The organism is Streptomyces sp. NPDC056224, from assembly GCF_042267665.1.
Classification (GTDB): domain Bacteria; phylum Actinomycetota; class Actinomycetes; order Streptomycetales; family Streptomycetaceae; genus Streptomyces.
Map to the genome: position 1 here is coordinate 765578 of NZ_JBHJTK010000001.1, position 113202 is coordinate 878779.

At 71.9% G+C, this 113202-nt stretch carries 100 protein-coding genes and 2 pseudogenes (1 of these 102 running past the window's edge); 51 read left to right on the forward strand and 51 right to left on the reverse strand.

The annotated features are described in order from the left end of the window. Positions 1 to 60: 60 nt before the first annotated feature. Both ACFCZ1_RS03495 and ACFCZ1_RS03500 read right to left on the reverse strand, forming a co-directional pair. Positions 61 to 672, reverse strand: a complete 612-nt coding sequence (locus tag ACFCZ1_RS03495; RefSeq protein ID WP_376676785.1) for an MBL fold metallo-hydrolase — start codon at positions 670 to 672, stop codon at positions 61 to 63. Between the two features lie 376 nt (positions 673 to 1048). Next, positions 1049 to 1867, reverse strand: coding sequence for an IclR family transcriptional regulator (locus ACFCZ1_RS03500; protein WP_376676639.1), 819 nt, complete (start codon positions 1865 to 1867; stop codon positions 1049 to 1051). A gap of 172 nt (positions 1868 to 2039) precedes the next feature. Between ACFCZ1_RS03500 and ACFCZ1_RS03505 the strand changes: the two genes are divergently transcribed. Both ACFCZ1_RS03505 and ACFCZ1_RS03510 read left to right on the forward strand, forming a co-directional pair. Then, positions 2040 to 2360, forward strand: coding sequence for a bifunctional 3-phenylpropionate/cinnamic acid dioxygenase ferredoxin subunit (locus ACFCZ1_RS03505; protein WP_376676640.1), 321 nt, complete (start codon positions 2040 to 2042; stop codon positions 2358 to 2360). Between the two features lie 253 nt (positions 2361 to 2613). Then, positions 2614 to 3222, forward strand: a complete 609-nt coding sequence (locus ACFCZ1_RS03510; protein WP_376676641.1) for a GPP34 family phosphoprotein — start codon at positions 2614 to 2616, stop codon at positions 3220 to 3222. Between the two features lie 110 nt (positions 3223 to 3332). Here ACFCZ1_RS03510 and ACFCZ1_RS03515 read toward each other — a convergent pair whose 3' ends face one another. Next, entirely contained in the window at positions 3333 to 3557 is a 225-nt protein-coding gene (locus tag ACFCZ1_RS03515) for a hypothetical protein (protein WP_376676642.1), read from the reverse strand. A 169-nt stretch (positions 3558 to 3726) separates the two neighbouring features. On the opposite strand from ACFCZ1_RS03515, the gene ACFCZ1_RS03520 reads away from it, so the two are divergent. The 3 genes from ACFCZ1_RS03520 to ACFCZ1_RS03530 all read left to right on the forward strand — a co-directional run bounded on the left by ACFCZ1_RS03520 (position 3727) and on the right by ACFCZ1_RS03530 (position 6520). Next, entirely contained in the window at positions 3727 to 3951 is a 225-nt protein-coding gene (locus ACFCZ1_RS03520; protein ID WP_376676643.1) for a hypothetical protein, read from the forward strand. Between the two features lie 232 nt (positions 3952 to 4183). After that, the gene (locus ACFCZ1_RS03525) at positions 4184 to 4918 is read left to right on the forward strand and encodes an SOS response-associated peptidase (RefSeq protein ID WP_376676644.1); all 735 of its coding nucleotides are present in this window, start codon (positions 4184 to 4186) and stop codon (positions 4916 to 4918) included. A gap of 240 nt (positions 4919 to 5158) precedes the next feature. Continuing rightward, the gene (locus ACFCZ1_RS03530) at positions 5159 to 6520 is read left to right on the forward strand and encodes a family 43 glycosylhydrolase (protein ID WP_376676645.1); all 1362 of its coding nucleotides are present in this window, start codon (positions 5159 to 5161) and stop codon (positions 6518 to 6520) included. A 55-nt stretch (positions 6521 to 6575) separates the two neighbouring features. Here ACFCZ1_RS03530 and ACFCZ1_RS03535 read toward each other — a convergent pair whose 3' ends face one another. Continuing rightward, positions 6576 to 7463 carry an RICIN domain-containing protein gene (locus ACFCZ1_RS03535; RefSeq protein WP_376676646.1) on the reverse strand — a complete coding sequence of 296 codons (888 nt, stop codon included), beginning with the start codon at positions 7461 to 7463 and terminating at the stop codon, positions 6576 to 6578. A 362-nt stretch (positions 7464 to 7825) separates the two neighbouring features. Here ACFCZ1_RS03535 and ACFCZ1_RS03540 point away from each other — a divergent pair, with 362 nt between their 5' ends. Next, the gene (locus ACFCZ1_RS03540) at positions 7826 to 8425 is read left to right on the forward strand and encodes a hypothetical protein (RefSeq protein WP_376676647.1); all 600 of its coding nucleotides are present in this window, start codon (positions 7826 to 7828) and stop codon (positions 8423 to 8425) included. Positions 8426 to 8572: 147 nt separating this feature from the next. Then, complete coding sequence (locus ACFCZ1_RS03545) at positions 8573 to 9067, forward strand: RICIN domain-containing protein (RefSeq protein WP_376676648.1); 495 nt, start codon at positions 8573 to 8575, stop codon at positions 9065 to 9067. 402 nt (positions 9068 to 9469) lie between these two features. Here the strand turns inward: ACFCZ1_RS03545 and ACFCZ1_RS03550 are convergent, their stop codons facing one another. Then, entirely contained in the window at positions 9470 to 9964 is a 495-nt protein-coding gene (locus ACFCZ1_RS03550; RefSeq protein WP_376676649.1) for a DUF4232 domain-containing protein, read from the reverse strand. A gap of 674 nt (positions 9965 to 10638) precedes the next feature. On the opposite strand from ACFCZ1_RS03550, the gene helR reads away from it, so the two are divergent. From helR to ACFCZ1_RS03565, 3 genes are all read left to right on the forward strand, one after another. Then, complete coding sequence (gene helR, locus ACFCZ1_RS03555; protein WP_376676650.1) at positions 10639 to 12816, forward strand: RNA polymerase recycling motor ATPase HelR; 2178 nt, start codon at positions 10639 to 10641, stop codon at positions 12814 to 12816. Positions 12817 to 13030: 214 nt separating this feature from the next. Continuing rightward, positions 13031 to 13645, forward strand: coding sequence for an HdeD family acid-resistance protein (locus ACFCZ1_RS03560; RefSeq protein ID WP_376676651.1), 615 nt, complete (start codon positions 13031 to 13033; stop codon positions 13643 to 13645). Between the two features lie 173 nt (positions 13646 to 13818). Further along, positions 13819 to 14511: a DUF4232 domain-containing protein gene (locus ACFCZ1_RS03565; protein ID WP_376676652.1), complete on the forward strand. Its 693-nt coding sequence runs from the start codon at positions 13819 to 13821 to the stop codon at positions 14509 to 14511. Positions 14512 to 14784: 273 nt separating this feature from the next. On the opposite strand, the gene ACFCZ1_RS03570 is transcribed toward ACFCZ1_RS03565, so the two are convergent. The 7 genes from ACFCZ1_RS03570 to ACFCZ1_RS03600 all read right to left on the reverse strand — a co-directional run bounded on the left by ACFCZ1_RS03570 (position 14785) and on the right by ACFCZ1_RS03600 (position 25192). After that, positions 14785 to 17295 carry an acyl-CoA reductase gene (locus ACFCZ1_RS03570; protein ID WP_376676786.1) on the reverse strand — a complete coding sequence of 837 codons (2511 nt, stop codon included), beginning with the start codon at positions 17293 to 17295 and terminating at the stop codon, positions 14785 to 14787. A gap of 2 nt (positions 17296 to 17297) precedes the next feature. Then, entirely contained in the window at positions 17298 to 18446 is a 1149-nt protein-coding gene (locus ACFCZ1_RS03575) for an acyl-protein synthase (protein WP_376676653.1), read from the reverse strand. Then, entirely contained in the window at positions 18443 to 19588 is a 1146-nt protein-coding gene (locus tag ACFCZ1_RS03580) for a GNAT family N-acetyltransferase (protein WP_376676654.1), read from the reverse strand. Before ACFCZ1_RS03580 ends, ACFCZ1_RS03575 begins: the two co-directional genes overlap by 4 nt. After that, the gene (locus ACFCZ1_RS03585) at positions 19585 to 21015 is read right to left on the reverse strand and encodes an MFS transporter (protein ID WP_376676655.1); all 1431 of its coding nucleotides are present in this window, start codon (positions 21013 to 21015) and stop codon (positions 19585 to 19587) included. The genes ACFCZ1_RS03580 and ACFCZ1_RS03585 overlap by 4 nt, the downstream gene beginning before the upstream one ends. Continuing rightward, entirely contained in the window at positions 21012 to 22325 is a 1314-nt protein-coding gene (locus tag ACFCZ1_RS03590) for a phenylacetate--CoA ligase family protein (protein ID WP_376676656.1), read from the reverse strand. Before ACFCZ1_RS03590 ends, ACFCZ1_RS03585 begins: the two co-directional genes overlap by 4 nt. A 249-nt stretch (positions 22326 to 22574) precedes the next feature. Then, positions 22575 to 23282, reverse strand: a complete 708-nt coding sequence (locus ACFCZ1_RS03595) for an intradiol ring-cleavage dioxygenase (protein WP_376676657.1) — start codon at positions 23280 to 23282, stop codon at positions 22575 to 22577. A gap of 368 nt (positions 23283 to 23650) precedes the next feature. After that, positions 23651 to 25192, reverse strand: coding sequence for a DUF6056 family protein (locus tag ACFCZ1_RS03600; protein ID WP_376676658.1), 1542 nt, complete (start codon positions 25190 to 25192; stop codon positions 23651 to 23653). A 214-nt stretch (positions 25193 to 25406) separates the two neighbouring features. On the opposite strand from ACFCZ1_RS03600, the gene ACFCZ1_RS03605 reads away from it, so the two are divergent. Then, entirely contained in the window at positions 25407 to 26825 is a 1419-nt protein-coding gene (locus ACFCZ1_RS03605; RefSeq protein WP_376676659.1) for a hypothetical protein, read from the forward strand. Between the two features lie 23 nt (positions 26826 to 26848). On the opposite strand, the gene ACFCZ1_RS03610 is transcribed toward ACFCZ1_RS03605, so the two are convergent. The 5 genes from ACFCZ1_RS03610 to ACFCZ1_RS03630 all read right to left on the reverse strand — a co-directional run bounded on the left by ACFCZ1_RS03610 (position 26849) and on the right by ACFCZ1_RS03630 (position 33648). Further along, positions 26849 to 27283 carry a hypothetical protein gene (locus ACFCZ1_RS03610; protein WP_376676660.1) on the reverse strand — a complete coding sequence of 145 codons (435 nt, stop codon included), beginning with the start codon at positions 27281 to 27283 and terminating at the stop codon, positions 26849 to 26851. Between the two features lie 175 nt (positions 27284 to 27458). Then, positions 27459 to 29582 (reverse strand): PIG-L family deacetylase, encoded by a 2124-nt coding sequence (locus ACFCZ1_RS03615; RefSeq protein ID WP_376676661.1) that lies wholly within the window; start codon positions 29580 to 29582, stop codon positions 27459 to 27461. A gap of 447 nt (positions 29583 to 30029) precedes the next feature. Beyond that, positions 30030 to 32372: an FtsX-like permease family protein gene (locus ACFCZ1_RS03620; protein ID WP_376676662.1), complete on the reverse strand. Its 2343-nt coding sequence runs from the start codon at positions 32370 to 32372 to the stop codon at positions 30030 to 30032. A gap of 2 nt (positions 32373 to 32374) precedes the next feature. Next, positions 32375 to 33145 (reverse strand): ABC transporter ATP-binding protein, encoded by a 771-nt coding sequence (locus ACFCZ1_RS03625; protein ID WP_376676663.1) that lies wholly within the window; start codon positions 33143 to 33145, stop codon positions 32375 to 32377. Beyond that, a complete protein-coding gene (locus ACFCZ1_RS03630) occupies positions 33142 to 33648 on the reverse strand; it encodes a PadR family transcriptional regulator (RefSeq protein ID WP_376676664.1) in 507 nt (168 codons plus the stop codon). The genes ACFCZ1_RS03625 and ACFCZ1_RS03630 overlap by 4 nt, the downstream gene beginning before the upstream one ends. A 168-nt stretch (positions 33649 to 33816) precedes the next feature. Here ACFCZ1_RS03630 and ACFCZ1_RS03635 point away from each other — a divergent pair, with 168 nt between their 5' ends. The 5 genes from ACFCZ1_RS03635 (at position 33817) to ACFCZ1_RS03655 (ending at position 40729) form a co-directional block, all read left to right on the forward strand. Beyond that, positions 33817 to 35091 carry an ABC transporter substrate-binding protein gene (locus ACFCZ1_RS03635; protein WP_376676665.1) on the forward strand — a complete coding sequence of 425 codons (1275 nt, stop codon included), beginning with the start codon at positions 33817 to 33819 and terminating at the stop codon, positions 35089 to 35091. A gap of 214 nt (positions 35092 to 35305) precedes the next feature. Continuing rightward, positions 35306 to 36988, forward strand: a complete 1683-nt coding sequence (locus tag ACFCZ1_RS03640; RefSeq protein ID WP_376676666.1) for a glycoside hydrolase family 13 protein — start codon at positions 35306 to 35308, stop codon at positions 36986 to 36988. Positions 36989 to 37111: 123 nt separating this feature from the next. Beyond that, positions 37112 to 38443 (forward strand): ABC transporter substrate-binding protein, encoded by a 1332-nt coding sequence (locus ACFCZ1_RS03645; RefSeq protein ID WP_376676667.1) that lies wholly within the window; start codon positions 37112 to 37114, stop codon positions 38441 to 38443. A 10-nt stretch (positions 38444 to 38453) separates the two neighbouring features. Beyond that, entirely contained in the window at positions 38454 to 39785 is a 1332-nt protein-coding gene (locus ACFCZ1_RS03650; RefSeq protein WP_376676668.1) for an ABC transporter permease subunit, read from the forward strand. Beyond that, positions 39782 to 40729 carry a carbohydrate ABC transporter permease gene (locus ACFCZ1_RS03655; RefSeq protein ID WP_376676669.1) on the forward strand — a complete coding sequence of 316 codons (948 nt, stop codon included), beginning with the start codon at positions 39782 to 39784 and terminating at the stop codon, positions 40727 to 40729. Before ACFCZ1_RS03650 ends, ACFCZ1_RS03655 begins: the two co-directional genes overlap by 4 nt. Before the next feature lie 271 nt (positions 40730 to 41000). On the opposite strand, the gene ACFCZ1_RS03660 is transcribed toward ACFCZ1_RS03655, so the two are convergent. The 3 genes from ACFCZ1_RS03660 to ACFCZ1_RS03670 form a co-directional block, all read right to left on the reverse strand. Further along, on the reverse strand, positions 41001 to 41348 hold the full coding sequence (locus ACFCZ1_RS03660; RefSeq protein ID WP_376676670.1) for a hypothetical protein: 348 nt from the start codon (positions 41346 to 41348) through the stop codon (positions 41001 to 41003). Between the two features lie 387 nt (positions 41349 to 41735). Further along, a complete protein-coding gene (locus ACFCZ1_RS03665) occupies positions 41736 to 42857 on the reverse strand; it encodes a CapA family protein (protein WP_376676671.1) in 1122 nt (373 codons plus the stop codon). A 150-nt stretch (positions 42858 to 43007) separates the two neighbouring features. Continuing rightward, positions 43008 to 45029, reverse strand: a complete 2022-nt coding sequence (locus ACFCZ1_RS03670; protein WP_376676672.1) for a hypothetical protein — start codon at positions 45027 to 45029, stop codon at positions 43008 to 43010. Between the two features lie 214 nt (positions 45030 to 45243). On the opposite strand from ACFCZ1_RS03670, the gene ACFCZ1_RS03675 reads away from it, so the two are divergent. The 5 genes from ACFCZ1_RS03675 to ACFCZ1_RS03695 are packed head-to-tail and all read left to right on the forward strand — an operon-like array spanning position 45244 to position 51134. After that, the gene (locus ACFCZ1_RS03675) at positions 45244 to 46590 is read left to right on the forward strand and encodes an ABC transporter substrate-binding protein (RefSeq protein WP_376676673.1); all 1347 of its coding nucleotides are present in this window, start codon (positions 45244 to 45246) and stop codon (positions 46588 to 46590) included. Then, entirely contained in the window at positions 46587 to 47510 is a 924-nt protein-coding gene (locus tag ACFCZ1_RS03680; protein ID WP_376676674.1) for a carbohydrate ABC transporter permease, read from the forward strand. The genes ACFCZ1_RS03675 and ACFCZ1_RS03680 overlap by 4 nt, the downstream gene beginning before the upstream one ends. After that, on the forward strand, positions 47507 to 48337 hold the full coding sequence (locus ACFCZ1_RS03685; protein WP_376676675.1) for a carbohydrate ABC transporter permease: 831 nt from the start codon (positions 47507 to 47509) through the stop codon (positions 48335 to 48337). Before ACFCZ1_RS03680 ends, ACFCZ1_RS03685 begins: the two co-directional genes overlap by 4 nt. Positions 48338 to 48339: 2 nt before the next feature. Continuing rightward, positions 48340 to 50124, forward strand: coding sequence for a glycoside hydrolase family 36 protein (locus ACFCZ1_RS03690; RefSeq protein ID WP_376676676.1), 1785 nt, complete (start codon positions 48340 to 48342; stop codon positions 50122 to 50124). Beyond that, a complete protein-coding gene (locus ACFCZ1_RS03695) occupies positions 50121 to 51134 on the forward strand; it encodes a LacI family DNA-binding transcriptional regulator (protein WP_376676677.1) in 1014 nt (337 codons plus the stop codon). The genes ACFCZ1_RS03690 and ACFCZ1_RS03695 overlap by 4 nt, the downstream gene beginning before the upstream one ends. A gap of 70 nt (positions 51135 to 51204) precedes the next feature. Here ACFCZ1_RS03695 and ACFCZ1_RS03700 read toward each other — a convergent pair whose 3' ends face one another. From ACFCZ1_RS03700 to ACFCZ1_RS03715, 4 genes are all read right to left on the reverse strand, one after another. Then, positions 51205 to 52749 (reverse strand): glycoside hydrolase family 31 protein, encoded by a 1545-nt coding sequence (locus ACFCZ1_RS03700; protein ID WP_376676678.1) that lies wholly within the window; start codon positions 52747 to 52749, stop codon positions 51205 to 51207. 89 nt (positions 52750 to 52838) lie between these two features. Then, positions 52839 to 54188: an extracellular solute-binding protein gene (locus ACFCZ1_RS03705; protein ID WP_376676679.1), complete on the reverse strand. Its 1350-nt coding sequence runs from the start codon at positions 54186 to 54188 to the stop codon at positions 52839 to 52841. 41 nt (positions 54189 to 54229) lie between these two features. Beyond that, positions 54230 to 55195, reverse strand: a complete 966-nt coding sequence (locus ACFCZ1_RS03710) for a carbohydrate ABC transporter permease (protein WP_376676680.1) — start codon at positions 55193 to 55195, stop codon at positions 54230 to 54232. After that, complete coding sequence (locus ACFCZ1_RS03715; RefSeq protein WP_376676681.1) at positions 55192 to 56076, reverse strand: carbohydrate ABC transporter permease; 885 nt, start codon at positions 56074 to 56076, stop codon at positions 55192 to 55194. The genes ACFCZ1_RS03710 and ACFCZ1_RS03715 overlap by 4 nt, the downstream gene beginning before the upstream one ends. A 338-nt stretch (positions 56077 to 56414) precedes the next feature. Here ACFCZ1_RS03715 and ACFCZ1_RS03720 point away from each other — a divergent pair, with 338 nt between their 5' ends. From ACFCZ1_RS03720 to rox, 5 genes are all read left to right on the forward strand, one after another. Next, a complete protein-coding gene (locus tag ACFCZ1_RS03720; protein WP_376676682.1) occupies positions 56415 to 57467 on the forward strand; it encodes a LacI family DNA-binding transcriptional regulator in 1053 nt (350 codons plus the stop codon). Positions 57468 to 57613: 146 nt separating this feature from the next. Beyond that, the gene (locus ACFCZ1_RS03725; RefSeq protein ID WP_376676683.1) at positions 57614 to 59668 is read left to right on the forward strand and encodes a beta-galactosidase; all 2055 of its coding nucleotides are present in this window, start codon (positions 57614 to 57616) and stop codon (positions 59666 to 59668) included. Between the two features lie 59 nt (positions 59669 to 59727). Further along, positions 59728 to 61644 (forward strand): glycoside hydrolase family 5 protein, encoded by a 1917-nt coding sequence (locus ACFCZ1_RS03730; RefSeq protein ID WP_376676684.1) that lies wholly within the window; start codon positions 59728 to 59730, stop codon positions 61642 to 61644. A 151-nt stretch (positions 61645 to 61795) separates the two neighbouring features. Beyond that, positions 61796 to 61984 carry a hypothetical protein gene (locus tag ACFCZ1_RS03735; protein ID WP_376676685.1) on the forward strand — a complete coding sequence of 63 codons (189 nt, stop codon included), beginning with the start codon at positions 61796 to 61798 and terminating at the stop codon, positions 61982 to 61984. A 108-nt stretch (positions 61985 to 62092) separates the two neighbouring features. Further along, positions 62093 to 63520: a rifampin monooxygenase gene (gene rox / locus ACFCZ1_RS03740; protein ID WP_376676787.1), complete on the forward strand. Its 1428-nt coding sequence runs from the start codon at positions 62093 to 62095 to the stop codon at positions 63518 to 63520. Between the two features lie 161 nt (positions 63521 to 63681). Here the strand turns inward: rox and ACFCZ1_RS03745 are convergent, their stop codons facing one another. Beyond that, a complete protein-coding gene (locus ACFCZ1_RS03745) occupies positions 63682 to 64371 on the reverse strand; it encodes an HAD family hydrolase (protein ID WP_376676686.1) in 690 nt (229 codons plus the stop codon). Between the two features lie 420 nt (positions 64372 to 64791). Between ACFCZ1_RS03745 and ACFCZ1_RS03750 the strand changes: the two genes are divergently transcribed. Together ACFCZ1_RS03750 and ACFCZ1_RS03755 are read left to right on the forward strand one after the other, a co-directional pair. Then, entirely contained in the window at positions 64792 to 65799 is a 1008-nt protein-coding gene (locus tag ACFCZ1_RS03750) for a glutathione S-transferase family protein (protein WP_376676687.1), read from the forward strand. 252 nt (positions 65800 to 66051) lie between these two features. Next, positions 66052 to 66243 carry a CsbD family protein gene (locus ACFCZ1_RS03755; RefSeq protein WP_376676688.1) on the forward strand — a complete coding sequence of 64 codons (192 nt, stop codon included), beginning with the start codon at positions 66052 to 66054 and terminating at the stop codon, positions 66241 to 66243. Positions 66244 to 66436: 193 nt separating this feature from the next. On the opposite strand, the gene ACFCZ1_RS03760 is transcribed toward ACFCZ1_RS03755, so the two are convergent. Further along, positions 66437 to 66757 carry an STAS domain-containing protein gene (locus tag ACFCZ1_RS03760; RefSeq protein ID WP_376676689.1) on the reverse strand — a complete coding sequence of 107 codons (321 nt, stop codon included), beginning with the start codon at positions 66755 to 66757 and terminating at the stop codon, positions 66437 to 66439. Positions 66758 to 66943: 186 nt separating this feature from the next. Continuing rightward, positions 66944 to 67183 carry a hypothetical protein gene (locus ACFCZ1_RS03765; RefSeq protein ID WP_376676690.1) on the reverse strand — a complete coding sequence of 80 codons (240 nt, stop codon included), beginning with the start codon at positions 67181 to 67183 and terminating at the stop codon, positions 66944 to 66946. A 357-nt stretch (positions 67184 to 67540) separates the two neighbouring features. Here ACFCZ1_RS03765 and ACFCZ1_RS03770 point away from each other — a divergent pair, with 357 nt between their 5' ends. Then, complete coding sequence (locus tag ACFCZ1_RS03770; protein WP_376676691.1) at positions 67541 to 68038, forward strand: DoxX family protein; 498 nt, start codon at positions 67541 to 67543, stop codon at positions 68036 to 68038. A 230-nt stretch (positions 68039 to 68268) separates the two neighbouring features. Here the strand turns inward: ACFCZ1_RS03770 and ACFCZ1_RS03775 are convergent, their stop codons facing one another. Further along, positions 68269 to 69090 carry a class I SAM-dependent methyltransferase gene (locus ACFCZ1_RS03775; RefSeq protein ID WP_376676692.1) on the reverse strand — a complete coding sequence of 274 codons (822 nt, stop codon included), beginning with the start codon at positions 69088 to 69090 and terminating at the stop codon, positions 68269 to 68271. Positions 69091 to 69134: 44 nt separating this feature from the next. On the opposite strand from ACFCZ1_RS03775, the pseudogene ACFCZ1_RS03780 reads away from it, so the two are divergent. Further along, positions 69135 to 69266: pseudogene (locus ACFCZ1_RS03780) on the forward strand (transposase); the annotation flags it as partial. A 114-nt stretch (positions 69267 to 69380) separates the two neighbouring features. Next, positions 69381 to 69857, forward strand: a complete 477-nt coding sequence (locus ACFCZ1_RS03785) for a hypothetical protein (RefSeq protein ID WP_376676693.1) — start codon at positions 69381 to 69383, stop codon at positions 69855 to 69857. 188 nt (positions 69858 to 70045) lie between these two features. On the opposite strand, the gene ACFCZ1_RS03790 is transcribed toward ACFCZ1_RS03785, so the two are convergent. The 3 genes and pseudogenes from ACFCZ1_RS03790 to ACFCZ1_RS03800 all read right to left on the reverse strand — a co-directional run. After that, a complete protein-coding gene (locus tag ACFCZ1_RS03790; RefSeq protein ID WP_376676694.1) occupies positions 70046 to 71272 on the reverse strand; it encodes a pentapeptide repeat-containing protein in 1227 nt (408 codons plus the stop codon). 111 nt (positions 71273 to 71383) lie between these two features. After that, positions 71384 to 71581: a hypothetical protein gene (locus tag ACFCZ1_RS03795; protein WP_376676695.1), complete on the reverse strand. Its 198-nt coding sequence runs from the start codon at positions 71579 to 71581 to the stop codon at positions 71384 to 71386. A 296-nt stretch (positions 71582 to 71877) separates the two neighbouring features. Next, positions 71878 to 72453: pseudogene (locus ACFCZ1_RS03800) on the reverse strand (TetR/AcrR family transcriptional regulator); the annotation flags it as partial. 74 nt (positions 72454 to 72527) lie between these two features. Between ACFCZ1_RS03800 and ACFCZ1_RS03805 the strand changes: the two are divergent. Beyond that, a complete protein-coding gene (locus tag ACFCZ1_RS03805; RefSeq protein ID WP_376676696.1) occupies positions 72528 to 73118 on the forward strand; it encodes a GNAT family N-acetyltransferase in 591 nt (196 codons plus the stop codon). Between the two features lie 263 nt (positions 73119 to 73381). Next, positions 73382 to 73585 (forward strand): cold-shock protein, encoded by a 204-nt coding sequence (locus ACFCZ1_RS03810; protein ID WP_328929665.1) that lies wholly within the window; start codon positions 73382 to 73384, stop codon positions 73583 to 73585. 244 nt (positions 73586 to 73829) lie between these two features. Here ACFCZ1_RS03810 and ACFCZ1_RS03815 read toward each other — a convergent pair whose 3' ends face one another. The 4 genes from ACFCZ1_RS03815 to ACFCZ1_RS03830 all read right to left on the reverse strand — a co-directional run bounded on the left by ACFCZ1_RS03815 (position 73830) and on the right by ACFCZ1_RS03830 (position 76830). Next, positions 73830 to 74039 (reverse strand): antitoxin, encoded by a 210-nt coding sequence (locus ACFCZ1_RS03815; protein WP_376676697.1) that lies wholly within the window; start codon positions 74037 to 74039, stop codon positions 73830 to 73832. 128 nt (positions 74040 to 74167) lie between these two features. Beyond that, positions 74168 to 74308: a hypothetical protein gene (locus tag ACFCZ1_RS03820; RefSeq protein WP_376676698.1), complete on the reverse strand. Its 141-nt coding sequence runs from the start codon at positions 74306 to 74308 to the stop codon at positions 74168 to 74170. A gap of 397 nt (positions 74309 to 74705) precedes the next feature. Continuing rightward, the gene (locus ACFCZ1_RS03825) at positions 74706 to 76094 is read right to left on the reverse strand and encodes a (2,3-dihydroxybenzoyl)adenylate synthase (RefSeq protein ID WP_376676699.1); all 1389 of its coding nucleotides are present in this window, start codon (positions 76092 to 76094) and stop codon (positions 74706 to 74708) included. A 259-nt stretch (positions 76095 to 76353) separates the two neighbouring features. Next, positions 76354 to 76830 carry a GNAT family N-acetyltransferase gene (locus tag ACFCZ1_RS03830; RefSeq protein ID WP_376676788.1) on the reverse strand — a complete coding sequence of 159 codons (477 nt, stop codon included), beginning with the start codon at positions 76828 to 76830 and terminating at the stop codon, positions 76354 to 76356. Here ACFCZ1_RS03830 and ACFCZ1_RS03835 point away from each other — a divergent pair. Then, a complete protein-coding gene (locus ACFCZ1_RS03835; protein ID WP_376676700.1) occupies positions 76799 to 77551 on the forward strand; it encodes a MurR/RpiR family transcriptional regulator in 753 nt (250 codons plus the stop codon). The genes ACFCZ1_RS03830 and ACFCZ1_RS03835 overlap by 32 nt on opposite strands. A 145-nt stretch (positions 77552 to 77696) precedes the next feature. Here ACFCZ1_RS03835 and ACFCZ1_RS03840 read toward each other — a convergent pair whose 3' ends face one another. Both ACFCZ1_RS03840 and ACFCZ1_RS03845 read right to left on the reverse strand, forming a co-directional pair. Next, positions 77697 to 78251: a YbaK/EbsC family protein gene (locus ACFCZ1_RS03840; protein WP_376676701.1), complete on the reverse strand. Its 555-nt coding sequence runs from the start codon at positions 78249 to 78251 to the stop codon at positions 77697 to 77699. 171 nt (positions 78252 to 78422) lie between these two features. Continuing rightward, positions 78423 to 79274, reverse strand: coding sequence for a GNAT family N-acetyltransferase (locus tag ACFCZ1_RS03845; RefSeq protein WP_376676702.1), 852 nt, complete (start codon positions 79272 to 79274; stop codon positions 78423 to 78425). 94 nt (positions 79275 to 79368) lie between these two features. Between ACFCZ1_RS03845 and ACFCZ1_RS03850 the strand changes: the two genes are divergently transcribed. Together ACFCZ1_RS03850 and ACFCZ1_RS03855 are read left to right on the forward strand one after the other, a co-directional pair. Then, positions 79369 to 79962, forward strand: a complete 594-nt coding sequence (locus ACFCZ1_RS03850) for a GNAT family N-acetyltransferase (protein ID WP_376676703.1) — start codon at positions 79369 to 79371, stop codon at positions 79960 to 79962. A 248-nt stretch (positions 79963 to 80210) separates the two neighbouring features. Beyond that, positions 80211 to 81266 (forward strand): magnesium and cobalt transport protein CorA, encoded by a 1056-nt coding sequence (locus ACFCZ1_RS03855; protein WP_376676704.1) that lies wholly within the window; start codon positions 80211 to 80213, stop codon positions 81264 to 81266. Positions 81267 to 81314: 48 nt separating this feature from the next. On the opposite strand, the gene ACFCZ1_RS03860 is transcribed toward ACFCZ1_RS03855, so the two are convergent. The 3 genes from ACFCZ1_RS03860 to ACFCZ1_RS03870 all read right to left on the reverse strand — a co-directional run bounded on the left by ACFCZ1_RS03860 (position 81315) and on the right by ACFCZ1_RS03870 (position 83646). Beyond that, positions 81315 to 82505, reverse strand: coding sequence for an FAD-dependent monooxygenase (locus ACFCZ1_RS03860; protein WP_376676705.1), 1191 nt, complete (start codon positions 82503 to 82505; stop codon positions 81315 to 81317). A 169-nt stretch (positions 82506 to 82674) separates the two neighbouring features. Continuing rightward, on the reverse strand, positions 82675 to 82953 hold the full coding sequence (locus ACFCZ1_RS03865) for an HPP family protein (protein WP_376676789.1): 279 nt from the start codon (positions 82951 to 82953) through the stop codon (positions 82675 to 82677). A 15-nt stretch (positions 82954 to 82968) separates the two neighbouring features. After that, positions 82969 to 83646: a hypothetical protein gene (locus ACFCZ1_RS03870; protein ID WP_376676706.1), complete on the reverse strand. Its 678-nt coding sequence runs from the start codon at positions 83644 to 83646 to the stop codon at positions 82969 to 82971. A gap of 115 nt (positions 83647 to 83761) precedes the next feature. On the opposite strand from ACFCZ1_RS03870, the gene ACFCZ1_RS03875 reads away from it, so the two are divergent. Both ACFCZ1_RS03875 and ACFCZ1_RS03880 read left to right on the forward strand, forming a co-directional pair. Continuing rightward, a complete protein-coding gene (locus tag ACFCZ1_RS03875) occupies positions 83762 to 84562 on the forward strand; it encodes a MerR family transcriptional regulator (RefSeq protein ID WP_376676707.1) in 801 nt (266 codons plus the stop codon). Next, on the forward strand, positions 84559 to 85773 hold the full coding sequence (locus ACFCZ1_RS03880) for a glycosyltransferase (RefSeq protein ID WP_376676708.1): 1215 nt from the start codon (positions 84559 to 84561) through the stop codon (positions 85771 to 85773). Before ACFCZ1_RS03875 ends, ACFCZ1_RS03880 begins: the two co-directional genes overlap by 4 nt. Positions 85774 to 85965: 192 nt before the next feature. Here the strand turns inward: ACFCZ1_RS03880 and ACFCZ1_RS03885 are convergent, their stop codons facing one another. Continuing rightward, on the reverse strand, positions 85966 to 86397 hold the full coding sequence (locus ACFCZ1_RS03885) for a VOC family protein (protein WP_376676709.1): 432 nt from the start codon (positions 86395 to 86397) through the stop codon (positions 85966 to 85968). A 701-nt stretch (positions 86398 to 87098) separates the two neighbouring features. Between ACFCZ1_RS03885 and ACFCZ1_RS03890 the strand changes: the two genes are divergently transcribed. Together ACFCZ1_RS03890 and ACFCZ1_RS03895 are read left to right on the forward strand one after the other, a co-directional pair. Continuing rightward, the gene (locus ACFCZ1_RS03890; protein WP_376676710.1) at positions 87099 to 87257 is read left to right on the forward strand and encodes a hypothetical protein; all 159 of its coding nucleotides are present in this window, start codon (positions 87099 to 87101) and stop codon (positions 87255 to 87257) included. Positions 87258 to 87267: 10 nt separating this feature from the next. Continuing rightward, positions 87268 to 88485, forward strand: a complete 1218-nt coding sequence (locus ACFCZ1_RS03895; RefSeq protein WP_376676711.1) for a hypothetical protein — start codon at positions 87268 to 87270, stop codon at positions 88483 to 88485. Between the two features lie 21 nt (positions 88486 to 88506). Here ACFCZ1_RS03895 and ACFCZ1_RS03900 read toward each other — a convergent pair whose 3' ends face one another. Then, positions 88507 to 89463: a glycosyltransferase family 2 protein gene (locus ACFCZ1_RS03900; protein WP_376676712.1), complete on the reverse strand. Its 957-nt coding sequence runs from the start codon at positions 89461 to 89463 to the stop codon at positions 88507 to 88509. Positions 89464 to 89750: 287 nt separating this feature from the next. On the opposite strand from ACFCZ1_RS03900, the gene ACFCZ1_RS03905 reads away from it, so the two are divergent. Next, positions 89751 to 90188, forward strand: a complete 438-nt coding sequence (locus tag ACFCZ1_RS03905) for a hypothetical protein (RefSeq protein WP_376676713.1) — start codon at positions 89751 to 89753, stop codon at positions 90186 to 90188. A 918-nt stretch (positions 90189 to 91106) separates the two neighbouring features. Here the strand turns inward: ACFCZ1_RS03905 and ACFCZ1_RS03910 are convergent. The 3 genes from ACFCZ1_RS03910 to ACFCZ1_RS03920 form a co-directional block, all read right to left on the reverse strand. Next, a complete protein-coding gene (locus ACFCZ1_RS03910) occupies positions 91107 to 91880 on the reverse strand; it encodes a CAP domain-containing protein (protein ID WP_376676714.1) in 774 nt (257 codons plus the stop codon). Between the two features lie 526 nt (positions 91881 to 92406). Continuing rightward, positions 92407 to 93054: a fasciclin domain-containing protein gene (locus tag ACFCZ1_RS03915; RefSeq protein ID WP_376676715.1), complete on the reverse strand. Its 648-nt coding sequence runs from the start codon at positions 93052 to 93054 to the stop codon at positions 92407 to 92409. Positions 93055 to 93157: 103 nt separating this feature from the next. Continuing rightward, positions 93158 to 94744, reverse strand: a complete 1587-nt coding sequence (locus ACFCZ1_RS03920; RefSeq protein WP_376676790.1) for a molybdopterin-dependent oxidoreductase — start codon at positions 94742 to 94744, stop codon at positions 93158 to 93160. A gap of 509 nt (positions 94745 to 95253) precedes the next feature. Between ACFCZ1_RS03920 and sigK the strand changes: the two genes are divergently transcribed. The 3 genes from sigK to ACFCZ1_RS03935 all read left to right on the forward strand — a co-directional run bounded on the left by sigK (position 95254) and on the right by ACFCZ1_RS03935 (position 97211). Further along, positions 95254 to 95856, forward strand: coding sequence for an ECF RNA polymerase sigma factor SigK (gene sigK, locus ACFCZ1_RS03925; protein ID WP_376676791.1), 603 nt, complete (start codon positions 95254 to 95256; stop codon positions 95854 to 95856). Beyond that, on the forward strand, positions 95853 to 96605 hold the full coding sequence (locus tag ACFCZ1_RS03930) for an anti-sigma factor (RefSeq protein ID WP_376676716.1): 753 nt from the start codon (positions 95853 to 95855) through the stop codon (positions 96603 to 96605). Before sigK ends, ACFCZ1_RS03930 begins: the two co-directional genes overlap by 4 nt. A 228-nt stretch (positions 96606 to 96833) precedes the next feature. Continuing rightward, the gene (locus tag ACFCZ1_RS03935) at positions 96834 to 97211 is read left to right on the forward strand and encodes a hypothetical protein (RefSeq protein ID WP_376676717.1); all 378 of its coding nucleotides are present in this window, start codon (positions 96834 to 96836) and stop codon (positions 97209 to 97211) included. Positions 97212 to 97347: 136 nt separating this feature from the next. Here the strand turns inward: ACFCZ1_RS03935 and ACFCZ1_RS03940 are convergent, their stop codons facing one another. Next, positions 97348 to 97623: a hypothetical protein gene (locus ACFCZ1_RS03940; protein ID WP_376676718.1), complete on the reverse strand. Its 276-nt coding sequence runs from the start codon at positions 97621 to 97623 to the stop codon at positions 97348 to 97350. Between the two features lie 382 nt (positions 97624 to 98005). Here ACFCZ1_RS03940 and ACFCZ1_RS03945 point away from each other — a divergent pair, with 382 nt between their 5' ends. Beyond that, positions 98006 to 98641: a hypothetical protein gene (locus tag ACFCZ1_RS03945; RefSeq protein ID WP_376676719.1), complete on the forward strand. Its 636-nt coding sequence runs from the start codon at positions 98006 to 98008 to the stop codon at positions 98639 to 98641. A 147-nt stretch (positions 98642 to 98788) separates the two neighbouring features. Here ACFCZ1_RS03945 and ACFCZ1_RS03950 read toward each other — a convergent pair whose 3' ends face one another. The 3 genes from ACFCZ1_RS03950 to ACFCZ1_RS03960 form a co-directional block, all read right to left on the reverse strand. Continuing rightward, the gene (locus ACFCZ1_RS03950) at positions 98789 to 100285 is read right to left on the reverse strand and encodes a CehA/McbA family metallohydrolase (protein ID WP_376676720.1); all 1497 of its coding nucleotides are present in this window, start codon (positions 100283 to 100285) and stop codon (positions 98789 to 98791) included. After that, on the reverse strand, positions 100177 to 100887 hold the full coding sequence (locus ACFCZ1_RS03955) for a hypothetical protein (RefSeq protein ID WP_376676721.1): 711 nt from the start codon (positions 100885 to 100887) through the stop codon (positions 100177 to 100179). The genes ACFCZ1_RS03950 and ACFCZ1_RS03955 overlap by 109 nt, the downstream gene beginning before the upstream one ends. A 209-nt stretch (positions 100888 to 101096) precedes the next feature. After that, positions 101097 to 101888, reverse strand: a complete 792-nt coding sequence (locus ACFCZ1_RS03960; RefSeq protein ID WP_376676722.1) for an SDR family NAD(P)-dependent oxidoreductase — start codon at positions 101886 to 101888, stop codon at positions 101097 to 101099. Positions 101889 to 102030: 142 nt separating this feature from the next. On the opposite strand from ACFCZ1_RS03960, the gene ACFCZ1_RS03965 reads away from it, so the two are divergent. From ACFCZ1_RS03965 to ACFCZ1_RS03975, 3 genes are all read left to right on the forward strand, one after another. Beyond that, a complete protein-coding gene (locus tag ACFCZ1_RS03965; RefSeq protein ID WP_376676723.1) occupies positions 102031 to 102603 on the forward strand; it encodes a TetR/AcrR family transcriptional regulator in 573 nt (190 codons plus the stop codon). A gap of 209 nt (positions 102604 to 102812) precedes the next feature. Next, positions 102813 to 103355, forward strand: coding sequence for a hypothetical protein (locus tag ACFCZ1_RS03970; RefSeq protein WP_376676724.1), 543 nt, complete (start codon positions 102813 to 102815; stop codon positions 103353 to 103355). Positions 103356 to 103744: 389 nt separating this feature from the next. Beyond that, complete coding sequence (locus ACFCZ1_RS03975; RefSeq protein ID WP_376676725.1) at positions 103745 to 104704, forward strand: DUF4344 domain-containing metallopeptidase; 960 nt, start codon at positions 103745 to 103747, stop codon at positions 104702 to 104704. A 73-nt stretch (positions 104705 to 104777) separates the two neighbouring features. Here ACFCZ1_RS03975 and ACFCZ1_RS03980 read toward each other — a convergent pair whose 3' ends face one another. Further along, positions 104778 to 105464: an AAA family ATPase gene (locus tag ACFCZ1_RS03980; protein ID WP_376676726.1), complete on the reverse strand. Its 687-nt coding sequence runs from the start codon at positions 105462 to 105464 to the stop codon at positions 104778 to 104780. A 270-nt stretch (positions 105465 to 105734) separates the two neighbouring features. Between ACFCZ1_RS03980 and ACFCZ1_RS03985 the strand changes: the two genes are divergently transcribed. From ACFCZ1_RS03985 to ACFCZ1_RS03995, 3 genes are all read left to right on the forward strand, one after another. Further along, on the forward strand, positions 105735 to 109466 hold the full coding sequence (locus ACFCZ1_RS03985; RefSeq protein WP_376676727.1) for a S8 family serine peptidase: 3732 nt from the start codon (positions 105735 to 105737) through the stop codon (positions 109464 to 109466). A 137-nt stretch (positions 109467 to 109603) separates the two neighbouring features. Then, positions 109604 to 110596 (forward strand): helix-turn-helix domain-containing protein, encoded by a 993-nt coding sequence (locus ACFCZ1_RS03990; protein WP_376676728.1) that lies wholly within the window; start codon positions 109604 to 109606, stop codon positions 110594 to 110596. Positions 110597 to 110949: 353 nt separating this feature from the next. Further along, positions 110950 to 111978 carry an alpha/beta hydrolase gene (locus ACFCZ1_RS03995; RefSeq protein ID WP_376676729.1) on the forward strand — a complete coding sequence of 343 codons (1029 nt, stop codon included), beginning with the start codon at positions 110950 to 110952 and terminating at the stop codon, positions 111976 to 111978. 504 nt (positions 111979 to 112482) lie between these two features. Here ACFCZ1_RS03995 and ACFCZ1_RS04000 read toward each other — a convergent pair. Beyond that, a protein-coding gene (locus ACFCZ1_RS04000) for an RNA polymerase sigma factor (RefSeq protein ID WP_376676730.1) crosses the window boundary here: on the reverse strand, positions 112483 to 113202 show its 3' portion. 459 nt of this gene lie beyond the right edge of the window; only the last 720 of its 1179 coding nucleotides appear in the window; its start codon lies beyond the right edge, outside the window; its stop codon occupies positions 112483 to 112485.

Below are 113202 nucleotides of genomic sequence, written 5' to 3' on the forward strand. Positions count from 1 at the left end.
CCCTCCCGCGGCTGGTCCTTCCCCCGCGCCCCCGCCCGCGCCCACCGCCCCCGACACGGCTTAGCGGAGGCCGGGCAGGGTGGTGCGCTCGGCGGCGACGGTGGTGTCGTCGCCGTGCCCGGTGTGCACGACGGTCGCCCCGGGGAGCGTGAGCAGGCGGCGCCGTACGGACGCCAGGATCGTCGGCCGGTCGGAGTACGAGCGGCCGGTCGCGCCCGGACCGCCGCGGAAGAGGGTGTCGCCGGTGAACACGGCGTCGAGGAACGCTGCGTGGAGACTGCAACTGCCCCAGGTGTGGCCGGGGGTGTGCAGGACGCGCACCGCGGTCCCTGCGATGAACAGCCTCTGGCCGTCGGAGAGTTCACCGTCCGGAGGGCGCGACGGGTGGACGTGGTCCCAGAGCTCGCGGTCGGCCGGGTGCAGCAGGACGGGAGCTCCGGAAGCCTCTGCCAGCGCGGCGGCCGCACCGATGTGGTCGTCGTGACCGTGTGTGCACACGACGGCGGTGATCCGGCGTCCGGCGACGGCGGCCACGATCGCGGGGGCGTCGTGGGCCGCGTCGACGACGAGGACCTCCGCGTCGTCGCCGATGAGCCAGACGTTGTTGTCGACGTCGAAGGTCTCGCCGTCGAGGGTGAACGTGCCCGAGGTGACGACCCGTTCGGCGCGCAGGCGGCCGGTATGCGGGGCCGTGGGCGCCCCCTTCTCCACGGCAACGACGGCACGGACCTCATGCGGCACGATGGGCTCCTCGGCTGTTGCGGAGTGCACGATGTGTTGCGCGATGGGGAACATAGTGGGAATGTCGGCAACCCGCCGTCAAGGGGCGGGCGTTAACGTCTGGCAAATCCGCGCGGGCCCACGGAGACGCTCTCGACACGGGTTCCACGCGCGTCCTTCCCGCATACGACGACGCGGTGCCGGCTCTCCCCGGCCCCACGTCGCGTGGGGCGCGGCTCGGCGGAATGGCTCAGAAGCGAACCGGCACGGCACGGCTCGGCGCGGCGGCTCGGCGCGGCACGTCGGCACGGCGCAGAAGCGCGACGTCTCAGAAGCCGTAACCCATCCGTCGGGACAGCTCGTCGGCCGCGACGACCGTCCGCGCGGCCAGCTCCGGCAGCCGGTCCCGTCCGAGGCGGTAGGCCGGGCCCGAGACGCTGAGCGCGCCGATCACCCTGCCGTCGTGCGCGCGCACCGGCGCGGCGGCCGCGTTCAGGCCCAGTTCCAGCTCCTCCGCCACGATCGCGAAGCCCTGCGCACACGCCGCGTCGAGCTCGGCCCGCAGCATGCCGGCGCTGGTCACCGTGTGTTCCGTGAACCGCGGCAGCGCCCGGGCGAGGAGTCCTTCGCGCAGCGTCGCCGGCAGATGGGCCAAGAGCACCTTCCCGCTGGAGGTGGCGTGCAGGGGGGTGCGCCGGCCCAGCCAGTTCTGCGCGGTGACCGAGGCGGGGCCGCGCGCCTGCATGATGTTGACGGCGGCATCGTCGTCCAGGACCGCGATGTTCACCGTCTCGCCGAGTTCGTCGGCGAGTTCCCGGCACACCGGGGCGCCCTCCTGGGAGATGTCCAGGCGTACGGCCGCCGCGCCCGCCAGGCGCAGGACGCCCGCCCCGAGGAAGTACTTGCCGCGGTCCTGGGCCTGCGAGACCAGGCCCCGGTTCTCCAGCACGCAGAGCAGCCGGAACGCCGTGGACCTGTGCACGTCCAGCTCGTCGGCGATGTCGGTGACGCCCGCCTCCCCGCGCCGGGCGAGGATCTCCAGCACGCTCACGGCGCGGTCCACCGACTGGATCGCCCCCGCCCCGCCCTTGGGTGCGCGGTCCTGCGCTGCCTCGTTCTGCTCAGCCACTGCCTGGTCGCCGGTCATAGCTCAACTCAACTCTCACCATCTTGCGGTCCGCCGGGCACACGGCTGGGCGCACGTCCTCGGAAGCCCTTGACGCGGGGGGCACCGCAACCCGATTCTGTTGCGCATCACGCTCCATCATGCGCCATACGCAACCTCATGCTAGCGAAGAGTCCTGGACCGAGGGGGGCCCGTGATTCCCGTCTGCCGCCTTGAAGACCTCCCTGCGGGCGAATCCGTCCGTGTCGACACCACACCGCCCATCGCGGTGTTCAACGCCGACGGGGAGCTGTACGCGATCGACGACACCTGCACCCATCAGGACGCCTCGCTCTCCGAGGGATGGCTCGAAGGCTGTCTGGTCGAATGCCCGCTCCACGCCGCCTCGTTCGACGTCCGCACCGGACAGCCGACCCGTCTGCCGGCGCGCCGTCCCGTCCGCACCCACGAAGTCGTCGTCACCGACGGCGTCATCCACGTCCGCCCGGCCGCACAGGAGGACACCGCCGCATGAGAACCGTGGCCGTCGTGTGTCCGCGCATCCCGGTTGTCCCGGAGGGAGCGGATGCGCCGGGGCGAGGCGACGGCGGTGAGGTGGTCTCCGGCCGGGCCGTGTCCGGCGAAGCAGATGCGGTCGCCGCCTCCGCTCCGTATGCTCGGGCGCGGGAATGCCCGGCGGCCGACCTCACCCCTCCGGGGGACGGCGATCGCCGCACCAGCCGCTCAGGGACGGACGTGCCGCGGATGCACGGGATGTGGAGCCCTTCATGACCACACCGAGGGACTTGCTGATCGTCGCCCTGGATGCGGAGACCGGCCGCCCCGCCGAACAGGGCGACCTGTCGCTGGCGCTCGCGGGGGCCGAGATCATCGACCTCCTCGCCGTCGGAGCCGTCGGCCTGGACGGCGAGCACATCGTGCCGGGCCCCCAGCCGGCACCGGCTGACCGCCTGTTGGACGAGGCCGCCGCCTCGCTCGTCCGGGAGGCGCCGTACGAGTCGCTCGACGACTGGCTGTGGCGCAGGGGCCACGGGCTGTCCGCGGCGTACCGGGCCGCGCTCGAGGCGGAGGGACAGCTCGTCCGGGAACGCCGCCGCGCGAACCCCTTCCGGGCCGGTCAGCCGGTGCTGGTCGATTCGCCCGCCCGCCGCCGGGCCACCGACCGCTGGACAGCGGACGAACCCGTTCTCGCCGCCCTCTCGGAGGCCGCCGGGATCCGCGGCGAACGGACCGGAGACGCTCCGGAGGTGACCGACGACGTCGCGACGGTGCTGGCCGCCGTCAACGACGCGTTGCTGGAACTGGAGACCGTACGGCAGCGCCGCGCCATCGACGAGGCGGCCTTCGACAACATCTGGCGCGGCGGGGGCGGATAACGCCCGAGCGGCCGCCCTGTCCGGCACTTCGGGTCTCGGCGCCGGGGTCGCCGGAAGGCGCATGCGACCAGAGGGCAACAGAACAGCCCGCGGTCGGTGACCGTGGTCCGTCAGCCGGGTCTTCTGTCCGTACCCGCCAGCAACTGGGCCGACGCGCCACGGTCGCCGGGTGCCGGGGCGGACGCGTACCGGCCGGCAGCGCCGTCCAGCACGGACGCCACCGCCCGCTGGTGGCGGACGTGGCGGCCGCGGACGGCGGCGTACAGCGCGGCGGTGACTACGCTGACGGCGCACCAGGCGCCGAGGACCACGACGATCGTGGTGAGGACGGCCACGAGGGCTCCTCGGGTGTGAGACGGCAGGGGCGGGGACCGGTACGGCAGCGGCGTCGGCCGCTGGCAGGGAGGAACGGGCGGCAGGGCATCCGGCGGCGTGGCCCCCGAGGAGGATCACTGCGGCGTACAGGTGCCGAGATGAGCTGGGCCAAGGGGGTACGTACTCACCGTGACCGACAAATACCCCAACGGCGCGGACTTCACGCTGACCGTCTCCGACGACTTCCGGCCGGTGACGTACAGCGTTCGAAGGCGACGGCAGGGTCCGGGCCGTCCGCGGGAGCTCATCGCCGAGCGACGGGGGCGACCGGGGGAGGACCCGCGGAATCTGCCGGTCGACTCCGCGGACGGGCACGGGGGACGGCTCGCCGACCAGGAGCGCGTCGTGACCTGAACGCCGGTCCGGGCGGCCGGTCCGCGAGAGGCGGGCGAACGTTCGGCAACGGCCTGATCGCGCTCCTGCAGCACCCGGGCAACTGGCCGCCCCGCGGGCCGACCCGGGACTGCCGGAGGCGGCCGCGGGGGAGTCCGGTTCGGCGTGGGCGAGCCGGGTGCGGGCGGGCGTCGAAGGTACCGGCCGGGTGTGGTTCGGCCCGTTTGCGTCCGTGGGGTGGCAGGGTGGGGGTATGTGCGGTCGGTATGCCTCGTCCCGGGCCCCGGAGGACCTCGCGGGCCTGTTCGACGCCGAACGGGAGCCCGGCGCCGGGGAACTCGGGCCCTCGTGGAACGTGGCCCCGACCGATGACGTGTGGGCGGTCCTGGAGCGAGCCGACCGCGAGAGCGGGGAGGTGGCCCGGCGGCTGCGGCCGGTGCGGTGGGGTCTGGTTCCGTCCTGGGCGAAGGACCCGGCGGTCGGTTCGCGGATGATCAACGCGAGGGTGGAGACCGTGCACGAGAAGCCTGCGTACCGGCGCGCGTTCACCCGGCGGCGGTGTCTGCTGCCCGCGGACGGCTTCTACGAATGGGTCGCGGTGCCCGCCACCGGCTCGGTCAAGGCCCATAAACGGCCGTACTTCATCCGCCCCGAGGACGCGGGGGTGATGGCCATGGCCGGGCTGTACGAGTTCTGGCGCGACCCGGGCGTCAAGGACGACGACGACCCGTCGGCCTGGCTGACCACGGCCACGATCATCACGACCGAGGCCACCGATCTGGCCGGCCGTATCCATCCCCGCATGCCGCTCGCCCTCGACCCCGGGGACTACGACACGTGGCTCGATCCCGCCCACCAGGACACGGCGGATCTCCGTGCTCTCCTCCACACCCCTGCCGGAGGCCGTCTCGCGGTGACCGCGGTCTCGACGGCGGTCAACAGTGTCCGCAACAACGGCCCCCACCTGCTGGACCCCGCCACCCCTTGACCCGGCCACCCCTTGACCCGGCCACCCCTCGACCCGGCCACCCCTCGACCTGCTTTCCGGGCGCTGCCGACCCGCGCACCCCTTCGGCCCCGGAGGCGCTCGCGGGCCGGGCGCCGCGGGTGGGGTGCTACGGGTGGGGTGCTGCGGGTGGGGTGCTGCGGGTGGGGCGCAACCCCGCACCCCACGCCGTCGTTCTCAGTGGCGTACCCGTCGGCATACCCGTCATTTCGAGGAGACGATGTGTTTCGTGCGGCTGTGCACCGGATCGGACGGCGTCTCGCGGTGGCGGCCGCCCTCGTGTCCGCCCTCGGGGCCCTCGCCGCGGCTCCGGCCGGGGCCGAGGTCGTCCCGGGCCCGGTCCTCGACCGGGAGTTCGCCGACCCGGACATCGTGAAGGTGGGCAGCACCTACCACGCGTACGCGACGAACGACGGCAGCAGACACATCCAGCACGCAACGTCCCGGGACCTGGCGCATTGGTCGATGGCCGGCTCCGACGCCTTGCCCCGACTCGGGGGGTGGGCGGATCCGAACCCCCGGCAGGTATGGGCACCCGAGGTGTTCGACAACGGCCGAGGTTTCACCATGCACTACACCGCCCTCGACCGGGCGAGCGGCAGGCAGTGCATCGGCGTCGCCCGCTCCTCCTCACCGAACGGACCGTTCCGGCCCGTCGGCGACGGGCCCCTGGTCTGCCCGGCCGACGAGGGCGGTGCCATCGACGCCGCGAGCTACACGGAGAACGGCCGGCGGTACCTGCTGTGGAAGAACGACGGCAACTGCTGCGAGAGGGATACGTGGCTCCACCTCCAGGCGGTCTCCTGGGACGGCACCCGTACGACGGGTGAGCCCATCCGGCTGATCAAGCAGGACCGCGAGTGGGAAGGGAAAGTGGTCGAAGCCCCCACCCTCGTCAAACGGGACGGCCGCTACGTGCTGTTCTACTCGGCCGACTTCTACCGCGGCGACGGGTACAAGACCGGCTATGCGGTGGCGACCGGCCTCACAGGCCCCTACACCAAGGCGGCCGCACCCCTGATGACCACGGCGTCCGTCAGCGGCGCGGTCCGCGGCCCGGGGGGTCAGGACGTGGTGACGGGCCCGGACGGACGGGACCGGATCCTCTTCCACGGCTGGCGGGACGACGGCGTACGGCGACGCGTCATGTACGGGGCCGAACTGGGGTTCGCCGACGGCCGTCCGGTGGTCCGGGGCAGCAAAGTGCTCTACCAGGCGGAGAGCGCACGGGTGAACCACGCCGTCGTCCGCGACGCCGTCGGCGCCCTCGACGGGAGGGCGGTCGGCTACATCGACCACGCGGACAGTTTCGTCGAGTTCAGTGTCTTCGCCGCCTCGGAAGGCGTCCACACCCTCTGGGTGCGGTTCGCCAACGGCTCCCGGAACAGCGCCGACGGCCCGGCACCCGCCTCGCACCTTCTGACGGTCAACGGCCGCGCCGCAGGGGCCGTGAACTATCCGCACACGGGCTGGGACCACTGGGGCGAGTCGGCGGTTTCCCTCACCCTGCGCAGGGGCTGGAATGCCGTGCGCCTGTCCAAGGGCGAGCGCCATGCCGAGCTGGACAGCGCGGAGGTGGCCTGAGCCGCCGCCCTCGCCGCAGGCCCGTACCTGAGAACGCGTCGGGCCGGTCGCCCCGTCAGCCCCACTTCTGCTGGTCCGAGCCGTTGCAGGGCACGGCGCGCAGCCCGGCGGCGCCGCCGTCGTCCAGGCAAGCGCCCGTGGTCTGGCTCCTGACCTGCACCGACTCGTCGGCCAACGGGGTGAGGGACCACCTCTGGGACGAGGCCTTGCCGCAGGCCGCGGCCCGTAGCCCCGAGCCGGTGATGTCCAGGCAAGCGCCCGTCGCGTGGTTGCGCAGCCCGCTGGTGCCATCGGGGTACGGGTGAACGGTCCACCGCTGGTAGCTCATCCCGTTGGGCGCGAACGAACGCAGTCCCTGGTCGAGGCTGTGGTCCAGGCAGTTCCCGGTGGCCCGGTTGACGAAGTTCCGTACCTCGTCGTGCGATGCCGGACCGTTGCCCCGGGCTTTGTCGCCGGCCGCCGTCGGCGCCGCTGCCGCCGCCGGATCCCGGGTGGGCTCCGCCGCATTGTCCGGCTGTAGAACGGCCCAGGTCAGCGCGGTTCCGAGGACCAGGCCGAGGAAGACGCCACCGGCGGCCCACGCGTACCGGCTCCGGATCCGGACGGCGGCCGCACGCTGCCATGTCGGGCGCCACCACGACGGGGGCCCCGGTTCGGCTCCGGGCCCGGCGCCGCTCACGGGCGGTTTGGGCTGGCACCGGTCCGCCGCTTCCCACAGCACCCGGTAGTCCGCCGGATCCGCGTCCAGCGCACGGCACAGATCGCGGACGATGGCCCATGGCGGGACCGTGCTGCCCCGTAGGTAGCGCGACAGCGACGAGTCGCTGATCATCACTTCCGACTCGAGGGAACGCAGTGTGCGCCCGGAGCGCTGCTGCAGCTCCCTCAGCGCATCCGCCAGCTGCTTTCCCGCACCGGCGTGCCGCCCGTCGACGCCTGCCACGTCCGCTCCTTCCGGCCGGCGCCACTCCTTGTTGCCCCGGCAGGCCGCGCTTGTCCCGGGATGGTCATGTCCCAGCAGGTCAGAAGCCTAGGGATCCCGACATCGGTGAAGCAAACGGGACAACGTTGCGGCGCCCCGACACGTCACCACAAACTCGTCATCACCCCGCTCCGCAGCCCGTGCAGAGGCAGGCACCCCTGTCTCTGCACGGGTGGCCGGGGCTCGATGACGGGTGAGGCCGGAGGGACGCGGTTCCTCCGCCACCAGCGCTTTCCGACCGCTTCAGCAGAGTCCGCGAGCCGCTGCCCGTCGCCCCCTCGCGCGGACCGGTGTCACTCCCTACGAGAAATCGGAGAACCGACATGTCCAAGAACACCACCCGTCGTTGGAGCATGGCGGCGTTGACCGCGGTCGTCTGCGTAGGCTCGGCCGCGCTGACCGCCCCGTCGGCGCCCGCGGCGCAGCCCACGACGACCCAGACGTTCACCGCCTCCTCCGAGAGCGGGTACACCGAGGCCGTTCAGGCTGCTCCCCGCATCACCCGGGCGCAGGTACTGGCGCGGGCGAAGACCTGGCTGACCGCCAACAACGGCCGTCCCGTGCCGTACAGCCAGAACAAGCGCTGGAAGGACGGCTACCGGCAGGACTGCTCCGGTTTCGTCTCCATGGCCTTGGGCCTGTCCAAGCCCGGACCCAACACCGTCGCCCTGAAGAAGAGTGCCTACACCCGCCCGATCCCGATGAGCCGGCTCGCCCCCGGCGACCTGGTCATCAAGGCCGACAGCAACAGCGCCGACAAGCGCCACGTCGTCATCTTCGACGGCTGGGCCAACAGCGCCCACACCGTCTACAAGTCCTACGAGCAGGCCGGCGGCGTCGGAACCCGCTGGAAGCAGCACTCGTACGGAGTGAACGGGCGCGACGGCTACCACGCCTACCGCCCCGTCAACATCGTGGGCTGACCTCCCGCAGCCCCCGCGTCCGCCACCCCCGCCCGCAACACCGCGGGCGGGGGTGGGGTCGGGGCCCTGACCAGCCCCGGAACACAGCGGCCCCGGAACACACCAGCCCCGGAACACACCCCGGTCACCACAGACCAAGGAGCAACGATGAACACCCCCGCGTTCACGACCAAGGCCCGAGCGGCAACCCTGACGGGCATCCTGCTCGCCGTCGCACTGACCTCGGCCACCGCGCCGGCCGCTGCCGCGGCGCCGGCCGGTGCGCTCGACAGCGTCCAGACCTTCCGCAACGCCGCGACTTCGGCCTGCCTGGACGACAGCGATTCCGGCGTCCGCACCTATACCTGCCTGGGCAACGACCACCAGAAGTGGAACGTCCACCGGTGGGCCGACGGCACCCGTGAGCTGAGGAACCTCAAGACCGGACACTGCCTCACCGACTTCCCGCGGGGCAGCGTCTCGGCCCATCCCTGCGACAAGGACAAGGACGAGAGCTGGATCGTCCACCGCTACCCGGACGGCGCTGTCGAGCTGAAGAACCAGGCGACCGGCCTGTGCCTGGACGACAGCTTCGAACACCACCTCCGCACCTTCCCCTGCGGCACCCACGGCGCGAAGAGCCCGTACCAGACCTGGCGCTAGCGACAAGCCGTTGACCTGAGCCCGGCATCCGACGGCTGCCGGGCTCCGGGGCATGCAACGAGCCCGCCACCTCGTGCGAGCCGTTGTCGGCGCATGCGGACCGGCCACCGCCTCCCGGTACGGACTGGTCAACCACCACCGCGACGACCGGGCACCGTCGATCGCCCGGTTGGACCGGGTCGCCGGCCGGGGGCGATCACCGGATCCGCAGGGTGCCGCACCGCGGAGAGAACGCGCCGGTAGTCCGGCGGGAGTGCGTCCTCGTTCACCCCCGCCGCCCGGTGCGGGGTCGCCATCTCCGCCTGCCCGTCGGCTTGTCCGGGTGCAGGCGGGGCCGGGGCGCGATCGTCGGCGAGTCGCCCGTTCACCCGCTCAAGCGCGATGCGGGTTCTCCGGCGGTCATTACGGGGCTTCCACCGGGCTTATCTCGAAGGCTCCGCACACCCGCAGGTGGTAGGGGATCTCGACGGCCTGGAAGCTGTTCGGCGGGTAGACCTTGACGTAGGCGGACGTCGGCCGGCAGTTCGGTGCCACGGCCCGGCTGTTGGTGCGCAGAACGGCGGTCACGGTTTCGTCCGGGACGATGGACACCGTGGTCACCCGCTCGCCGGTGCGGATCGCCGAGGTCCCGATCTGGTGATGCCGGGCATCCACGACACTGACGCCCGGGTACCCGCGCAACGCACAGGTGTGGGTCGAGGTGTTGGTGAACAGGATCGGGTAGTTGAGCGACCCCGCGGCGCCCTCCGGCTCGCCGACGGCCAGGTCCAGGTCGGCCACGTGGCAGGTCGGGATCCTTGGCAGGGCCGAGGCCTGAGCGGCGCCGATCGAGGCGCCGGTTGTTGCCAGGAGGGCTGCGGAAGCGATGGCCGCCGCCCGGGTCAGGACGTTACTCATGGCGCCAACTCCTGTGTCAGCGATAGGGAATTGCCCGTTCCGGCGCGACGGTGTCCACGCGACGAGAGCCAAGGGGCTGGTGGAGCAGGTGTCCGGCTCGACGTGTGCGTGTTGCCGTCGGCGGGAGTTGTGCCCAGCACTCTCGCGGAGTCCCGACCGGGCGGTGCACTCCAGCGGCTGAACAGCGCGGGCCTGATGGCACCATTCTACCGGTCCGGGGTCCCCGCGGCCTTTCGGCCGCGGGCATACCGAAGGGGCGGTGCGCCACACCACGGCGCACCGCCCCTTTTTGTCTCGGTGGTCTCGATGAGGCCGGAGCCGGAGCCGACCCGAGGTTCGTGCGGACAGCGGCCGGCCGGAGTCGGTCCAGAGCGGACGTTGAGGGCAAAGTCGTGAAGGCAAGGAGGAGTTCGCACTCCTTGCCACTCTCAACTTATAGCGCACCGGGGGGCTTGCGGCAAGGCCCCGGTCCTCGGGCAGAATCGCGCACCGAGCCCAGGACCTGCGGAAATAGGGGATCCACGACGTGCATGTGTTGTTGACGGTTGATGGGGTGCGCGGTGACGCCGCGCCGGTGTCGGGACGCGCGACGCGGTTGCGGGCACCAGGCGCAGAGGCGCGGGCCCGCGCGCTGCCGGCCCTCGTGGGCACTGAATCGGATCGGGGCTGATGGCATGAACCACCTGACCACCCACCGGACCACCAGCGTGTTCGACCTTCCCGGACACCTCGCGCCCAAAGCCGACCCGACGCTGATCGACGGCGACGAGCAGCACTTCAAGGCCATCGCGCAGTGCCTGGAGCAGACGATCGCCGAAGTGTCCGACCGCCTCGACGCCACGCGCATGGCGCCCGGCGGGGTCGGCCGGGAGGCGATGGACCGGGACGCGGAGATCCACCGGCTGACCGGTCGCCTGCGCGCCTTGCGCCGGTTCGGCCTGGACCTGTGCCTCGGACACATCGTCGGCACGGACGACGCCGAGCCCGTGTACATCGGACGGCTGGGCCTCACCGACAGCGCGGGGCGCCGCCTGCTGCTCGACTGGCGCTCGCCCGCGGCCGAGCCGTTCTTCGCGGCGACCCACGCCAACCCGATGGGTCTGGCGAGCCGTCGCAGGTACCGCTGGACCCGAGGCCGGATCGGCGACTACTGGGACGAGGTGTTCACCGCGGACGGGCTCGAAGGGCACGCCGCGCTCGACGACCAGTCCGCCTTCATCGCCAGCCTGGGCAGCAACCGGTCGTCCCGGATGCGGGACGTGCTCGGTACCATCCAGGCCGATCAGGACGCCATCATCCGGGCGGGATCCCGCGGCGCCCTCGTCGTCGACGGCGGTCCGGGTACGGGCAAGACCGTCGTCGCACTGCACCGCACCGCCCACCTCCTCTACTCCGATCCCCGCCTCGGTCACCGTCGCGGCGGCGTGCTGTTCGTCGGCCCGCACCGGCCGTACCTGGACTACGTGGCCGACGTCCTCCCCAGCTTGGGGGAGGAGGGCGTGCAGACCTGCATCCTGCGGGACCTCGTCGCCGAGGGGGCCGGGGCGGGGATCGAGAGCGACCCGGACGTGGCCTCGCTGAAGTCGTCCGCGGACATGGTGAAGGCGATCGAGCCGGCCGTCGGAATCTACGAAGAGCCGCCCACGAAGGGGATGACGGTCTCGACCCACTGGTCCGACGTCTGGCTGAGCGCCGACGACTGGGCGGCAGCGTTCGAAGCGCCGGAACCCGGTACTCCGCACAACGAAGCGCGCGACCAGATCTGGGAGGAACTGGTCACGATCCTGCTGGACAAGTACGACGGCGACGAGGTCCCGCCCGACCTGTTCCGCGCGTCGCTGCGGCAGAACCGAGAGCTGGTCACGACCCTCGACCGCGCGTGGCCGATGCTCGAGGCGACCGACCTCGTCGGAGACCTCTGGTCGGTGCCCGCCTACCTGCGCAAGTGCGCTCCCTGGCTCAGCCGCGACGAGGTGCGCAAGCTCCAGCGCGAGGACGCCCAGGCGTGGACGGTGTCCGACCTGCCGCTCCTGGACGCGGCCCGGCAGCGGCTCGGCGACCCGGAGGCCTCGGTGCGCAGGCGCCGGCGTGACGCCTCCGTCGCGGCCGAGCGCGAGCGCATGGCCGGTGTCATCGACAGCGTGATCGCGGCCGACGCCGACGGTGAAGGCGCCGTGACGATGCTGCGGGGGAAGGACCTGCAGGACAGTCTGATCGACGAGACCGCACTACCCGGCGCCGACCGGGACCTGCTCGCCGGCCCGTTCGCGCACATCGTCGTGGACGAGGCTCAGGAGCTGACCGACGCGGAATGGCAGATGCTGCTGCTCCGCTGCCCGTCCCGGAGCTTCACCATCGTGGGGGACCGCGCCCAGACCAGGCGCGGCTTCACCGAGACGTGGCAGGAACGCCTCGAACGGATCGGGCTCGGCCGGATCACCATGGCTTCCCTCGGCATCAACTACCGGACCCCGGAGGAGGTGATGGCGCAAGCCGAGCCGGTCATCCGGGCCGTGCTGCCGGATGCCAATGTGCCGATGTCCATCCGCAGCAGCGGCGTCCCCGTCGTCCACGGGTCGGTTTCGGACCTGGACCCGGTCCTCGACGCCTGGCTCGCCGCCCATGCCGAGGGAACCGCCTGTGTCATCGGCACGCGCACCATCGCCGGCGGTGCGGTCCGGGCGGAGTCCCGGGTCCGGTCGCTGACCCCGGCCCTGTCCAAGGGGCTCGAGTTCGACCTGGTCGTCCTCATCGACCCGGAGGCGTTCGGCGAGGGCATCGGGGGAGCGGTCGACCGCTATGTCGCGATGACCCGCGCGACCCGGCAACTCGTCATCCTCACGAGTTCCTGACTCCGGCCGGTCGAACGTCTCCCGCCGGTTGGGCCGGGGACGTTCGACGGCAGCCGGCCGGGCCGAGTACCCGCCCCCGGCCTCGGCGCAGGGGCTCATCCGTCGGAGCAGCGAGTCGTACCATAACGATCTAAAATTACCCGGAAAGGTACACAAGCTACTCCGGCGGCTCCGAGGTGCCCCTACGGGCCGTGCGGCTGGCCTGGGAGGCGTGATGACCGTACCCCCCGACGCGGCACCGCAGCACACGCAGAACGATCCCGAGGACGCCCTCAGGCAGGTCGGCAGTTCCTGGCGTTGGGCGCTCGGCTTCGCTCTCGCGACGCTGATCCCAGGCATCCTGGTGCTCGTCTGGCCCGACGAGACGCTGCACATCCTGGCCGTGATCATCGGTCTGCAGCTCCTGGTGGCGGGCGTCTTCCGATTCGTCACGGCCTTCTCCCACAGCAGCGACGCGGGCGGCAGCAGACTGGCGGGCGTCCTGATCGCCATGCTGGCGTTCCTGGCGGGCGTCCTGGTACTGCGGCATCCGATGCAGACGATCGGCGCGCTGTCCCTGATCGTCGGCGTCTTCTGGCTGCTGACGGGAGTGCTCACGGCCTACGTCGCGATCGCCGACCGCAGGCTCGCGCATCGCGGCCTGCTCTTCGGCCTGGGCGCCCTCGGCACCGTCGCCGGAATCGTCGTGCTCTGCTTCCCGGTGGACTCCGCGGTCGCCCTGACACGGCTGCTGGGCCTGTGGCTCGTCCTGCTCGGTGTGTTCGAAGTGGTGATGGCCTTCGCGCTGCGCTCCGCCACCCGCCGGGTCACACACGTGCCTCCGCGGTGAGCGCAGGTCCGGTCCGTCGACGGAGCCCGCTCCTTCTCCAGTCGGCGACGTACGTCATGGTCGCGTCACGGAACCGCCACAGCGCCGCAGCCCGGGAACCCGGGAGGGGTGCGGTGCCGTGTCCCTCCGCGAGTGCCGGTGTGGGACCGGTCGTGAACCTCGGGGAGCGCCCCATGCAGTACACAGCAGGTGTCTGGCGGACCGCGGCAGCGCTGGCGGCGGCGGTGGCGGTCACCGCCTTGACAGCGGGCTGCACGCCCGCCGGAGACGACGGCGCGCCCGCCAAGCCGTCGACGTCGCCCGCGGCGACGGAGCCGGCGAAGCCGACCCCCACCGGGAGCTCTTCCTCCGCCGGGAGCTCTTCCTCCGCCGGGGGTGGCACGGGTGGCACGGGCAGTACGGGTGGCACGGGCGGCGGGGCGAAGCCGTGCAAGACCGACCAGATCAAGGCCTCGGACGCTCACCAGGCCGACGTCCGGCCGCCGGGTACGGGAACGGGAGCCGCCATCGTGTCCGTCACCAACACCTCGACGGGTCCCTGCACGCTCCACGGATTCCCGACGGTCGCCGGAGCGGGGAACGGCTCGCCCGGCAAGAACCTCCCGCTCGCCGTCACCCAGAGCGGCTCGGCCTCGACGGTGACCCTGGCCCCGGGGGCCCGGGCCTGGACGAAGCTCACGTTCGTCAACGTCCAGGGTGAGGCGGACGGCTACTGCGAATCCGGCGCCACGCCCGCCAGCTTCCCGACCCTCGTCCTCGGCGTGCCCGGCGCGGGCTCACACCAGATCTCCATGGACGACGGCGTGTTCGCCGAGTGCGACAACAAGGCGACCGTCACCGCGTTCTCGCTGACCAAGCCCTCCTGACGCCGTGTGGCCGGCCGCCCGCCGGGGCTTCGGTCCCGGCGGGCCGCCCGCCCTCGGCCGGGTGTCCCCGCGCCCGCCGGCCGGGCCCGCCTCACCTCGCTCGCCGTACTGCCGGGCCCGCCGGCCCCGCGCCGCGTCACCTGCTCGCCGCATTCGCCCGTACCGCCAGCCGCTGACGGGGCGCCCCGGGAAGACCGCCGGCCCTGGCCGGCCGACCACGGCCGGCGGGCCCAGGGCCGGCGGGCACCCCGTGACGGCAGGTGCGGCCGTTTCCTAGTGCCGCGTGTCCACCACCGCGAGGAGTTTGCCGCTGGTCGGGCTGCGGTCCAGGGACGCGCCGTCCACGGCCTCGACCACCAGGTCCAGCAGCCGTTCCGTCACCGCCGAGCGGAGCTCCGGGTAGCCGGTAAGGAAGACCTCCCGCAGCCGCTCCGGGTCCGTCGGCCCGGACCGTTCCACCCGTACGGTCAGCCGCTCGCGCGCGTCCGTACCGTCGAGCCGGATCTGCAGCTCGCCGCGGTGGCCGCCCCGTTCCTCGGCCAGGGCCAGGAAGCGGCGGTGGTTGAGGAAGTACGTCGCCACGCGCATCACGTCACCGGTGCGCCCCCGCAGCTCGAAGCGGGGCGCGTGCCGGCCGCAGGGGCAGCGGCCCGGGACTTCCCGGCCGAGGTCGCCTATCACGTACCGGCCCAGCCGCTGGCCGCGCCGGGCGTGCGTGGTGAAGACCAGCCGGCCCGTCTCGCCCGCGGCCACCGGCCGGTCCTCGGCCAGGTCCAGGACCTCCATCGTGTGGAGGTCGGCGTGCAGGTGGTGAACGCCGCCGGAGCTCTCGGTGCACTGGTAGCCCAACGGGCCGAGGTCGGTGCTGCCGTAGGTGATCGAGCGGACGGTCTCGATGCCGAACGTGTCCTTCAGCGTGCGCTGCTGTTCCTGCGTGAAGTGCTCGCCGCCGTAGAAGACCTTGCGCAGGCCTCCGTACGCGCGCAGCGCGTCCGCCTCCGCGTGCAGCAGCTGCCACAGGTAGGAGGGCATGCCGAACAGGGTGTCGGCCCCGTGGTCGATCAGCGCCTGCGCCGTGGCGCGGTGGTCGGGGCCCGCGGACAGCGGGAGCTGCACCCCGCCGAGTCGCTCCAGCACGGAGAAGAAGCTGATGAAGCTGCCGTACATGCCGCCGCAGTAGAAGAGGTTGGCGGTGCGGTCCCCGACCGGGTCGTAGCCGGCGGCCAGCAGACCGCGGGCGGCGGCGTGCATCTGGGTGTCGTAGTCGTCGTAACTGAAGATCGACAGCGCGGGCGCGCCGGTGCTGCCGCCGCTGCGGAAGTACAGCTCGGCATCGGCCCGCGCCACCTGCCGGCCCAGCTCCTGCACGTCCTCCTTGCCCAGCAGCGGACCCGTCGGCGGCGGCAGGACGACGGGCCGCGCCAGGTCGTCCAGGCAGGCGGTGGTGGCGAAGCGGTCCGGGTCGGCCTGGACCGCGACGCGGCGGCTGTAGCGCTGCAGGGCGTAGACGCCGTCGTGCGGCTCGCCCGCGTAGCTCTCCAGCATGGCGCCGACCGGCGTGACGCGGGTGACGCCCGCGGCCAGGGCGGTGCGGGACAGCTCGGCGATGTCGGTCCGGCTGCCCGCGAGGCCGGCCGTCTGCAGGTAGCGGCGCATCGGGCGCAGGGTGGCGATCAGCCGCTTGCGGGGCAGCGGCTTGACCCACACGCTGCGGTGCAGCGGCGAGGCGGTGAGCGGGGAGCGGGTGTCGGCCATGACCCGCCACGAGCCGTCGGGCGCGGCGAACACCCTGGTCAGGCCGAGGTGTTCCTCCAGCCGGGCCATCAGCTCGGTGGTGGTCAGCTCGGCCGCCTCCGCCGGGTCCGGCTCGGCCGCCGACGCGGCGGCCACGGCCGGCGGCCGGGCCGCGAGGACAGCGGCGAAACGCTCGGCGAAGGCGAACACCTCGCCCTCGTCCTCGGTGTCGAGGTAGACGACCTGGGGGCTGGAGCACGCCTGCTGCTCGTGCAGGCACACGTCGTCGGCAAGGGCGCCGAGCGTGAGCGGATCCGACCACGCGTCGCCCGTCAGGTACGCGAAGGAGATCCGGTGCCCCCACTCCACCAGCCGGCATCCGGCCGGCACATGGGAGGCCACCCCTTCGACCGCGCCTTCGCCGCCCCACACGGCGACGGCGTCCGCGGGCGCGCACATCAGGCGCAGCCACTCCTGCCGGGAGGACGGGAAGCGCAGGACGACGATCCGCGCGGCCAGTGCACCGCTGGGGTCCAGGGCCGCGAGCTCGGCCATCAGGTGCTGGGTCAGGAGGGTGTCGGAGCTGCTGGTCTTGAGGATGTTGACGTTTCCGGCGAGCAGGCCCTCGACGACGCTCAGCGGCGCGACCGTCGCGGCGTTGCCCGGGGCGATGTGGGCGACCAGGCCCACGGGCGCCCACGCCTCGTAGACCGTCTCGCGCGGATCGGCCCGGTTCAGCCGTTCGGGCGTGGCGCTGCCGAGTTCCCGGCGCAGCTTGCGCGTCAGCTCGCGCCGGCCGAGGAGGCCGCCGAGTTCGGCCAGGACGGCGGGGTCCTCCCCCGCGGGCAGGTGCGCGGCGAGCTTGGCGCGTACGGGGTGGGCCGGGTCGCGCAAGGCGGTGGCGAGCGCGTCGCAGGCGGCGAGGACGGTCTCGGTCTCCAATACCGTCGCCAGCGCAGCCTCGACAACGGCCGGCAGGTCGGCGAGGCGGCGCCCGGCCTCCTCGTCGCCGATGAAGGAGCCCTGCCAGTAGTGGTGGTGCACAGTCATGGTCACGCCATTCCCTTCATCAGTTCCGCTGCGGCCACCGCGCAGCTGCGGTTGCGGCTCACCCCGGCACGGCCGTGCACGGTGAACCAGGGGGTCTCCAGCTCGCACCCGCAGGCGTCGCCCGGCTGGAGGGAGGCGAGGTCGCCCATGACCACGCTCTGCGCCGGAACCGAGGTGATGTACGGCGACACGACGTGCAGGTAGCCCCGCTCCCCGTACGGCAGCGGATCGAGGGTGCGGGTGGAGCGGATCGTCACGCGGGACCAGACGGGCGCGTGCAGCCTGTGGTGGTCGCACTCGATGTACGGGATGCAGTGCTCGACCGATCCGAAGGTGTCCCGGATCCGCTCGCCCGGGATGCCGAGCTGCTCGGTGACGCGCGCGTACAGTTCCTCCTTGCCGATGCGCCGGTCGGCGTGCCCCTTCCAGCCGCCGCCGAGGACGACGAGGGAGCCCTCGGGCAGGCGCAGCGGAGGCAGCCCCATGGCCCGCATCCGCTCCAGGGTGAAGAAGAGGAACGCCGGGAAGCCGAGGATGCGGACAGGGGCGTCCTCCCGCTCGAAGCGGCGCAGCGCGGCGATGCAGCCGAAGGGGTCGAACTCGTGGTCCCCGCCGGTGTTGCGCAGGGCGTACTCGACGCTGCGCGCCGGCGCGAAATCACACAGGTAGTTGTCGGTGAAGGCGGTCCCGAGGTTCAGGGAGGGGGCCGGCTCGTAGCTGTACAGGAGGTAGTTGACCTCCTGGTCGGGGGTGATCCAGCCGTTGCGCTCGAAGATCCGGGCGACCATGCGCTGGGCGGAGCGGATGGTCCAGTGGTCGAAGAACATCTGCGACTTCTGGCCGGTGGTGCCGGAGGAGGTCAGGTGCAGTTCGACCTCCTCACGCGGCACGGACAGCACCTCGTGCCGCTTGAAGAAGTTCGCGTGGACGAGCGGCGCCCGGTACGGCTCCGCCGGGGGAGTGGCCTCGTACAGGGAGCGGAAGAACGGGGAACGTTCGGTGTGCCAGGCGTTGGTCTCCGCCATGGCGGCGGCGAACAGTTCGTCCTCCGCGGGCCCGTAGGCGTACGGGTCGGTCAGGTCGCACAGCTGTTGTACGTGCGGCAGGAAGGCCGGGTCGGGTACGGCGACCGGCGCGAGATGGGGGTTCATCGGGCAACCTCGGATGGTGTGGGCAGGTGCGTCGACGCCCAGGCCGACACATAGCAGTCCAGATAGGGCTGGAGGGGCGGTTCGACGGCGACGCCGCGGAAGTCGATCCGCTCGGTGGAGCGGGACAGGACGGCGTAGTCGTGGAAACCGTCACCGTCCGCGCGCATCGCCGGGTAGAGGGCTCCGGCGACGAAGCCCTGGGCCAGGAAGAGCGAGAGGGCCTCCTGGTGCGCGAGCGGGACCAGCGCCTCGACGTAGCCGGCGCCCGCGCGGGCCAGGGCCCGGGTGACGGGTTCGAGGTACGCGGCGGCCGCCGCCGGGTCGGGGTGGGCGGTCAGCAGGGAGCAGTAGCCGCCGGCGCGGTTGAGGTAGGCGTAGACCTCGAACCGGCCGTCTTCGGGGGTGAGCAGCACGTTCGGGGTGTGCAGCGGGTAGAACCAGCCCTCGGTGCACGGGAACCGTTCGCGGAAGCGGCGGCGCACGAAGGCCGGCGCCTCGATCATCTCCAGCTGTTCGACGGCCCCTTGCGGCGCGGGCGCCGGGAGCGCGCCGGTGGTGGCCCGGACCCCGGGGTAGCCGATGCCGAGCGCCGACTCGGCGGTGCGCAGCAACGGCAGCAGCGGGGCGGGCACTTCGGTGACGGGCATCCGGCGATCGAGCACGCCCGTGGAGTGACGCGCGTAGAGTGCGAGGCTTTCACGGCTGCGCAGATCGACCGCGTTGGGCAGGATGCCCAGCGGGCGGAAGCCGTTGCGCGCCACGACGCGCTGCGGACCCGCGCTGACGGTGCGTACGGTCGCGTACACGGAGTCCAGCCGGCCCGTGTCCAGCATCCCGGCGCACAGCGCCTCGGTCAGGGCGGCGGCGAGGCCGGCCGAACGGTGCCCGGGGTGTACGGCGATGCCCTCCAGGCGGCCGATGCGACTGCCCGCCTCACCGTGGATGGCGGCGGACGCGGTCAGGGCCCCGGTGTCGGCGCAGCGGCCGACGAGCCACAGGGAGCACGGGTCCTCGATGAGCCGGGCCATCTCGGCCGGGTCGGTGCCGAGGGCCACGGGGTAGTGCGGACCGTACACGGCGTAATAGAGCTGGCGCAGTTCGGCGATGTCCGCGCAGACGGCCGGGGTGATGACGGGGCTCACCGCTCGCCTCCAACGGCTTCCGGGGCCCGGTCGGCATCCGTACCGGCGTCCGTACCGGCGTCCGTACCCGGGCACGGATCCGCCGGGGGCGGGACGGGGTCGCGGGACCCGAGCAGGGCGAGCGCGCAGATGGCGGGGACCATGCCGACGCCCTGCACCAGGCACAGCGTCCGTGGCGAGAGGAAGTCACCGGCGGAGCCGAAGACCAGGGACGCGACCGGCAGGGAGGCGCCCAGTACGGCCTGCATCACGGCGAAGAAGCCGGGCTTGTCGGCCGCCGGCACCAGCCGTTGGAAGAGGGCCACGAAGCGGACGCCGACGGCCCCGGCGCACCAGCCGGCCACGGCCAGGCAGCCCGCGACGGCCAGGCGGTGGGCGACCAGCCCGGGCACCGCCAGGGCGAGGGCCATCAGGGCCAGGCAGTAGGCGCCGGCGACCGTGGGCCGCCCCGGCACGCGGGTGCCGGTGAAGGCGCCGATGAGCGCGCCGGTGCCCAGGGAGGCCTCCAGGAGTGCCACGGTGCCCCCACCGCCCTGGAGGACCGAGCGGGTGTAGAGGGGGATGACGACGAACACGGCGGTGGTGAAGAGGTTCGCCGCGGTGAAGCAGTACAGGATCCGCCGTACGTAGGGCAGTTCGCCCAGGATGCGGCGCAGCCCCCGGCGCCGGGGCACGGCTGCCGCCGGGCCGGACGCGGTGGTGGCTGCGGACGCGGTGGTCGGGGTGGTCGCGGTGGACGAAGCGGTGCGGAAGCGGGCGCTCGCGACGAGGAGGGCGGCGCCGAGATAGGCGGCGGCGCAGCCGGCGGCCAGCCCGGCCACGCCCGCCCGGTCGACGGTGAGGGCGCCGAGCAGCGCTCCTCCGAGACCGGCCAGGGACTGGGTGGACAGCTCGAAGCCGGTGGCGGTCTCGATGTCGGCGTCGTCAACGAGTTCGGGCACCGAGGTGGTCAGACAGGGGTCGAAGAACGCCTGGCAGGTGGCCACGGCGAGAGCAGCGGCGTAGACGGCGGTGAGCGGCGGTCCGTCGGCGTAAGCCCACAGCGCGAGCGCGCCCGACGCTGCTCCGGCCAGGGCGGCGGCGGTCCGCAGAACCGAACGGTGGGCGAACCGGGCGACGGTCCCGGCGACGACGGGTGCCAGCGCCACGGCGGGCAGCGTGCAGACCGCCATGAACAGCCCGGAGGCCAGGCCGGGAGCGTCGCGTACGGCGTGGGCGACGATCCACCAGGACACGCCGACCTGGAGCATGCGTACGGCTGCCTGGGTGAGGACCTGGCCGAGCCACACGGCGCCGAACGCGCGGTTGCGCAGGATCAGCGGAGCGCGCCGCACACCGGCACCTCCGGCACCACCGGCGCCCGGCCCGGTGTGGGCGGCATCGGCGGTGGCCCCGGTCTCGGGTACGGACACGGGTGGGGCGCTCACGCGGTCGGCCTCTCGTCGAGGACCCGGACGAGCTTGCCCGAGCGCGGGTTGACGGCGAGGTCGCGGTGTCGCACCCACTCCACGGAGAGCGGGTGCACGAACCCGGCGCGCACACTGTCCGGATACAGCGGCCGTACGGTCTCCAGCTCCGTCAGGACGGCCTTGGCCAACGCCACCCGGTCGTCCTCGGCCCGGTCGTCCTCGGCCTCGCCGGAGGCGGGGTCGCCGGACGCGGGGGCGCCGGGGGCCGTCGCCAGTCGCAGGACGAGCCCGTCGCGGCCGTCCCAGCGGCGGACGACGAGCTGCATGCCGACCACGTGTCCGGCGGTGTCCGCGGAAGCCACCGCGTTCTGGGCGTCTTGGGTGTAGAGGGAGACGGGGCCGACCCGTACGCCCTCCTCGGCGCGGCCGAGGATCCGGAAGTGTCCGGGCCCGGTGCCGGTCCACTCGGCGCGGTCGCCCGCGGGGTAGCGGATGATCGGCATGAGGCGGCGGAAGAGGCTGGTGACGACGACCCGGCCGGCCCGCCCCGGTTCCGTGATGGGCTCATCGGTGGAGTCGTCGAGGATCTCGACGACCGCGTACGGGGTGAAGGCCCGGTGGACCCGGGCGTCGGAGCCGGGCACGGGGCGGCCGAGCAGGCCGGCGTCGACGCTGGCGTATCCGATGGAACGCGCCTCGGCGCGGGGGAACGCGCTCGCCAGCAGGCGTCGTTGATCGTCGAAGAGGGCCTCGCCGCCGAAGAGGAGCAACTCCACCGAGTCGAGCCGGACACCGGACGAGATGGTGTGCTCGGCGAGCCGGCACAGGGTGGTGGGCGTGCCTGCCAGTACCTGGGCGGCGAGATCGCGCAGGGTCGGGACCGTCGATTCCAGCGGGGCGCCGCCACCGACGGGCAGGCGGACGTTGTCCACGGGCGCGTGGGCGAGCGAGTCGAGGACGAAGAGGAAGCTGGCGTACAGCTCGCCCGCGTAGAAGAGGTCGGCCACGCGGTGCCCCGGGCGCAGACCGGTGTCCACGAGACCCTGGCCGAAGGAGGTGACGAACGTGCCCCACTCGTCGCGGGTGTAGACGGAGAACTTGGGGGAGCCGGTGGTGCCGCCGGTCTTGTAGACCGTGGCTTCGCTGAGCGGGCCGGTCAGCACCCGGTTGTCGTGAAGGGTGTTGGCCGCCCAGAACTCCTGCTGGTCGACCACCGGCAGGTCGGTGAGGTGGTCGATGTGCTGCGGAAGGGCCGCGTAGAGGTCTTTGTAGAAGGGCGAGTTGTGACGGGCGAAACGTATGAGGTCCGAGAGTTGCTGGGCGGACATGGGCCTTTGCCTAGGTGACGGGAATGGGACGGGAGCCACGGCGGGGCGCGGCGAGAGCGAGAACTCGCCTGCGGGATCGACCGGTGTGAACGGGGGACCCCCCGGCGCCCCCGCCTCCTCGACGCACGCCAAAAGGTGACGTGCAGTCACAATCATGAAACATCAGCGCGCTTGTCGCCAAACCGGCCAAGGATTTTCGGTCAACGCGGCCGTATTCGCTAGTATTTCTGGAACAAGCAGGTGCCCGGCTCAGGCGATTCCCACGGTGTACGCGGCACGGTAGCCGTCGCCGTCGGGCGAGGGGGCCAGCGTCATGGCGGCCCCGGCGGACCTGAAGCGGCTGTCCCGGCGGTTGGGGTGCTTCGGCGCGGGGCGGCGCGCGTAGGGCTGGAGCGCGTACACCTTCAGCAGGAGGTCCTCGGGGAAGAAGAACTGGGAGGTCGTCTCGGTACGGGTGTCGGGGTGCACCTTGAAGTGGATGTGTGGTGCCAGCCCCGCGTACCAGCCGGGAACGATCGTCCGGAAAACGCATCGGCCCGCGCCGTCGGTGGTTTGCGTGCCGCGCAGGAAGGTGGCCCCGCCGGTGGAGTAGGTGCCCGAGGCGTCGGCATGCCAGACATCGACGGTGGCGTCGGCGAGGGGCCGGCAGCCCGCTGACACCCGGACCACCGTCAGCTCCAGCCGGAACGGCACTCCACTCCGGCCCTCGGTGATGTCCGACCGGACCCGGTCCAGGTCGACGTAGTACGGGCCCGCGCCCGCTTCGGAGGTGAGGACACAGGCCGGTTCGCTGCTGCCGCTGCCCGTCGGCCGGGGTGGCGGGGCTGACGGCTGCCCCGCCACACCCCGGGTCCCGGCCGGGCCGGAGCAGGCCGCGGCCAGCATGGCGGCCCCGGCCGATCCGGCGGCCAGCAGAACGGTACGACGGCTGGTCCGGGAGGTGTCGTTCTCGGACATGCGAACCCCTCATACGTGCGCGTACGGTGGCAAACTGCGCCCAACCGTGCCGGACGGCAGAGTTCCCGGTCGTACCGACACGCCCAGGACCTGCCGAATCCCCCGACCTCCACAACGACACCGGCAGTGCCGTCCCGCTCCGCGGCACGCGCACACCGGGCGCCGCCGTAGTGCCGGGTGGCCGCGTACGCGCCCGGACAGACCGTCGCCGACCCCCCGACCGGCGTGCGCATCGACGCCCTCGCGGGCGGGCGGACGGGAGCCACGGTGCGGCTGAGCAAGGAGTGACTCGGGACGGGCCGGTGAGTGCGAGACCGCCGCGCCCAGGCGCGCCCGGGTGGAACCGCGTGGGCCGCGCGGGTCGCGGCTCAGCGGCGGTGGATCCGGTCGACGCCGTACCACCTCGACACGCAGGCGGCGACCCAGTCCCGCTCGTAGCTCCCCGTGAAGAACGGCTCGGCGAGAGCGCCGATGTACAGGGGCCGGTAACCCACGTCCGCGGCACCCCGCGCGGCCTCGCTCCGGATGCGGGAGTTCTGGGCGTCCCAGGCCACGGAACGGGCGACCGTGGTGGTCGTCAGCTGCTGCACGTTCGGGACGAGCGCGGCCACCGAGGCCAGCGTCAGGCAGCCCGCCGCCACGGCGCCGGTCACCAGGACCGGGCCGGCGGTGCGGCGGCCCGAGAGCCACCGGCCGCCCCACGCGCCCAGCAGTGCGCCGTAGCCGCAGAGCGCCAGTTCCATCGGTACGAGAAAGCTCGTCCAGGTACGGGCGTACGTCCACCCGCTCGGGCCGTAGCCGCTGCGCAAACCCACGACCACCGCGAACGAGCCCAGTACCACCACGGGCACCGGGAGCAGGAGCAGGGCGATCAGCACCTTGCGCGGCACGGTCCGCCGCGGCTCCCGCCTCCCGGGCCGAGCGGGCCCGCGCAGCCCGCTCGCCAGGCCCAGGAGGATGCCGACGGCGGCGGCTCCGAGGTAGGCCCACTGGCCGGTGACGGAATCCCACACGCGCAGCCAGTCCTCGAAGGTGCCGCCCAGTTCGCCCGCGGAGAGCACGGACTCCCTGTCCGGCTGCTGCGCCCGGCGCCACCGGGCGCCCGGGGAGGTGTAGAGCACGACCAGCCCGCAGAGGAGGCCGGAGCACCAGAGCAGGCACCAGGTGAACGGATGCCAGTTCCGAGCCAGGCCGAGGCGGGGCACGGAGAGCACCCCGATCCCGGCGGCGAGCAGCCCGCTGACGAGCGCGAACGGCTCGCTCAGGGTGCCGAGCACGAAGCCGATGAGGAACGCCGAGGCGAAGCCGGCCACGCGGACGCCGGCACGGGGATGGCGGACGGTCCGGATGGCCAGCAGGAGCGCCCACAGACCGATGACGCTCGGCAGGGTGTGGGAGATCGTGGCGGGGGCCCACAGCAGGACCTGATAGCTGCGGGTACCCGCGAAGTACAGCAGCGCCTGGACGACCAGGGCGCAGGCGGTCAGGAGCAGCACCGGGGGCCTGCCGCCCAGGAACCGGATGAAACGGCACCCCAGCAGGACCAGTCCGGCGGTGAAGGAGACGGCCATGACCGTCGGCAGGATCTTGGTCCCGGCCGGTCCGCCGCCGTAGACGACACCGCTCAGGAAGGCGTTGGCGATCCTGCCGTTCTGGGTCATGTAGAAATCGGACGTGATGCCCAGGACGCCCAGATCACGGGCCTTCCACGCGGCACACCAGTCGTCGGAGGTGGGCCGCACGTAGAGACCGAGGAAGCATCCGACGGCGACCAGCGCCCCGGCCGCTGCGACGAGCGCCGCCCCGGCTGCCGGCAGGAGCCCGCGCAGGAGGGGGCGGCGGCCGGTTTTCCGGCCCACCGCGGGGGGAGGGGTCCGGACGTCCTCGCCCTCGACCGCAGCAGTGCTCATTCGCCACCCCTTCGCATGGCCCGCGAACACCCATGATGTGCACGGTCCGCCGCCACCGGCATCCCGGGTGAGCCAGGGCGGGTACGCGGCCGCGAAGACCCTCGGACCCCCTCGTTCACCCGGGCGGCGGGTGTTCCGTGGCAGCCTCGGCAGGGCTCTTCCAGGATGGGGGATCCGGGTCCGCGCGTACGCCCGCCCGGCGGAGGGAGTGGCGATGCCCGGTGTCCTGCTCGGTTGTTGGGCGGTCGTCACGGCGGCACTGGCGGGTGTCACCGTTCCCGTGTGCGCCGGGGGCCACGGGAGCGGCGGTGAGGTCGAGCGCAGTTACGCGCCCGTGTCGCTGCCAGCCGCCCGCACCGTCGGTGTGCTGTCCAACACGACCGCCGCCGAAGGCGTTCTGCCGTCCGACGCCAGGGGCGCGCGGTACGTGGAGGGGAGCAACGTCCTGCGACTGGCGTCCGGCCGGTGGATGTACCTTCCCGCTGCCAGTACGGCCTCGGCCGTGGTCCCCGCCGGCCACCCGCCGGCGCGGCAACAGATCGAGCGGAGCCGCGCCTGGCTGGCCTCCGGCCGGGTCCCGGGCAGGTCGCCCGCGCAGCGCGCGGCGGCCGAGCGGGCCCTCCTGGCCATGCGCGCCCTGCTCCTGCCGAACGGCGCGATGGCGGCGGGGTGGAGTCCCGGCTGGAAGTACTCGTGGCCGCGCGACGCCAGCTTCGCCTCCGCCGCGTTCGCGCACACCGGGCACGACGCCGAGGCCTACCGGATCCTGCGCTACAGCGCCGCGACCCAGCGCGAGGACGGCACCTGGGAGGCCCGGACCAAGCTCGACGGGTCCGGCCCGCCCGACGGCAGACGCTGGCAGCTGGACGCCAACGGCTGGGTCCCCTGGGCGACCTGGCAGTGGTACCGGACGGCCCCCCGCGCCACCCGCCACGCCCGGCTCGTCACCCTCTATCCGATGATCCGCAAGGCGGCCGACCATGCGGCCGGCTCCCTGCGGGCGGACGGGCTGCCCCCGGCCTCCCCCGACTACTGGGAGCTGATGACGACCACCGCGAACATCGGCACGGCCGCACCGCTGCTCGCCGGGCTCAACGCCTCCGCCGACCTCGCCCGGGAGGCGAACCGGCCTGACGACGCGGCGCGCTGGGCCCGGGCCGCGCGGCGGCTCTCCTCGGCAATCTCCGCGAGCTTCCTTCCCCTGAGGTACCAGCGCACCGCCGACGGACGGCACGGGCACGACAGCGCGGTCACCTTCATGGCACCTCCCTTCAACGCGGCCCCCGCCGGCCTGCCCGGAGCCCTGGACGCCACGTACCGGGTGCTGCTCCTGCCCAATGGCGGGCTGACCCCGGGGAACGACCCCGCCGCGCCCTGGGGAGGGAACGCCTGGACGCCCAGTACGGCGTTGTTCGCGCTCGCATGGGCCGGTACGGGGCAGCCGGCGAAGGCCGCACAGGTCCTGGACTGGGTCCTCTCCAAGAGGAACTCGCTCGGCGAGCTGCCGGAGAAGGTGGACAAGGAGGGCCGGCCCGCCTCGGTCGCCCCGCTCGCGTGGACGGGCTCGATCGCCGTCCTGTCCCTCGTGGCGCTCGACGGCACGGCGCTTCCCACGCCGCCGCTGCGCCCGTAGGGACCGCGCCGCGGGACCGGGACTCAGAGGGGCTCCGTCCCCTCACCCGGCGGCGGAGCGGTGCGGATCCTCTCCAGCGAGGCCAGGAGGTGCCGGTAGGCGAGCCGTTCGGCCGCCACCGCCCGCCGGAGGGGGAGGTAGTGCGGATCACCGTGCGACCGGGCCTGTGCCGCGGCGGCGAGGCGCAGCAGCCTCGCCCGGTCCGCCTCGTGCCTGGCTCCGACGTACGCGTCGTCGAGGAGCCGGTGGTCGAGGACCTCTGCGAAGGCGCGCTCCGCCAGGGCGTGGATCCGGTCGAGTTCCTCGGCGCAGCTCTCCGGGGCCGTCCCGGCACAGCCGTCTTCCACGGCACGGGACAGCGATGCCAGGGTCGCCCCGAGCTCCGGGTACCCCCAGGACGGCACGGCGTCGTTCCTGCACCCGGTGGCGAGGGCCACCAGCACGGCGACGCAGGCCACGGCGCGGAGCCTCCCCGGTCCCGGGCGCCCGCGAACGGTGGAGCAAGGGGTCATGGGAGCCCCGATCGCCGGTGGTCAGGTCGTCAGGTGGTCAGGTAGTTCGCGTCGGCACGTGGTCAGGGGCCGGTCTCGGCCGATCCCGACGTGGTGTGGCCGCCATCCTCGCCCACACCGGTCAGCGCTGCCACACGGTGCCCGCACCGGCGGCCTGCGCGATCACGGGGGGCCGGACCGCCCGGTGCCACGGGGAGGAGGGCGGACGGCTGCCGGGCGGTGCGGATCCGGCCGGCGGAGCGGTCGTGACGTGCAGACCGGCGTCCAGGCCGAGGGCCGCGGCGACGGCCGTACCGCCCGGCTCGGCCACGGCCGCCGGTGCGCCCGTGTAGAGCATCTGGGACTCGTACCAGGACGGAGCGTCGTCAGGGCCCGACATGCCGACCGTGCCCGTGCCCGCGCGGCCCGCGAGCACATCGCCCGCGACGCCGACCGCGCCGTAGCCGCCCTCACCGCCCGCCTCGGTGACCGGGGAGAACGTCGGCCCGGGCGTGCCCGCGGTGGCCAGGGTCGTACCGACGGTGCCCGTGCCGGGGTGGCGGAAGTACAGGCGGACGCCGTCGCCCTGCGGGCTCGCCGAGAGCGGCCCGGTGGTCGCCGGCAGTCCGGTCGGGAAGGGGCCGGCGGCCGGGGCGTCCGGGGCCGGCCGGACCCAGGCCAGCACGGTCCGGTCCGTGGCCGCGTACACGTGGCGCCGCCCCGCCGCGTCGGTCGTGGTGACCGGGTCCCCCTGCAGGCCGGCGCCGCCCAGGGCCTGCCACGGGTCGAAGGCGCCGTCCGGGGTCGCCTGTGCGCGGGCGCGCAGGGTGCGCCGGGAGTCGCGCACGTACACGGTCATCCGGCCCGTGGAGTCGACGGCGACGGACGGCCCGCTGATCGCCGACGTGCTGGATATGTCGCCCTTGTCCGGAGTACCCAGCGACTGCCACGGGCCGAAGACGCCGTCGGGCGCGGCCTGGACGGCATACACGAGGTCGCGCCCGTACTCCTGGGGCGTGGCGCCCAGGGTGGTACGGGTGCCGAAGACCGCGATCCTGCCGTCGGGGAGCCGGACCGTCGCCGCACCCGTGTCGATCCCCTCGCCGCGGAGGAACTGCGGTCCCTGCCAGGGGGCCTCGGGGCCGCTGCGCGACCAGTACGCCATCCGGCCGTCCAGGACGGCGAAGGCCCACAGCCGGCCGGAGACGCCCTCGGTCAGCCAGGAGGTGCCGTCGCCGCGGCTGTAGCGGATGGTCTGGTTCCATCCGGCGCCGGTGGGCCGGGTCGCGGTCTTGCGGTCGCCGCAGCCGGCGGGGCTGCCGCACCAGTCCTGGTGGTCCGTCCAGGCGTAGGTCTTGAGGTAGCCGAGCTTCTCCTCGGCCGCCTGCGGGTCGAGCGTGGGGGGCAGGGAGCTGTTGGGGTAGCTCACGTAGTTCTGGACCGAGAAGTGCGGCCGGTCCGTGGACTTCGCGTACCGCTCGGCCGCGGCCTGTACGAAGCGGGCGCCGTACATGTGGTCCTGGTGGTCGAGGAAGGTGCCGCCCTGCGACCGGCCGGGCGTCGGGTCCTGCGTCCGTATCGTGGTCGGCCGGTACATCGCGAAGACGGACGCGATGGCTTCCACGGCCTGGTCCTTGGTGTACGAGAACGCGGACTCGACCGGCGTCCCGGAAGTCAGCTGGGAGCCCAGGGCGGGAATCCGGCCGTCCCACAGCCCGCGGAGACTGTCCGGATTGTCACCGGAGATGCTGCGGGCCTCGCGCAGCTGCATCCACACCAGGTTGACCTCGGGCCTGGCGACGAGGACGTCCACCTCGGCGCTCCCGCCGCCCGCGGTCGGTACGGACTTGCGCTGCCAGATGCTGGTGCGTTCGCCCGTGGCCATCTGCGCGTAGGCGGCCCGTATGCCGTTCTGCCGGGCCTCCGCGTAGGCGGCGTGATCGGCGGGGCCCGCGGGGTCTTCCAGGTGCGGGCTGTGGGCCTCGTTCCTGCCGTCGGACTCGCCGGAGGTCAGGTAGACGGTGGTGACCTTCACGCCGGTCGATATGGAGCGGCTCAGGTCGGGGTTCATGAAGAAGAGGTCGTCGTCCGGATGGGCGACCACCTGAAGGACTGTGCCCTCGGTCACACTTGGGCGGAGGACCGTCTCGGAGGCCGCCGGTTCCTGCGCGTAGCCGTAGCCGTAGGCCCAGGTCGTCACCCCGGCGGCGCCGACGGTGAGCGCGGCGAGCAGGGTTGCGAGGCGGGTGCGGCTGGCCAGGGACATCTGCAACGCCTTGAGGATCGGTCCGGTGCGGAACTCCGCCGAGGGGTGAGTCGGCGTCCCGAGGGCTCCACCGCTTCCGGAGACGACCGGGCCCGATTATGTCTCGGGTGCTGGCAACTGACACACCATCAAGAGGCATATGACGAGAAATCAAGTTGAATGCGATGTATGTACGCCTTGCCCGATTTGCCACCTCTTAGATTCCGGACATAGCGGGACAAAGAGGCGTCTTGCGTGGTGTGGGACGTGGCCATTCGCACACCCCCGACCTCCGGACGGCCGGTCGGGTGCTGCCCACCTGGTGACTGCGACACGACGACCGGCTCGGGCGGCCGATACCGCGACCGGCCCGGTGACGAGCGCGAGGCAGGCGCGAAGGCAGGACCGGCCGACGAGAGACCCTCAGGGCCGAGGACGAGGGCCCGGCGCTCCGCCGGGCCCCGGGGGTCAGAGCGTCTCGCTCAGCGAATCCGCCAGCCGCCGCCGTGCCGCGCGAGCCGCGGGCAGCGCCGCCGCCGCCACCGCACCCAGCACCGCCCCGCCGATCACCGTCAACAGCACCGGCAACGGCGGAAGCTGGGCTATCCCCGCGCCGATCCCGCTCGACGCGCCCTGCGTGTCCACCAGCCAGCTGCCGGACAGCACGCCCACCGTCGTCCCCGCCACCGCGGACACGAGCGCGGTCAGACCGGCGGCCGTCACGATCATCGCCCCGATCTGCCGGGGGGTCAGCCCGATCGCCTTCAGGGCGAGCAGGTCCCGGCCCCGGTCGCGTACGCCGGTGCCGATCAGCGTCAGCAGCTCGATCAACCCGATCAGTGCCAGCACCGCGATCAGCGCGGCGATCACTCCGCGTGCCGGTTCCAGCCGGTCCGCCGGATTGGGCGTCTCCCGGATCTCCAGCGTTCCGCCCGCCGCCGCGGCGAGCGTGCCGCTCACCGCCCGGGGGTCGGCCCCCTCGCGCAGCACCAAGGCGTGGAAGTCGGGCCGCAGCCGCGGGTCGCGCTCCCGCAGCGCGTCGATGGTCGTGGTGATCACCCGGCCGCCGGATTCGGGCTCGATGGTGCGGCCGACGAGGTGCAGGATCTGCGGCCGTCCCTCGACGGTCATCCGGACCCAGTCACCGACCCGCACCCCGAGGAGATCCAGCAGCCCCTGCCCCGCCACCGCCTCGTCCGGACCGCCGACCCCTCGCCCTTCCACGACCGCGGAGGGATACGGGTGCCGGGCCGTGCCCAGCCCGCGGAGCGTGATGGTGCCGGTCTGCCCGGGCACGAGCGCCGCCATCTCCGCGCCCGGATGGACCTCCCTGATGTCCGTGATCGCCGCGAGGGTCCCCTCCAGCTCAGGGTCCGATGGTCCCGCGGGCTGCTCCGCCCGTACGGTCAGCGCCGCGGGCAGACCCATCTGCGCGGGCCGGCTGCTGAACCGGTCCAGCGTCGACCAGGCGACGAGCGCGACCGTGATGAGCGCCATCGGCAGGGCCAGCCGGGCCACCAGTACGAGCGTCCGCCCGCGCCGCGGGAACGCCGCACGCCACCCCAGCACCAGGGCGGGGGGCACCCGCATTCCGAGCGCCCGCCTGCCGAGCGCGGTCATCGGCGCGGCCGACGGCAGCGCCGCCCGGGCCACCGGAACCGGCGGCACCCGCCCGGCCCGCCAGGCCGAGATCCCGGTGGCGGCCGCGATCAGCAGCACCGCGCCGCAGGGGATGCCGATCATCAGCGCGGTGTGGCCGGGCAGGTCGTGCCACACGGCCGCCGCATCTCCGATCCGCCCCGGTATCCGGGCGCCCAGCAGGGCGATCGCGGCCGTGCCGAGGGTCACGCCGAGGAGCGCGAAGGCCAGGTGCTGTACGAGGAAGCCGCGCACCACCTGGCCGGGGGTGAAGCCGACGGCCTTGAGGACGGCGATGTCCCTCAGCTGGCCGAGCACCCGGGCGCCGATCGCTCCCGACGCGGCGAGCGCCGCCGTGAGCAGCGCACCGAGCCCGAAGACGGCGAACATCTGCCCGAGGAGCCGGTCGTCGCCGCCCGCCTCGGCCCGGGCCTGCTGCCACTTGGTGACCTGGGCCACGCGGTCGGCGCCGAGGACGGTCACGGCGCGCTGGACCATGAAGTCGGTGTCGTCCGGATCCTCCAGGCGAAGCCCCACGCTCTGCCCGGTGTCCCCCCGGGCGATCTCGTCGAGGGTGCCGGACAGTACCCAGCCGATGCCGGGTCCGCCGCCCGCCCGGTAACGGGGTTCGGCCACCTCGGCGATGCCGCTCACCCGCAGCGCGTGCGGGGCGCCGTCCGGTCCGGTGACCCGTACCGTGTCGCCCGGCTCCGCCCAGAGCGACCGCGCGACCGAGGTCTCCAGCACGACGGTGCCGGCCCCGGCCCCGGCGTCCGCCCCGGCGCCGTCCTTCGACCCGGCGAGCCAGCCGCCGGCGGTCACGAGCGGCCGCCCGGTGTCCGGGGGCAGCGCCTCGGCCGCACGGAGGGTCACCCCGGCCCGCGCGCCCCGCGACTCGACGGTCGTCGCCGCCGTGCGGAAGGGCCCGGAGAGGGCGGCGATCCCGTCCACGCCGGACAGTGCGCCCATGTCGGCCCCGGCGCGGGTGTGCAGCCAGATGTGCGCACCCTGGGACTGGTTGAAGATCCGCTGCCACGGGTTCGCGGCGTAGCTGAACAGCGCGCCGGCCAGCAGCAGGGAGGCGATGATCCCGGCGCTGGCCAGCACGACGAAGAGGGCTTCGCCCCGGTGTGAGCGGAAATCGGCGTGCGCCCAGCGCAGTGTGGCCCGCACGCTCATTCCTTCAGTTCGAGTACGCCGCGGACGCCGCCGGCCGGCTCGCGGCGTCCGGCGCCGAGCTGCGCGTCGTCGGCTATGCGCCCGTCGAAGAAGCTGATCACGCGGTCGGCGGCACTGGCCATCCGGGCGTCATGGGTGACCATCAGGATCGTCTGGCCTCGCTGGTGGAACCGGGAGAGCAGGCGCAGCACCTCACGGGTGCCCTTGCTGTCGAGGCTGCCGGCCGGTTCGTCGGCGAGCAGCAGCGCGGGGTGGTTGACCAGCGCGCGGGCGAGCGCGACCCGCTGCTGTTCGCCTCCGGACAGCTCGCCGGGCATCGACCGCTCGCGGCCTTCGAGGCCGAGCTCGGCGAGCAGTTCGGCGCGGGAGTCGCGGGCCGCCTTCGGGGAGGCGCCCGCCAGCAGGGCGGGCAGTTCGACGTTGTCGGCGACGCTGAGGTTGGAGACCAGGTTGAAGAACTGGAAGACGACGCCGATGCTGCGGCGCCGCAGCACCGCCCAGCGGGCCTCGCGGTACTCGTCGACCCGTTCCCCGCCGAGCCACAGCTTCCCGCCGTCGGGCCGCTGGAGGCCGCCGATCAGGTGCAGCAGCGTGGACTTGCCGGCTCCCGACGGGCCGGTGACCGCGACGAACTCGCCCGGCTGGACGGACAGGTCCACACCGCGCACGGCGTGCACCGCCGCGCCCTCGCCGTGGTGCGTCTTGGTCAGGCCCTCGGCGCGCACGATGGGTACGGCAGGAGCCGTGGTGGCGTCGTCGTCGCTCATTCCAGCTCCTCCTGACAGCGTTCCAGCCAGTCGAGGTCGGCCTGCAGGTGCAGCATGGCGCCCTCGATCAGCAAGTGGGAGATCTTGTTGTCGCGGTCCTCCGCCGCTGCCAGCTTGGACAGGTCCCGCATGGTGTTGAGGTACTGCCGCCGCTGCCTGTTGATCAGCGCGACCGGGTCGGCCAGACCGGACTGCGGTGCGAGCGCGAGCTTCATGAAGAACTCGTCCCGTACCCGGGGCTCCTCCGCGGTGTCCTCGAACCAGACCAGCACGGCCTCGCGCCCGGCGTCCGTCAGCTTGTACGTGCGCTTGTTGGGCCGGCCCGACTGCTCGACGTCCTCGCCCTCGATCAGGCCGCTCTTCTCCAGCCGGCCGAGGGTGACGTAGATCTGGCCGACGTTGGGCTGAGGGTACGCGGCGCCCAGGAGCTTCTCAAGGTCCTGCTTCAGCTCGTAACCGTGAGCGGGGCCACGGGTGAGGAGTGCAAGGAGCGCCAGCCGCACTCGCTCCCCCTCCTTCCCGCTCCGTAGTCAACAGTTCACCCGGCAATGGACCGATTGGCGCCGCCGTCCGTCTCGTCTGCCTGGACGTCTAGTATCGCCCATGCCTAACGGGTATATATAGGCCGCGATGGTCGGCGGCACAGCCGGATCGTGCACTGGGAGGAATCTATGCGGTGGATGCATGCCGCGGGTAGAGCGCTCCTGGTCGTGGCGGTGGTGCTGGCGGGATACGCGGGATTCGGTGTCCATGCCGACGCGGGCGCGGCCGCCGGGGGGCGGGGCCCCCTGACGCTCGTGACGGCGGGCGATCTGACCGACTACCTCTCCCCACTGCTCGACGACTGGAACCGCGGCCACCCCGGCGAGCGCGTCACGCTCGTCGAACTGCCCGACTCGGCCGACGAGACCCGGGCCCAGATGATCAGCGAACTGCGATCGGGCCGCGACCGGTTCGACGTACTGAACATCGACGTCGCCTGGACCTCCGAGTTCGCGGCGGCCGGATGGATCTCCCCGCTGGAGCGCGACCGCTTCCCCCTGGACGCCTTCCTGCGGCCGGTCGTCGACACGGCGACCTTCGACGGCAGGCTGTACGCGGTCCCGTACGTCACCAACGCGGGACTGCTGTACTACCGCAAGGACATCCTCGACCGGGAAGGCGAGGACCCGCCGCGCACCTGGGCCGAACTGGTCCGCCAGGCGCGCACCATCGCCCCGAAGTACGGACTGGACGGCTACGCCGGACAGTTCCTGCCGTACGAGGGGCTCACCGTCAACGTCACGGAGGCCGTGCACTCGGCGGGCGGTTCGATCCTGCAGGGGGACGGAGCCCGGGTCACCGTGGACTCCGACGCGGCGCGCGCCGGGCTGCGGTTCCTCGCGGACGGTGTGCGGGACGGCTGGATCTCCCGCACCGCGCTCGGCTACAAGGAGGAGGAGTCGCGGCAGGCGTTCCAGGACGGCCGGCTGCTCTTCCTGCGCAACTGGCCGTACGTGTACGCGGACGCGAGCGCGGAAGGGTCGCGGGTCGCGGGCCGGTTCGGGGCCGTACCCCTGCCCGGACGCGACGGGCCCGGCACCAGCGTGCTGGGTGGCTCCAACCTCGCCGTCAGCAGCACGTCGCGACATCCGGCGTCGGCGGCCGATCTGATCTCCTACCTCACCAGTGAACGGGTCCAGCGGCAGGTGCTCACCGAGGGCTCGCTCCCACCGGTGCGCGCCGCACTGTACGAGGACCCCGAGCTGGTCCGCGCGTATCCGTACCTGCCCACGCTGCGCCAGAGCGTGCTGTCGGCGGTACCGCGGCCCAAGAGTCCGCGCTACGACCAGGTGAGCCTCGCCGTGCAGGCCGTGGCGCAGGACCTGATGGCGCAGCGCCAGACGCCCGACGAGGCGGGGGCGCGACTCGCGCGCGAGCTCGGGACCATCTCCCGCGGGGACTGACCGCACTTTCCTCCGCCTCCTCTAAGGGCCTCTACTTACATGTTAAGTAGAGGCCCTTCGTCATGCATGGGGATATCCAGCACAAATCATCCCAGCTTCCGACTGTTTCTGGACACATCGTTGACACCTTCCCGTCCCTGCTACTTAACATGCATGCATAACAGCGCACCGATTCGGGGCGCTCTCGCATTCAGTAGAAACAGGTCGACGCGAGATGCTCAGCACCCTTCCGGCCGGCACCGGCCAATTCCCCCGCAGCGCCACCCCGTCCGCCCCTTGGTGGCGCGATGCGGTGATCTACCAGGTCTACGTCCGCAGCTTCCTCGACAGCACCGGTGACGGCGTCGGCGACCTGGCCGGCGTACGGGCCGGGCTTCCCTACCTCAGGAAGCTCGGTGTCGACGGCATCTGGCTCAGCCCCTTCTACCCGTCGCCGCAGCACGACCACGGCTATGACGTCGCCGACTACTGCGGCGTCGACCCCGTCTACGGCGACCTCGCCGAATTCGACCGGCTGGTGTCCGACGCCCGGCGACTCGGGTTCAAGCTCCTGCTCGACATCGTCCCCAACCACTGCTCCAGCGAGCACCCGTGGTTCCGCGACGCGCTCGCCGCGGGTCCGGGCAGCGCGGCGCGCTCCCGCTTCCACTTCGCGCCCGGCCGCGGCCCGGACGGAGCGGAGCCGCCCAACAACTGGCGCGCCATGTTCGGCGGTCCCGCCTGGAGCCGGATCACCGAACCCGACGGCACCCCCGGAGAGTGGTACCTGCACCTCTTCACGCCCGAGCAGCCCGACCTGAACTGGCGCGACCCGGCCGTGGGCGACGACTTCGAACGGGTGCTGCGCTTCTGGCTGGACCGCGGTGTCGACGGCTTCCGCATCGATGTCGCCGCCGGACTGTTCAAACACCCCGAACTCCCCGACTCGGACGACCCGGGAGCGGACGAGCGGGCCCGCGACGCCGTCAACCAGCTGGCCTGGAACCAGCCCGAGGTCCACGACGTGTGGCGCCGCTGGCGCTCGGTGTGCGAGGAGTACACGGCCCGGGACGGTCACGAGCGGCTGCTGGTCGGAGAGGTGTCCGTGCCGACCGCGCGCGAGCACGCCCAGTACGTCCGCCCCGACGAACTGCACCAGGCGTTCTTCTTCGACCTGCTCAGCGCGCCCTGGGACGCCGACGCCTTCCGCGCGACGATCACCGAGGCGATCCGCGACATCGCCGGCACCGGCTCCACCGTCACCTGGGTGCTCAACAACCACGACCAGGTCCGCACGGTCACCCGCTACGCGGGGGAGCCCGGGGTGGAAGGCAGCGGACTGGGAGCCGCCCGCGCCCGCGCCGCCGCCCTCCTGATGCTCGCCCTGCCCGGCGCCGCGTACGTCTACCAGGGCGAGGAGCTCGGCCTCCCCGAGGTCCTCGACCTGCCCGACGAGGTCCTCACCGACCCGATCTTCCAGCGCACCGGCAGCCGCAAGCACGTCCGGGACGGCTGCCGCGTGCCGCTGCCCTGGTCCGGGCACGCCTCCCCGTTCGGCTTCAGCCAGGAAGCGGTCGGCGCCAAGCCGTGGCTGCCGCAGCCCGAATGGTTCGCCGAGCACGCCACCGACCGCGCCCTCGCCGACACCCGTTCCTTCTGGCACCTCTACCGCGACGGACTCCAGCTGCGGCGCACCCTGCCGCAGCTCGGCGACGGAACCCTGCGCTGGCTGGACGCGCCCGCCCAGGTACTGGCGATCGCCCGCGGCGAGGGCCTGGTCTGCGCGGTGAACTTCGGCACGGAGCCGGTGCCCGCCCCGGTCCCCGGGACTCCGCTGCTCGCCAGCGGCCCCTGCCCCGACGGTGTGCTCCCCGCGGCGACCGCCGCCTGGTGGACGGGCGAGTGCCCGGCCCCGTGACCCCCGGGGAGTACGGCCCGACTCGGTCCCTCCCCGCCTTCGACCCTCCCCGTCCCCGCACCCCCCGCAAGTGAAGCCAGCACCCACCTCCGTAGCCAGGCCTTCCTCGAAAAGGACCTCATCATGCGACGACCCAGCAAGACCACCCGACGGACCGCTGCCACCGGTGCGGCGGCCCTCGCCCTCGCCCTCGGTGCCACCGCCTGCGGTGGCACCACCGGCCCTGCGAGCGGCGGTGAGCTCAGCGGCCAGACGGTGACCGTGGCAGGCGTCTGGACCGGCAGCGAGCAGAAGAACTTCAAGAAGGTCCTGGACGCCTTCACCGAGAAGACCGGCGCCAAGACGGTCTTCGTCCCCTCCGGCGACAACGTCTCCACCTTCGTCGGAAGCAAGATCGAGGGCGGCAACGCGCCCGACGTGGTGATGGTTCCCCAGGTGGGTGTGCTCCGGCAGTTCGCCAAGGAGGGCTGGCTCCAGCCCCTTTCCGAGCAGGCCTCCAACACGGCCGGCGCAACCCTCGCCCCGGTGTGGAGAAACTACGGCACCGTCGACGGCACGTACTACGGCCTCTACTTCAAGGCAGCCCACAAGTCCACCGTCTGGTACGCCCCCGAGACCTTCACCCAGGCCGGCGTCACCGAGCCCAAGAGCTACACCGACCTGCTGAAGGCCGGACGCACCCTCGCCGACTCCGGCCGCCCGGCCTTCGCCATAGCCGGCGAGGACGGCTGGACCCTCACCGACTGGTTCGAGAACATCTACCTCTCCCAGGCCGGTCCGGAGAAGTACGACCAGCTCGCCCAGCACCAGCTGAAGTGGACCGACGCGAGCGTCGTCAAGGCGCTGACGACCCTCGGGGAACTGTTCAAGGACAAGCAGCTCGTCGCCGGTGGCGCCCAGACGGCGCTGAGCACCGACTTCCCCTCGTCGGTCGAGCAGGTCTTCGGCCCCGAGCCCAAGGCGGGCATGGTCTACGAGGGCGACTTCGTCGGCGGCGTCGCCAAGGACCAGTTCGGCAAGCAGCCCGGCAAGGACGCCAAGTTCTTCCCCTTCCCCGCGGTCGAAGGCGGCAAGGCCCCGGTCGTCAGCGGAGGTGACGCGGCCGTCGTCCTCAAGCAGGGCAAGAACAGCAAGGCGGGCATGAAGCTGCTCGAATTCCTGGCCGGACACGATGCGGCCGAGGTCTGGGCCGGAGCGGGCGGCTTCCTGTCCCCGAACATCCAGGTCGAGATGGCCGCGTACGGCGACTCCGTCACCCGCAGCACCGCCGAGTCCCTCATCGGGGCGGGCGACTCGATCCGCTTCGACATGTCGGACCAGGCCCCCGCCGCGTTCGGCGGCACCAAGGGCGCGGGCGAGTGGAAGGTCCTCCAGGACTTCCTGCGCGACCCGTCGGACCCGCAGGGCACGGCCGCGAAGCTCGAGGCCGAGGCCGCCAAGGCCTACGGGAACTGAGGCGGCTCCCATGGCTGACACCCTGACCACCCGCGCCGCGGCCGACACGCGGCGCCGGGCCCAGCGAAGGAAGCGCCGTCTCGCGGTGGTCTTCGTCCTGCCGTCCCTGCTGCTGCTCGGCGCGCTGGTCGTCTACCCCGTCCTCTTCTCCCTCGGCCGCAGCTTCTTCGACGCGAGCGGCGACCGCTTCGTCGGAGCCGGGAACTACGCGGCGATCATCCACGACCCGGCCACCCTCAAGGCGATCCGCAACAGCACCATCTGGGTCGTCGTCACCCCGACCCTGCTGACCGGACTCGGGCTGATGCTCGCGGTGCTCACCGAGAAGGTGCGCTGGGCGACCGCGTTCAAGCTGGTGCTCTTCCTGCCGATGGCCGTGTCGTTCCTCGCCGCGGGCATCATCTTCCGGCTCGCCTACGAACAGGACCCGGACCGGGGCGTGCTCAACGCAGCCGTCGCCGGCGTCCACGACACCTTCAACGACGCCGCCGCCTACCCGACCGCCCGCGCCCGGGAGGACCAAGGCCTGACGGGCCGGGCGGGCGGCCCGTACAGCACCGGGGAGACCGTACGCCCCGGCCGCTCGGTCAGCCTCGGCTTCGTCGGGGTGGCGCCCGACGCGATGCCCGTCGGGGCGAAGGCCGCGGCCGCCGCGGCGCCGGGCACGGACGGCATCGGGGGAGTCGTCTACCTCGACTTCGCCCCCGGCGGCGCCGGCACGCCGGGCAAGGTCGACCCGGGGGAGAAGGGGCTGCCCGGCATGACGGTCGAGGCCGTACGGGACGGCCGGGTGGCCGCGACCGTCACCAGCGCCGCCGACGGGTCGTTCCGCTTCACCGGGCTGGCCGACGGCGAGTACACCGTCAGGCTGCCCGCGGCGAACTTCGCCGCCCCCTACCAGGGAGTGAACTGGCTCGGTCCGGCACTGGTGACGCCGGCCATCATCGGCGCCTACCTGTGGGTGTGGACCGGCTTCGCGATGGTCCTGATCGGCGCCGGCCTCGCGGCCATCCCGCGCGACGCGCTGGAGGCCGCGCGGATGGACGGCGCCAGCGAGGGCCAGATCTTCCGAAAGATCACCGTGCCGCTGCTCGCACCGGTGCTCACCGTCGTCTTCGTGACGCTGGTGATCAACGTGATGAAGGTCTTCGACCTCGTGTACATCATCGCGCCCGGACCGGTCCTGGAAGAAGCGAACGTGCTGGCCACCCGAATGTGGCTGGTCTCCTTCGGCGGCGGTAACGACCAGGGACTCGGCAGCGCGCTCAGCGTGGTGCTCCTCCTGCTCGTCGTCCCGGCGATGATCTTCAACATCCGGCGCTTCCGAAGGAGTGGAGCATGAGCGGCCACAGCACCATCGAGCGTCGACCGACCGGGCGGGCTTCCAGGCGGCGGACGGTGACCGTCCGGCCCAGCCCCGTCTCGTCCGCCCCCGGGTCGCGGCGCGGGAGCCGGCTGTCGCGCCTGCTGAGCAACTCCGCAGTCCAGGGCGCGCTGATCCTGGTCGCCCTCGTATGGATCACCCCGCTGGCGGGCCTCCTCCTGTCGTCGATGCGCTCCGAGCGGGACAACGCCTCCGAGGGCTGGTGGACCGCGCTCACCGATCCGTCCCAGCTGTCCCTGGACAACTACGGCGCCCTGCTGAAGGACTCCGGCATCGCGGCGGCTTTCGTGAACACCGTCCTGATCTCGGTGCCCACCACCGTCCTGGTGGTCGGCATCGCGGCTCTCGCCGGATACGCCTTCGCGTGGCTGGAGTTCCCCGGCCGGGACGGCATCTTCCTGGTGGTCGTCGGACTGCTGGTCGTCCCCGTGCAGATCGGTCTGCTGCCCGTGGCGAAACTCTTCGGTGCGGTGGGACTGTTCGGCTCGATCGCGGGCGTCGTCCTCTTCCACGTCGCATACGGGCTGCCGTTCGCGATCTTCCTGCTGCGCAACTACTTCGCCGAGATACCCTGCGAAATGCTGGAAGCCGCCCGGATGGACGGCGGCAGCGAGTGGCGGATCTTCTCCCGGCTCGTCCTGCCGCTCGGCCGCCCGGCCATCGCGAGCCTGGCCATCTTCCAGTTCCTCTGGGTCTGGAACGACATGCTCGTGGCGCTGCTCTTCGCGGACAGCGGGTCCCAGCCGCTCACGGTCGCGCTGCAGTCCCAGATGCGGCAGTTCGGTAGCAACATCGGCGTCCTCGCGCCGGGGGCGTTCCTGTCCCTGGTGGTCCCGCTGATCGTCTTCTTCGCCTTCCAGCGGCACTTCGTCCAGGGCGTGATGGCGGGCTCGGTGAAATAGCTCGGTGAAACAGCCGCTCCGCCCCGCGCCCGCCGTCGGTGGGTGGGTGGGTGGACGGTGACCGTACGAGGCCCCGGGACATCCGTCCCGGGGCCTCGTCGTGCACGTCGTGTCCGAGCCGGCTCACGGAGAGGCGATGGGTCGCTCCGGCGGGCCGTGAACGGCCTGCTGCTCATGCGGAGGGGGGCCGGACAGCCTCGTCGAACCGCAGGAGGCCGCGGACGTACGTCGGCTGATGTCCGCCGGCCGACGTCCGCCCGCGGACACCGGCTCAGGAAGTGACGTCGTTGATGATGTTGGCGATCACCCAGATCAGCCAGGCCACGGGCAGCAGCACGGCAAGGCTCGTCGCGCGCTTCAGCACCGGCGCCCCGGTCTGCAGTCGCACGTGGCCGCCGGTCGGCTCGGGCAGCCGGTTCACCTTCCCCAGTGCCACCCGGTTGGCTATGAGCGTGAACGGCGTGAACAGCACCAGCGACAGCGGCGACCACCATCCTTGCCACAGCGTCCGCGCGGTCATCTCGCGGAAGAACGAGGTGCCGCACCCGCGGCAGAAGGGGCCTTCCATCTTGTGGAACCGCATCAGCACCAGCACGCCCTGGTGGAGACGGAAGGTCACCGGGGCCGCCGGGAACGCCCCGCAATGGCGGCACGTCATCGCCGCCGCCCCCGGGTACGCGGGGCCGGGACCGGACGCCGGCCATCCCGCGGGCGGCTGGGGACCGAAGCCGGGAGGGGTCTGGCCCGTGGCCGGACCGGCCGGCCACGACCCGCTTGGCTGGGCGGACGAGGAGTTGACAGTCATCAGGGAAATTCCTTGCGCATGAAACGGCGGCGCGCTGAGCGGGCCACCTGTAGGTGAGGGCAGAGCAGGAACGGTTCACCCGATCACGTGACTCCACTACGCCCTGCGATCACCGGATGATCCAGTCTGCGGCCCCATCATGCATGCGCGACGACCCGCGACCAATTCCTCGTCCGTCCCCTCCTGTGCGGTGTCAGGACGTCAGGACCCCGGCGACGGACGGACGGTGAGGGTGCCCTCCGGGTCGTGGGTGATGCCGGTGCCGAACGGGCTGCCGGTGCGGGCGAGAACCTCGCGGAGCCAGTCGGTGTCCTCACGCGAGGCGCGCCGCAGGCGCATCCGGTGGGCCTGAAGGGGGACGAGGCGGGCGTGATGGAGCCGCCCGGTGTCCGGTTCCAGCGAGAGGAGGTACAGCAGCCGCAGATCGTCCCGGTACCGGTCGTGGCCGCCGATGCCCTCGTAGTCGTCGATCAGGTCGCCGCAGCCGTAGAGGACCGGATGTCCCCGGTACACCTCGAACGGTCGCGGATGGTGCGAGGAGTGCCCGTGGACGACGTCCGCGCCACCGTCGACGAGTGCGTGCGCGAAGCGGATCTGATCGCGGGGGACGGCGTAGCCCCAGTTGGAACCCCAGTGGATCGAGACGACCACGAGGTCGCCGGCCCCTTTCGCCCGCCGGACACGGCCGGCCACCTCGGCCGCGGCCGCCTCCGAGGCCTCGTCGGAGAGGTCGATCCCGCTCCGGTCCGCGGTGGCCGCCCATGTGTGGGGGATACCGCTGGACGCCATGCCCAGGGAGAAGACCAGCAGGCGCCGGCCGCCGGAGAGGGAGAGGGCCACGGGCCGCCGCGCCGCGGCCAGGTCCCGGCCCGCCCCCGCCGTCCGCAGTCCTGCGGCGGCGAGGGAGTCCAGGGTCTCGGCCAGCCCGCGGCGGCCGTAGTCCAGGACGTGATTGTTGGCGAGGGCGCAGGCGTCGGGGCGGGCGGCGGCCAGACAGGGCAGGTTGGCGGGGTGCATCCGGTAGTGGACGGCCTTGCCGGGGGCGACGTCGTCGCTCTGGGTGACGGATGTCTCCAGGTTGAGGATCCGGGCGTCGGGCGCGGCCGCGTCGAGGAGGTCCAGCGCCTCTCCCCACGGCCAGGAGAAGGGCGCCCGACGCGGAATCGCGCCGTTCACCGCCTCCGCCAGCTCGACGTACGTGCGGGCATCGGTGACGTACGCCTCCGGCAGGGCCGGGTCGCCGGGGTGCGGCAGGATCTGGTCGACACCCCGGCCGAGCATCACGTCCCCGGCGAGGAACAGCGTGACGGGTTCACCACCCATCTCTCCAGGCTAAGCGCCGACCCGCCGGGGATCGAGGGGCAGCCCTCGGGTCCGTGCACCGCCGGGCGCGGGCCCGTGGCAGCCCTCGGGTCCGTGCACCGCCGGGCGCGGGCCGGCCGCCCGCCGCGACCGGCCCGTCCCGGGCGGGCCTCAGCCGACCTGCACCGTGACCGTGCGGCCCGGGGCCACGACCGGGGTCACGTAGGTGTACGTCACCCCGTCGATCACCTTGGTGCGGGCCGGCTGGGACACCCCGTCGACCGTGACCGTCGCGAACGTACCGGGGAACCGGGCCTCCCAGGTGTACGGGGCGCTGCCCGAGCCGTGCGTGAGCGAGGACTTCGTCGCCCCGTCGTGGCGCAGGGAGAAGGCCGAGCCGCCGACCCGCAGGTCGTCGATCCGCAGCCAGTCCATGCCCGACGGCAGCCGGGACTGGGTGCTCAGGGTGCGCGCCGGCGCGTTGGGGGTGACTCCCATCAGGCCCTCGACGGTCTGGCCGAGCAGGGTGAAGGAGACCTCCGGGTAGTCCCCGTTGGTGCCCTGCCTGGTGTTCACGTGCTGGACGTCCTTGCGGTCGTAGACGTCCTTCATCCACTTCCAGGCGGTGTCGTTGCGGTTGTTCCGGAAGAACGTGTCCGGCAGGTAGGTGAGGGCTTCGACGTTGGAGGGACGGCCCGAGCCCGAGGCCTGCTGGTCGATGTAGTCCAGGTAGGCCTCACGGCGGGCACCGGGTTCGACGATCTGCTTCATCGGCATGAACCAGCTGTTCTCCTTGCCCCAGCCGGTCAGTGCGCGGCCGTCCGTGGTGTAGCCGCGCACCATGTCCGCGCCCGAACCGGTTCCGCTCCAGGCCGAGTTGAAGTACGCCTTCAGGTCCCGCGCCTTGGTCTCGTACCGGTCCGCGAGTGTGCAGTCCCCCTTGGCCCGGGCGAGCGAGGCCATCGCCAGGTACGCCTGGTACTGGGAGCCGATCGCGTCGCCGGCCTCGGCGAGCGGCTCGCTGCTCTGCTCGTTGTAGCTGGCCGTGCCTTGGAAGATGCCCTTGCCGGTGCCCTCGGCCACCTTGACCGCGCCGTTGTCCTTGAGTCCGTCGTGCAGGGTGACGAACTCGTCGGTGGCGTGCCGGTAGAAGTCCCACAGGGCCGGGTCGTCGACGTACGAGCGGTCCCCGCTCCAGCGGTACGCCTCCTCGGACTTCTGTACCAGCTCGAACGTGGCGGGCACCTCGCGGACGAAGTTCGTGGGGCTCTTGTAGTCGATCGACAGGTAGGTCTTCGCGTCGAAGTTGAACGCCCACGCCGGGTAGTACTTGTGCGCGGGAGTGGCGGACGCGGCGAAGGAGCGGAGCATCGCCTTGTTTTCCGCATGCAGGCCGAGGACCCCGGCGCCGGCCAGCTGGTGGGCCATGTCGCGCGAGTAGTAGCCGCTGCGGTTGGCGTAGCCGGCCCAGTAGGAGGCGGCGTAGATGCCGGTGCCGCTGCCGCCGGTGTTGTTCTCGTCGACGTTGAGCGGGCCCTGGGTCCCGGGCAGGTGGACCCAGCTGTTGGCCTTCCGCTTGGACCAGTCGAACATCTCGACGACCTTCGGGTCGGAGGAGCTGATCCGGGGGTCCGCAGGGGAGGCGGGGGAGAGCATCACGTCGTCGGCGTTGACCCAGGAGTCCCCCGACTCGAAGGCGATCTCCAGTCTGTCGCCGGGGGTGAGGGAGATCCGGCTGAGCGTGTAGCGCCGGTAGTTGGAGCTGCCGGGCAGGGTCTGCGCCGCGGCGACCACGCCGTTGACGCGGGCGACGTACCGGCCGTTCGGCCCGCCCGTCGCGATCCAGGCGGATATGTCGTAGGCGCCCGGGCCCGTGGCCGTCACGGTCTGGGACACCTTCATGCCGGACCCGGCGTCCAGATACGCGAGCCGCCCCCCGCCGTGCGGGTAGTTCGTGGCGACCCCGGTGCCGGAGGTGAACTGCCATCCCGTACTGCCCTGTTCGAAGCCGGGGTTGACGACGGTGAGCGGGGCGGGCGCGGCGGGCGTGGCGGGCGCGTGGGGTGCGGCCTGCCCGGTGGCGGTGCCCGCGGGCGCCGCCGTGGCGGGGCCGGCGACGGCGAGCGGGGCGAGTGGGGTGAGCGGGACGAGCAGGGCGAGAGCGGACAGCAGTGACACACGGGAACGCGTCATCGGGTTCTCCCGGGGTGTGGTGGGGCGACCGGTCTGAGGTGAGCTGGGCGCGCGGCACGCTAGCAACCGGCCCTGAAGGTTTGCAACGGCTCTCACCAGAATCGCTTGCAGGATAGGACTGAAAGTTTTCATCTGACTCTTGCAAGTCGAGAGTTGACGTTGTTACAGTCCCGGCCAGTCGGGCTTCCAACGGTGCGAGCAGGAGTGTTCAGCAATGGAACTGGAACGTCGAAGAGTGCTGAAGATCGGCGGAGCGATCGCTGCGGGAGCCGGGCTCACCGGCCTGACCGCCTGCTCCGGGACCGGCGACACGGGCCAGGGCGGAACCACCGGCGAGAAGCACAAGGGCAGGATCTCGGTCTGGTCCTGGCAGGGGCCGGCCGCCGAGATGAAGGCCCTCCTCCCGGAGTTCAACAAGAAGTACCCGGAAATAGAGGTGACGGTCGAGGACATCGGCAACCCGGCGATCTGGGACAAGATCACCACCGGTCTGGCGGCCGGGGGCCAGGGCCTCGCCGACGTCCTGCACATCGGCGTCGACTACCTGCCGGGCTACGTGGAGAAGTTCCCCGGCGGCCTTGCCGACCTCGGCCCGCTGGGTGCGAACGCCTACCGGGACGCCTTCGCCCAGGGCCTGTGGCAGACCGTGTCCCCCGACGGCAAACGCGTCAACGCCCTTCCCTGGGAGGCGAACTCGGCGGGCTTCTACTACCGCGCCGACATCTTCGAGAAGGCCGGGGTCGACGCCGGCGCCCTCCAGACCTGGGAGGAAGTCATCGAGGCCGGCAAGGAGATCAAGCAGAAGACCGGCGCCCACCTGCTGGGCATCGACAAGCCCGCCTCGCAGGCCGACGCCGCCAACTTCTTCCAGATGCTCCTGCAGTTGCAGGGCACCTTCTACTTCAACCTCGCCGGGGACATCACCCTCGGCTCCCCGGAGGCCGTGAAGGCCATGACGCTCATCAAGACGATGAACGACGCCGACCTGGTCAGTGACCTCTCCGGCGGCTGGAACACCCTGATGACCTCCCTGAAGCAAGGGACCGCGGCCGTCCTGCCCATGCCCACCTGGTTCGGCGGCGTCGTCGAGGAGCAGGTGCCCGGGGAAGCGGGGAAGTGGAAGGTTCGGCTTCCCCCGGCCGTACGCCGGGGCGGCTCCACCGCGGCCATGGTCAACTCCACCCACCTCGCCGTCGCGGGCAGCAGCAAGCACCAGGCCGCCGCCTGGTCCTTCATCGAGTTCGTCCTCACCCGCCCCTCCTCCCAGGTGCAGATCTACAAGGGCAAGGGCATCGCCCCCGCCCTCATGGAGGCGTACGACGACGCGGTCTTCCACGAGCCCTCGCCGTTCTTCAGCGGTCAGAAGAAGGGGGAGGTCTTTCTTGAAGCCCTCAAGGCCCCCTCGTCCGCCTTCAACTACACCGCCGACTACGCCCGCGCCCTCAAGCTGGTCACCGACGCCCAGTCCAAGGTGCTCCTGGGAGGCGCGGACCCGGCGAAGGTGCTGGGGGAGGCCGCCGACCAGCTCGCCCGGCAGACCGGACGCAAGGTCTCCCGATGACCACGACGCTCACCGGCCGCACGGCCTTGGCCGCCCCCTCCCGGGGGGCGGCCCCGAGGCCACGGCCGCGCCGCCGCGTCGCCCCGTACCTGTTCGTGCTGCCCGCGCTGCTGCTGTTCGCGGCCTTCAAGGTCTATCCCATCGTCCGGTCCTTCGTGATCAGCCTCCACAAGACCGTCGGCGGGACCGAGCGGTTCGTCGGCGCAGAGAACTACACCCGGCTGATGGGCGATCCGCTGTTCTGGACAGCCCTGAAGAACACCTCGGTGATCCTCGTCGTCCAGGTGCCCCTCATGCTGGCCCTCGCCACCGGGCTCGCCGTGGCCCTGAACTCCACCCTGCTGCGCCGCCGTGCGGTCTTCCGGCTCGGCTTCTTCCTGCCGATGGTCACCGGCCTGGTCGCCTACGGCATCCTGTTCTCCGTCCTGCTGAGCAAGGACTACGGGCTGATCAACTGGCTGCTGGACCACCTCGGCGCGGACCCCGTGCCGTGGCTGACCGACCCCCTGTGGGCGAAGGTCTCCCTCGGTCTCGCACTGACCTGGCACTACACCGGCTACAACGCGGTGATCCTGCTCGCCCGCCTGCAGTCCGTGCCCGCCGAGCTGTACGACGCCGCGGCAGTGGACGGGGCCGGCGCCTGGACCTCCTTCCGCCACGTCACCCTGCCGGGTCTGCGCCCCGCGCTCCTGCTCACCACGGTGCTCTCCACCATCGGCACCCTGCAGATCTTCGACGAGCCGTACGTACTGACCGGCGGCGGCCCGGACAACGCCACCCTGACCATCGGCCTGTACCTGTACCAGAACGCCTTCAAATACTTCGACTTCGGGTACGCCTCCGCGATCGCCTACGCCCTGGCCGTCCTCATCGGCATCCTCGGCGTGATCCAGTTCCGCCTCCTGGGGGAGAAGCCATGACCGCCGCCCGCCACCGCGGCAGGAGCATCCTGCTGACCTCCGGACTCGCGATCGCGCTCGCCGCCTTCGTGCTCCCCTTCTACTGGCTCGTGGTCGCCGCCACCCACAGCTCCACGGAGATCTTCGACAGCCCGCCGCCGCTGCTGCCCGGCGGACACCTCGCGGCCAACCTCCAGACGCTCCAGGAAACCGCCCGGTTCGGCCGGGTGGTCCTCAACTCCCTTTTCATCGCGGTCGTCTACACCCTGTGCGCCGGGGTCGTCTGCGCCCTGGCCGGGTACGGCTTCGCCAAGTACCGCTTCCGAGGCCGCGAGGCGCTGTTCGGGCTGCTCATGCTGGGGCTCGTCATCCCCGCCCAGGTCACCCTCGTACCGCTCTTCCAGATGATGGCCGAGCTGCGCTGGCTGAACACGTACCAGGCCGTGATCATGCCCAACCTGGCCCTGCCCTTCGGCATCTTCCTGATGCGCCAGTCGATGGCCGCGCTCCCCGACGAACTCCTCGACTCGGGACGCATCGACGGCTGCGGGGAACTGCGACTGTTCTGGAAGGTCGTGCTCCCGCCGATGAAGCCCGCGCTGGCCGCCCTGTCGATCTTCCTCTTCCTCTACCAGTGGAACGACTTCATCTGGCCGCTGATCGTCCTGCGCGACAGCGCTTCGTACACCATCCCGGTGGCCCTGGCCTCCCTCCAGGGCCTCGACCAGACCGACTACGGCGCGATCCTCGCGGGAACCGCGGCCGCCGCGATCCCGATGGCCCTCGTATTCCTGGCGCTCCAGCGCCAGTTCGTGTCCGGCCTGCTCGCCGGCGCCGTGAAGGAGTGACTGTGCAGACCACCACCGCCCCGGCGGACGGCACCGAGGCCGTGACCACCGCGGGGCTGGCGCCCGCCCGCCACGAGCCCCTGCTCGACGGCGTCTCGATCGCCGTCCTGTCCCCCACCCCGGGCATCCGCCCCGCCTGGTCGCTGGGTGAACTCACCGCCGGACTGCACGTGCTGGAGGTGCGGGCCGACGGCGCCCCCGTCGAGATCCGCTTCTCCGTGCCCCTGGGCGACGCCGCCGGATACTGGCATCCCCAGGGCGGCTGGCGGCGCACGCTCCTCGCGGACTGGGAGGGCCGCTCCCGGGTCTCGCTCGTCGACGGACACGCCGCCGGATGCCTGTACGACCACACCGGCACCACGATCCTCACCTTCGCCGCCGCCGACCCGGTCCCCGAGGCGACCCTGCGCTTCGGCGTGTCCGAGGAGAACGACACCCACGTCGTCCACCTCCGCCTGCCCGCCTCACCGGAGCCCCACCGGCTCCTGCTCGTCCCCCGCTCACCGTCCGTGGCCGTCGCCGCGCGGGCCCTGCGCGCCTGGTTCGCCACCGCGCTCGCCCCCATGCCGGTGCCCGACGCGGCCCGCACCCCGGTCTACTCCACCTGGTACGCCTTCAACCAGGACGTCAGCGCGGCGGCCGTCGAAACCCAGGCCGAACTGGCCGCGGGCCTCGGCTGCGGCGCGCTGATCCTGGACGACGGCTGGCAGGAACTGGGCCACGGGCGCGGTTACGCGGGCTGCGGGGACTGGATGCCCGACCGGGCCAAGTTCCCGGACTTCGCCGGACACGTGGCCCGGGTCCGGGCCCGCGGGCTGCGCTACCTGGCCTGGGTGGCGCCCCTGCTGCTCGGCTCCGAGGCCGCCTGCCACGACCGGTGGGCGCCCTGCGCGCCCGCCGCCGCCACCGTGCCCGGCGCGCACGTGCTCGACCCGCGGCGCCCCGAAGTACGCGCCCACGTCGTGGGGCTCTGCGTCCGGCTGGTCCGGGCGTACGGACTCGACGGGCTGAAGCTCGACTTCCTCGACCAGGCCATGGTGTACGCGGACGACGGCGCGGGTGACGTCGGACAGGCCATGGTGGCCCTGCTGGCGGAACTGCGCGCGGCGCTGGAAGCCGTACGCCCGGGCCTGCTGCTGGAACTGCGCCAGCCCTACACGGGACCCGGCATGGCTCCCTTCGGCAACATGCTGCGCTCCTTCGACTGCCCGGCGGACGCGACCGCGAACCGGGTCCGCACCCTCGACACCTCACTGCTCGCCGTCGGCGGCGCCGTCCACTCCGACATGCTCCTGTGGTCACCGGACGCGCCCGTGACCGCGGTGGCCCGGCAGCTGATCGGGGCCCTGCACGCGGTCCCGCAGATCTCCGTACGGCTGGACCGGGTGCCGGCGGCGCACCGGGAGGCGGTCGGCTTCTGGCTGCGCCAGTGGCGGCTCCACCGCGAGCTGCTGCTGGACGGGGAGGTCGAACCGGGCCGGCCCGACGAGCTGTACCCGCTGGTGCGGGCGAGCGCCGGCGACCACTGTCTGCTGAGCGTGCACGGCGACCGGGTCGTTCCGCTGGACTTCGCCGCACACCGGCACTTCCACCTGGTCAACGGCTCCGACCGGGACCGGGTGATGGTCGAGGTGCGGGGCGGGGGGGCCCGGATCCAGGGCGTGGTCCACGGGCCGGACGGCCGTATCATGGACGGTCCGCCGGCGTATCTGCCGGAGGGAGCACGCTCGCTGGCCGTGCCGCGCGGCGGTCTGGCATCGCTCACGATCACGGAAGGACCGCGATGAAGGTCGGGATCACCGAGGTCGCAGCTCGCGCCCGGGTCAGCGAGGCGACCGTCAGCCGGGTGATCAACCGACGCCAGGGCGTGTCGAAGAAGACCCGGGACGCGGTCGAACAGGCCATGGCGGAGCTCGGCTACGAGCGTCAGACGCAGGGCCAACTGGTGGCAGTGATCACTGAGTTCGTCTCCAACCCGTTCTTCGCGGACGTGGCCGAGCGCATCGAGTCGGCACTGGCCCCGCACGGGCTGAAGACGGTCCTGTGCCCCGCCTTCCCGGGCGGAGTGCAGGAACGGGACTTCATCTCCGCGCTCGTCGACAAGGGCATCGCGGCCGTCGTCTTCCTGTCCGCCTCCAACACCGTCGAGGGCGCCGACACCGAGACGTACGAGCTGCTGCGCCAGCGCCGGGTCCCCTATGTCGGGATCAACGGCGAGTTCGCGGACGGGGTTCCCACCCCGGTCTTCTCCACGGACGACGCGCTCGCCGCCGAACTCGCCGTCGACCACCTCCACCGGCTGGGCCACCGGAGGATCGGGATGGCCTCGGGCCCTGCGGGCAACCAGCCCGCCGACCGCCGCGTCCGGGGCTTCCTGGAGGCCATGGCCAAGCGGGGCATCGAGGAGCCGGAGCGCTGGGTGGTACGGCAGTCCTACACGGTGGAGGGCGGCCAGGCCGCCGTCGGCCCGCTGCTGACGCTGGGTGCCACAGCGATCGTGGCGGCCAGCGACTACATGGCACTCGGCGCGATCCGGGGCGTCCGGCGCCAGGGGCGCTCCGTGCCCGGCGACGTGTCGGTGGTGGGTTACGACGGTTCCGCCATCACCGAGTTCACGGACCCGCCCCTGACCACGGTGCGCCAGCCCGCCGACAGACTGGCGCTGGAGGTGGGCCGCAGCGTACTGGCACTGGTCAGCAACCGGGACGTACCCGTCGGGGAACTGCTTTTCGATCCCGAGCTGGTGATCCGTGCCACCACCGGACCGGCTCCGGGGGATCCGGACCCCGGAGTCTGATCCGGACCCCGGACCCCGGACCCCGGAACCCCGGAGCCTGGCGGGGGTCACCGCACGCCCCGGCAGGGCTTCACTCCTTCGGCGCAGCCGTGTTCCGCAGATACGGCAGCCGGGACAGGGGCGCGTCGATCCACACCGTGGCCGGGCCGACGTACGACCGGCCGTCGTCGGCCAGCCACGTGCCCGGCGGGATGAGGACCTCACGCCCGGCCGAGCCCTTGGTCACCACGGGAGCCACCATCAGGCTGTCGCCCAGCATGAACTGGTCGGTGACCGTCGCATAGCCCTGGTGGGGGAAGGACCATTCGAGGGGCCGCTGGATCGGTTCGCCCGTGGCCGCGGCGTGCGCGGCGAGAGCGAGTATCTCCGGGGCCAGCTCGGTGTGCAGGCGGGCGGCCGCGCGGACGAGGGCGAGGCCGTCGGCGGAGAGCACGCGCCAGGGCGCTGCCGAGAACTGCATCATGGGGAACAGCGCGGCGATCTGGGAGTAGCGGACGAACAGCTCCTCGTCGAAACCCTCGCCGTCCTCCCCCGGGACGAAACGGAACTCACCGCCCCCGATCATGTCGGGACAGGTGAACGCATGTCCGGTCAGCGCCTGGGCCAGGGCGTTCGGGATCAGGCTGGCCAGCCCGAAGCGCCCCTCCCACAGGTGGTACTTGTCCTGCTGGCGCTGTGCGAGCGGCAGGCCCGCGGCGCGCCACGCGTCACGGAACTCGTTGAGCGGCCAGTCGGCACCGAAGCGGTTCCACGCGTGGGTGTACGCCTCGGGGTCCGCGCACCCGAGCGAGCGCCACCAGGGCGCGTCGCCGCCGTCGAACTTGAACCCGTCGATGCCGATGTCGTCACGCAGGGCTTCCAGGCGGCCGGTGAGCCACGCCCGCGCCCGGGGATTGAGCAGATCGAGGCCGGAGCTCCACCCGTTCCACCATGCGGCGACCCCGGCCCGCCCGTCCGCGCCGGTGCCGGTGTCGCGGATCAGCAGGCCCTGGTCGCCCAGCTGCCGGGCGGTGGGGGAGTCCGGGGTTACGTAGGGCACGAGCCACAGCATCACCTTGAAGCCGAGCCGGTGGAGCCGGGAGACCATGCCCGCCGGATCGGGGAAGCGCCCGGGATGGAAGGTCCAGTCCCCGTAGTCGTTGCTCCACCGGTCGTCGATCATGAGCACGCCGGGCGGGAAGCCCTCCGCGAGCAAGCGCTCCGCGTACGCCAGTACCTTCGCCTGGGTCGGTTCGAAGACGGTCTCGATCCACAGGTTGTACTGCGGTGCGGCGAAGAGCAGGGGGTCCGGCATCGTTCCGGACGGAGGGTAGTGGCGGGTGATCGCCTGGCGGTAAGCCTCGCGCAGACCGCCGTGCCCCTCGCCGTGCTCGACGACCGCGCCCGGTTCGTGCGCGTGGACGGTCAGCCGGCCGTCGCGGATCGTGAAGGTGAAGGTGCGCTCGCTGTGCACCCAGCGGCCGCGGTCGGAGAGCAGGAGCGGCATGCCCTGGTTGGCCAGTACGTCACGCAGGTCGAAGGTGTAGCCGTCGGGGTACGGCATGTGCCGCCCTTCGGCGACAGCTCCGCCCCACCAGTGTTCCCCGTCGAGGAGGGGGAGTTCGAACGTCGTCATACCTGGGGTCTCTCCGGTGTGGTGGACGGGCGGGCCGGACGGTCTCGGGTCCCGGCGGCCCGCCGCTGAACGGGACGGGCGACCTCGGGCTACTTCACGGTGAAACCCTGTTCCTTGCCGTAGGCCCTCAGCCGTTCCTGCCAGGTGGCCAGCGCACCGGGCAGATTTCCGCCGGGCTGCAGGGCCTGGCCGACGGAGTCCTTGAAGACGCTGTTCGCGTAGACCTGGAACGGCAGGTACTGCCAGCCGGGACGCACGGCCTTCGACATGTCGGCGAAGGTCTCGTTCGGCTTGCTGCCAGGGAAGAACGGCACCTCGGCGCTGCGGAAGCCGGGATCGTCGAGCAGCAGCCTGGTCGCGGGGAACAGGCCCACCTCGGAGTTGAGCGACCTGACTGCCTCCGGGTCGGAGTTGAGCCACTGGGCGAAGGCCACCGAGGCCGCCTTGTTCTTCGCCTGCGTGGTGACCGCGACCGACGAGCCGCCGTTCTCCGCGCTGACCCCGCCCGGCATGGGCGCGACCGACCACTGGCCCCTGCTCTGCGGGATGTTCTGCTCCAGAACGGCCGGCGCCCAGGCGCCGGCCAGCCAGGTCGCGTACCTGCCGGAGGCCATCGACTTCCACCACTCCTCGTTCCAGCTCGCGGTGGAGTCGACCAGCTTGTTCTCGATCAGCGGGCCCCAGGTGTCGGCGTAGGCCTTGGCGCCGCTGTCGTCCTTGAGGTTGACGGTGACGTCGGTGGCGCCGCCCACGGTGTACGGCTTGCCGCCGAAGTCCCAGATCAGGCTGTTGGACGTGCCCGCGTCGCCGGGGTCCACGTACGTGATCCGGACGCTCGGATCGGCGTCGCGGATCTTCTTGGCCAGCGCGCTGTACTCCTCCCACGTGGTCGGCGGCGTCGCGCCGAACCGGTCGAGGACGTCCTTGCGGTAGAACATCGCCATCGGTCCGGAGTCCTGGGGTATGCCGTAGATTCCGTCCGCGAGGCGGACCTGGGACCAGGCCGACTCGGCGAACTTCTCCTCGAGTCCGGCAGCACCGTAGTCGGCGAGGTTGACCAGCGACTTGCTCATCGCGAACTGGGGGAGTGCGAAGTATTCGATCTGCGCGACGTCCGGGGCGCCCGTGCCCGCCTTGAGGACGGTGGTCAGCTTGGTGTACTCGTCCTTGGACCGGCCCGCGTTGACGAGGTGGACCTTGACCTTCGGGTACTTCTTCTCGAACAGCGCGACCGTTTTGTCGATGTTCGGGACCCAGGTCCAGAAAGTGATCTCGGCGGGCTTGTCCAGCGCGGCCCGCACGGCCGCGGGGTCGCCCTGCTGACCGCGGTCGGACGTGCCGGAGCCGCCGCCGCACGCGGCGAGGGAAAGGGCGAGGGCCGCGGCGGTGGCGGCGGTGACGGAGCGGACGAGAGCCGACGTCCCTGGGAACCTGCTCATTTTCGAATCCTTGCCTTCCGGACGGTGAGAGGGGGGCACTGCTACTGCTTGACGCCGCCGGCGGCCAGCCCTGACTGCCAGAACCGCTGGAGGAAGAGGAACGCGACGATCAGCGGGACGATCGCCAGCAGGCTGCCGGTGATCACCAGAGGGAGGATCGGTGTGGCGCCGGCGCCGGCGCCGCCCTGCGCGAGGGAGTCCCACTGGCGCAGCCCGACCGTGAGGGGGAACAGCTCCGGGTCGTTGAGCACGATCAGCGGCAGGAAGTAGTTGTTCCAGGTGGCGACGAGGGTGAACAGCAGCACGGTGACGAAGCCGGGAGCCAGCAGGCGCAGCGAGATGGTGAGGAAGATGCGCAGCTCGCCGGCGCCGTCGATGCGCGCGGCCTCCAGCATCGCGTCGGGAACGGCCTCGGTCGCGTACACGCGCATCAGGTAGAGCCCGAAAGGGCTGGCGAGGGAGGGCAGCAGGACCGCCCACGGTGTGTTGACGATGCCCATGTCGCTGAACAGCAGGTACGTGGGGACCGCGAGTGCGGACGCCGGGATCGAGATCGCCCCGATGACCACGGCCGAGAGCACCCGCCGGCCCACGAAGTCGTACGTGGCCAGGGCGTACCCGCCCATCGTCGCGATGATCGAGGCCCCGCCCGCACCGACCACCGAGTAGAGCAGTGTGTTGCCGAACCAGCGCAGGTAGATCCCGTCGTCGTAGGTGAAGACGTCCCGGATGTTCTCCAGCAGGTGGAAGCCGTCCCCGAACCACAGGCCGGGCGAATCGAAGAGGGTCTGGTTGGACTTCGTCGCGCTGACGGCGAGCCAGAGCAGGGGGATCAGCGTGTACGCGAGCATCAGGCCCATCGCCACGGTCAAGGACGTGGACCCGCCCGGGCGGCGCCGACGGGCATGGCCCCGGGAGCCCCGGCGCCGGGAGGCGGTGCGGCGGGACGCCTCCGCGGTCGACGCCCCGGCGGACCCGTCGGCGGTTGCGGGCGCGGCAGTGGTCACAGCATGCGCTCCCTACGGGCGGTCGTGCGCTGGACCGCGTACGCGACGAGCACGGTCACCAGGCCGAGCAGCACCGCTACGGCGGCCGAGTAGTTGAACTGCCGTCCGTCGAAGGCAAGGCTGTACGCGTACATGTTGGGGGTGTAGTTCGTGGAGACGGCGGCGGGCGCCAGGGACTGCAGGACGCTCGGCTCGTTGAAGAGCTGGAAGCTGCCGATCACCGAGAACGTCGTGGCCATCAGCAGGGCGGGGCGCAGGGCGGGCAGTTTGATGCTGATCGCCTTGCGCAGGGCTCCGGCGCCGTCGACCTCGGCCGCCTCGTACAGCTCCCGGGGGACGGACCGCAGCGCGGCGTAGAAGATCAGCATGTTGTAGCCGACGTAGGACCACGTGACGATGTTGCCGATCGACGCGAGCATCCAGCTCTCGGAGAGCAGGTCGGGCACCTCGGTGTGCAGGAGGTCGCCGATCTCGCCGGCGAGGCCGAAGCGGTCGCCGTACAGGTAGCCCCACATCAGTGCCGCGACCACACCGGGAACGGCGTAGGGGACGAAGATGCCGATCCGGAACAGTCCCGGCGCACGCAACCGCCCACTGTCGATCGCGAGGGCGGCAACAGTCGCGAGGCCGAGCATGAGCGGCACCTGGATCGCGAAGAAGAGTGCCACGCGGCCGAGACCGGCGTGGAACAGGTTGTCCTCGAACGCCTTGGTGTAGTTGTCCAGCCCGGTGAAGACCCTCCCGCCGATCATGCGCTCCTGATAGAGGCTCAGGTTGACCGAGTACATCAGGGGGGCGAGGACTCCGATGACGAAGACGCAGAGGAACGGCAGGAGGAACGCATGGGCGGTGAGGTTGCGCCGAACAGCGCCGCGTCTCACCGCGGTCCCCGGCGGCGGTCGGCGGTGTCTCCATCGCCGAACGGGGCTTGGACGACTCTCACGGATAAGACCTCCGATGCATGTTAGCGCCAACATGGTGGCGCGGTTCGGAAGTGTGTCGATCGCTCTCAGAGAGTGTCAAGGGTTTTGACCAACTCTTCTGGTGCATCGTCAGATGCCGTGATTTTCAAGGGGATTCGCGCTGTCGGAGGACTGGGGGCGGACTGCCGGCCCGACTCGAAGGCGCTCGGCCGACTGTTGACCAACACGGCATGTTCGCGCAAACATGATGAGGGTCAAGAGGTGCCTGGGCACCACCGTGCGAGAGGAACTGCACCATGGCGAAGGATGGGCAGCGGCCACGCAAGCCCCGCTCCCCGGCCGCGGACCGCCCCAGGCCCCCGTCGATGGCGGATGTCGCGGCCATGGCAGGGGTTTCGGCGCAGACCGTCTCCCGCGTGGTCAACGCGACCGCCCGCGTCGACGACGCGACCCGGGACAAGGTAGTCCGAGCCGTACGCATGCTCGGGTACCGCCCCAACACCGCTGCCCGGGCGCTGGCCACCGGCAAGTTCCGGATGATCGGCGTCATCAGCTTCGATCTCACGGCGCACGGAAACGCACGCACGCTGGAGTCGATCGTCTCCGCCGTCCAGTCCACCGAGTACTCGGTCAACGTCGTCGTCCCGCAGGCACCGACCCAGGAAGCGGTGCTGGACGCCTTCCGGAGACTGAGCGGTCATGCGGTCGACGGGGTCATCGTGAACGAGGCGCAGATCCTGACCGGCTCACTGGTGCTCCCCTCGGGTCTTCCGGTCGTGGTGGTCGACGGCGGCGACGACCATCGCTACCCCGGCGTCCACACCGACCACGCGGCCGGTGCGGAGATCGCCGTGACACATCTGCTGGGACTGGGCCACACCACGGTGTGGCACCTGGCCGGCCCGCAGGACTCCCACCCCGCACGCCGCCGGGCCGAGGCATGGCAGCGCGCGCTCCTGACGGCGGGCGCTCCGGTCCCGCCGGCCGTCCACGGCGACTGGAGCGCCGAGAGCGGCTACCGGGCGGGCCGGGAACTCGCCGGCCGACCGGAGGCCACCGCGGTGTTCGCCGCCAACGACCAGATGGCGCTCGGGATGGTCCGTGCGCTCCGCGACGCAGGACGCTCGGTCCCGCAGGACGTGAGCGTGATCGGGTTCGACAACATCGCCGAATCCGCCTACTTCCTCCCCCCGCTGACCACAGTGGACCAGGACCTCTCCCGGGTCGGCGCGGCCTGCGTGGACCGGCTCCTGGGCCAGATCGAGGGCGCCGCGTCGACGGACTCGTCCATCGTGTCGGTCATGCCGACCCTGGTGGAGCGCGACAGCGCGGCGCCGCCCCGGGTCTGAGGTGCCGGGCGAACGTCGCCCCCGGCAGCGCACACGCGGACATGTACAGCACACGCGGACACGCACACGCACACGCACACACGCGCACGCGCACACCCGCTCATGAGGCGTGACGCCCTGCTGAAGTACCTGAAGGGGTAGGCAAGATGAACTCTCCGGCACACGACCGTGCCCGAGCCCTCGGCACGCGACTGGGCGGCCTCGGGTTCGGCGGCGACTACAATCCAGAGCAGTGGGACGAGGCCACCCGCGCCGAAGACCTGCGCCTGATGAACGAGGCGGGCGTCAACCTCGTCAACCTCGCCATCTTCGCCTGGGCCCGCGTCGAGCCCGTCCGTGACGCCTACGACTTCGGCTTCTTCGACACCGTCATGGACGACCTGGCAGCTCACGGCATCACCGCCGACCTGGCCACCATGACCGCGTCGCCACCCCCGTGGCTCGCCGTCGAGCACCCCGAGATCCTGCCGGTCACCGCCTCCGGAGGCATCCTGTCCCCGGGAGGCCGCCAGCACTTCTGCCCCTCCAGCCCGGTCTACCGCGACCGGGCCGTCCGCCTGGTCGAAGCCGTCGCCGCGCACTACCGCGACCACCCGGCGCTGGGCCTGTGGCATGTCGGCAACGAGTACGGCATCCATGTCGCCGAGTGCTTCTGCGACACCTCCGCCGCCGACTTCCGGCACTGGCTCGCGGCCCGGTACGGAGACGTCCACGCGCTCAACGAGGCGTGGTCCACCGACTTCTGGTCGCAGCGCTACACCTCCTTCGACCAGATTCTGCCGCCGCGCACCGCACCGACCTACCCCAACCCCTCCCAGCAGCTCGACTTCAAGCGGTTCAGCAGCGACGCCCTGCGCACCTGCTTCACCCTCGAACGCGACGTGCTGCGCCGCATCACCCCCGATACACCGGTGACCACGAACTTCCTCGCCGGACACAAGTCGGTCGACGTCCACGCCTGGGCACCCGAGATGGACGTCCTCGCCCTCGACAGCTACCCCGACCCGCTCTGGGAGGCCGCCCACATCGGCGCCGCGCTGTCGTACGACCTCCTGCGCGGCGCGGCCGGCGGGAAGCCGTGGCTGCTGACCGAGCAGGCCCCGTCCGCCGTCAACTGGCGCGGCCGCAACGGGGGCAAGAGCCCCGGCCAGATGCGCCTGTGGAGCTGGCAGGCCGTCGCACAGGGCGCCGACGCCGTCATGTACTTCCAATGGAGGCAGTCCCGCGGCGGCGCGGAGAAGTTCCACTCCGGCATGGTTCCGCACGCGGGGGCCGGGACCAGGGTGCATGCCGAGGTGCGCGAGCTGGGCCGTGAACTGGCCCGGGTTCCCGAGCTGGCCGGCACGCGCATCCGCAACGAGGTCGCGATCATGTTCGACTGGGAAAACTGGTGGGCGCTGGAACTCGACTCGCACCCCTCGGACGGCGTGCGCTGCCTCGACCGCGTCCTCGACCACTACGCCCCCCTGTTCGCAGCCGGGGTCGGCATCGACGTCGTCCATCCCTCCGCGGACCTCTCCCCGTACAAGCTGCTCGTGCTGCCCAGCCACTACCTGCTGTCGGCCGAGAACACCGCGCGGATCAACACGTTCGTGGCGGGCGGGGGATCCTTGCTCGCCTCCTTCTTCACGGGGATCGTCGACGAGCACGACCGTGTGCACACGGGCGGCTATCCCGCTCGGCTGGGCGACGTACTGGGGGTACGGGTCGAGGAGTTCTGGCCGGCCGCAGAGGGTGAGCCGGTCCCTCTCCGCGCTCCGGAAGCAGACGCCCCGGCCCCCGCGCCGGCGTCCCTGTGGCGCGAGGACGTCAAGCTCACCGGCGCCCGCCCCGAGCTCTTCTTCGCCGGGCCCGACTGGGACGACGACCGCCCGGCGGCCACGGTGCACACCCACGGCGGGGGGACCGCCCGCTACGTCGCGACCCGCCCCGACCCCGGCACGATGCGGGTCCTCGTCGACCGCTCACTCGCCGACGCGGGAGTCGCCCCCGTTCTGCCCGGCCTGCACACCGGCATCCAGGCGGCGATCCGGCACGGCGCGGATCACGACGTCCTCATCCTGCTCAACCACACCGGGGACACGCACGACGTGACGCTGTCGGCCGACCGCCGGGACCTCCTCGACGTTCGAAGGCCCCTCGTCCGTCACGTGACACTCGAACCGCGGGGCGTCGCCGTCCTCGGCAGCGACGGCGGTTGAGCGAGCCGCCGCCCCGCCCCACCGACCCACGTCCACCCCCACTCCCTCCGGAGGACACTGTGAGAAAACCCCTGCTACCGGCGGCACTCGCCGCGGCGCTCCTGCTCGGAGCGCTCGGCGTCTCCCCGGCCGGCGCGTCCACGTCCACGTCCACCACGACCGCGACACCTGTGACGGCCGGCATACCGGCCGTCACCTCCGACTCCTGGCGCCCGCCCCTCAGCACCCGGGGCCGCTACATCGTCGATGCCGAGGGCAACCGCTTCAAGCTCAAGTCCGCGAACTGGCACGGGGCTCAGGGCTCGTGGAGCGGCTCCGGTGACATCAACGACCCGGCCAGCCACCACGACGGCGAGAAGGCCGACCAGATGCCCCTGGGCCTGGACCGCGCGCCGATCGCGCAGATCCTCGCCGGATTCCAGGAACTCGGCATCAACAGCATCCGGCTGCCGTTCTCGAACGAGATGCTGCACGATCAGCGCCCGGTCTCCGACGCCTCGGTCGCCGCCAACCCGCAACTGCGCGGCAAGACCCCGCTCCAGGTATTCGACGCCGTCATCGCCGCCACCACGTCCGAAGGCTTCGCGGTGGTCCTCAACAACCACACGAACACCTCGCGCTTCTGCTGCGGTCTGGACGGCAACGAACGCTGGAACACCAGCCAGTCCACCGCTCAGTGGGAGAACGACTGGATCAGCCTCGCCCGTCGCTACAAGGACAACAAGCGCGTCGTCGGCGCCGACCTCTACAACGAGGTCCGCCGCACCGTCACCGACGACGCCAACTGGAACTGGGGCAACGACCACGACTGGTGGGCCGCGTCCCAGCGCCTCGGTGACCGGCTCCTCACCGAGGCCAACCCCGACCTGCTCGTGATCGTCGAAGGCATCAACTGGCAAGGGATCCCGGCCGACGGGCTGCCCCACGGGCGTCCCACACTCGAACCGGTACGGACCCTCTCGCACACCCTCGTGGCCTCGAACAAGCTGGTGTACGCGGCGCACTTCTACGGCTACACCGGACCCAACCACACAGGCGCGACCGGCATGGGCGAGACCCACGACCCGCGCTACCAGGAACTCTCCCGCGAGGACTTGTTCGCCACGCTGAAGCGGCAGGCTTTCTACGTCACCGCCGAATCCGGCAGCCACTTCACCGCACCCCTGTGGATCAGCGAGTTCGGCATCGGCAGCGACGAGACCAACCCGCAGGCGCGCGCCTGGTTCGGCAATTTCGTGGACTACCTGATCGCCAACGACACCGACTTCGCCTACTGGCCCCTGGTCGGATGGACCGGACACGGCACCTGGTCGATCCTCAACTTCGACGCGGCGGGCCGCCGTTCCGGCATCCTGGACAGCGGTGACTGGCGCGCGGCCAACTGGAACCGGCTCGTCTCCGCACCGCAGAGGAGCGGCCAGGTCTCCGTCTCCGACACCTGGGACATGCTCAACCTCGACCACGCCGACGCTGTCCAGTCGGCCCGCATGCGGACGCTCGCCGACTGGGACCCGGGCGCCCGCAAGGGCACGTGCCCCGACGGACAGCGGCTCGTCGGCCTGGCGCACCGTGACGGGCGCGGGCTGTGCACCGACGCCGGGGCCGCAGGTCTGGCGGCCGGCAACGCGGCGTCGACCGTCGTGAGCGACGAACGCCACGTACAGCAGGGCGACTGGGCGGGCGGCTACACCAAGTTCCAATGCGGGCTGAACCAGTTCATGATCGGCTACAGCCTGCGCGGCCAGGCGGTTTCCGCGGTCCTGTGCGCCCAGGCGGGCAGGACCCTGGGGACGAACGGCCGTACCGTCTGGTTCGACCGGGGTGACGGCCGGCCGGCCGGAGGACCCGGGGGAGAGTTCGCGTACGGCAACTACAAGGGGCAGTGCGGAACGGACGAGTACGCCGCAGGCATCGCCTTCACCGGAGCGTGGGCCAAGGGCAAGACGCCGGACGCCCTGCTCTGCCGCAAGCTGTAACGCCCGGCGCCGGGCGCCCGGCGGCGACGGCCCACGTCACCTCGCCGCCGCCGGGCGCCACGGCCGCTGAAGCTCTGAAGTCCCTCAAGTGGCGTGGCCGTCCTTCCCCCCTGCGACGAGAATGGCGGGAACGGATACGGGGGTGGAGGGCATGGGCTATGTGGTGGTCATCGCGATCGTCTTGATCGTGATATTCATCGCGGCGGTGCGCGACAAGGGCAAGCCGTCATCGAAGCGGCACAACAGGTCGTGGGGTTCCGGCGACGGCGGCGGGTTCGGATGCGGTGGCGGCTCGTCCTGCGGCGGCGGCTCGTCGTGCGGTGGCGGCGGAGGCGACTGACCCCACGGGCCGCGCCGCTGCCGCCGCCCACGGATTGCGGCACGATCCGCGGCATACCGCAGAATTGCCAGCTGAAGCCAGGATCTGCGGACATACACGGGGGTTGTGTTGATTGACGTGATCGTTGCCGGTGGCGGACCGACCGGTTTGATGCTGGCCGGCGAGCTGCGGCTGCACGGGGTGCACGTGGTCGTACTGGAGAAGCTGACGGAGCCGACCGGGCAGTCCCGCGGGCGCGGCCTGCACGCGCGCACCGTCGAAGTGCTGGATCAGCGCGGCCTGCTCGACCGTTTCCTCGCCGTGAGCGAGCGGTTCCAGGCCGGCGGTTTCTTCGCCGGCATCACCAAGCCGTGGCCGGACGGGGTGGACACCGGACACCCCTACGGCATCGCCATCCCGCAGCCGGTCACCGAGCGCCTGCTGACCGAGCGCGCCGTCGAACTCGGTGCCGAGATCCGGCGGGGCTGCGAGCTGGCCGGGCTGAGCCAGGACGAGCGCGGCGTGACCGCCGAACTGGCGGACGGCACACGGCTGCAGGCCCGCTACCTGGTCGGCTGTGACGGCGGCCGCAGCCTGGTGCGCCAGCAGCTCGGTGTCGGCTTCCCCGGTGAGCCGGCCAAGGTCGAGACGTTGCTGGCTGATGTGGAGGTGACCGAGGAGCCGGGGACACTGGCCGCCGTCACGGCCGAGATCCGCAAGACCCACGTACGGTTCGGGGTCGTGCCCATGGGGGACGGGGTGTACCGCGTCATCGTGCCCGCCGAGGGGCTGGCCGAGGACCGTACGACCGCGCCGACGTTCGAGGAGTTCAAGCAGCGCCTGCGGGCGTTCGCGGGTACCGACTTCGGGGTGCACTCGCCGCGCTGGGTGTCCCGGGTCGGCGACGCCAGCCGGCAGGCCGAGCGCTACCGGGTCGGCCGGGTGCTGCTGGCCGGCGACGCGGCGCACATCCACCCGCCGACCGCCGGGCAGGGGCTCAGCCTGGGCATGCAGGACGCGTTCAACCTCGGCTGGAAGCTGGCCGCCGAGGTGGCCGGCTGGGCGCCGGAGGGGCTGCTGGACAGCTACCACGCCGAGCGCCACCCGGAGGGTGCCCGCGTACTGGCCGAAACCCGTGCGCAGGGCTTGCTGCTGGAGGAAGGTCCCGGTGCGACCGCGCTGCGGGAGCTCTTCTCGAAGCTGCTCGACTTCGAGGACGTGAACCGGTACGTGACCGAGATGATCACCGGGGTCGGGGTCCGGTACGACTTCGGGGAGGGGCACGAGCTGCTCGGCCGGCGGCTGCGGGACGTCGGGCTGAAGCGGGGCCGTCTCTACGAGCTGATGCGCGGCGGTCGCGGGCTCCTGCTGGACCAGACCGGACGGCTGTCGGTTGACGGCTGGGCCGACCGGGTCGACCACGTCGTCGACGTCAGTGAGGACCTGGACGCGCCGGCGGTACTGCTGCGGCCGGACGGCCACGTGGTGTGGGCCGGTGAAGACCAGCGGGAGCTGCCCGGCCGGCTGACGGAGTGGTTCGGCGCGCCCGTCGGCTGAGCGGCCTCCCCGTCGTCGGCCCCTCGCTCTCACGACGGCCGCTGAGGGGCTGTCCGTGATCCCGGTGGGTCAGCATCCCCGTCGGACTTCCGGCAACGCACCGGCGTGCAGCAGTCGGCGTCGTGCGCCCGCCGGGGACGGATCACGGGACGGCCCTGAGGTCACGGGTCCGGCTCCTGGCCGGCGGTCGGGGCGAGGGCGAACGGGCTGTCGTCGAGGCGGGCGAGGAGGTCGGCCGGATCCCGGTACACGGCTGTGGCCCCGGCCTCCTCGAGGTCGGCGCGCGGAATGCCGCCGCACAGGAGGCCCACGCAGGTGACGCCGGCCCGGGACGCCGCCTTCATGTCCCAGACCGTGTCGCCGACGAAGACGGCGCTGTGCGCGGGCGCGTCGGCCAGTTCGAGGGCGTGGCGCACCGGGTCGGGGGCGGGCTTGCCCTCGTTCACGTCGTCCGAGCTGGACGTCGCCGTGAGGGCGTCGTCGGCGTCGACCGCCCGTCGGAGCGCGGCCAGTTCGGCCTCCCGCGCGGACGTCACGAGGACCACCCGCCAGCCCCGCCGGTCCAGCTCGCGCAGGAGCTCGGCCGCCGAGTCCAGCGGGGGCAGCCGGTCGAAGTACGTGCCGTACAGGGTGTCGTGGGCGGCGGTCAGCGTCCCGTCGCCGTCCGTGTCACGGTCCTCTCCCAGCAGGTGCGCGAGCAGGTCCTCGCCGGGCAGGCCGATCGCGCGGTGGATGTCGTGCATGGCGACCTCGTGCCCGGCCTGTCTCAAGGCCTCCCACCAGCACGTGACGTGGAGGTGGTTGGTGTCGGCGAGGGTGCCGTCGACGTCGAACAGCGCGGCCCGGTTCATGGGCGCCTCCCGCGGGTCCGCCAGGAGCGCCGTTGCGCGGTCCTCAGGGGGAACATGTGGGGCGCCTACCCGCAGCCACACCCCGCACTCCTCGGGCGCTTGCGGGGTTTCACGTCCGGGGTTTCACGTGCGGGGTTTCAGCGGCTCCGGACGGGTTAGGCGCCTCCCTGCAGAAGGTGACACGCATCAGTGAGGCACTCCGTGAGCCGTGATACCGCCCCGTCGGCGCCGTACCGACCGACCGCCCCACGGACACCTCGCTCCCGCTCCCGCTTCGGGTCCCGGTCCCGCTCGCCCCCGCCTGCTCGCGCCACCCGGCCGGTCCACGCCGCAGCAGCCCCTTGAGGCCACCGGTCACGGGCGTGCCCCGCCTCCCGCGGCCCGAGGGGTGCCCCGGCCGAATGCGGGTAGGCGCGGAGGGTGAGATATGTGAGCCGCGGCACGGCCTACCTGCGTGACAGCCGGTACCTCACCACCCGGATCACCGCCGACGGGCGTGACGGCTACCGGGTGGAGCCCGGCCGCTACCGATTGGTGGTCAGCCGGGCGTGTCCGTGGGCGAACCGGGCCGTGATCGTACGGCGGCTCCTCGGGCTGGAGCAGGCCCTCCCGATGGCCGTCGCCGGGCCCGTACACGACGAGCGCAGCTGGACGTTCGACCTCGATCCCGGCGGACGCGACCCGGTGCTCGGCATCGAACGGCTCCAAGAGGCCTACCTCGCGCGCGATCCCGGCTACGACCGGGGCATCACGGTGCCGGCCATCGTGGACGTTCCGACCGGCAAGGTGGTGACCAACGACTTCGCCCGGATCACGCTCGACATGTCGCTGGAGTGGACTTCGTACCACCGGCCGGGGGCGCCGGCGCTCTACCCGCCCGCGCTGCGGCCACACATCGACGCCGTGAACGAGGTGGTGTACAGGGACGTCAACAACGCCGTCTACGAGGCCGGGTTCGCCGGCACCCAGGAGGCGTACGCCGACACGTACGCGCGGCTCTTCGCCCGGCTCGACCGGCTGTCCGCCCGGCTCGAACGGTCGCGCTACCTCGTCGGCGACGCCATCACCGAAGCGGACGTACGGCTGTTCACCACGCTCGTACGGTTCGACGCCGTCTACCACGGCCACTTCAAGTGCAACCGGCACAAGCTGACCGAGATGCCGGTGCTCTGGGAGTACGCGCGCGACCTGTTCCAGACTCCCGGCTTCGGCGACACCGTCGACTTCGACCACATCAAGCGGCACTACTACCTGGTGCACACCGACATCAACCCCACCGGGATCGTGCCGGCCGGCCCCGACCCGGCGGCCTGGCTCGCACCGCACGGCCGCGCCGCCCTGGGAGGAGGCCCCTTCGGCGACGGCACCGGGCCGGGGCCGGTCGCTCCCGGAGAAGCCGTACCGGCCGGCCACGGCCCGTTCCCCTGAACGCCGCGCCCGGCGCTCCGGGCACAGGACGTTCGTCCGGCGGAGCGCATGCGTACGCGGCGCTGCGACAGGCGTATCTCAAGATGCGGTCCTGTACCGCCCCGGGCAGGATCTCAGGCGGGACCTCTGCCGCCGGACCACGGCAGGGCCTTCGGCCGGAGCCCGTCCGCACAGCGTGCGCGGGGAGCCGGGCGAGCCCCGTACCGGGGCCACGAACCCGCAGGTCCGATCCCACGAGCGAAGGAGATCACCATGGCTGACAAGGGCAAGATGGACCAGGCCAAGGGCAAGGCGAAGGAGACCGTAGGCAAGGTCACCGACAACGACCGGATGAAGGCCGAGGGCAAGATGGACCAGGCCAAGGGGAAGGCCAAGGAAGCCACGGCCGACGCCGCGGAGCGGGCCCGTACCGCCAAGGACACCATCCGCGACACGGATCGCTAGCCCGCTGCCGGCCCCTGCCGGCCCGGTCACGGCACACGCGTGACGCACCGCCCGTACCCTGCCCGACGATGTACCGGGCGGGGTGCGGGCGCGCACGTGCGGGGGTGCGCGGGGGTGCGCGGGCACGCGGAGGACGCGGGGGTGAGCGGAGGTGGGGGCGGCGTGGGCGTGGCGTGCGACCCGAGGAACTGCGCTACCGGGGTGGGGTGCCGTCGGTCACGGTGAGGACCTGGTCGGCGCCGGTGATCTCCAGCAGCCGTTTCACGACGCGGCTCGGGGGTCCGGCCACGACCACGTCGATGCCGCGGTGTGTGTGGAGGAGCAGGTTCAGGAAGGAGGAGTCGGCGAAGGTCACACGACCGGCATCGATGACCAGCCGGCTGACACCGTCGGCCACCGCAGCCTCACAGACGCTGCGGAGCGCCTGGAGAGTGTCCAGGTCGAAGTTCCCGACGCAGCACACCGTCCGCTGACCGTTCTCGTCCGGCGCGACTGAAACCGCCTGTTCCGTCATGTGGCCTCCGCCTCCCGGTTGAACTTCCCTCCCGTTTAAGCGTCGCCAGGGGATTTCGCAACCAGGCACTCGCGCGGCCGTCCGAAATCGTTCACTTCTCGGCCTGGATCCGCCCGGCCATCCGCCCGCCATCCGCCCGGTTAGCCATGTGCAGCAGGAGCCGTCGGCCCGCAGGCCGCGCACCGGTCAGGCCGCGGTCACCCAGGCCCGGGCCCGGGCCTGCCGACGCAGCTCGACCCGTGCAGCCGGGGAGCGGCCCGGGGCCTCCCAGAAAGGGTGGGCGGCGATGCGGCAGGACAGCGTGATGAGCCTGCGGCGGAGCACTGTCGAGCCGGCCTGGGAGGGGAGGCGGGCCAGGTCGGAGTAGGTGCGGATCCATGCGGCCTGGAGGGTGAGCAGGTCGTCTGGGAAGTGGATGGACGTCATCCACTAATTCAATCAAATGTTCGAATAATGACGCCAGCGGGGCGCACACCCCTGGCGCACGCACCTGGCACACACCCCTGGCGCACGCACCTGGCACACACCCCTGGCGCACGCACCTGGCGCCGCGTCCACCATCCGCGGGATAGGTGATCGCCCCCGGCGCAGGTGGCAGGTGCCGGTCGTGCGGCCGCCCTGCTCGATTCCGGATGCGCGTCCCCGGCTGGGCGACTCGCGTACCGGCATGCCGGGCATGTCGTCCCGGTTCTGGTCACCCTGGGTGCGGCTTCTTCCTTAACCCTCCCTCGAACAGAAGGTGCCATGATGGCCGCGAGTCCCTTCCCCCTTGCTCCCCGCCCCATGACCGGCAGGACCACGCCCTCTGACATCGGCCTGCCCGTGCTGCGTGTCGTCCTCGGCGTGATCATGGCCGTCCACGGAACCCAGAAGCTGTTCGGGTGGTTCGACGGCGTCGGCGTCAAAGGCACGGGCGCGTTCTTCAGCAAGGCCGGCTACCCGGCCGGCGAGACCATGCCGACGATCGCGGGCCTGACCGAGACGCTGGGCGGCCTGGGCCTGATCCTCGGCCTGCTCACCCCGCTCGCCGCCGCCGGGATCGTCGGCATCATGATCAATGCCATCTGCGTCAAGTGGACCGGCGCCGTCTTCGGGCTGGAGGGCGTCGAGTTCGAGTCCCTGATCATGGCCGCCGCCATCACCCTGGCCCTCGCCGGTCCGGGCCGCTTCGCCCTGGACCACTTCCTGCCGGTGCTCCGCGACCACCGGCCGGTCTACGGCGTCCTGGCCCTCGGCCTGGCGGTCGTACTGGCGGCCATCGTGCTGCTGCTGCGGGACTGACGCAGGCCCGGCGTGCCCTCGGCGGCGCTTCCTCCAGCGCTTCGGGGTCCTCGGCAACGTACACAGCGCAGACCGTGCCCACTGACGGACAGCCCGTCGTCAGCCCGGCGACCGCGTTTCCCCACGGGGGAAGGAAGGACGGCTGTTCGAGGTCATCGAGGATCTGCTGGAAGGGCCGGCGGAAGGCCACGGCGAAGGGAGGGGAGGGGACCGGAAGGGAGGGGACGGGGTCACGGAGACGATGCGCCCTCGGGCTTCCACCCCCAGGCCGTGAGCATCCCCGGCGACAACCCGGTGCACCGGGGGGAGTCCAGGTAGCGCACGGCCTCGTCCAGCTGGGCGTCGTCGACCAGCCCCGTCGCCACCATGGCCGGCCGCGCCCGGCCCCAGGTGTCCGCCCAGAACCGGCTGATCGCGCTCCCGGGCAGGAGCGGTGGTACGTGGATCTCGGCCGCCACCGGCTCCAGCCCGGCCACGCGCAGCAGCTCGGGACGGTGTGTCACCTGGGAGACGTCGGTCCCGATGCTGTCGCGCAGCCCCTGCCACATGGCCCGCATGGCGCGGGTGTACGGGGTCACGGGCGCCGAGTCCGTGGTCAGGTCGACCGCGTCGCTGACCACCAGGACTCCGCCCGGGGCGAGCAGCCCGGCGAGCCTGGAGACCATCTGCTGCGCGGAGGGCAGGTGCATGAGCACGAACCGGGCGTGGGCCAGCCGGAACAGCCCGGGGGAGAAGTCCTCGGAGGTGATGTCCGCCTGGAGAGTGGCCAGTCCCGGTACGGGGTGCGCCGCGAGGAACCGTACGTCACGGTCCACCGCGAGGACCTGCGCCACTCCCGCCTCGCCGAGCAGCCGCCGCGCCACCGTGCCCGTTCCGGCGCCCACCTCCAGGCAGGTCCAGCCGGGTCCCACGCCCAGCTGCCGCAGCCGGGCCATGGTCGTCTCGTCGTAGGTGAGGGCCCCGAGGTCTATACGGTCGTCCTCGCCCCGGTCCTCGGGACGGAAGACCCTCTCGCCGTAACGGCCCTCGTTCGAGAGCCCTGCACCGGTCATGTGGCCATTGTGCCAAGCGGGAGCGGATGCCACCTGCGCAGGACCTCGCGGAGATCATCACGAGCATGCCCGGCATCGGACCCCTCCTCGGTGCCGAGTTCCTCGCCGGAGTCGGCAGCGACCTCACCTTCTTCGCGACTCCGGACCGGTTCGCCACGTCAACGTCCTGTGGGCCGTCATCCGAGACCGCCGCCTCTACGAAGTCACGCCGCCGCCTGTCACAGTGCCACCCTGATCGTCGGCCAACGCTGGGCAGGTCGGGAGGGCCGTGACATCCTGCGGCAGTGCTTATGAGTGATCACACAAACAGCGTCGAGGTCCGCCCGCTGAGCTATCAGTTCGCCGCAGCCCAGGGCAACCGCTACGACGACAACTGGCTCGTCATCGGTGGCACGGTGACGACTCCCGACGGCAGCTGGTCCTTCACCGATCCCGCTCTGCTGACCGACGAAGCCCGCCAGGTCACCGCGTGGATGCGCGCGGCGGCCGCAGGGACGGTGGCTGTGACCCGTCCTGATGCCGACGGCTACTTGTCCCCGGACACATGGTTCAACGAGCCGGTCCTGGCCTTCAGCCTCGCCGACCGGAGCGAGACGGGGGCGGTGATTCGCATTCACCTGTCCCTGGAGGCGGCACCCCCGTGGCAGCAGGGTGATGACAGGGCGGACATCTACCAGTACTACGTGGAGGTGCGTGTGGACACAGCTGCACTGCTCCACGCAGCCGACCAGTGGGACCTTGCCCCGGCTTCCTTCCCGACCCGCTGATCACCCCGACCGGATGCTCGGCATCGTGTCCAGCGCCTGGAGCCGCGCCGAGGACCGACCCGGGCGCGCACGGCAGACGGACGTGTAGCGCTGAGTGCCTGCCCGTCTGGTTCTGCCGCGGGAAATGCGTACACCTCACCTGCGAAACGCGGTCATCGCCCCTGATGGGGCGGCCCGCCGTCGCGGTTTCAAGGTCTCGGCTCGGGCAGCGGGCCCGGCAGGAGCAGTCCTGCGGGTGGGGCTGTGAGGAGGCCGTCGTCGAAGGAGGGAGGCCTCGACCAGGTTGCCACGTCTCGCAAGTCGACGACACCGCCATCGAACTGTGCCGTACGGAAGGTCACCGTGGCACCGGAGAACTTGGCGCCTTTGAAGTCCACCTCGCCGATGGAGAATTTGGCGCCCTTGAAGTCCACCTCGCCGCCGGAGAACTTGGCGCCCCTGAAGTCCACCTCGCCGCTGGAGAACTCGGCGCCGTAGAAGCCAACCTCGCCGCTGGAGAACGTGGTGTTGCGGAAGCTCACCTCGCCTGCGGAGAACTCGGTGCCGTGGAAGCTCACCTCGCTGCCGGAGAACGTGGCGCCGTAGAAGCTCACCTCGCCGCTGGAGAACGTGGCTCTGCGGAAGTTCACCGTGCCGCCGGAGAACGCGGCTCTGCGAAGGTTGACCGTGTCGCCGGTGAACTTGGCCCCTTTGAAGTTCACTTCGCCGCTGGAGAACGTGGCGCCGTAGAAGCCCACGGCGCTGCCGGAGAACGTGGCGCCGTAAAAGCTCACCGTGCCGCCGGAGAACGTGGCTCCGGTGAAACGCACCTTGCCGCCGGAGAAGCTGGAGTTGGAGAAGTCGCCGCCATCGAAAACGGCGCCGGTGAAGTCGAGGTCGTATCCGCTCCAGGTCGTCTTGGGTGGGGTGGCGGGTTGGAGGTGGTCACGGATTGTCCGGATGACAGTGAGGCGGACCTCGCGGTTGGCTCGTCCGTTCGGGTCTTCGTCGGCTGGTGTGTCCTCTTCGAGGCTCCGGGGGTAGGGCATGCGCAGGTAGGCACAGAGAACGTCGATGCAGGTTTGTCGGCGTTCGGTCCAATCGTCGGCGAGTCCGGCCATGGCGTGGACGCCGGCGAGGCGGCAGGCTGCCTCGTTGTGGCCGAGGAGTTCGGCCGCGGTGCTGAAGCGTTCGTTGAGCAGGCGAGTCCGTTCGTGCTCCAGGGTTCTCTCGGTGTTCTGGCGGAGGGCTCTCGAGGAGCGCCAAGCGCCGGCGAACGCCCCTGCGCTGGCGAGCAAGGCACCGGCGAGACCCACGAGGAGCGTCACCCAGACGGGAGTGCCCGAGCTGGGGCTCTGGTTCGCTGCCGGGGTGACAGAGGGGGTCGGGCCGGGGACGGTGCTGAGGTGGTCGAGGAAGCTGGTCAGCATCGTCATGGCGACACGGTATGGGGGTGCCCCTGCACCGGCCGGATGGCGTGCCAGGTCGACGTTCTGATGACACTCGGATTGGGGACGGCCTCCCCCCGGACAGGCCGGGGACCACGGTCACTCGAGCTGCTCGTAGTCGGCGGGCAGAGCCGCACCCAGGGTGCGCTCGGCCTGCGCCCGGTCCACCGCGGGCGGCGGTTCGGCGGGCGGCGGGCAGAGGCGGACGAGGGCGTCGAGGACGATCGTGGAACGGACGCTGCGGGAACCCCAGCCGGTGCCCGTGGGTGGATCGGCAGGGCAGGCGAAGATCCGCATCGGCTCCGGCCCAGGTGCCCGCTCACCAGGATGAAGACCTCGGGACGCTCCGCGACCCACTCGGGGGCGGTGACGTCTGCGGCACCCGGGCGGGTACCTGTGGCGGGGTACCTCTGGCGGTACCTCCCGGTGCGGACGGCCAGGACCCGCGGCACCGCGTGAAGCGCGCAGGCTCAGGCAGCGGATGCGGCACGGTGCGCTGGCCGGGTGCCTGGGGTGTCGTCCGCACTCTCCTTCCCGGCTGCAGGACCGGTCGCATGCGGGTCCTCCTCCGTCTTGGCGTCGCTCGCGTCCGGGCCCCGGAGCAGGGCGAGTTGCCGGCGGACGGCGGCGCCGGTGCGGGACTCGTCGTCGGTGGCGAGGAGGTCGAGCAGCGCGCCGCGGAGCACGGCCAGGGCAAGGGTGCGCCGGGTCGCGCCGTCCTCGCTGTCACGTTCGGGCCCCGGCTGGCAGGTCGCCAGGACATCGAGCCAGTCATTCACCGTGGCGCGGGCGAAGCCGGCCCAGGCGCCGTCGGGCTCGACGAGGGACCGCGCGTACGCCTCGGCCCACAGCCGCAGCAGCGGACGATGCGCCTCGGCGGCGAGCCAGGACCAGATCTGCTCCACCGCAGCGGCCAGGCCGATGGGCTGGTCGGCCTGCTCAAGACGGTCCAGGACCGCCAGCTCGTCCGTACGGGCCCGCGCCAGCAGGGCTTTGACCAGGCCGTCCTTATTGTCGAACAGAAACATCAGGACGCGCGGGCTGGAGCCGATGGCCGTGGCCAGCGGACGCAGGGACAGATCGGCGAGGCCGTGCGCGAGCGCGTACTGGTACGCGGCTTCCAACAGCTCGACCTGACGGGCGGACGGGCCTGTTGCTTCCTGAGGCATGGGGCTAGCCTAACGTCACTGAAACGGTCGTGTCAGTGGTTCGGGCGCAGTCGAGGGTCCAGGAGGGCGAAGCCATGTCGCAGCAGGAACGTCAGCCGCACGTCGTCGTGCGCCGCGCCGACCGGCCGGGGGATCTGGGCTGGGTGGTGATGGCCCACGGCGAGATCTACGATCAGCAGTTCGGCTGGAACAGCGATTTCGAGGCCCTGGTGGCCCGGATCGTCGCCGACTACGGCACCGATCACGACCCGTCGACGGAGGCGGCGTGGATCGCCGAAGTCGACGGCGAGCGCGCGGGCTGCGTCTTCCTCGTCACCGGCGACGAGCCGGGGGTGGCCAAGCTGCGCATCCTGCTGGTCACGCCGAAGGCCAGGGGGCTCGGTCTGGGCACCCGCCTCGTCGAGGAGTGCCTGGCCTTCGCGCGCCAGGCCGGCTACCGGCAGGTGACACTGTGGACCAACGACGTGCTGGTGTCCGCGCGCAAGATCTACCAGAGCCTCGGCTTCGCACTCGCCGACGAGGAGCCCCACCACAGCTTCGGCCACGACCTCGTCGGCCAGAACTGGACCCTCGACCTGCACGCCACCCCGGCGGGCGGCCCTGCCGGCCGGGCACCGGCGAATCCCGCGGCGCTCGATCGGCCCGATGGCCCTGACCTGCGGTAGTCGCGTCGCCCCGAGCCCACCGGGGGACAAACCGGCCTCCTGCGGGCACCGCCGAAACGGCTCGGGTGTACGTCGCGGCGACGTTTGTGATCGTTGCTCTCTGGTGACAGACCGTTCCGGCGTGTAGTTTCAGCTCCAGCTGTCGTGGTTCGCAGTTCCTGCCCGCGCCCTGGCGTGGGCGTTTTGCTGTGCAGTGCCGGACCAGGGCGATCACCTCCGGGTCCGCGCGGTGCGGATCCGACATCGACTGAGAGGGCATGATCATGGCCAGCGGAACCGTGAAGTGGTTCAACTCGGAAAAGGGCTTCGGCTTCATCGCGCAGGACGGCGGCGGACCGGACGTCTTCGCCCACTACTCCAACATCAACTCCACCGGCTACCGTGAGCTCCAGGAAGGCCAGGCCGTGACGTTCGACATCACGCAGGGCCAGAAGGGCCCCCAGGCGGAGAACATCACCGCCGCCTGACCCGGCAGCCTGCCCCTCTCCGCCCCGGAGCACGAGCTCCGGGGCGGAGACGGATCGGCCGCTCTCCAGCTTTGAGTGATCCCTGCCGTACTCGCGGCCGTGCTATCTGTTACCTGATGCCCGCTACCTGCTACCTGCTATCCGCTGCCCGGTCGGCGGTGCGCGGGCACCCTGGCGCCCGTGCGGGCGCCGCCAGGGACTCGGCTTCTGCCAGCCGCCCGATGAGCGGCGGTGCCGTGACCTGTCAGGTCTGCGGGGGCCGTTCGGGCCGATCGGGCCGTTCCTCACGGTCCTGGCCGAGCTGCTCCTTCAGTTGTTCCTGGGCGGTGTCGACCTGGGAGGTGTACTTGCCCCGGGTCTTCTCGTCGACGAGGTCACCGGCTTTGTCGATGGCCTGGCCCGCCTGATCCTCGTGGCCCTTCAACATCTGCTTGAGCTTGTCCAGTGCGGACATGGCTCTCTCCTTCGGCGTGGGTTTCCGACCATGCCAGGATGATCCGCTGCCGGGTCATCCGCATCTTCGGCCACTCCGATGCGCGGCCCCGTATCCGCCCCCGTATACGCCGGTCGGCAGCCACAGCACTAGCGGCTCGTCCACCAGGCCGCTCCGGTGCCGGCAGCGGTGGACAGCGCCGTGATCAGCCACACCGGCACCCGCTGGACCGTCAGGCGGAAGCCGCCCACCCGGATGTCCACTGCGGGGGTGCCGTCGTCAACCGCCATCGTCCAGACCCTCCATCAGCTGGAAATGATGCTGCGTGAGCTGTTGGAAGGGTGGCCCTGCGGCGTGTTGTCCGTCCACTCCGATGCCCTTGGTGGACCCGAGGTCCCGGATCGTCTGCACCTGGCCGTACGCCGGGCCGACGGAAGCGGGCAGGCGTCGACGGGGTCGACTCGACCCGTGGCTCCCGGCCGTCGTGCCTGAGCGCCGGCCCCGGTGTGCGTTCCGGCCGGGCCCGGTAGCGGGCGCGTGCGGCAGGCGGCTGCTCCAGCGTCGAGGGAGGCAGGGGCGTGTTACGTCGGGCTGGGCGGCGACCACGCGCGGTGTGTGTCCGGCCTGACCGCGGGCGGCGTGACCAACGGGACGACGGTCCCTGCCTGGTCCGGCACCGGCACCGGCTCACGGGGCAGGGGGATCTTCGTGGTCGGCCCGTCGCGGGACGTCCTTGAGGCCGCCGGTCACCACCAGGTTGCCGTCCGAGGTGCGCCGCGCGAGTTCGCCGGTGCGGAAGTAGCCGTCGGTGGTGAAGGAGCGCGCGTTGTGGTCGGGCGCCCGGTAGTAGCCCCGCAGGGTGTACGGACCCCGCGCGAGGAGTTCGCCGGGCTCCCCATCGGGTACGTCCTTGCCGTCGATGTCGACGATGCGGACCTCGTCGTCGGGCGAGAGAGGGCGGCCCCGGGTGGTGAGTACGGTCTCGTCCGGGTCGTTGGGCCGGGTGAGAGTGAGCAGCCCCTCAGCCATGCCGAAGACCTGCTGCAGGCGACAGCCCCATGCGGGGCCCATCCGTTCGGCGGTCTCCCGGTGCAAGGGGGCGCCGCCGATCTGCACGAGACGCAGACTGCTCAAGTCGGCCTGGACCGTGGGAAGTGCGTCGAGCCACAGCTGGGCGACGGCCGGCACCGCCGACGTGATGGTGACCCGCTCTCGTCCCACGAGCGGAAGGCATTCGGCGGGCCCCGGGCTCTCGACCAGGACGACGGTGCCGCCGACCGAGAGGGTACCGACGATGCCGGGGCAGCCGAAGGCGAAGTTCGACTCGGCGGGCAGCGCGACGAGATAGACGTCGTTCCGGCTGAGCGACACCAGCTCGGCGGCGGCCCTCGCCTGGTAGGCGTAGTCGTTGTGGGTGCGCGGAACGAGCTTGGGCGCCGCGGTGGTGCCGCCGGAGAGCAGGAGGAACGCCACCTGGTCGGCGTTCTGCGCAAGCGCCGGCTCGGGCGGGGCGTCGATGGAGCCCAGCGGGCTGTACTGGCAGCCCGACGGGTCGGTCGTGAGGCCTCCGTACGGGGACGGAGGGCCTGGTGCCTCAAGGGTGAACACGCGCCGCAGGAAGGGCTCTCGGGCCGCGATGTCCGCGGCCATCGCCGTGTGGTCGAAGTCGCGGTACGTCGAGGGGCCGACGTAGCCGACGGCCTGGGTGAACCGCACCAGGTGGGACACCTCGGACGCGCGGTGTGAGACCGGGCAGAACACGGGGACCGCGCCGGCGCGCATCAGCGCGAACACGGTGATGACGAACTCGGGAACGTTCGGCAGCTGGACGACGATCCGTTGCCGGGGCCCGAGGCCGCGCAGCCGGAATCCGGCGGCCATGCGGTCCACGCGCCGGTTCAGGTTCGCGTACGTGAGGCGGGTGCCGCCGTGCACGAGTGCGGTCCGCGGTCCGTACTGCAGGGCCCAGTCGCGCAGCAGGTTGTCCAGCGTATTGCCACGCCAGTGCCCGGCTGCCCAGTAGCGGTCGACGAACTCCTCGGGCCAGGGTGTGCAGCCGTCGAGCATGGGCGCCATTCGCTTCCTTCTGTACGGGTCGAGGCCGGTCCGGCACGACGGCGGCCTCCGGCAGGAGCCGTGCTCCCGCCGCCGATCGGGCCGGCGCCGTGACCTGGGCGATCCAAACCGGCCAACACCCCCGTGCGCAATGCGCTTTCCCCACCACGGGAGCTGGACGCTATCGGCGGAAACACCAATGAGCGCCGCTGACCAGGAGGAGCCGGCAGGGCTCGACCGCCGCGGCCCCGCGTCGCGGCGGAATGCCCGTGACGCCGGGTCAGCGGAGCCGGGCCCGCGCCGCAGTCGCCCGCACGGTGCCGGTCGCCGGTCCGGTTGCCGGTCCGGTTGCCGGTCCGGTCTCCGGTGAGGCCGCCGGTCCGGTCGTCAGCGGCTTGACCCATCGGGTCCAGCGCGGCTGCGGTTCGTATCCCATGGCGTGCCAAGCGCGGTGGGCGAGTTCGTTGCCGTCCAGCACCACGGCGTCGCCGCGCCGCCCGCCCAGCGCCACGAACCGGTCTTCCGCAGCCCACAGCAGTGCCGTGGCGACGCCCTGACGGCGGTACGCGGGGTGGACGGCCAGTCGGTAGAGGTGGCACCGCCAGCCGTCGAACCCGGCGATGACGGTGCCCGCCAGTCGGCCGTTCCGCTCCGCCAGGAGCAGGGAGCTGCCGTCGCGGGCGATCAGGCGGGCCACCCCGTCCCGGTCGTCCGCGCTGGGGCCGTTGCGCACTCTGGCGGACCGTGCGCAGGTCAGCCCGCCGACGGCGTCCCGGCTGTTCCGGCGGTTGGGTTTCGAGGGCTTCGCGGAATTCCAGGCCGTGGTGCGCGCGGACGCTCGGGAGCACGAGCGGTCAAGGCTGCGCGAGTTCGTCACGACGTCACCGGAGGACGAGCCGCCCAACGTCAACCGGGCGGCGGAAGAACTGCGCGCCGGACTGGGCAGCACCCTGTCAGTGGTGAACGAGCCGCTGCTCGCCCTCATCGCGGGTCTCCTCGCCGACGGCGACCGGGTGTGGGGGCTGGGCGGCTCGCTCAGCGAACTGGCGGCCGACTACCTGGTCCGTCAGCTGGCGGCCCTTCGTCCGGGCGTGGCCCGGGTTCCGGACACCCCGGCGGCCCGGGCCAGGGTGCTCGTCGATCTCGGCCCGTCGGACCTGATCGTGGCCTATGACTTCCGCCGCTACGCGGACAGCACGGCCAGGTTCGTCCACGCGGCCCGCTCGCGCGGTGCCCGGCTGATCCTCGTCACTGATGCCTGGGAGTCCCCGCTCGCCGAACAGGCCGAGGTCCTCGTCCGGTTGCCCCGCGAGGCGGCCGGCCCCATCGCGCCGCTCACCCACGAAGTCGCCGTCACGGAACTCATCCTCGTCGCGGCGGCCGCGCTCATGGCCGACTCGGCCCGACGGCTCGAAGCCCTGGACGAACTCACGGCGGAACTGACACCAGAGCCGCGGGGCGCCGGCACGGGCTCCTGAGGCGATGACGACCGGCCCGAACCCGGCGGCGAGCCCCCGGCACGACGACGCGCCGCGTCACGAGCGCGGCGGCTGGTCCGGAGCGGAGGGTGACCGTCCGGAGCGGCGGGTGACCGTCCGGAGCGACGGGTGACCGTCCGGCGCGTCAGACGGCGAGACCTTCGATCAGTTCGACGCGGGGAAGCTCCGCGAGCAGCTTCCCCGGCGCGATGATCTTGCCGCGGCGGCGTCCGCTGCCGATCAGTACGTACGGCATGTCACGGACGGCCGCGTCCACCAGCAGCGGCCAGTCGTCCGGCAGCCCCAGCGGGGTGATGCCGCCGTACTCCATGCCCGTCAGCTCCACGGCCGTCTCCATCGGGGCGAACGACACCTTGCGCGCCCCCAGATGACGCCGGACGGCACCGTTCACGTCGATCCGGCCGGCGGAGGGCACCAGGCAGGCCGCGAAGGTGGTCTCACCGCCGCGCTTGGCGGCCACCACCACACAGTTCGCCGACTGATCCAGCAGCTCCTGCCCGAAATGCGCGACGAAGGCGGCGGTGTCGGCGATGGCCGGGTCGGTGTCGACGTAGAGGATCTGGCCAACCGGTACGTCTCCACGCCAGCCGCCGACCGCCCGCGCCACGGGCGGGATCAGCTCGGCGAGACAGTCGGGGGCGGGCACGGCGTTGTCGAAGGACCCGATGGGAGCGCGCATGCCCGCACGCTAACACCGCCCGCGCCGACGCCCGTTCGCTCCGTCCCCCCCCCGACCGGTCAGGTCTGCGGCCCGACCTCGAACCCGGGCACTTCGCCGTGCGCCGACCCGCCGGGGGAACACCCGGGTACGCCCCGTGCGGGGGCACCGCTCTCCGTGACGGGACAGCCCTCAGAGGTCGATGGAGCGGAACTCGTCCAACACGGTGAAGCCGGTGCTGTCGTACAGGCCCATCGCGACCTCGTTGCCGCCGAAGACGTTGAACATCATCGCCTCGTCGCCGCCCTGCCTGGTGGCCCACTCGCCGACGGCCATCGCGGCCCGGCCGTAGCCCTTGCCCCGGTGCTCCTCGTACACCTCCAGGGAGAAGCCGAAGGTCACGCCCGGCAGGAAGCCGTGGTTCACCCAGCCGGTGCCGATCACCTGACCGTCGGCCTCCATCGCGTAGAACGCGTGCCCCGGGGTCGAGAATCCCTGCGGAAGGTAGCGGGCGAAGTCCTGGTCGGACTTCTCCTTGGCCTGCTCCGGGGTAAGAGCCCCGGCCCGGACGATGTCCGCGATGTACGAGGCCTCCTCACCCGCGTACCAGCCCGGATACTCCTCCTCCGTGAGCCGGCGAACCGTCAGGCCCGCGGGCAGCTCGGGATGCTCGGCCACGGCACGCATCCGGTTCTGTCCCCGTACGGGATAGTCGGCGAACGCACCCGCTCCGCCGGTGAGCCGGACCTCCACCCGCTGCGCGCCGTGCTCGGCACACCACCGCTCGGCCCACCGGCGCCCCTGCGGCACCGTCAGGTCGTGGATCCGGCCCACGATCGCCCCGTTGTCCTCCGCCACCCCGACCGCGATCCACCCGGTGCCGTCCGTGGCCAGCGTCCAGCCGTCGATTCCCTTCAGCGCCCGTTCCAGCAGAGCCTGGGCCAGCGGCTCCGAACACCCCGCAGCCCGGTACCCGGCCAGCACCCGCTCCTCGAACCCGACACGCCACCCGTCCTGGCCGGCCACGATCTGTATCTCGTCCATCCCCCCACCCTAAGGGCCGTCCCGAGCCCGCTTCCCGGCCGTCAACGCTCCAATTCGCTGGTCCCACCGTTCCGTCGGCCCGTAGCATCCGCCCGTGAGCGACAACGAGTTGGAAGACGCGGCCGCGGCACGGGACCGAGTGACATGCTGGCGAGGAAGGACGGTCGGCCTCGCGGCACTCGACGCCGAAGACGCCGATCTGATACACGGCTGGAGGTCCGACCCGGTCGCCGCCCACGAGATCGGCTTCTGGCCGCGCTCCCTGTCCTCGCTCCGCGAGCGCATGGAGCGGGAAAGGGATGACCACGAGCGTGACGACTTCCTGGTCCTGCTGCCCGACGGCACGCCGATCGGCCACACCGCCCTGATCAACCAGGACATGGTCGACGGAACGGCGGAGGTCTTCCTCGTGATGGACCCACAGTACCGAGGGAAGAGCTACGGAACCGACGCCCTCGATGCGCTGACCGACCTCGCCTTCGGTGAACTGCCCATGCAGCGCCTCCAGGCAGTCACCCACACCGGCAACACCGCCGCGCTCAGCGTCCTGGACAGGGCGGGATTCGTCCAGGAGGGAGTGCGCCGCTCGGCCTGCCTGCACCGGGGGCGCCGCCTCGACGTCGCCGTCCTGTCCCTCCTCCGTTCCGAGTGGGAGGCATTGGAACGCCCGAGGTCCTGGGACCTCTGACCGGCACCGCCCCCTGCGAATGACCGTTTGACCGTTCTCCGATTCGGCGGGCCGCACCCGCCGGGCCCGCTCGGCCCGCTCGCCGTACCGTGACCGGCCGCATCCGCCTCGGCGGCAGCCATCGAAGACGGCGGTGAGGACATTCCGGATGAGTCGGAGGAGCATCTATTGAGGGGAGGCCTGTACGGCGCGCTGCACCGCCGGCCGGCAGGAGTGGCACACCCCGGCCGGCCGTGAGGAGGATGGCCATGATCGTCGACTGCGCACATTACCGGGACGGGCATCGGCAGCACGAGGGCGCGATGCCGCTGGAGCAGGCGGCCGCCCGCTGCAGGCAGGGCGGATTCGTGTGGCTGGGCGTCTTCGAACCGGGGCCGGAGGAACTGGCCCGGGTTCGCGAAACCTTCGGACTGCACGAACTCGCCGTCGAGGACGCCGCGGCCTTCCACCTACGGCCGAAGGCCGAGCAGTACGAGGACGGCACCGAACTGATCATCCTGCGCACGGCACGCTACGACGACGAGCGCGAGGAGATCGACACCGGCGAGATCAGCATCTTCCTCGCCGACCACTTCGTGATCACCGTCCGGCAGGGCATCGCGAGCGAGCTGCACGGTGCGCGGAGCCGGCTCGAAGGCCGCCCCGAACTGCTCAAGACCGGCAGCGCCTCCACGCTGTGGGCGATCCTCGACCAGGTCGTCGACAGCTACGCGCCCGTCGTCGGCGAACTCGAACGCGACATCGAGCAGATCGAGGCCACGGTGTTCTCCGGGGCGATCGCCCCGACCGAACGGATCTACTCCCTGCGCCGTGAGGCCACGGACTTCTACCGCGCCGTGCACCCGCTGCTCGCCGTGCTCGCCCGGAGGCTGCAGCCCGGAAAGTCACCGCCCGCGCTCCGGCCGTACTTCCGGGACGTGCACGACCACCTGCTGCTGGTCAACGAGGAGGTCGCCGCCCAACGCGACCTCCTGACGACCGTCCTGGAAGCGAACATCGCGGTGATCTCCGTCGAGCAGAACAAGATCAACCTGCGGCAGAGCGCCACGATGGAGAGGCTCACGATCCTCGCGAGCGTGTTCCTCCCGCTGTCCTTCGTGGTCGGCTTCTTCGGGCAGAACTTCGCATGGCTCGTCAGCCACATCAGCAGCTTCACGGCGTTCCTCGCCCTCACCATCGCGGGACTGCTGCTGCCGTGCCTGATGCTCTACGTCTGGCTGCGCCGACGGCGCCGCCATCCGGCACCGTCCATGCCGGAGGCGGGCACCGCAGCCCCGAGCGCCCCGGCAGCCTTCACGAAGTGAGGACGGCACCGGTGAGCGCGCACCGGTGAGCGTGCTGTCGCCGCCCTGCTATGAGGGGAGGCGGAAGCCGTTGAAGAGGTCGTCCATGCCGCGCAGGGCCAGGCGGGCGGGGGTGGCACGGACCGCGAGGTCGCGGGCCGCCACCGCGAGCGGGTTGCGGAGGGCGCCCAGGCGGCCGAACCGGCGGGCGCGGACGCGCACGGCGTCGGTGCGGTCGCGGCGGGCGGCGGTGTACGCGCCCAGGGCTGCCGGGACGGGATCCGAGCCGTCTGAGCCGGCTGGGCTGTCTCCGCCGGGAAGCAGATGGGCGAGCACCACCGCGTCCTCGATGGCCTGGCAGCCGCCCTGTCCGAGGTTGGGGGCCATGGCGTGGGCGGCGTCTCCGAGCCAGGCGATCCGGCCGTGGTGCAGGCGGGGGAGCGGGGCAGCCAGATCGTAGAGGTCGTTGTGGAGCACGTCGGCGGGGTCGAGCAGGGCGACGCGGTCCAGCAGGGCCGGAATCGGGTCGTGCCACGACCCGAAGCGGTCTCGGAGTTCGGCGCGGGGGTCGGCTGAGCGGGTGCCGGCCGGGACGACCGCGGTGGCGTAGAGGTACAGCCGGCCGTCGGAGAGGGGTGTCACGCCGAACCGCTCGCCCCGCCCCCAGGTCTCGCTCATGGCCGGTATCCGGAGGTCCGGGGCGTCCACGAGGGCCCGCCAGGCCGTCTCGCCGACGTAGTGCAGGCCGGGGTGGGCGGGGAAGAACGCGCGCCGCAGCGGGCTGTGGATGCCGTCGGCGGCGACGACCAGATCGGCGTCCAGGTCCGGGCCGACCGCCGTACGGATGATCGGGTGCCCCGGGGCGTCGTCGACGGCGGTCACGGCGGTGCCGTAACGCACGGCCTCCGGCGGAAGTGCGGCGGCCAGGGCGGCGGTGAGGGCCGGGCGCGGGACGGCGATCGGGGGCATGCCGTAGCGGGCCGCCATGTCCGCGGTGTCGGTCCGGGTGAGCCACTGGCCGCTGGAGCGGCGTACGCCCATCGTGGTGGCCACGGCGCTGCCGGCGGCGAGGGCGGCGTCGACACCGATGGCGTCGAGGGCGCGCAGGGCGTTGGGGGCGAGGCCGATGCCTGCGCCGGTGGTGGGGGCTTCAGCAGCGCGCTCGCAGACGGTGACGTGCCAGCCCCGGCGGTGCAGTGCGACCGCGGCCGTGAGGCCGCCGATCCCGGCCCCGACCACCACCGCGTGACGTTTCGGCATGGGAGGCCTCTCCATTCGGTTCGGGCATTTCCCACACCCTAAGGGCTGCCTCTCCCGTGCCTTCCGGCGGGCGCACGACGCCGGCTGCGGCACCTCCGCGCCATCGGGAGCCGTGGGCGTTCGACGCCGTCCTCCACGGCGGGGTTGCCCGGACCGGGACCGGGCTGCGTCACCACCAGTACACGGGGTAGCGCCTCGTGGCCGGGCGGGTGCGGGAGAGGGCGCAGCCCGCGAGGACGAGGAGGACGGCCGAGCCCGCCAGGAGCGGCACGAAGGTCTTGGGGTCCGGTGTCCGCAGGACGACGACGACGGCGGTCGCGCAGGCCGGGGAATGCGGGGTGCGGGCCATGGTCATCACCGCCGGGGCGACGCCGGCCGCGAGGGCCGCCACCCAGGGCGCACTGCCGAAGGCGGCGAGGGCCCCGTACCCGACGGCGGCGCAGAGCAGGTGTCCGGCGAGCTGTCATCCCCGGGGCCCTGGGCGGTCGGCGTACCAGTCGACGCGCGTCCCCGGGGTGACCGGCAGGGCTTCGAGCCCGGCGTCGCCCAAGATGCGCTCAGCGGTCTCGTTCGAGCAGCCGACGTAGGTGGACAGCAGGTCGTAGTCGGTGGTGACCACCCAGGCACGGTCCTGCGGCCACCAGAATTCCGGGCCGTCCGACCCCACCTCGTCCGAGACCTCCTCCCGTACGGATTCCAGGTCGGCCAGACAGGACCGGCGGACGAGCGGTTCCTCCCCGCCCCGGCAGAGCGCCGCCAGGTCGTACGCGAAGTAGACGCCCTGGTCGCCCGTCACGCCGGCGAGGCAGCGTGCCAGCGTGGCCCGGCTGCGGCTGTCCAGGACCCCTGCCTCGGTCTGCCACATCGGCTTGCCGGCCTCGTCGCGTTCGTCAGGCAACGAGAAGTGGGACAGCTCGGAGTGGAAGGCGACGCCGGCTTCGTCCGCCCACGTCTGCCATCTGCGGGTCCGGCCCGACCCGTCCGTCGCCTCGAACCTGTGAAAGACGCGCAGGTACGCCTCGAACCCGCTCGGCACCAGCTCGGACACCACGTGCCCGGGCCCGGTGGCGGACCGGCCGAGCCGCTCCTGGAGCCAGGCCAGCTCCGTGCCGTCGTACGTCCACTCCCGCGCCGAAACCATGGGGCCCATTCTCCTGGCCGGCACGGCCCCTTCCGCCGCTGACCACGTGGGTTGACCCTCCCCTTACGTCAGGCCACAGGATGCGGCGTGCCGGACGAGAGGCAGGAACAGGGACATGGGGTATTCCGTAGGGCAAGTAGCCGCGTACGCCGGGGTGACCGTGCGCACGCTGCACCACTACGACAAGGTGGGGCTGCTCTCACCCAGCGGCCGTAGCGACGCGGGCTACCGCTTCTATGACGAGGCGGACCTGACCCGGCTGCAACAGGTCCTCTTCTACCGGGAACTGGGCTTTCCCCTCAACGAGATCGCCGCCATCCTCCAGGACCCCCACGCGAACGCTGCCGAGCACCTGCGAGCACGACAACAGCAGTTGAGCCAGGAGATCGCCAGACTGCAGCGGCTGTCCGAAGTCGCGGAGCGGGCCATCGAGGTGCAGCAGACGGGGGTGGCGCTCACTCCCGAGGAGCGCTTCGACGTCTTCGGCGAGGTCTCCTTCGACCTCAGCTACGCGACCGAAGCACAGGTCAGGTGGCGGCACTCGGCAGCGCATCAGGAGGCCATGGCGCGCGCGGACGCCTACAGCAAGGAGGACTGGCGGCAGCTCATGCGCGAGGCGGCGGTCTGGCGGGCGGAGGTGCTGGCGGCCTTCGACGACGGAGAGCCGGCCGACGGCGAACGGGTGATGGACCTCGCCGAGGAGCACCGACGGCACCTCACACGCTGGTTCACGGACTGCCCGCCCGCCATGCACCGGCGCATCGCGGACGACTTCGTCGCCGATCGCCGGGCCTTCGCCCTCGTCGTACCGCCCTCCCAGCAACGCCCCGGCCTTGCCGCCTACCTGTGCGCGGCGATCCACGCCAACGCGGCCCGCCCCGACATCCCGCGCACCGGCTCGGGGGACGAGCGATGAGAATTCTGCTGGCTGCCGCCGGGTCGCGCGGGGACGTCGCCCCCTACACCGGCCTGGGCGCCGAGCTGCGCGGCGCCGGCCACGAGGTCGTCCTGGCCACCACGGAGGCGTTCGCGCCGCTCGTCCGCGCCGCCGGGCTGGAATTCCGACGGCTCCCCGCAGACACCCGGGCCCACCGCGAGGTCGGCGGCAGGCGGGAGCTGATGCGCGCCGCCGCCGCGTTCGTCACCGAGATGGGCCAGGGATTCGCCGAAGCGATGGACGACCGCCCGGACCTGCTGCTGTTGTCGGCCACCACCGCCCCGCTCGGCTGGCACCTGGCCGAGGCCTCGGGCATACCGAGCCTGGGCGTGTACCTCCAGCCCACCGAGCCCACCGGCGACTTCCCGCCCACGGTGACCACGGGCCGCTCGCTCGGCCGTTTCGCGAACCGCGCGGCAGGGCGCTTCGCCCTGGCCATGACCGACCGGGTGTACGCGGAAGCGGTCGCGGGACTGCGCCGCCGGCTCCGGCTGCCGACGCTCTCCGCCTCCGGGATGCGCAGACGCCAGGAGCGGGCTAACTGGCCCATCCTGTACGGCTTCAGCACGGCGCTGGTCCCCCGCCCCTCCGACTGGCGTCCCGGATTGGACGTCGTGGGCACGTGGTGGCCCCACCTCGGCGCCGCCGAGCGCCTCCCGGTTCAGGTGGAGGACTTCCTCCGGGCCGGTCCCCGCCCCGTCCTCGTCAGTTTCGGGAGCATGGCGGCCGGGGACGCGGACCGCGTCAGCGGCATCGCCGTGGAGGCCCTGCGGAGCGCCGGCCTGCGCGGCATCCTCCAGTCCGGCGGCCTCGGGCTCGCGGCCGAGGGCGATGACGTCCTCACCGTCGGAGACGTCCCGCACACGCTGCTCTTCCCACGGCTGGCCGCGGTGGTCCACCACGCGGGTGCCGGTACCGCGGCGGCCGCGCTGCGCGCCGGGGTGCCGGCCGTCACCGTGCCGGTGGCCGCGGACCAGCCCTTCTGGGCCGCGCGGCTCGCAGCGGTCGGAGCCGCGGCCGGTCCGATCCCGTTCCGTTCCCTGACCGTCGAAGGGCTCGCCGACGCGCTGGTCCGTGTCACCCGGCAGCAGTCGTACGCCCGGGCCGCCGAGTCGATCTCGCGGCGGATGGCGGCCGACGACGGAGCCGGCCGGGTCCTGACGGCCATCCGGCGGATGACCGAGGGCTGACCGGGGGCTGAGGCGGTGAGGGCGCACAGCGGCGACACCTGACGCTCCGGGGGAGGACGGCCACGGCCGGAGAGGACGTCCCGGTGGCAGCGCCGAGGGTCGCCCGGTGCACTGACCTCAGGCGTCCTCCGTGGGGCCGGAGGCCGATCCCGCACCCGATCCCGCCGCCGGTCCCGCGCACGGCGACGTCCGCTACTGGCCGAAGTCGGGCAGGATCAGGGAGCCGTCCTCGGCCAGGGTGAAGCCGGGGTTGTGGGCGATCTCCCAGGCGTGGCCGTCGGGGTCGGTGAAGACACCCGAGTAGAAGCCGATCGCGTTGACGGCGGCGGGCCGGGTGACGGTGCCGCCGGCCCGCGCGGCAGTGTCGAGGAGGGCGTCGACCTCTGCGTCCGTCCGTACGTTGTGAGCCAGGGCGACGCCGCCGAAGCCGGCCGCCGGGGCATCGGGAAGACCGCAGTCCGCAGCCAGTTTCCGGCGGTCCCACAACACCAGGGCCAGACCGCCCGCCTGGTGGAAGACCGTCTCTTGGACCTCGGTACCGCGCCATCCCAGCGCTGCGTAGAAGCCCTTGGCGCGGGTGAGGTCCGCGACGCCCAGGGTGACCAAACTGATCCGCTGTTCCATCCTGCCACCGTAAGGGCAGGGCAGGGCTGCGGACGCACGGCAGGCGGGGCCCTCACCGTCACCCCGGGGCCGGGCGCGGCCGGTGCGGACGAGTGGCCGGAGCTCGCCGCAACCGCCGTACACCTCGCCGGTGGGCCGGCTCAGGCCTCCGCCCAGGTGAGCGGCAGCGCGCCTCCCGCACGTGCTGCTTCGGGGGACCTTCCGGGCCGTGCTCGCGCCCCCATGCCCGGAGGGCGCGCGGGTCCGCCGTTCCCGCCACGAGGCGGGTGAGCAGGTGCTGAGAGAGCGCGGCCTCCTCGGCGCCGTGCCCTCAGGCCGCAGCCGAGTGCATGTCCGTCGAGCCGCGTGTCCGGGTGCCTCTGAGCTCGGTCATGGCGCACCCGGCCGCACCGCACCGCACGGCTCCGACCAGCCCGGCCGAGCCGGACCCCGGCTCGGCCGGACGAGCACATCCGGGTGCAGCTCCGCGAGGCGTTCGCCGAACCGACAGTGAAGCCGGGCACCATACCGATGGTCGTCGACGGGCCCGCAGCCATCGGGACGCTGCCGCCGACCGCGGCCCGGGTCGCCGGCTGTCGGGTCGCCCGTCCGCCCGCCCCGGCCACGCGGCGGACAGCGGTCCACGGCGCGAGGCCGGGGCCGGGGCCGGGGCCGGGGCCGGTGCCCGCGACGAGTTCGTCGTCCCGGCCGCGGCCCGGGCGGTGCCGCACGCGCCGCGGTCCGCCGAGCTCACCGACGAGACGAGCGCGGAGCTGGAGATGAGCGAGTTCCCCATGTCCTTGCGCCCCCGTACCGACAGCCGGGCCGGGCCCACGAGCGCTGGTGCCGGGCCGGTGACCGGCACGGTGGCCGATGCCTGACTCTGCGCCGGTGGAACCCACCGAACCCACTCGGTCGGGGCGCGGCGATTGGCGCCACAGCCTGCTGCCGCCGGTCGTCGCATGGCTGCTCGCGAACCTCATCACCTGGCTGGTCGCGAAGGAATCCGTTGCCGGAGATGGATCCAGGGTGGCCTATTGGTCAACAGGGGGCCGCCATCGCTGGGATTCTGGACACTACCTGTCCATCGCCAAGACCGGCTACGAAATGTTTTGGTGCCGGGAGCGCTATGCGAATTTCCCTGACGTCATGTGTGGAAATGTTGCCTGGTTTCCCGGCTATCCCATGTCGGTCCGGGCGGTTTCTGCCACCGGGCTGTCGTACGAGCTGTCCGCCGTTGTCGTCACCGAAGTATCCCTCTTCGGCATGTTCGCCGTGCTGTGGTGGTTGCTCGGCGCTCGGCTCACATGGGCCACAGGTCTCACCCTCGCCATCGGTACGGTGTTCCCGGGCGGCATCTACTTTCATGCCGTGTTCCCGATCGCCACCGGAACGCTGGCACTGCTCCTCTGTATCGTCGGAGTGAAGCGCGGATCCTGGGGAATTGCCGCGGCTGGTGGTTTTGTGGCAACCTCCTGTCATCCCGTTGGTGCTGTGGCCGTCGGCATGCTGCTCTTGAGCGCATTGTTCGCGTGGCCGGGGGATACGCGGCCCATACGGTTCGCGAAGGCCGGGTCGGCGGCGGCTCTCGCCGGCTGCGGTGTGCTCTGGGCGAAGTGGCTGATGTGGCAGGCGACGGGCCACTGGGACGCGTACGAGATCATCCAGCGAGCCAGCTACGGGCAAGGCGGTCTACGTCAGCCCTTCGGTGAGATGACGAAGGCCTACGATTTTCCTTTCAGCGACTGGTACAGACCCGAAGGGCACCTGCCGTGGCTGGTGGAACACAGCCTCGCCGCACACAGGAATCAGCTCTGGCTGAACATTGCATTTGTGCTGCTCGTGCTCGCGGCAGCCGCAGTTCAACTCATTCGTAACCGGCGGCTGGAAATCGAGGAGTGGGCGGCCTTGATTGTGACCGTGGAAATCTTCTGGCTGCCGTTCTTCGCCGGCGCGGAAATGTCGTGGTATCGCAATCATGCGCAAATGTTTGTCGGGCTCGTTCTGGTCAGACGCATGTCCCCGTGGGTCCAGGTGCCCATGCTGGTGGCGTGCGCGATCCAGTACGCGTTTTTGGGGGCGATGTTCTTCGCGGGGGTGCTCGTGTAAGAGCCTTCCCGCCACCACCCTCTACTGCAGTTCCTCGTCCGTGTCGCGAGCGACGAAATAGGTGGGCCGGGCTTGGACGGCAGTGTAGATGCGGGCCACGTACTCGCCGAGCATTCCCAGGCAGAAGAGCTGCACGGCGCCGAAGAACAGGAACGTGATGATCAAAGAGGTCCAACCGGGCGGGGTGCTTCCCGTGGCGTAGACCGTGAGGGTCCAGACGAGGAACGCGAGGCAGACGAGGATGCTGACGGCGCCGATCGCCGTTGCCAGTCGCAGTGGGGCTGCTGAGAAGCTGGTGATGCTGTCCAGTGCCAGCAGAACCATTTTGTGCAAGGGGTATTTGGTGGTACCGGCCGCTCGTTCCGCGCGCTGGTAGGTGATCTGGCCGGCGGGGAAACCGAGCGAAGGGATGAGCAGGCGGTAGATCTGCCTCTGGTCGGGGAGGGTTTTGAGGGTTTCCACGACAGGGCGCGACAGCAGACGGAAGTCGCCCGCCTGGGCGGGGACGAAGGAGCCGGCCAGGCGGCGCATGAGCCAGTAGTAGGCGGCGGCAGTGCGGCGTTTGAATCCGGTGTCGGTGGAGCGGTCGGTACGGACGCCGTAGACGATGTCCAGACCGTCTGCCCGGGCCAGCGCGAGCATGTCGGGGATGACTTCCGGCGGATCCTGGAGGTCTGCGTCGATGCTGACCGCATAGGCGCCGCGCGCACGGTGCAATCCGGCGGTGAGGGCGGCTTGGTGCCCGCTGTTTCGCCGGAGGGTCACGATGCGCAGCTGGGGCCAGGCGGTGCGCATGTCTTCCAGCAGATCGGGAGTCTTGTCCGTCGAGCCGTCATCGACGGCGAGGACCTCGTACGGTTCGCCGCACCCGTCCAGGACCGGCCGGAGCCGGGCCCCCAGGACGGGTAGGGACTCCTCCTCGTTGAAGATGGGAACCACGATCGACAGGGCGATCGATCTGCTGCGTGTGTCATACACGCCCTCATGATGTGGGAAGCGCCTGGAGCCGGCATTTCGGGAGACCGGGGCGCGACGGGTTGGCTGCGCGCCGATCCTGCCGGCACCGGAGCGGCCTTTTACCAAGATCGGTTATGGGCGTCAAGTCACGTGTTCGAGTGGCGTGACGCACCTCCTTCGGCAGGGTTTATTTGAAGTACGCCCTCACCGGGGAATCCCCCGGAGGAAATGAGGTCGACATATTTTCCCGGCCCGTTTCCCCGGGCGGTACACAGTCCCCTTTTATTTGCACCGAATGGAGAATTCCCATGTTCGAGCGTTTCTCGACCCGTCGTGTCGTTCTGGCCGGAGCTTCCCTGGCGCTGGTGGGTGGCGGTATCGCCCTTCCGGCGACCGCGATGGCCGCCCCGGCCGCCGCCCCGCAGCAGGCCGTCACCCTGGCCCACAGCGACGACAGCGCCGACGGCATCGGTACCGGCGGTGACGCCAACGCCGAGAACACCACGGTCGGTGGTGAGGCCACCGGTGGCGCCGCGAACTCCGGTGTCGGCGAGTGCAAGGGCAAGTGCGAAGTGACCACGGGCAACGCCACCGGCGGCAACGCCAGTGCCGACGCCACCAACCTGGGTGACGCCACGGCCGTCGGCGGTGACGGCACCGGCACGGGCGGCACCGTGAACAAGGTCAACAAGCAGGTCGTCAAGAACCAGATCAAGCAGGACCTGAAGGCGAAGCTCGGTAAGTGAGGGCCCTGAGAGCCCCGCAGCCCCCGGGAGCCCGTCCCGGCGAGCCGCACCGCACGGCGGACGCCGGAGAGGCACACAGCCTCTCCGGCGTCCGCTGTGTGATGTCGGTGTCGCCCCTCCCTCCCGCGATGGACGCGAGCGGCGCCCCGTACGTGGGGCCGGGCGTTGACCTGCCCGGGTGGCGTGGCGCGCTCCGAGAGGCCGTCGGGCCGCTGCGCAGGTGCGCGGTAGGGCGCTGGGGCCCGGTGTGGCGGGTTCGGCCGCCGCGTGCGGCCGGGGGACCGAGTCCCAGGGGGCCGGTGCCCCGGATCCCGTGAAACGGTGTCACCCTCGGTGTCGCTGCGTCCTCAGCTGCGGCGGTGCCTCGGTCGGTGCGGCCGGCAACCCGGCGTCGCCACGGACCACGCCGACGGAGTGGCCGCGCTCCTCGGTCTCGTGCGACGGCCAGGGTCGCGTGCCGCCGTCGTCGGGCCGGGCCGCCGTAAGGCCACCGCAGGCCGCCGGCCCGCCATCAGGCCCTCGGCGGCGTCGAGACCAGCGTGGACCGTTCCCGGTCGCAGGCCGAGGCCCGGGGCCGCGCCGCCGTGGAGGCCACCACGGTCAGCGCCCGTGCTCCCGGTCGTACGGTTCGGCGATCGTCCGGGCGATGTCCTCCCGCCCCCTCCGGGGCACCGGCCTCGCGGCGGTGCGATGGCCAGGGGTGGGGTGGCCCGTGCTCGACTGCGGCCGAGGACGGGCGGTGAACCGGCCGGAGCACGTCGCGGGCCCGGTGGCTCAGCAGCGCCCGCCCGGTCCTGCGCCCGGCCCGCGGAGAGGTCGGACGGAACTCCGGCTCGTGCCCGGCGAGGTGCCCGCGGCGGACACGGAGGATCACCGTGCCGATGTCGGCGCATCCGGGGACCCGGGCGGCCGGCGATGTCAGCGGGTCGCGCCGAAGTCCTGGGTCCAGTAGGAGTTCGGCTGTGCGAGGCCGACGCCGATCTCCTTGAACGCGCAGTTGAGGATGTTCTCCTTGTGCCCGGGGCTGTTCATCCAGCCGGTCATGACCTGCTCGGGCGTGCTGTAGCCGTAGGCGACGTTTTCGCCGTAGGTCATCCAGGTGTAGCCGGCGCGGGTGATGCGCTCGCCCGGGTTCGAACCGTCGGATCCGGTGTGCGACATGTTGGAGTGCGCGGCCATGTCCTTGCTGTGGTTCAGCGCGGCGGCCGTCAGCTTCTCATTGACGGTGAGCGCCGAACATCCGGCCTTGGCGCGCTCCTTGTTCACGAGGGCCACCACCTCGGCGATCGGGCCGGAGGGTCCAGCGGTCGGGGCGGTCGGCGGCTTCGAGGCGACCGGGGGCGCGGGCCGGACCGGGGCCGGCTTCGCGGGCTGCGTCTGGCTGGGCGGTTTCGGCGCCTCGGTGGAGGGCTTCGCCGTCTGCGGATCCTCCGTCGGCCGGCCTGTCGGCTGACCCGTCGGCTCGGGCGTCCCGATCGGGGTGGCCACGGGGGCCGCCTGGTTCTGAATCGTCGCGACGGGAGAGGGGGCGCTGGGTGAGGTGCGCGCGCCCGGCCTCTCGGAGGCACTCACCGTAGCCGTCTCCTGGGTGCCCAGGCAGGCGATCGCGGCCGTGGGTATGCCCACGATGCCCAGAGTGGCGGCGGCGATCGATATCTTCTTGTGGTGCTTCCTCTTGCGGTGCTTCTGCATACGTGGCCTCACTTGGTTTCTGCGAAGCGTCCTGCGCCTGAGCTGTCTGAACGCCGGGCGGGCCGCCATTCTTAGAAGCCCTGGAACGGGCTGGCAAGTCTCGCCGCCGACCCGGGCGGCGGCGCCGTACGCCGGACTTGAAATGGGCGGACAGTCGTGCTGGCCGTGCGCTCGGCGGCCGCCCTGAAGCAGATGACGGCCATCAGAAATGCCTGTGACGTGGCAAGTTGCACCGGGTCGCCCCGTTCCCGGAGATGCCCATTACGGTGGACAGGGGGAATGTCGGCTCCAGTTGGACAAATCTCGACATATCAGTGAGGCCTCAACGGATGTGATGCTTCCGTGACCATCCGGCCCGCTGTGATGCATGTCACTGTTTGGTGTGGAACCGAAGGTGCTGCCGGGTGTGCGTGCCGTGCCGTAGCTCAGCAGCCGCCCGGCAGCCCGACGAGCACGAGGCATCGCCGGGCTGCCGGACGGGACACCCCACGGACCCGGTCGGTGTGGGCCGGGACGTCGCCGACGGTTACTTGGGCATCAGGACGGAGTCGACGATGTACACGTTCGCGTTGGCGGTCTTGACGTTGCCGCAGACCACACTGGCCGTGTCGTTGACCTTGTAGGACGCCCCGGAGCCGGTGGTGGAGACCATGCCCTTCTGGAGGGTCTCGAAGGACCCGCCCTCCAGCTGCCCCGGAGTGAGCTTCTGTCCGACGACGTGGTACGTGAGGATCTTCGTCAGCGCCTCCTTGTCGGCGAGGACCTTGTCGAGGTCGGCCTTGGGGATCTTCGCGAACGCGTCGTTGGTGGGGGCGAAGACGGTGATGTCCTTGGCGTTGTTGAGGGTGTCGACCAGGCCGGCCCGCTTGACGGCGGCGACGAGCGTGGACAGGGCGGGGTTGTTGGAAGCGGCGGTGGCGACGGGGTCCTTGGCCATGCCGTCGAAGGAGCCCGCGCCCTCCTTCGGGACACCGGCACAGGCCGGGCCGAAGGGTCGGTCGTCCGTCATCGCGCCGTCCGCGGGGGTCCCACCGGACCGGGCCGAGTTGTCGGCGGCAGCGGTGGGCGCCGCCCCGGTGTCGCTGCCGGAGTCGGAGCAGGCGGCCAGGGAGAAGGGCAGCAGGGCGGCTGCGGACACGGCGATCGCGGTGCGGCGGATGCGCATGCTGTTCATGATCAGGTTCTCCTTGAGGGGTGGTTCTTCGGTTCTTCTCGGGTCCGAGAAGGTGTGGGGCGGGTGGGCCGGGCCGGCTCGCGGGCAGCGGCCGTCGGCCGGTTCAGAGGACGGTGACGAAGACGCTGTGCCAGCCGCTCGCTCCGTCGGGGATGGTCCGCGTGCGCTGCTCCGTCTGCACCTGGCCCGGGCCGTCGGTGGCGCGGACGGTGATCGTGTGACCGCCGGAGGCGGCCTTCCACGGGAAGGACCACTGGCGCCAGGTGTCGGCCGTGTCCTGGACTGCCAAGTCGGCGTCCTGCCAAGGGCCTTCGTCGATGCGCACCTCGACGCGGCTGATGCCGCGGTGCTGAGCCCAGGCCACCCCGGCGACCATGACCGTGCCGGGGGAGGGGCGGGCGAACGGCTTGGGGGTGTCGATGCGGGACTGGGTCTTGACCGGGGCCCGGCGAGCCCAATTGCGTGCGACCCAGTACGAGTCGTACGCGTCGAAGGTGGTGAGTTCGATGTCGGCGATCCACTTGCAGGCCGAGACGTAGCCGTAGAGACCGGGGACGACCATGCGGACGGGGAAGCCGTGGTCGAACGGGAGGGGCCGGCCGTTCATGCCGACGGCGAGCATCGCGTCGCGGCCGTCCATCAGGTCCTCGACCGGCGAGCCGAGCGTCATGCCGTCCACGGAGCGGGCCACCAGCTGATCGGCCCCACCGCCCTTGGAGGGCGGCTTGACGCCGCATTCCGCGAGGAGGGCCGCCAGGGGGACACCGAGCCAGCGGGCGTTGCCGACGTAAGGGCCGCCGACCTCGTTCGAGACGCAGGTCAGCGTGATGTCCCGCTCGATCAGCGGGCGCGCCAGGAGGTCCTCGAAGGTGTAGGTGCCAGGCTGGTCGACGCCCTTGCCGTGGATCCGCAGCCGCCACGTGCCCGCGTCCACCTTCGGTACGGCGAGCGCGGTGTCGACGCGGTAGAAGTCACGGTTGGACGTAGCGAAGGAGCTGACTCCCGGCACCTTCACCTGGGAGCCGGCGGGTACGGGGGGAGCGGGCGAGGCCGCGGCCGGCAGAACGAGACTGCTGCGGGAGACGGCGGCCCCCTGGCCCCGTCGACCGGCCAGGGCCCGGCCCAGCGTGCCGGCCCCGGCGGCGGCCCCGGCGGTGGCGGTCGCTGCCACCAGGAATCCCCGCCGGCTCCAGCGGCCCCCGGTGGCCCCACGACCCGAGGGCATGCGGGGCGAGCGGGCCTTTCCCGTCAGGAGGCCCAACACGACGGCCCCGGCCAGGGCTCCCGTAAGCGAGGGGAGCGCGTCACCGGCACCCGCGGAATCGGGCCTGCTCAGAGCCGCAGCCGCACCCAGCGCCCCGAAGCCGAGGACCCCGGCTGCCCCGAGACGCCGGTACCTCAGCGCCAGGACGCCGATGAGAACGGCGAACAGGGCGAGGAGGGCGAGGATGCCGAGCTGGAGGACGAGTTTGTCGTTCTCGCCGAAGGTCCGGATCGCGACGTCCTTCACAGCGGCCGGGGTCCGGTCGATCACCCCGCCTCCGACCGCCGTCACCGGTCCCGCCGCGGGCCGCCCCAGGGCCGCGACCAGCTCGGCCACGCCCAGCGCGGTGAATGCGGCGAGAAGGCCGGACAGTGCGCCTGGGGCGGTCCGGGTGACGGTGCTGCGGAAGCTGCTCACACCCCCGATTCGGCAGCGGCCGCCCGGCGGATTGGCCACCCACTCCAACGAGTGACCCGTCGCCCGAACTCAAGTGCCTGCGCGCTGCGTTCTGCCGCTGTCCGTCTTGTGCGCCGCTCCGGTCGAGGTTCGCGGCCGCGACCACGCGCCGCAGCCGCAGCGGCAGTCACGGCCGCAGCGGCAGTCACGGCCGCGGGCGTGGGCGCGGGCGCGTGGTCGCGTGGTCGCGGGGTCGTGTCTGCCAAGCCTGTCGGCAGGCGCAGCGGCCCGGACCGTCACCGGGCCGGAGCCATCCCGACTTCCCGGCAGCGAAAGGGTCCCTGCGTCCACCCATGTCCGCGAAAACCCTCCCATCCGCCTGCACGTCCGCTACGAAGAAGAGGCACACCCACCCGCTCGATGCGTGGCCGGGCCGCCCTCCGCTGCGGTCCAGCCGCGGATCTCCGGACAAGGACAGCCATGCGATGGAAAACCCGCCCCCGGCCGATCACCCCCGGCCGCCCCTGCGCCTGGTCGCCATGGCCGGAGACCGACCGGTGAACCAGCCCGTTCCGTCCGGTTACGGCCGTGCAGGCCGCCCCGACCTGGCCCAGGTCATGCAGAGGGTCGCGCACGGCGACAAGGAGGCCTTCTCCACCTTGTACGACGCGCTCGCGCCACTGGTCTTCGGGATCGTGATCAAAGTCGTACGCGATCGGGCCCAGTCCGAGGAGGTCGCCCAGGAGGTCATGATCGACCTGTGGCGGCAGGCCGGCCGCTACCGTGCCGACTCCGGCAGCGTCAACACGTGGGCGGCGACCATCGCCCACCGGCGGGCCGTGGACCGGGTCCGATCCGCCCAGGCGTCCGCCGACCGTGACCGCGCCCAGGCCGCCCGCGAGCACCGGACCGCGTTCGACGAGGTCGCCGAGCAGGTCGAGACCCGCCTGGAGAGCGAGCAGGTCCGCCGCTGCCTGCGCGGCCTGACTGAACTGCAGCACCAGGCGGTGACCCTGGCCTACTACCAGGGCCTGACCTACCGTGAAGTGGCGGAGGCCCTCCGCACACCGATTCCCACCATCAAGACACGCATGCGCGACGGGCTGATCCGGCTTCGCGACTGCATGGGGGTGACCACATGAGTCAGCACCGGTCCGACGTCCACGCCCTCGTCGCCGCCTACGCGCTGAACGCCCTCGACGCCAGCGAGCGCGAAGCCTTCACCGGCCACCTCGAACAGTGCGAGGCATGCCGCCAGGAGGCGGCGGAATTCGAGGCCACCGCCGCGCGCATGGCTGCCCCCGCGGCCCAGGCCCCGCCCGCCGCCATGAAGGACCGGACCATGGCGGCTCTCGACGGCGTACGCCAACTCCCGCCCCGCGTCGGCGCATCCGCGTCACCGGCCGCCTTCACGGGCGTGTTGCGGCGCAAGGCCGGCCTCCTCGCCCTGGCCGCGAGTCTGGCCGCCGCGGCTTCGTTCGCCGGACTGGCCGCCTGGCAAAGCCAGGAAGGCGAACGCTACGAGCAGCGGGCCCGGCAGGCCGAGCAGCGCCTCGACGACGTGAGTACGGTCCTGGCCGCTCCCGACGCCCGCACGGCCCACCGGCAGACCAGCAACGGAGCCTCCACCACCGTCGTCGCTTCCAAGCGGCAGAACAAGGCCGTGTTCACCGCCACCGGCCTGCCCGCGCCCGCCCCCGGCAGGACCTACCAGCTCTGGCTCGACCACGAGGGCACCATGCGCCCGGCCGGGTTCGTCGACCACGACGGCACCGTCCTCATCGACGGCGACACCGCCGGAGCCACGGCGGTCGGCCTCACCCTCGAACCCGCAGGAGGATCGTCACAGCCCACCACCGCCCCCCTGCTCCTGATGAAGCTGCCCGCCTGATGAGGCCGGCCACCGGCAGGGCGGTCCGTACGTGACCGATCGGCCGCGCCCCGTCGCTGTGGCAGCTGAAACCACCGTCTGCTCCGCGATGTGCAGACGAAAACCTCCTGATCCGTGGACCGGCGGGTACGTTTCCCCGGGCGCAGCGGCACGTCGCCGAGGCGGGCGGCCGACGTGAGGATCGGTTCGCCGACTTCGACACGACCACCATCACCACGGAGGGGAACCATGTCAGGGATTTCACGGCGTTCACTGCTGGGGTACTCGGGTACGGCTGCGGCGGGAGCCGTTCTCGCCGCCGGCGGCTCGGCCGAGGCGGCGCAGGCGCAGGGCGAGACGGCCGGCACCGCGGCGGCCGCGGCGACACAGCAGACCCAGACCGCGCCCACCTTCCCCCGGGGAACCCAGTTCAAGGGTTCGAGCATGGTCCCCGGCGTGGGCGGAGAAGTAGTGATCACCTTCAGCGTCTCCACGATCGACGCCCCGGCCTCGTACGACATACCGCCCCTGGAGCTCGCCAACGCCCTCAACAAGATCGCCCAGGACCACGGCTGGTCCCCGATCACCTTCTACGGCACACCCGCACCCGCCCCCCTCACCCCGTGACGATCCCACCGCAGGTCGGCAGCGCGCAGGGCTCATAACCCAGACGTCGCGGGTTCACATCCCGCCCCGGCCACCAGAAGGACGGGCCCGCCGGCATACGTGCGGCAGGCCCGTTCGCCGTTCTCCGTCCCCCGGGCTACTTCGGAGCCACCCGACAGGCCTGGGTGGCGATGTCCTTCGAGATGCCGGCCTCGTCGAGGCTGGCGGTGCAGCTGGTCTGGTTGCCGATCTGGCCCTCGTAACACGCCTGCCGGACGGTGCCCGTGACCTGCGCGTTGTGCTGCGCGACGTACTGCTCGCAGGCCTGGGAGTCCGCGTGGGCGGCGGTGGAGGCCGGGGCGGAGAAGAGGACGCCGCCGACGGCGAGGGCCAGGCCGGCGAGGATGCTGGGGATACGAGCCGACGAACGCATGCGGATGCACCTGCTCTCTCGGTCGGTCACGCGATCCGCGCGTGTGCCGGACCGCGGGCGGGGGAGGCGCGGAGCAGACCGGTCCGAGGGGGCGACCGGCTCGCAGCATCGGCCATCCTCGCCCTTCCGACGCTAGAGCACGCCAACGGTGCACGCACTTTCAGGGCCCACGTACTCCGGGTACGGAGGAAGTGGTTGACCGTACCGATTCCCAGGCGGGGTTTTCGCGGTCCGGGGCGGCGGACGGCCGAACGCACGGGACCGGAACCCCTCCCTCAGCGCCGCCGCCCGGCCCCGCCCCGGTGATCATGAAAGGCGGCGCGTGAGGGAGAATGCGAACGGCCGGACATCCCGGCCCCGACGACGAACAGGAGCAGGCCCGTTGACCGAGGAGGAGGGGCGTGAACGAGTCCAGGAGTTCGTGCAACCGGGGGAGCGGCTCGTCACCTGGTGCTCCTTCGAACTCGGTCCGGGCGTGCCGACTCCGCCCGAGTCGCTGCTCGCCCCGCCGGAGCCGTCCGGGCTCCAGCGGCGGATCGAAGAGAGGCTGCCCGGACCGCTGAAGCAGTTGGCCAAGGCCCGCGCGCTCGACCCCCGCCGGTCGAGGCCGGCCGCCGCGGCGGCCGCGATCGACCGCATGCCGGACGCGGTGGACGCCCTCGGCACCCGGTTGATGCACGGCAAGAGCATGGAGGGCGGCTGGCAGAGCGCGGCCGGGCACTTCGTCATCGGCCGGGCCAACGCGCGCGGCTCGGTCACGGGCGTACTGGCCGTCACGGACAGGCGCTGGTTCGGCCTGAGCGACGTCTCACAGCTCTGGCAGATGACACCGGTCATGAAGCAGTACTGGGAAGCGCCCCGGTCGGCCGTCTCCGCCTTGCGCGCCAACCCGACGGGCGTGCTCCAGAAGGGGCGCATGGACATCGAGTTCACGGACGGCTCCTGGGTCGCCGTCGTCGCCTCGGTACCCCGTAACGCGGCAGGCTTCGTCGCGGCCGCCGCCCGCTTCCCGCGCTAGTGCTGTGACCGGCAAGGTCCCCCGGGTCGCAGGGGTGCCGGCAAGGCCGGGGCGGCGGGGGAGCGGGCGCTCCTGCGCGGTGGCCGCGTCAGACCTGGCGGCGCGCGGGCCGGGGCGGCACCACGGATCGGCGCCGGCCCTCCAGTGTCAGCACTCCGCGCCGTGCTTGTAGCCGGCCAGGCGTCCCCAGGGCGTCCACGTACCGTCACGTCCGCGGGCGCAGTGGTACATGGCGCCGTCCGTGCCGTAACTGAGCAGTTGGGCCGACCCGTCGGGCATGCCGGTGATCGACACCTTGGTCGCCCCCCAGCGGCCGTTCGCGGTGAAGCCGGGCAGGGCCCGGAACCCGGGCAGCCCGCCGTCGGCGCGGCGCTGCTGGTGGAAGGTGGCGCCGTCCATGGCCGTCACCACGATGTGGCAGGTGCCGTCGGGGAAGGCGGCGATGTCCGCCTCGCGGACGGTGAACCCGGCCGAGCCGTCCGGTCCCGCTACGCGCTGCCAGGGCCGGAGCGTGGTCGAACCCCGTACGACGGTCAGCCACAGGCCGTTGTCGGGCGCGATGCCCAGCACCACGACGGAGCCGTCCGCCATGCCGGCCACGGCGCTCTGGACCCCTGCGAACGAGGCCGTTCCGGCGGCGGCACCCGGTAGCGGACGCATGCTGCTCCACGACCCGTCGGGGCGGCGCTCGGTGTGGAAGAGCGCGCGGCGCTCCACGTCGTACGGGGGCAGTTGGGCCGAGTAGAACCACACCGGGTTGGTGACGGCCACCAGTTGGTCCAGCGTGGTGGAGGCGGGCTCGGGCCGGCGCACCTCGGCCCGGGCGAACAGCGAGGCCTTGCCCCAGCCGCGCCAGCGCAGCTGCCCCCTGCCGCTGCCGTCGATACAGGCGGCGGCCATGATGCCCCACTCGGTGTACAGCGTGGCGATGCTGTCCGGGGCGCCCGTCACGTCCAGGGTCACGTCGACCGTGTCGAAGAGGGACAGGGGCAGTTCCTCGCCGGGTCCCGCGACGGCCCCGCCGGCGTGGGCGGTGAAGTCCACGGCCACGGCGGCGGATTCGACGGCGTACGACCGGCCCAGGCGCAGTGCGTCCAGTACGGCGGGCGTCGACAGGCTGGTGGCGCGTACCACGTTGTGGGGTCGGCCGACGGCGTCCGCGGGGCTGTGGGCGTCGCTGTTGCCGACGGCGGCGACCCGCTTGCCGAGGCAGAGCATGACGTGCCAGGCGGCGATGTTGGCCGCGTCGTCCAGGGTCCACGGCCCGTTCCACACCTCCAGCGCGTCCACGCGGTCGAGGCCGAACTCCCAGAAGGATCCCGCCGCCGGAGTGAGCGGATGGGCGGCGATCGTGAGTCCGCCCAGACTGTGCACGCGCCTGGCGTGTCCGTCGAACGCCCCCTGGTCCGCGGGGCCGTAGCGCCAGTCCACCCATTCGCCCTGCGGCAGACCGACGGCCAGCCAGTGGCCGTGGCGGGTGGTGACCTCCTCGGCGTTGATGACCAGCAGGTCGGTCGGGACGTTGCCGTGCCATGTCATGCCGGTGGAGCTGGTGTTGTGGTCGGACGTGGCGATGAAGTGCAGCCCCTCCCGGCGCGCGGCCGCGACGATCTCGTCCACCGTGCGCTGCCCGTCGGAGTGCACGCTGTGCAGGTGCAGATCGCCCGGTACCAGCCGGGTCCCCGCCCCGCCACCGAGGCCGGCAGGATGTCGTACGGGGTCCGGGGCAGCGGGTCTCCGTGGTGCAGGGTGACGTCGACCTGCCAGGCCATGCCGCCGACGGCGCCGACCATCGGACCCAGGATGACGGACCAGCTGCCGGGCTCGACGGGCCCGGGCACGTAGCCGGGGGTGGCATCCGCCGCGGAGAGGGTGAACCCGGCCCGCTCGCCGCCCGACCAGCCGCGGAAGCCGGAGGGGCCGAAGATTCCGAGGTCCAGGATGCCGGCGGCGGCGTCGTGCGAGGTGGCGACGGAGATCCGCTGCACCCCGGCGGGGACGTCGAACGCGACGTACGCCCACTGGTCGTTGCCCTGCGGGGCACGGCCCCGGTGGGTGGTGGTCACGGTGTCGGTCCCCTCGCCCCGCGTTGCGGCGTGCACCATCGGCGCGGGAACCAGCGCGGCGGCTCCGCCCGCGGCCAGCAGGGCCCCTAACCGGAGCAGGGACCGGCGCTCGACGCCCGGGCCCGGGTCGGGGCCCGGGCCGGGGCCGGGCACGACGTTCGGAAGGTGTTCACTCGGCACGGCGGTGCTCTCCGTTCGCGTGAAGTGGCGTGGAAGGCGTGCGGGTGCGAGGACGTGCTGGGGCGCACGGGGGTGAGGGGGCGTACCCGCGCGAGGACGTACGGGGTGTACGGGGGTTGGCGTGGACGGATCCGTACGAGGACGGGTACGGGAGTGGGGGAGGCGCGGCGAGCGGCGGTCCCGCCCGGGGGCGCGGGACCGCCGGCGCCCTAACGGTGCGAGCGCTGGGCCTCGACGATCTGTCGCACGGAGCCGTCGACGGCCGCCCGGCCCTGGACCCGCTCGGCGAATCCGGGGAACTGCCCGGCGATGGCGCTCAGCAGCCGCAGCTCCAGTGGCGCCACGTTGACCTCGCACCGGTCGCGACGGACGGCTCGTACGACGCCGTCGGCGACCTGGCCGGGTGTGACGGTCCTGATGCCGTTGGGCGTGGCGGCACCGGTGGCCGCGAACATCCCGGCGTCGCGGACGAAGCCCGGCTGGACCAGGGACACCCCCACCCCCGTGCCCCTGAGCTCCTGGCGCAGGGCGAGGGCGAATCCGCGCAGCCCGAACTTCGTCGCGTTGTAGAGGGAGGTCGACTTCGTCGCCGCCTTGCCGGAAAGGGAACCGACCAGCACGATGTGGCCGCGCCCACGCGCCACCATGTGCCCCGCGTGCAGCCGGGCCAGCAGGAGGGGCGCGCGCAGGTTGACGTCGAGGGCGCGGTCGAGCTGCTCCTCGCTGTAGTCCAGGAGGTCGCCGCTGGCGGGCAGGGCCGCGTTCGCGACGAGGACGTCCGTCTCGGCGCAGGTCTCGGCGAGGCGGAGGACGTCGGACCGGACGGCCAGATCGGCGACCACGGTACGGGCCCCGCAGGCGTCCGCGGTGGCCTTGAGGGCTTCCTCCCGCCGCCCGGTGACGGTGAGGCGCGCCCCCTCCGCGGTCAGACGCGCCGCCAGGGTGGAGCCGATGCCTCCGGTGGCTCCCGTGAGTAGGACGTTCGATCCGGATATGTCCACGATGACTCCCCTGCTGCGTCCCTCTTCTGTTCGTTCGAACGAACAGTATGGACCGCTCCGCCCCTTGTCCACACGTCCGGCGTCCCCCAACTCCCCATCCCCGCTTGGGCGGTCGCGCCGGCCGATGGGGCAGAATGTCGACATGTCCCATGCTTCCGACACCCGCCAGAGCATCATCGACGCCGTACTGCGGATCATCGGGCAGGACGGTATCGCCGCCGTCACCAACCGGCGGATCGCCAAGGAGGCCGGAGTTTCCCTCGGTTCCGTCACCTACCACTTCGCCACCCAGCACGGGCTGCTGCGCGAGAGCCTGCTGCACTTCGTGGCCGAGGAGACCCGGCACTTCACGGCGCTCGCCGACGCGTGCTCCGACGGGCACTTCGACATCGGGCAGGCCGCGGAGGTGGTGGCGCAGGTCGCGGGCGGCAATGCCTTCGACAGTCGTCACATCGCGCCCTTCGAGCTGTACGTCCAGGCCGGCCGCGACGAACGGCTGCGTGCCGCCGCGGCCGAGTGCTTCGCCGCCTACGACCTGCTGGCCACCCGGATCCTGACCCACCTCGGCGTGCGGGACCCCGCACGCCTGGCGGGCGTGGCCGTCGCCCTGGTATTCGGGCAGCAGCTGCGCCGCCTGGCCACCGGCGCCCCCGCCGAGGACCTCGTCGACACCCTGCTGATCCTCACCGAGTTCGCCCCGGTGGAGAGCCCGTAGACGTCGGCGGCCCGCCGGGGATCAGCGCGGACATCAGGCCGGGGCGATGGCTCGTACCGACCGGTAATTTCAGCCAATTGTTGTCGCGCCCCTGACAGACCCCTGACAGTTCGCGGCGGCTGTGGGACGCTCCCGGCGCGCACTCCGCACCCTCTGAGAGGCCCAGCGCCTCGCCCACCCCCACCAGTACGTGGCATGGAGGAGCGAACATGAGGCACATCACGCCCATCATCACGCACAGGACCCGCATCTCACGCGTCGTCGGGATCGCGGCGCTGGCCGTCGCGGCGGCCTTCGCCGGTACCGGCACCGCCCTCGCGCACGGCCCCGGCGCCTCGGTCGCCGAACAGAAGGTCGACGGCGTGATGGCGGTCGCCGGCAACAGCTGCAGCTGGACCGGCGCGAGCACCAGCGCGGCCGCCCCGGACGCCCTCACCGTCGACCGCGCCACGGTCAACGCCCCCGGAGGCAATCTGGCCTGCGGCGGCGGCATCGCCGCCTCCCTCAACAACAACCCCGCCTTCACCTTCGACGACGCCGCCGGTACGGCGCGGACCGATCTGATCGACATCACCGGCAAGCAGAGCTTCATCTCCTGCCGTTACAAGGCGACGAACATCGTGTGGGACCGCGACGGGGTGAGCCGGAAGTACGTCAACCGGGCCTTCACCGCCACGAAGACCTCGGGCAGCTTCCTCTGTCCGGGCTCGGTCACCACCCCGGCCGGGGACGCCTCCATGCTCTTCCGCTGAGCCGCCCGCTCCTCATGACGGCCGCCTCCTGGGCCGGTTCCAGGTCCCGCTAAGGGCCCGCTTCGGCGCCGCTTCGGGGCCCTGCCGAATCCCCTGCCAGGAGGTGGCCGGTGCGGTACGGCGCTGCACCGCCGGCCGAATAGGGCGAAATAGCGATAAGCGGGTTCTTGTGGGCAAAGGGCTCGTCGATCATAATCCGCGTGTCAGGTTCGAGCCCCGCTCCCGGTCTCCGGCCGTCGGCATGCTCGATCCCGGGATCCCGCGATGCCGCTTGCCGTCCCGGCTCGGTCCGTGCGGGCCCCGTCGCCGGCGTCGGGACGTGGCTCCGGCGACCAGGCCGGTACAACCGCCCGCCACAACGCCTTGACCAAGGAAAGGAGCCGACCGGGGTGCTGAGCAGCGGTGAGTACGCGGCCAAGCTGAAGACCGCATGCGTGGGGACACTGCTGCTCGTCGCCGGTTTCGCCGCCGTCTCGTGCGGCGGCGAAGGCAACACGGCCGGCGCGAGCGGCGAAGTCACGGTCGTCTACGAGGACGACACGATCAAGCCGAAGGACCGGCATGCCGTAGAGGTGGTCCGGAAGTCCGGCGTGCTCGAGCAGACCGCCGACTGGGTGAACAAGTCGGTCGACCTCCCGCACGACCTGGTCGTGAAAGTCACCGGCAAGGTACCGCCGGGGGTCACGGACGCGGTCACCCAGCCCGACGGCAGGACCGTCTTCGTGCCCCCGGCGTTCCTGACCCAGATCCAGGAGACCCTCAGGGACGTGGTCAAGACCGTCAAGCGGCCCGCCCTCGTCCCCGAAGCCCAGTTCAACGCCGACGACCTGACCTCGCTGTCGACCCAGTTCATCTTCGGCCACGAGATGGGCCACGCCCTGCAACGCCAGCTTCTCCTGGCGAACCTCGGCCTAGAGGAGGACGCCGCCGACGGGTTCGCCTCGTTCTACACCGTCAACCAGGTGGGGCCGGGGCCGACGCTGGCAGCCGCAATCCTCTTCGACGAGATCGCCCGCAGGGAGGGCAAGCTGACGCTGGAGGGGTTCGCGAGCGATCACCCCGTAACCCAGCAACGGGTCTTCACCTTCCTTTGCTACCTGGAGGGAAGCGACCCGAAGACGTTCTACGGGCCCATGGTCGACGCGGGTTACCTGCCGAAGACCCGCGCCCCACTGTGTCCGCAGGCCTGGGCGATGCTCGACTACGGCTGGTGGACGCAACTCCAGCCGCATTTCACCGAGGCGTTCAAGGAGCAGGGCGACAAGACGCAGGAGAAGGCACTCGACCACCTGACCGCGGAGACGAAGGCCTTCGAGAAGCAGCTCGACAAGCTCCGCAGCGAGCAATGAGCATCCAGGGCCGTCGGCGCGTGCGGCCGGGGCCACCCCTCGCGGGTCCGGGCGCCGTCCCGGGGCGGTCCCGTCAGTCGTGGGGGCCGAACCGCACCGATGGGACACGGTCCCGGAGGCTGCGGTCGAGGAGGACCAGGGAGTCGATGCCCATGCGTGTGGTGAGGCCGTCCTCCTCGATGCGCGACAGCAGTTCGGTGAGTCCCCGCTGATGGGTTTCGAAGGCCCGGCGTGAAGCCGGGCGTCGCCGCGCCCGTTGGCCCGACAGTGCTTCCTGGGGGCCGACGTCGAGCAGCACCATGTGCAGCGGGCGTTCGGCTCCGCGTGCCGCCTGTGCAAGCCATCGGCGCATCCATGCCCTGCCGCCGCAGTCGTGGATGAGCAGCGGCTGACCCCGTCGGATCTCGGAACGCGTCCACCGCATGTGTCTCAGCCGTGCCCACGGCCGGTAGACCGCGTACGGAAGCCACACGGGCATCCACGCCTCGTACGCGGTGCGGGTGGCGCGGGGATCCACGGCGGTGGCGGCCGGGGACCAGGCGCGCAGGAGCGTGCTCTTCCCGCTGCCGGGCAGGCCCGCGACGATGACCGCGGCGTGGGACGGGTAGGACAGCTCGATCTCCCGGTCGCCGCTGCCCCGTAGATCGACGATTCCCCGTGGCGCGATGCGGCGGTGCGGGCGTATGCCGAGCGGGTCCGTGACGACCCCGATGTCCTGGGGTCGTTCCGTTCCGCACGCGGTGCCGAGGGGTGTGCTCACAACTGTTGGGCCGTCCGGATCCGAGGGGGTGGGAGGACCTGGAGATTACGTGAGGCGCCGCGTCCGCCGGCAGGCGGGTGCCGCCCGCCGCGCTTTCGCCGACGCGGGAGCCGGAGCCGGGGCGTGGGCCAGGCGTGAGCGAGGTCGCACACCGCAAAGCGGAACCTTGTCTGGATTCGAGCGGTTCACGGCTGACAAATGCTTGCCATGGCGAGGACTTGCCGCCCTTCGGCCTTCACGCCGGGCGTTCCCGGTCGATAGACCCTTGGCATGTCCTCCTCCTCTCAGTCTTCCGCCTCCCGGCGCAGGCGCTGGCAGCTGATCTCGGCCGCCACCGCGGTCCCGCTGCTGGCGTCGGGGTTCGCAGTGCTGCAGGCGCCCGCGCAAGCCGCTCCGAGCAAGCCCACCGTTCCCGCCAAGCCCTCGGCGACCCACAAGGTCACCTTGGTCACCGGCGACGTCGTCACGGTCACCACGACGTCCGACGGCAAGCAGATCGCCGACGTCCACCGGCCGGACAGCGCCGTCGGTGGAGTGAAGATCCAGCAGATCAAGGGAGACCTGTTCGTCATCCCGGACGAGGCCGTGCCGTTGCTGGGCACGGACAGACTGGACCGGCGGCTGTTCAACGTCACCGACCTGATCGAGATGGGCTACGACGACGCGAAGTCGGACGCGGTCCCGCTGATCGCAACGTACGCCCGGGCGAGGTCCGGCGCGGCGGTCGAGCCGACGGCCCCCCGGGGCAGCAAGCTGACGCGCGAGCTCAAGGACATCCGCGCTGCCGTGCTCAGCACCGAGAAGTGGCAGGCCCGTACCTTCTGGGGTTCCGTCGCACCGCAGGGCAGCGCGACGTTGGGCGCCGGGGTGGCGAAGCTGTGGCTCGACGGTCGGGTGAAGGCCGATCTGAAGGAGAGCGTGCCGTTGATCGGCGCGCCCGAGGCATGGGCGGCCGGATACACCGGCAAGGGCGTCAAGGTCGCGGTGCTCGACACCGGCATCGACGTCAACCACCCCGACTTCGCTGGCCTGATCGACGGCACGGCCAGCTTCGTACCGGGTGAGGGCGTCACCGACTTCAACGGGCACGGCACGCACGTGGCCGGCACGATCGCAGGCTCGGGCGCGGCCTCCGGGGGCGACAACAAGGGCGTCGCCCCCGGCGCCGACCTGTTCGTCGGCAAGGTGCTCGGCGGCGCGGAGGGCCACGGCCAGGACTCCTGGGTCATGGCCGGCATGCAATGGGCCGCCGAGTCCGGCGCGGACGTCGTCAACATGAGCCTCGGCGACTCCTACCCGACGGACGGCAGCGACCCGATGTCGCAGACGGTCGACGCGCTGTCCGCGCGGTACGGCACGCTGTTCGTGATAGCCGCCGGGAACGCGGGCCCGGAGAGCATCTCCGCCCCCGGCGCGGCCGCTTCGGCGCTGACCGTGGCCGCCACGGACAAGCAGGACCGGCTCGCGAGCTTCTCCAGCACCGGCCCGCTGGCGCACTCCGGCGGCATGAAGCCGGACATCGCCGCGCCCGGCGTGGACATCACCGCCGCCCGCTCGTCGGAGATGACCGACGGCGGAGGGGGCTCCTACCGCACCCTCAGCGGCACCTCGATGGCCACCCCGCACGTAGTCGGCGCGGCGGCGGTCCTGGCCCAGCAGCACCCGGACTGGACCGGCGCACAGCTCAAGGAACACCTGATGAGCACCGCGAAGGGCCTGGACGGCGGCTACTCGCCGTACGAGGTCGGTACGGGACGCCTCGACGTGGCCGCCGCCGTGCACACCACGGTCCGCGGCACCGGACCGCTCTTCTTCGGCAACTACACGTGGCCGCACGAGCCGAGCGACGTCGCCGTCACGAAGGACCTGACCTACACCAACACCGGCTCGGCCGACGTCACACTGAACCTGACGCTCACCGACGGCGGCCCGTTCACGCTTGGAGCCCCCACGGTGACGGTCCCGGCGGGCGGCACCGCCGCCGTCCCGGTGACCGGTGACCCGCGAACCGTCCCGGCGGGCCGGCACGCCGGCTACGTGACGGCCACCGACGCGGCCACCGGGAAGCCGGTGACCCGCAGCTCCGTAGCGCTCCTCAAGGAGGAGGAGCGCTACGACCTGAACATCAAGCTGGTCGGCCGCGACGGGAAGCCCACCGCCGGCTGGGTCGGAGTCAACCTCGCGGGCGACGTCTGGCCGTGGTCGGTCTACGTCGACGGATCGACCACCATGCGCATGGCACCGGGCACGTACACCGTCGCGGGGTACCTCGACGTGGCCGGCGAGAAGGCGGACCGCTCGGGCCTGGCCGTGCTGGTCGACCCGGAGACCGTGCTCAAGGACGGCCCGGCCGAGGTGGTGCTGGACGCGAGCAGGGCACGCGTGCTGCAGACCGAGGCGCCGGAGCGCACCGAGGACCGCCAGCGCAAGGTCGACTTCAACGTCCACTACAAGGGCTTCGACCCGTACACGGACTACCGCGGCGCCTACGTGCTGCCGCCGACGTACGACGACGTCTACGTCTCACCGACGGAGCCGATGGAGCGGGGCGAGTTCATGCTGACCACCCGTTGGCGCAAGGGCGAGCCGCAGCTCGGCCTGAGCACGTCGGGCGGTGGGCTCCAGCTCGACGCGCTGGTGCAGGCAGGCAGCGCCCTGGGCACCGCCACGGACCGGCTGGACGCCGTCTACGCGGGCAACGGCGCGGCGGCCGCGTACAAGAAGGTCAAGGCCAAGGGCAGGGTGGCCGTCGTCGAACGCAGCGAGGAGGTCGGGCCGCAGGAGCGCGCCGAGGCCGCGGCCGCGGCCGGCGCGAAGGCGCTGATCGTGGTCAATGACGGTGTCGGAGCCCTGATGGAGTACGTCGGCGAGTCGGCGATCCCGGTCGCGACCGTGCACCGCGATGCGGGCAAGGCCCTTGTTTCGCTGGCCAGGAGCGGCACCCACAAGCTGACCGTCAAGCAGACCGAGTACACGCCGTTCGTCTACGACCTGACCCGGGAGTACCCCGGCCGGGTGCCGGACCGGGCTCTGGTCTACAAGCCGGCCAAGGGTGACCTCGCCCGGATCGACGCCCGCTACTACTCCGCGACGGGCGGCCGGGCGGCGGAAGGGTACCGGTCCGACTTCACCCTCAGCCCGTCGTTCAACCTTCCCGAGCTCGAGTGGCACCCGGGCACCCGTACCGAGTGGGTGACCCCGGGCCAGGTCTGGCGGGAGTTCCACACGCAGGGCGTCGACGGGGCCCTGCCGTGGTCGATGGTGTCGGGCGACAACACGTATGCCAAGGGCAGCACCACCCGGCTGGACTGGTTCGCTCCGGCGACCCGGCCCGGCCAGAGCGAGTCCTTCGGCGTGTACAACTCCCGCTGGCAGAACCACATGACGTGGAACGTGCAGGCGTGGGCCTCCGCCAGCGACACCATGCGGCTGGGCGGCTACCTGCCGTGGGGTGAGACACCGTCCCACTTGCAGGTGTTCCAGGGCGACAGGCTGATCCACGACAATCCGGCCGGCGGGGACATGCAGTGGCAGGAGGTGCCGGCGGGCAACCTGCCGTACCGTGCCGTCCTCGACGTGGAGCGGCCCGCCGACGTGTTCCGGCTGTCGACGCGCACCCACACCGAGTGGACCTTCATGTCCGACACCGTCGACTCGGACTCCTTCGAGCCGTTCTCCGTGCTGAACCTGGACTACGAGCTGGAGACGGACCTGCACGGCGACCTGAAGGCCGACGCGAGGCAGCACATCGCGCTCACGCCGGTTTCCATGGACCTCGGCACCGTGCCGGGCACCGTGACGGCGGTGACGCTGGACCTCTCGTACGACGCCGCCGCCACCTGGCAGAAGGTGACCCTGACCAAGGGCGCCGACGGCTCCTGGACGGGCTCGTTCACGACTGCCCGGAAGCCCGGCGGCTTCGTCTCCCTGCGCGCGAGCGCCGAGACGAACAGCGGCTTCAGCGTCAAGAACGAGATCATCCGGGCGTACGGCCTGCGATGAACCGCAGTGCCGGGCCCCGGGGAGGCGACTCCCCGGGGCCCTTCCCGTCAGACGCGCTCCCAGCAGGCACTGTTCAGGGTCTGCCGCCATGGCGCATACTCTCCCCGCTGCGGCAAGCGAAGGAGAGCCGGTCGCCCATGCTGGATGTCCTGGGCCTCGAACCCGATGACGAGCGCGTCTACCGGGCGCTGCTGGGACGGCCGAACTCCACCGCGCCCCTGCTCGCGGACCTGCTCGTGCTGCCCCAGGCCCGCGTCGACACGGCATTGAGCCGCCTGGCCGGGTGGGGCCTGGTGACCAGGTCGGCGGCTGAACAGTTCACTGCCGCGCCGCCGGCCGTGGCCCTGGGCGCTCTCATCAGCGAGCGCCGGGACGGGCTGCGCATGGCCGAGCAGGCGCTGGTGACCTTCGCCGAGGAACACCGGGCGGCGATGACCGGGAACAGCATCAGCGATCTGATCGAGGTCGTCACGGGGGTCGACGCCATCCGCCACCGCTTCCTCCAGGTGCAGCAGGCCGCCCGCACGCAGGTCCGGAGCTTCATCACCGCACCGTTCGTCGCCCTGCCGCCGGAAGAGAACACGGCCGAGCCCGTGGCCATCGGCCGAGGTGTGCAATTCCGGGCGGTACTCGACCGGGCCGTGCTGGGGGAGCCGGGCATCATCGACGATGCGGTCGATTCCCTGCGCAGGGGCGTGGAACTGCGGGTCGCCGACCAGCTGCCGATGAAACTGGTACTGGCCGACGCCGACCTCGGCCTCGTCCCGCTCGCGGTCACGCCGGACGGAGAGCCCGGCGCCGTGCTGCTGCACCGCAGCGGTCTGCTGGACGCCTTGGACGCGCTGTTCGAGACGGTATGGCGAACCGCCCAGCCGCTCGCACTGGCGGGCACCGGTGCGGACGCCGACCCCACCGTCGAGTTCGGCACGACGGGCCCCACCGACCTCGACCGCAGGATCCTCGCGCTCCTCCTGGCCGGCCTGACCGACCTGACGGCAGCGACACAACTCGGTCTGTCACCGCGGACGCTGCACCGACGCCTGCGCCATCTCATGGACATGGCCGGAGTCCGGACCAGGATGCAGCTCGGCGGTCACGCCGTCCGGCACGGCTGGGTGGAGCCACACTGACCGTCCCCACCCGCGGCACCTGCCCGCGGCCGACCCACCCGCAGGGTTCTCGCCCGTCCGGAGAGCGTGGGACGAAGGTTTCTTCACCTCCCTGGCGGTCATCGGCGGGCCCCAGCCGGTCAGCTCCCTCGCGGACCGGCACTGGGACTGAGCCGAGCCGTCCACCGGCCACCCGTGTCTCCACGCCTGCGGGCCGGCCGAGGCGGGCTACGGGCGACCCGTAGCCGGTAGCCCACCGGGGGAGGACCTCGGTGGGCTCTGCGGTGTGGCTGCTTGCCTCGGTGCGGGCGCCGGGCGTGTCATGTGTGTGGTCCTGTGAACGCCCGGTACCCGGTGGCGACGGTGAGGGAACCATGCTGAGACGTCCCGCGCGCCGTTCCCTGCTCGCAGCCGGGGCCGGCGGATCGGTTGCGGCCGTCATCTCCGCGGCCTTCCTGCTGCGGGGTGCCCCCGGCGCGCCGGGACCGGCGCCGTCCTCGACTACGCCCGCTCCGTCCGCCTCCGGCACCTCCTCGCTGCGCACCGACCTGACCGTGCGGAGCCGGCTGCTCGGCCGGGACGTCCCGTACAGCCTCTACCTGCCCGCCGGGGTGAGCTCCGCGCCCCGGGGCGGCGGGCCGGACGGCGGGGTCCCGGTCCTCTTCCTGCTGCACGGCGCGAGTGGGAAGCACACCGACTGGGTCCTCAAGGGCGGCATCGTGCCGACCCTGGAACGGGCCGTCGCGGCGGGCCGGATCCCGGCGTGCGCCCTCGCCATGCCCGACGCCCGGCGCGACCCCGGCAGGCCGGGGGGAGGCCAGGAGGAGACGTTCTACATCAACGACGCCGGCTCCGGCGGCGACGCCCTGCGCTACGAGGACATGTTCATCCAGGAGTTCGTCCCGGCCGTCGAACAGGCCCACGGGCTGGGCGGCCGGGCGGAGAGGAGGGCCGTCGCCGGGCTCTCCATGGGCGGATACGGCGCGCTGATGTACGCCCTGCGGTACCCGAGCCTGTTCGGCGCCGCCGCCGGGCTGAGCACGGCACACTTCACCGACGAGGGCTACCGCGCGATGCCCATGGAGGAGTGGAACCGGTTCTACGGCCATGCCTTCGGCCGGGACCTGGCCGGGTCCGCCCGGATGACGGACCGCTCCCGGGAGTACAACCTGGCCGACATCATCCGCCGCACCGCGTCCGACCGGCTCGGGCGCGCCCGCTACCACCTCGCCTGCGGGACCGAGGACACCAACTACCTGCCGGGGACGAAAGATCTCGGCACCGCGTTCGCGGCCCGCGGCGTGGACGCCGAGGTGGACCTGGAGCCGGGCAGCCACGGCTGGCCGTACTGGAGCGTCGCGGCGGAGCCGATGCTGGACTTCCTCGGACGGCAGCTCGGCTGACAGCCGCCTCCGGCGCGGCCGGGGGATGCCGGGCCTCCGAGCCGGCCTCCCGCTGGGCGCGCCCTGCACGCGGGTGCCGGCCGCCGAACCGGGGAGCGTGGACCACCGACACCCCGGCCAACCGTCCACCTGCGGGCCGGCCTGTCCGTCTGCGGAAGCGCGCGTGCGGCCGCCCGCAGGCATGTACGCGGCGCTGCTGGGCGGGATGTCGGTCAGGTATCCCACGCGGGGGCTCGGGGGCTCGGCTCCTTCCTGGCCAGGCCGGCGATGGGCAGCGCCCCGACCGCTTTCGGTCACCGCGGCAGCGGCAGCGGCAGCGGCAGCGGCAGCGGCGGCATCGCCTTCGCGAACCCCGAGCGCGTCCCGTCCCGTCCTTCGCCCTCGCCGACATCCGCCCGGCCGACCCGGCGAACACCGCGGCCGCAGAGCCGGCCGACAAGATCCGTGCGGCCGTCGGCCGAAGGCCGGCCGGCCGGGGCCGCCGCGTTTCCCGGTCCGGTCCGCCTACCGGGAGCCCCGGCGGGCGTTGAGCCGGGCGGCCCGGCGCGTCAGGTGGTCGCGCTCGGCCAGGTTGGGTGCCTTGTGGGCCGCTTCGGCGTACAGCCGTGCCGCGGTCGCGAGATCGCCGTCGCGTTCGTGGAGGTACGCCGCCACCGCGGTGTGGCGCGGCAGTGAGTCGTCCAGCGCCGCGAGCGCCGCCAGGCCGGCGCGCGGACCGTCGGCCTCGCCGACGGCCACCGCGCGGTTGAGCCGGACGACCGGGCTGTCAGTCAGGCGCACGAGCTCGTCGTACCACTCGACGATCTGTACCCAGTCGGTCTCCTCGGTGGTGGGCGCGTCAGCGTGGAGTGCCGCGATGGCGGCCTGGGCCTGGAACTCACCGAGCTGGTCGCGGGCGAGGGCCGCCCGCAGGATTTCGATGCCCTCGGCGATCGACTCGGTGTCCCAGCGGCTGCGGTCCTGCTCCGCGAGCGGCACCAGGCTGCCGTCCGGCGCGGTCCGGGTCGCGCGCCGGGCCTGGTGGAGCAGCATGAGGGCGAGCAGCCCCGCCACCTCGGGGTGGTCGATCGCCGCCGCGAGCTGCCGGGTGAGCCGGATGGCCTCGGCGGCGAGGTCGACGTCGCCGGAGTAGCCCTCGTTGAAGACCAAGTAGAGGACGCGCAGCACGGTGGCGACGTCGCCGGGCTGCTCGAACCGCACGCCGGAGACGGTGCGCTTGGCCCG

Excerpts from the sequence above, each read along its gene's own strand:
- ACFCZ1_RS03735 (WP_376676685.1), top strand. The coding sequence starts at position 61,796 with ATGGGCTATGTGGTGGTCATCGCGATCGTCTTGATCGTGATATTCATC.
- ACFCZ1_RS03990 (WP_376676728.1), top strand. The coding sequence starts at position 109,604 with ATGCTGGATGTCCTGGGCCTCGAACCCGATGACGAGCGCGTCTACCGG.
- ACFCZ1_RS03775 (WP_376676692.1), bottom strand. The coding sequence starts at position 69,090 with ATGACCGGTGCAGGGCTCTCGAACGAGGGCCGTTACGGCGAGAGGGTC.
- ACFCZ1_RS03995 (WP_376676729.1), top strand. The coding sequence starts at position 110,950 with ATGCTGAGACGTCCCGCGCGCCGTTCCCTGCTCGCAGCCGGGGCCGGC.
- ACFCZ1_RS03615 (WP_376676661.1), bottom strand. The coding sequence starts at position 29,582 with ATGTCCCTGGCCAGCCGCACCCGCCTCGCAACCCTGCTCGCCGCGCTC.
- ACFCZ1_RS03670 (WP_376676672.1), bottom strand. The coding sequence starts at position 45,029 with ATGACGCGTTCCCGTGTGTCACTGCTGTCCGCTCTCGCCCTGCTCGTC.
- ACFCZ1_RS03725 (WP_376676683.1), top strand. The coding sequence starts at position 57,614 with ATGAACTCTCCGGCACACGACCGTGCCCGAGCCCTCGGCACGCGACTG.
- ACFCZ1_RS03565 (WP_376676652.1), top strand. The coding sequence starts at position 13,819 with ATGCAGTACACAGCAGGTGTCTGGCGGACCGCGGCAGCGCTGGCGGCG.
- ACFCZ1_RS03720 (WP_376676682.1), top strand. The coding sequence starts at position 56,415 with ATGGCGAAGGATGGGCAGCGGCCACGCAAGCCCCGCTCCCCGGCCGCG.
- ACFCZ1_RS03650 (WP_376676668.1), top strand. The coding sequence starts at position 38,454 with ATGGCTGACACCCTGACCACCCGCGCCGCGGCCGACACGCGGCGCCGG.
- ACFCZ1_RS03885 (WP_376676709.1), bottom strand. The coding sequence starts at position 86,397 with ATGGAACAGCGGATCAGTTTGGTCACCCTGGGCGTCGCGGACCTCACC.
- ACFCZ1_RS03590 (WP_376676656.1), bottom strand. The coding sequence starts at position 22,325 with ATGTCCGCCCAGCAACTCTCGGACCTCATACGTTTCGCCCGTCACAAC.
- ACFCZ1_RS03820 (WP_376676698.1), bottom strand. The coding sequence starts at position 74,308 with ATGGCGGTTGACGACGGCACCCCCGCAGTGGACATCCGGGTGGGCGGC.
- ACFCZ1_RS03695 (WP_376676677.1), top strand. The coding sequence starts at position 50,121 with ATGAAGGTCGGGATCACCGAGGTCGCAGCTCGCGCCCGGGTCAGCGAG.
- ACFCZ1_RS03700 (WP_376676678.1), bottom strand. The coding sequence starts at position 52,749 with ATGACGACGTTCGAACTCCCCCTCCTCGACGGGGAACACTGGTGGGGC.
- ACFCZ1_RS03550 (WP_376676649.1), bottom strand. The coding sequence starts at position 9,964 with ATGAGTAACGTCCTGACCCGGGCGGCGGCCATCGCTTCCGCAGCCCTC.
- ACFCZ1_RS03970 (WP_376676724.1), top strand. The coding sequence starts at position 102,813 with ATGAGGCACATCACGCCCATCATCACGCACAGGACCCGCATCTCACGC.
- ACFCZ1_RS03785 (WP_376676693.1), top strand. The coding sequence starts at position 69,381 with ATGAGTGATCACACAAACAGCGTCGAGGTCCGCCCGCTGAGCTATCAG.
- ACFCZ1_RS03665 (WP_376676671.1), bottom strand. The coding sequence starts at position 42,857 with ATGGGTGGTGAACCCGTCACGCTGTTCCTCGCCGGGGACGTGATGCTC.
- ACFCZ1_RS03810 (WP_328929665.1), top strand. The coding sequence starts at position 73,382 with ATGGCCAGCGGAACCGTGAAGTGGTTCAACTCGGAAAAGGGCTTCGGC.
- ACFCZ1_RS03635 (WP_376676665.1), top strand. The coding sequence starts at position 33,817 with ATGCGGTGGATGCATGCCGCGGGTAGAGCGCTCCTGGTCGTGGCGGTG.
- ACFCZ1_RS03525 (WP_376676644.1), top strand. The coding sequence starts at position 4,184 with ATGTGCGGTCGGTATGCCTCGTCCCGGGCCCCGGAGGACCTCGCGGGC.
- ACFCZ1_RS03510 (WP_376676641.1), top strand. The coding sequence starts at position 2,614 with ATGACCACACCGAGGGACTTGCTGATCGTCGCCCTGGATGCGGAGACC.
- ACFCZ1_RS03545 (WP_376676648.1), top strand. The coding sequence starts at position 8,573 with ATGAACACCCCCGCGTTCACGACCAAGGCCCGAGCGGCAACCCTGACG.
- helR (WP_376676650.1), top strand. The coding sequence starts at position 10,639 with ATGAACCACCTGACCACCCACCGGACCACCAGCGTGTTCGACCTTCCC.
- ACFCZ1_RS03645 (WP_376676667.1), top strand. The coding sequence starts at position 37,112 with ATGCGACGACCCAGCAAGACCACCCGACGGACCGCTGCCACCGGTGCG.
- ACFCZ1_RS03760 (WP_376676689.1), bottom strand. The coding sequence starts at position 66,757 with ATGACGGAACAGGCGGTTTCAGTCGCGCCGGACGAGAACGGTCAGCGG.
- ACFCZ1_RS03840 (WP_376676701.1), bottom strand. The coding sequence starts at position 78,251 with ATGCGCGCTCCCATCGGGTCCTTCGACAACGCCGTGCCCGCCCCCGAC.
- ACFCZ1_RS03575 (WP_376676653.1), bottom strand. The coding sequence starts at position 18,446 with ATGAACCCCCATCTCGCGCCGGTCGCCGTACCCGACCCGGCCTTCCTG.
- ACFCZ1_RS03855 (WP_376676704.1), top strand. The coding sequence starts at position 80,211 with ATGATCGTCGACTGCGCACATTACCGGGACGGGCATCGGCAGCACGAG.
- ACFCZ1_RS03930 (WP_376676716.1), top strand. The coding sequence starts at position 95,853 with ATGAGTCAGCACCGGTCCGACGTCCACGCCCTCGTCGCCGCCTACGCG.
- ACFCZ1_RS03875 (WP_376676707.1), top strand. The coding sequence starts at position 83,762 with ATGGGGTATTCCGTAGGGCAAGTAGCCGCGTACGCCGGGGTGACCGTG.
- ACFCZ1_RS03500 (WP_376676639.1), bottom strand. The coding sequence starts at position 1,867 with ATGACCGGCGACCAGGCAGTGGCTGAGCAGAACGAGGCAGCGCAGGAC.
- ACFCZ1_RS03825 (WP_376676699.1), bottom strand. The coding sequence starts at position 76,094 with ATGGCGCCCATGCTCGACGGCTGCACACCCTGGCCCGAGGAGTTCGTC.
- ACFCZ1_RS03640 (WP_376676666.1), top strand. The coding sequence starts at position 35,306 with ATGCTCAGCACCCTTCCGGCCGGCACCGGCCAATTCCCCCGCAGCGCC.
- ACFCZ1_RS03935 (WP_376676717.1), top strand. The coding sequence starts at position 96,834 with ATGTCAGGGATTTCACGGCGTTCACTGCTGGGGTACTCGGGTACGGCT.
- ACFCZ1_RS03940 (WP_376676718.1), bottom strand. The coding sequence starts at position 97,623 with ATGCGTTCGTCGGCTCGTATCCCCAGCATCCTCGCCGGCCTGGCCCTC.
- ACFCZ1_RS03540 (WP_376676647.1), top strand. The coding sequence starts at position 7,826 with ATGTCCAAGAACACCACCCGTCGTTGGAGCATGGCGGCGTTGACCGCG.
- ACFCZ1_RS03705 (WP_376676679.1), bottom strand. The coding sequence starts at position 54,188 with ATGAGCAGGTTCCCAGGGACGTCGGCTCTCGTCCGCTCCGTCACCGCC.
- ACFCZ1_RS03905 (WP_376676713.1), top strand. The coding sequence starts at position 89,751 with ATGTTCGAGCGTTTCTCGACCCGTCGTGTCGTTCTGGCCGGAGCTTCC.
- sigK (WP_376676791.1), top strand. The coding sequence starts at position 95,254 with ATGGCCGGAGACCGACCGGTGAACCAGCCCGTTCCGTCCGGTTACGGC.
- ACFCZ1_RS03805 (WP_376676696.1), top strand. The coding sequence starts at position 72,528 with ATGTCGCAGCAGGAACGTCAGCCGCACGTCGTCGTGCGCCGCGCCGAC.
- ACFCZ1_RS03570 (WP_376676786.1), bottom strand. The coding sequence starts at position 17,295 with ATGACTGTGCACCACCACTACTGGCAGGGCTCCTTCATCGGCGACGAG.
- ACFCZ1_RS03675 (WP_376676673.1), top strand. The coding sequence starts at position 45,244 with ATGGAACTGGAACGTCGAAGAGTGCTGAAGATCGGCGGAGCGATCGCT.
- ACFCZ1_RS03755 (WP_376676688.1), top strand. The coding sequence starts at position 66,052 with ATGGCTGACAAGGGCAAGATGGACCAGGCCAAGGGCAAGGCGAAGGAG.
- ACFCZ1_RS03790 (WP_376676694.1), bottom strand. The coding sequence starts at position 71,272 with ATGACGATGCTGACCAGCTTCCTCGACCACCTCAGCACCGTCCCCGGC.
- ACFCZ1_RS03915 (WP_376676715.1), bottom strand. The coding sequence starts at position 93,054 with ATGAACAGCATGCGCATCCGCCGCACCGCGATCGCCGTGTCCGCAGCC.
- ACFCZ1_RS03860 (WP_376676705.1), bottom strand. The coding sequence starts at position 82,505 with ATGCCGAAACGTCACGCGGTGGTGGTCGGGGCCGGGATCGGCGGCCTC.
- ACFCZ1_RS03745 (WP_376676686.1), bottom strand. The coding sequence starts at position 64,371 with ATGAACCGGGCCGCGCTGTTCGACGTCGACGGCACCCTCGCCGACACC.
- ACFCZ1_RS03625 (WP_376676663.1), bottom strand. The coding sequence starts at position 33,145 with ATGAGCGACGACGACGCCACCACGGCTCCTGCCGTACCCATCGTGCGC.
- ACFCZ1_RS03605 (WP_376676659.1), top strand. The coding sequence starts at position 25,407 with ATGCCCGGTGTCCTGCTCGGTTGTTGGGCGGTCGTCACGGCGGCACTG.
- ACFCZ1_RS03600 (WP_376676658.1), bottom strand. The coding sequence starts at position 25,192 with ATGAGCACTGCTGCGGTCGAGGGCGAGGACGTCCGGACCCCTCCCCCC.
- ACFCZ1_RS03770 (WP_376676691.1), top strand. The coding sequence starts at position 67,541 with ATGACCGGCAGGACCACGCCCTCTGACATCGGCCTGCCCGTGCTGCGT.
- ACFCZ1_RS03685 (WP_376676675.1), top strand. The coding sequence starts at position 47,507 with ATGACCGCCGCCCGCCACCGCGGCAGGAGCATCCTGCTGACCTCCGGA.
- ACFCZ1_RS03560 (WP_376676651.1), top strand. The coding sequence starts at position 13,031 with ATGACCGTACCCCCCGACGCGGCACCGCAGCACACGCAGAACGATCCC.
- ACFCZ1_RS03680 (WP_376676674.1), top strand. The coding sequence starts at position 46,587 with ATGACCACGACGCTCACCGGCCGCACGGCCTTGGCCGCCCCCTCCCGG.
- ACFCZ1_RS03795 (WP_376676695.1), bottom strand. The coding sequence starts at position 71,581 with ATGCGGATCTTCGCCTGCCCTGCCGATCCACCCACGGGCACCGGCTGG.
- ACFCZ1_RS03910 (WP_376676714.1), bottom strand. The coding sequence starts at position 91,880 with ATGCAGAAGCACCGCAAGAGGAAGCACCACAAGAAGATATCGATCGCC.
- ACFCZ1_RS03845 (WP_376676702.1), bottom strand. The coding sequence starts at position 79,274 with ATGGACGAGATACAGATCGTGGCCGGCCAGGACGGGTGGCGTGTCGGG.
- ACFCZ1_RS03815 (WP_376676697.1), bottom strand. The coding sequence starts at position 74,039 with ATGTCCGCACTGGACAAGCTCAAGCAGATGTTGAAGGGCCACGAGGAT.
- ACFCZ1_RS03595 (WP_376676657.1), bottom strand. The coding sequence starts at position 23,282 with ATGTCCGAGAACGACACCTCCCGGACCAGCCGTCGTACCGTTCTGCTG.
- ACFCZ1_RS03985 (WP_376676727.1), top strand. The coding sequence starts at position 105,735 with ATGTCCTCCTCCTCTCAGTCTTCCGCCTCCCGGCGCAGGCGCTGGCAG.
- ACFCZ1_RS03655 (WP_376676669.1), top strand. The coding sequence starts at position 39,782 with ATGAGCGGCCACAGCACCATCGAGCGTCGACCGACCGGGCGGGCTTCC.
- ACFCZ1_RS03965 (WP_376676723.1), top strand. The coding sequence starts at position 102,031 with ATGTCCCATGCTTCCGACACCCGCCAGAGCATCATCGACGCCGTACTG.
- ACFCZ1_RS03765 (WP_376676690.1), bottom strand. The coding sequence starts at position 67,183 with ATGACGTCCATCCACTTCCCAGACGACCTGCTCACCCTCCAGGCCGCA.
- ACFCZ1_RS03880 (WP_376676708.1), top strand. The coding sequence starts at position 84,559 with ATGAGAATTCTGCTGGCTGCCGCCGGGTCGCGCGGGGACGTCGCCCCC.
- ACFCZ1_RS03870 (WP_376676706.1), bottom strand. The coding sequence starts at position 83,646 with ATGGTTTCGGCGCGGGAGTGGACGTACGACGGCACGGAGCTGGCCTGG.